At 71.9% G+C, this 112,978-nt stretch carries 100 protein-coding genes and 1 tRNA gene (1 of these 101 cut by a window edge); 46 read left to right on the top strand and 55 right to left on the bottom strand.

Going from position 1 to position 112,978, the window contains the following annotated elements; genetic code table 11:
- The 5 genes from ABD907_RS00505 to ABD907_RS00485 all read right to left on the bottom strand — a co-directional run.
- Nucleotides 1–893 carry the 5' portion of an ice-binding family protein gene (locus ABD907_RS00505; protein WP_345214527.1) on the bottom strand. 169 nt of this gene lie to the left of the window's left edge, so 893 of the gene's 1,062 nt are visible here — the first part of the coding sequence; the start codon lies at nucleotides 891–893; its stop codon lies off the left edge, out of view.
- A 440-nt stretch (nucleotides 894–1,333) separates the two neighbouring features.
- Nucleotides 1,334–4,402, bottom strand: a complete 3,069-nt coding sequence (locus tag ABD907_RS00500) for a sacsin N-terminal ATP-binding-like domain-containing protein (protein ID WP_345214526.1) — start codon at nucleotides 4,400–4,402, stop codon at nucleotides 1,334–1,336.
- Nucleotides 4,399–5,229: a DUF3027 domain-containing protein gene (locus ABD907_RS00495; protein WP_345214525.1), complete on the bottom strand. Its 831-nt coding sequence runs from the start codon at nucleotides 5,227–5,229 to the stop codon at nucleotides 4,399–4,401. Before ABD907_RS00495 ends, ABD907_RS00500 begins: the two co-directional genes overlap by 4 nt.
- 148 nt (nucleotides 5,230–5,377) lie before the next feature.
- Nucleotides 5,378–6,322 carry an epimerase gene (locus tag ABD907_RS00490; RefSeq protein WP_345214524.1) on the bottom strand — a complete coding sequence of 315 codons (945 nt, stop codon included), beginning with the start codon at nucleotides 6,320–6,322 and terminating at the stop codon, nucleotides 5,378–5,380.
- A 283-nt stretch (nucleotides 6,323–6,605) separates the two neighbouring features.
- Nucleotides 6,606–7,946 carry a phenylacetate--CoA ligase family protein gene (locus ABD907_RS00485; protein WP_345214523.1) on the bottom strand — a complete coding sequence of 447 codons (1,341 nt, stop codon included), beginning with the start codon at nucleotides 7,944–7,946 and terminating at the stop codon, nucleotides 6,606–6,608.
- Nucleotides 7,947–8,054: 108 nt separating this feature from the next.
- Between ABD907_RS00485 and ABD907_RS00480 the strand changes: the two genes are divergently transcribed.
- On the top strand, nucleotides 8,055–8,810 hold the full coding sequence (locus ABD907_RS00480) for an IclR family transcriptional regulator (RefSeq protein WP_345214522.1): 756 nt from the start codon (nucleotides 8,055–8,057) through the stop codon (nucleotides 8,808–8,810).
- Between the two features lie 111 nt (nucleotides 8,811–8,921).
- Here ABD907_RS00480 and ABD907_RS00475 read toward each other — a convergent pair whose 3' ends face one another.
- Nucleotides 8,922–10,280 carry a M20 family metallopeptidase gene (locus ABD907_RS00475; protein ID WP_345214521.1) on the bottom strand — a complete coding sequence of 453 codons (1,359 nt, stop codon included), beginning with the start codon at nucleotides 10,278–10,280 and terminating at the stop codon, nucleotides 8,922–8,924.
- Nucleotides 10,281–10,528: 248 nt separating this feature from the next.
- On the opposite strand from ABD907_RS00475, the gene ABD907_RS00470 reads away from it, so the two are divergent.
- The 3 genes from ABD907_RS00470 (at nucleotide 10,529) to ABD907_RS00460 (ending at nucleotide 14,222) form a co-directional block, all read left to right on the top strand.
- Nucleotides 10,529–12,097 (top strand): AbgT family transporter, encoded by a 1,569-nt coding sequence (locus ABD907_RS00470; RefSeq protein ID WP_345214520.1) that lies wholly within the window; start codon nucleotides 10,529–10,531, stop codon nucleotides 12,095–12,097.
- 178 nt (nucleotides 12,098–12,275) lie between these two features.
- A complete protein-coding gene (locus ABD907_RS00465; protein WP_345214519.1) occupies nucleotides 12,276–13,283 on the top strand; it encodes an ATP-grasp domain-containing protein in 1,008 nt (335 codons plus the stop codon).
- Nucleotides 13,284–13,478: 195 nt separating this feature from the next.
- Nucleotides 13,479–14,222: a DinB family protein gene (locus tag ABD907_RS00460; protein ID WP_345214518.1), complete on the top strand. Its 744-nt coding sequence runs from the start codon at nucleotides 13,479–13,481 to the stop codon at nucleotides 14,220–14,222.
- A gap of 86 nt (nucleotides 14,223–14,308) precedes the next feature.
- Here ABD907_RS00460 and ABD907_RS00455 read toward each other — a convergent pair whose 3' ends face one another.
- Nucleotides 14,309–14,683 (bottom strand): cold-shock protein, encoded by a 375-nt coding sequence (locus ABD907_RS00455; RefSeq protein WP_345214517.1) that lies wholly within the window; start codon nucleotides 14,681–14,683, stop codon nucleotides 14,309–14,311.
- 192 nt (nucleotides 14,684–14,875) lie between these two features.
- Here ABD907_RS00455 and ABD907_RS00450 point away from each other — a divergent pair, with 192 nt between their 5' ends.
- The 4 genes from ABD907_RS00450 to ABD907_RS00435 all read left to right on the top strand — a co-directional run bounded on the left by ABD907_RS00450 (nucleotide 14,876) and on the right by ABD907_RS00435 (nucleotide 18,618).
- Complete coding sequence (locus ABD907_RS00450) at nucleotides 14,876–17,224, top strand: helicase-associated domain-containing protein (protein WP_345214516.1); 2,349 nt, start codon at nucleotides 14,876–14,878, stop codon at nucleotides 17,222–17,224.
- Between the two features lie 108 nt (nucleotides 17,225–17,332).
- Nucleotides 17,333–17,773 (top strand): DUF4262 domain-containing protein, encoded by a 441-nt coding sequence (locus tag ABD907_RS00445; protein WP_345214515.1) that lies wholly within the window; start codon nucleotides 17,333–17,335, stop codon nucleotides 17,771–17,773.
- A gap of 39 nt (nucleotides 17,774–17,812) precedes the next feature.
- Nucleotides 17,813–18,202, top strand: a complete 390-nt coding sequence (locus ABD907_RS00440; RefSeq protein ID WP_345214514.1) for a DUF2237 family protein — start codon at nucleotides 17,813–17,815, stop codon at nucleotides 18,200–18,202.
- Nucleotides 18,199–18,618, top strand: a complete 420-nt coding sequence (locus tag ABD907_RS00435) for an HIT family protein (protein WP_345214513.1) — start codon at nucleotides 18,199–18,201, stop codon at nucleotides 18,616–18,618. The genes ABD907_RS00440 and ABD907_RS00435 overlap by 4 nt, the downstream gene beginning before the upstream one ends.
- A gap of 18 nt (nucleotides 18,619–18,636) precedes the next feature.
- Here ABD907_RS00435 and ABD907_RS00430 read toward each other — a convergent pair whose 3' ends face one another.
- From ABD907_RS00430 to ABD907_RS00415, 4 genes are all read right to left on the bottom strand, one after another.
- Nucleotides 18,637–19,569 carry an RNA polymerase sigma-70 factor gene (locus tag ABD907_RS00430; RefSeq protein WP_345214512.1) on the bottom strand — a complete coding sequence of 311 codons (933 nt, stop codon included), beginning with the start codon at nucleotides 19,567–19,569 and terminating at the stop codon, nucleotides 18,637–18,639.
- 5 nt (nucleotides 19,570–19,574) lie between these two features.
- Entirely contained in the window at nucleotides 19,575–20,816 is a 1,242-nt protein-coding gene (locus tag ABD907_RS00425; protein ID WP_345214511.1) for an NAD(P)/FAD-dependent oxidoreductase, read from the bottom strand.
- Nucleotides 20,817–20,943: 127 nt separating this feature from the next.
- Nucleotides 20,944–22,155 (bottom strand): pyridoxal phosphate-dependent aminotransferase, encoded by a 1,212-nt coding sequence (locus tag ABD907_RS00420; protein ID WP_345214510.1) that lies wholly within the window; start codon nucleotides 22,153–22,155, stop codon nucleotides 20,944–20,946.
- Nucleotides 22,156–22,206: 51 nt separating this feature from the next.
- Entirely contained in the window at nucleotides 22,207–22,698 is a 492-nt protein-coding gene (locus ABD907_RS00415; RefSeq protein ID WP_345214509.1) for a pyridoxamine 5'-phosphate oxidase family protein, read from the bottom strand.
- Between the two features lie 187 nt (nucleotides 22,699–22,885).
- Here ABD907_RS00415 and ABD907_RS00410 point away from each other — a divergent pair, with 187 nt between their 5' ends.
- The 5 genes from ABD907_RS00410 (at nucleotide 22,886) to ABD907_RS00390 (ending at nucleotide 29,404) form a co-directional block, all read left to right on the top strand.
- Entirely contained in the window at nucleotides 22,886–23,746 is an 861-nt protein-coding gene (locus ABD907_RS00410; RefSeq protein WP_345214508.1) for a Rieske (2Fe-2S) protein, read from the top strand.
- A 69-nt stretch (nucleotides 23,747–23,815) separates the two neighbouring features.
- The gene (locus tag ABD907_RS00405; RefSeq protein ID WP_345214507.1) at nucleotides 23,816–25,459 is read left to right on the top strand and encodes a DNA repair helicase XPB; all 1,644 of its coding nucleotides are present in this window, start codon (nucleotides 23,816–23,818) and stop codon (nucleotides 25,457–25,459) included.
- A 134-nt stretch (nucleotides 25,460–25,593) separates the two neighbouring features.
- Nucleotides 25,594–27,621, top strand: a complete 2,028-nt coding sequence (locus ABD907_RS00400; protein WP_345214506.1) for a TPM domain-containing protein — start codon at nucleotides 25,594–25,596, stop codon at nucleotides 27,619–27,621.
- Between the two features lie 91 nt (nucleotides 27,622–27,712).
- A complete protein-coding gene (locus tag ABD907_RS00395) occupies nucleotides 27,713–28,501 on the top strand; it encodes a PspA/IM30 family protein (protein ID WP_345214505.1) in 789 nt (262 codons plus the stop codon).
- A gap of 267 nt (nucleotides 28,502–28,768) precedes the next feature.
- Complete coding sequence (locus tag ABD907_RS00390) at nucleotides 28,769–29,404, top strand: nitroreductase family protein (RefSeq protein ID WP_345214504.1); 636 nt, start codon at nucleotides 28,769–28,771, stop codon at nucleotides 29,402–29,404.
- Here the strand turns inward: ABD907_RS00390 and cofC are convergent, their stop codons facing one another.
- Together cofC and cofD are read right to left on the bottom strand one after the other, a co-directional pair.
- The gene (cofC, locus tag ABD907_RS00385) at nucleotides 29,405–30,067 is read right to left on the bottom strand and encodes a 2-phospho-L-lactate guanylyltransferase (protein WP_345214503.1); all 663 of its coding nucleotides are present in this window, start codon (nucleotides 30,065–30,067) and stop codon (nucleotides 29,405–29,407) included.
- Entirely contained in the window at nucleotides 30,064–30,969 is a 906-nt protein-coding gene (gene cofD / locus ABD907_RS00380; protein ID WP_345214502.1) for a 2-phospho-L-lactate transferase, read from the bottom strand. The genes cofC and cofD overlap by 4 nt, the downstream gene beginning before the upstream one ends.
- Nucleotides 30,970–31,065: 96 nt before the next feature.
- On the opposite strand from cofD, the gene ABD907_RS00375 reads away from it, so the two are divergent.
- From ABD907_RS00375 to ABD907_RS00365, 3 genes are all read left to right on the top strand, one after another.
- Nucleotides 31,066–31,632, top strand: coding sequence for a nuclease (locus tag ABD907_RS00375; protein ID WP_345214501.1), 567 nt, complete (start codon nucleotides 31,066–31,068; stop codon nucleotides 31,630–31,632).
- A 3-nt stretch (nucleotides 31,633–31,635) separates the two neighbouring features.
- Nucleotides 31,636–33,237, top strand: coding sequence for an amidohydrolase (locus ABD907_RS00370; RefSeq protein WP_345214500.1), 1,602 nt, complete (start codon nucleotides 31,636–31,638; stop codon nucleotides 33,235–33,237).
- Nucleotides 33,238–33,510: 273 nt separating this feature from the next.
- Nucleotides 33,511–34,329, top strand: a complete 819-nt coding sequence (locus ABD907_RS00365) for an MBL fold metallo-hydrolase (RefSeq protein WP_345214499.1) — start codon at nucleotides 33,511–33,513, stop codon at nucleotides 34,327–34,329.
- Between the two features lie 101 nt (nucleotides 34,330–34,430).
- Here ABD907_RS00365 and ligM read toward each other — a convergent pair whose 3' ends face one another.
- The 3 genes from ligM to ABD907_RS00350 form a co-directional block, all read right to left on the bottom strand.
- The gene (ligM, locus tag ABD907_RS00360) at nucleotides 34,431–35,843 is read right to left on the bottom strand and encodes a vanillate/3-O-methylgallate O-demethylase (RefSeq protein ID WP_345214498.1); all 1,413 of its coding nucleotides are present in this window, start codon (nucleotides 35,841–35,843) and stop codon (nucleotides 34,431–34,433) included.
- Nucleotides 35,844–35,929: 86 nt separating this feature from the next.
- Nucleotides 35,930–36,796, bottom strand: a complete 867-nt coding sequence (locus tag ABD907_RS00355; protein WP_345214497.1) for a methylenetetrahydrofolate reductase — start codon at nucleotides 36,794–36,796, stop codon at nucleotides 35,930–35,932.
- A 45-nt stretch (nucleotides 36,797–36,841) separates the two neighbouring features.
- Complete coding sequence (locus tag ABD907_RS00350) at nucleotides 36,842–38,212, bottom strand: aminomethyl transferase family protein (RefSeq protein ID WP_345214496.1); 1,371 nt, start codon at nucleotides 38,210–38,212, stop codon at nucleotides 36,842–36,844.
- 246 nt (nucleotides 38,213–38,458) lie between these two features.
- On the opposite strand from ABD907_RS00350, the gene ABD907_RS00345 reads away from it, so the two are divergent.
- The 4 genes from ABD907_RS00345 to ABD907_RS00330 are packed head-to-tail and all read left to right on the top strand — an operon-like array spanning nucleotide 38,459 to nucleotide 42,032.
- Nucleotides 38,459–39,190, top strand: a complete 732-nt coding sequence (locus ABD907_RS00345; RefSeq protein ID WP_345214495.1) for a PIG-L deacetylase family protein — start codon at nucleotides 38,459–38,461, stop codon at nucleotides 39,188–39,190.
- Nucleotides 39,191–39,203: 13 nt separating this feature from the next.
- Nucleotides 39,204–39,947 carry a 4-carboxy-4-hydroxy-2-oxoadipate aldolase/oxaloacetate decarboxylase gene (locus tag ABD907_RS00340; protein ID WP_345214494.1) on the top strand — a complete coding sequence of 248 codons (744 nt, stop codon included), beginning with the start codon at nucleotides 39,204–39,206 and terminating at the stop codon, nucleotides 39,945–39,947.
- Entirely contained in the window at nucleotides 39,940–41,049 is a 1,110-nt protein-coding gene (locus ABD907_RS00335; RefSeq protein ID WP_345214493.1) for a 4-oxalomesaconate tautomerase, read from the top strand. The genes ABD907_RS00340 and ABD907_RS00335 overlap by 8 nt, the downstream gene beginning before the upstream one ends.
- Nucleotides 41,050–41,078: 29 nt before the next feature.
- A complete protein-coding gene (locus ABD907_RS00330; RefSeq protein ID WP_345214492.1) occupies nucleotides 41,079–42,032 on the top strand; it encodes a VOC family protein in 954 nt (317 codons plus the stop codon).
- A 152-nt stretch (nucleotides 42,033–42,184) separates the two neighbouring features.
- Here ABD907_RS00330 and ABD907_RS00325 read toward each other — a convergent pair whose 3' ends face one another.
- Complete coding sequence (locus ABD907_RS00325) at nucleotides 42,185–42,853, bottom strand: GntR family transcriptional regulator (RefSeq protein WP_345214491.1); 669 nt, start codon at nucleotides 42,851–42,853, stop codon at nucleotides 42,185–42,187.
- Between the two features lie 181 nt (nucleotides 42,854–43,034).
- On the opposite strand from ABD907_RS00325, the gene ABD907_RS00320 reads away from it, so the two are divergent.
- Entirely contained in the window at nucleotides 43,035–43,859 is an 825-nt protein-coding gene (locus ABD907_RS00320) for an NAD(P)-dependent oxidoreductase (RefSeq protein ID WP_345214490.1), read from the top strand.
- Between the two features lie 141 nt (nucleotides 43,860–44,000).
- Here the strand turns inward: ABD907_RS00320 and ABD907_RS00315 are convergent, their stop codons facing one another.
- Nucleotides 44,001–45,356 carry an aminomethyl transferase family protein gene (locus tag ABD907_RS00315; RefSeq protein WP_345214489.1) on the bottom strand — a complete coding sequence of 452 codons (1,356 nt, stop codon included), beginning with the start codon at nucleotides 45,354–45,356 and terminating at the stop codon, nucleotides 44,001–44,003.
- 158 nt (nucleotides 45,357–45,514) lie between these two features.
- Here ABD907_RS00315 and ABD907_RS00310 point away from each other — a divergent pair, with 158 nt between their 5' ends.
- Nucleotides 45,515–46,387: an IclR family transcriptional regulator gene (locus tag ABD907_RS00310; RefSeq protein WP_345214488.1), complete on the top strand. Its 873-nt coding sequence runs from the start codon at nucleotides 45,515–45,517 to the stop codon at nucleotides 46,385–46,387.
- A gap of 9 nt (nucleotides 46,388–46,396) precedes the next feature.
- On the opposite strand, the gene ABD907_RS00305 is transcribed toward ABD907_RS00310, so the two are convergent.
- Genes ABD907_RS00305 through ABD907_RS00280 form a run of 6 tightly spaced genes read right to left on the bottom strand, consistent with a single transcriptional unit; the run spans nucleotide 46,397 to nucleotide 52,666 of the window.
- Entirely contained in the window at nucleotides 46,397–47,872 is a 1,476-nt protein-coding gene (locus ABD907_RS00305; RefSeq protein ID WP_345214487.1) for an aldehyde dehydrogenase family protein, read from the bottom strand.
- 59 nt (nucleotides 47,873–47,931) lie between these two features.
- Entirely contained in the window at nucleotides 47,932–49,197 is a 1,266-nt protein-coding gene (locus tag ABD907_RS00300) for an ABC transporter substrate-binding protein (protein WP_345214486.1), read from the bottom strand.
- Nucleotides 49,194–50,303 carry a branched-chain amino acid ABC transporter permease gene (locus ABD907_RS00295; protein ID WP_345214485.1) on the bottom strand — a complete coding sequence of 370 codons (1,110 nt, stop codon included), beginning with the start codon at nucleotides 50,301–50,303 and terminating at the stop codon, nucleotides 49,194–49,196. Before ABD907_RS00295 ends, ABD907_RS00300 begins: the two co-directional genes overlap by 4 nt.
- Complete coding sequence (locus tag ABD907_RS00290; protein ID WP_345214484.1) at nucleotides 50,300–51,184, bottom strand: branched-chain amino acid ABC transporter permease; 885 nt, start codon at nucleotides 51,182–51,184, stop codon at nucleotides 50,300–50,302. The genes ABD907_RS00295 and ABD907_RS00290 overlap by 4 nt, the downstream gene beginning before the upstream one ends.
- Nucleotide 51,185: 1 nt before the next feature.
- Nucleotides 51,186–51,902, bottom strand: a complete 717-nt coding sequence (locus ABD907_RS00285) for an ABC transporter ATP-binding protein (RefSeq protein ID WP_345214483.1) — start codon at nucleotides 51,900–51,902, stop codon at nucleotides 51,186–51,188.
- Nucleotides 51,899–52,666 carry an ABC transporter ATP-binding protein gene (locus ABD907_RS00280; RefSeq protein WP_345214482.1) on the bottom strand — a complete coding sequence of 256 codons (768 nt, stop codon included), beginning with the start codon at nucleotides 52,664–52,666 and terminating at the stop codon, nucleotides 51,899–51,901. Before ABD907_RS00280 ends, ABD907_RS00285 begins: the two co-directional genes overlap by 4 nt.
- 418 nt (nucleotides 52,667–53,084) lie before the next feature.
- Here ABD907_RS00280 and purU point away from each other — a divergent pair, with 418 nt between their 5' ends.
- Entirely contained in the window at nucleotides 53,085–53,918 is an 834-nt protein-coding gene (gene purU, locus ABD907_RS00275; RefSeq protein ID WP_345214756.1) for a formyltetrahydrofolate deformylase, read from the top strand.
- Between the two features lie 39 nt (nucleotides 53,919–53,957).
- On the opposite strand, the gene ABD907_RS00270 is transcribed toward purU, so the two are convergent.
- Nucleotides 53,958–54,989 carry a cation diffusion facilitator family transporter gene (locus ABD907_RS00270; protein ID WP_345214481.1) on the bottom strand — a complete coding sequence of 344 codons (1,032 nt, stop codon included), beginning with the start codon at nucleotides 54,987–54,989 and terminating at the stop codon, nucleotides 53,958–53,960.
- 319 nt (nucleotides 54,990–55,308) lie between these two features.
- Here ABD907_RS00270 and ABD907_RS00265 point away from each other — a divergent pair, with 319 nt between their 5' ends.
- The gene (locus ABD907_RS00265) at nucleotides 55,309–56,292 is read left to right on the top strand and encodes an ABC transporter substrate-binding protein (RefSeq protein ID WP_345214480.1); all 984 of its coding nucleotides are present in this window, start codon (nucleotides 55,309–55,311) and stop codon (nucleotides 56,290–56,292) included.
- A 65-nt stretch (nucleotides 56,293–56,357) separates the two neighbouring features.
- Entirely contained in the window at nucleotides 56,358–58,508 is a 2,151-nt protein-coding gene (locus ABD907_RS00260) for a DUF6351 family protein (protein ID WP_345214479.1), read from the top strand.
- 17 nt (nucleotides 58,509–58,525) lie between these two features.
- Here the strand turns inward: ABD907_RS00260 and ABD907_RS00255 are convergent, their stop codons facing one another.
- The 4 genes from ABD907_RS00255 to ABD907_RS00240 all read right to left on the bottom strand — a co-directional run bounded on the left by ABD907_RS00255 (nucleotide 58,526) and on the right by ABD907_RS00240 (nucleotide 63,317).
- The gene (locus ABD907_RS00255; RefSeq protein WP_425555635.1) at nucleotides 58,526–59,089 is read right to left on the bottom strand and encodes a methylated-DNA--[protein]-cysteine S-methyltransferase; all 564 of its coding nucleotides are present in this window, start codon (nucleotides 59,087–59,089) and stop codon (nucleotides 58,526–58,528) included.
- Nucleotides 59,086–60,720: a DNA-3-methyladenine glycosylase 2 family protein gene (locus tag ABD907_RS00250; RefSeq protein WP_345214478.1), complete on the bottom strand. Its 1,635-nt coding sequence runs from the start codon at nucleotides 60,718–60,720 to the stop codon at nucleotides 59,086–59,088. The genes ABD907_RS00255 and ABD907_RS00250 overlap by 4 nt, the downstream gene beginning before the upstream one ends.
- Nucleotides 60,721–60,794: 74 nt before the next feature.
- Nucleotides 60,795–61,745: a ribose-phosphate diphosphokinase gene (locus ABD907_RS00245; protein ID WP_345214477.1), complete on the bottom strand. Its 951-nt coding sequence runs from the start codon at nucleotides 61,743–61,745 to the stop codon at nucleotides 60,795–60,797.
- Nucleotides 61,746–61,787: 42 nt separating this feature from the next.
- Nucleotides 61,788–63,317 carry an acyl-CoA synthetase gene (locus ABD907_RS00240; RefSeq protein ID WP_345214476.1) on the bottom strand — a complete coding sequence of 510 codons (1,530 nt, stop codon included), beginning with the start codon at nucleotides 63,315–63,317 and terminating at the stop codon, nucleotides 61,788–61,790.
- Nucleotides 63,318–63,618: 301 nt separating this feature from the next.
- Between ABD907_RS00240 and ABD907_RS00235 the strand changes: the two genes are divergently transcribed.
- On the top strand, nucleotides 63,619–64,554 hold the full coding sequence (locus ABD907_RS00235; RefSeq protein ID WP_345214475.1) for an NADP-dependent oxidoreductase: 936 nt from the start codon (nucleotides 63,619–63,621) through the stop codon (nucleotides 64,552–64,554).
- 70 nt (nucleotides 64,555–64,624) lie between these two features.
- A complete protein-coding gene (locus ABD907_RS00230) occupies nucleotides 64,625–65,089 on the top strand; it encodes a DUF3237 domain-containing protein (protein WP_345214474.1) in 465 nt (154 codons plus the stop codon).
- 36 nt (nucleotides 65,090–65,125) lie between these two features.
- Here ABD907_RS00230 and ABD907_RS00225 read toward each other — a convergent pair whose 3' ends face one another.
- Nucleotides 65,126–65,707: a helix-turn-helix domain-containing protein gene (locus ABD907_RS00225; RefSeq protein ID WP_345214473.1), complete on the bottom strand. Its 582-nt coding sequence runs from the start codon at nucleotides 65,705–65,707 to the stop codon at nucleotides 65,126–65,128.
- Between the two features lie 77 nt (nucleotides 65,708–65,784).
- On the opposite strand from ABD907_RS00225, the gene ABD907_RS00220 reads away from it, so the two are divergent.
- Nucleotides 65,785–66,783, top strand: coding sequence for an NAD(P)/FAD-dependent oxidoreductase (locus ABD907_RS00220; RefSeq protein ID WP_345214472.1), 999 nt, complete (start codon nucleotides 65,785–65,787; stop codon nucleotides 66,781–66,783).
- Here the strand turns inward: ABD907_RS00220 and ABD907_RS00215 are convergent.
- Nucleotides 66,769–67,758 carry a zinc-binding dehydrogenase gene (locus tag ABD907_RS00215; protein ID WP_345214471.1) on the bottom strand — a complete coding sequence of 330 codons (990 nt, stop codon included), beginning with the start codon at nucleotides 67,756–67,758 and terminating at the stop codon, nucleotides 66,769–66,771. The two genes, ABD907_RS00220 and ABD907_RS00215, sit on opposite strands and share 15 nt — an antisense overlap.
- A gap of 78 nt (nucleotides 67,759–67,836) precedes the next feature.
- Complete coding sequence (locus ABD907_RS00210) at nucleotides 67,837–68,358, bottom strand: metallophosphoesterase family protein (RefSeq protein WP_345214470.1); 522 nt, start codon at nucleotides 68,356–68,358, stop codon at nucleotides 67,837–67,839.
- Between the two features lie 156 nt (nucleotides 68,359–68,514).
- On the opposite strand from ABD907_RS00210, the gene ABD907_RS00205 reads away from it, so the two are divergent.
- Entirely contained in the window at nucleotides 68,515–69,291 is a 777-nt protein-coding gene (locus tag ABD907_RS00205) for a response regulator transcription factor (RefSeq protein WP_345214469.1), read from the top strand.
- A 16-nt stretch (nucleotides 69,292–69,307) separates the two neighbouring features.
- Entirely contained in the window at nucleotides 69,308–70,921 is a 1,614-nt protein-coding gene (locus ABD907_RS00200) for a sensor histidine kinase (RefSeq protein WP_345214468.1), read from the top strand.
- Nucleotides 70,922–71,064: 143 nt separating this feature from the next.
- On the opposite strand, the gene ABD907_RS00195 is transcribed toward ABD907_RS00200, so the two are convergent.
- Genes ABD907_RS00195 through ABD907_RS00180 form a run of 4 tightly spaced genes read right to left on the bottom strand, consistent with a single transcriptional unit; the run spans nucleotide 71,065 to nucleotide 76,572 of the window.
- The gene (locus ABD907_RS00195) at nucleotides 71,065–72,753 is read right to left on the bottom strand and encodes an FAD-binding oxidoreductase (RefSeq protein ID WP_345214467.1); all 1,689 of its coding nucleotides are present in this window, start codon (nucleotides 72,751–72,753) and stop codon (nucleotides 71,065–71,067) included.
- Nucleotides 72,750–73,499 carry a lysophospholipid acyltransferase family protein gene (locus tag ABD907_RS00190; protein WP_345214466.1) on the bottom strand — a complete coding sequence of 250 codons (750 nt, stop codon included), beginning with the start codon at nucleotides 73,497–73,499 and terminating at the stop codon, nucleotides 72,750–72,752. Before ABD907_RS00190 ends, ABD907_RS00195 begins: the two co-directional genes overlap by 4 nt.
- Nucleotides 73,496–74,314: an SDR family NAD(P)-dependent oxidoreductase gene (locus ABD907_RS00185; RefSeq protein ID WP_345214465.1), complete on the bottom strand. Its 819-nt coding sequence runs from the start codon at nucleotides 74,312–74,314 to the stop codon at nucleotides 73,496–73,498. The genes ABD907_RS00190 and ABD907_RS00185 overlap by 4 nt, the downstream gene beginning before the upstream one ends.
- Nucleotides 74,311–76,572, bottom strand: a complete 2,262-nt coding sequence (locus ABD907_RS00180) for an HAD-IB family hydrolase (RefSeq protein ID WP_345214464.1) — start codon at nucleotides 76,570–76,572, stop codon at nucleotides 74,311–74,313. The genes ABD907_RS00185 and ABD907_RS00180 overlap by 4 nt, the downstream gene beginning before the upstream one ends.
- 156 nt (nucleotides 76,573–76,728) lie before the next feature.
- Here ABD907_RS00180 and ABD907_RS00175 point away from each other — a divergent pair, with 156 nt between their 5' ends.
- The 3 genes from ABD907_RS00175 to ABD907_RS00165 all read left to right on the top strand — a co-directional run bounded on the left by ABD907_RS00175 (nucleotide 76,729) and on the right by ABD907_RS00165 (nucleotide 79,725).
- Nucleotides 76,729–78,213, top strand: coding sequence for a hypothetical protein (locus ABD907_RS00175; protein ID WP_345214463.1), 1,485 nt, complete (start codon nucleotides 76,729–76,731; stop codon nucleotides 78,211–78,213).
- A gap of 154 nt (nucleotides 78,214–78,367) precedes the next feature.
- Nucleotides 78,368–78,658, top strand: a complete 291-nt coding sequence (locus ABD907_RS00170) for a WXG100 family type VII secretion target (RefSeq protein WP_345214462.1) — start codon at nucleotides 78,368–78,370, stop codon at nucleotides 78,656–78,658.
- 56 nt (nucleotides 78,659–78,714) lie between these two features.
- The gene (locus ABD907_RS00165) at nucleotides 78,715–79,725 is read left to right on the top strand and encodes a DUF4031 domain-containing protein (RefSeq protein WP_345214461.1); all 1,011 of its coding nucleotides are present in this window, start codon (nucleotides 78,715–78,717) and stop codon (nucleotides 79,723–79,725) included.
- On the opposite strand, the gene ABD907_RS00160 is transcribed toward ABD907_RS00165, so the two are convergent.
- Both ABD907_RS00160 and ABD907_RS00155 read right to left on the bottom strand, forming a co-directional pair.
- Nucleotides 79,692–80,351, bottom strand: coding sequence for a response regulator (locus ABD907_RS00160; RefSeq protein ID WP_345214460.1), 660 nt, complete (start codon nucleotides 80,349–80,351; stop codon nucleotides 79,692–79,694). The genes ABD907_RS00165 and ABD907_RS00160 overlap by 34 nt on opposite strands.
- Nucleotides 80,348–81,550 carry a sensor histidine kinase gene (locus ABD907_RS00155; protein ID WP_345214459.1) on the bottom strand — a complete coding sequence of 401 codons (1,203 nt, stop codon included), beginning with the start codon at nucleotides 81,548–81,550 and terminating at the stop codon, nucleotides 80,348–80,350. The genes ABD907_RS00160 and ABD907_RS00155 overlap by 4 nt, the downstream gene beginning before the upstream one ends.
- Nucleotides 81,551–81,707: 157 nt before the next feature.
- On the opposite strand from ABD907_RS00155, the gene ABD907_RS00150 reads away from it, so the two are divergent.
- Nucleotides 81,708–82,115, top strand: coding sequence for a hypothetical protein (locus ABD907_RS00150; RefSeq protein WP_345214458.1), 408 nt, complete (start codon nucleotides 81,708–81,710; stop codon nucleotides 82,113–82,115).
- Nucleotides 82,112–83,638 (top strand): multicopper oxidase family protein, encoded by a 1,527-nt coding sequence (locus ABD907_RS00145; RefSeq protein WP_345214457.1) that lies wholly within the window; start codon nucleotides 82,112–82,114, stop codon nucleotides 83,636–83,638. The genes ABD907_RS00150 and ABD907_RS00145 overlap by 4 nt, the downstream gene beginning before the upstream one ends.
- A gap of 145 nt (nucleotides 83,639–83,783) precedes the next feature.
- Here the strand turns inward: ABD907_RS00145 and groL are convergent, their stop codons facing one another.
- Entirely contained in the window at nucleotides 83,784–85,412 is a 1,629-nt protein-coding gene (gene groL, locus ABD907_RS00140; protein WP_345214456.1) for a chaperonin GroEL, read from the bottom strand.
- Between the two features lie 422 nt (nucleotides 85,413–85,834).
- Between groL and ABD907_RS00135 the strand changes: the two genes are divergently transcribed.
- On the top strand, nucleotides 85,835–87,289 hold the full coding sequence (locus ABD907_RS00135; protein ID WP_345214455.1) for a glycoside hydrolase family 15 protein: 1,455 nt from the start codon (nucleotides 85,835–85,837) through the stop codon (nucleotides 87,287–87,289).
- A 164-nt stretch (nucleotides 87,290–87,453) separates the two neighbouring features.
- Here the strand turns inward: ABD907_RS00135 and ABD907_RS00130 are convergent, their stop codons facing one another.
- The 3 genes from ABD907_RS00130 to ABD907_RS00120 all read right to left on the bottom strand — a co-directional run bounded on the left by ABD907_RS00130 (nucleotide 87,454) and on the right by ABD907_RS00120 (nucleotide 89,962).
- On the bottom strand, nucleotides 87,454–88,938 hold the full coding sequence (locus ABD907_RS00130) for a phytoene desaturase family protein (protein ID WP_345214454.1): 1,485 nt from the start codon (nucleotides 88,936–88,938) through the stop codon (nucleotides 87,454–87,456).
- 4 nt (nucleotides 88,939–88,942) lie between these two features.
- On the bottom strand, nucleotides 88,943–89,545 hold the full coding sequence (locus ABD907_RS00125) for a LytR C-terminal domain-containing protein (RefSeq protein ID WP_345214453.1): 603 nt from the start codon (nucleotides 89,543–89,545) through the stop codon (nucleotides 88,943–88,945).
- Nucleotides 89,546–89,668: 123 nt separating this feature from the next.
- Nucleotides 89,669–89,962 carry a DUF3263 domain-containing protein gene (locus tag ABD907_RS00120; RefSeq protein WP_345214452.1) on the bottom strand — a complete coding sequence of 98 codons (294 nt, stop codon included), beginning with the start codon at nucleotides 89,960–89,962 and terminating at the stop codon, nucleotides 89,669–89,671.
- A 37-nt stretch (nucleotides 89,963–89,999) separates the two neighbouring features.
- On the opposite strand from ABD907_RS00120, the gene ABD907_RS00115 reads away from it, so the two are divergent.
- From ABD907_RS00115 to ABD907_RS00105, 3 genes are all read left to right on the top strand, one after another.
- The gene (locus ABD907_RS00115; protein WP_486334030.1) at nucleotides 90,000–90,734 is read left to right on the top strand and encodes a uracil-DNA glycosylase; all 735 of its coding nucleotides are present in this window, start codon (nucleotides 90,000–90,002) and stop codon (nucleotides 90,732–90,734) included.
- 253 nt (nucleotides 90,735–90,987) lie between these two features.
- The gene (locus ABD907_RS00110) at nucleotides 90,988–91,263 is read left to right on the top strand and encodes a hypothetical protein (protein ID WP_345214450.1); all 276 of its coding nucleotides are present in this window, start codon (nucleotides 90,988–90,990) and stop codon (nucleotides 91,261–91,263) included.
- 82 nt (nucleotides 91,264–91,345) lie between these two features.
- Nucleotides 91,346–92,653: a D-arabinono-1,4-lactone oxidase gene (locus tag ABD907_RS00105; RefSeq protein WP_345214449.1), complete on the top strand. Its 1,308-nt coding sequence runs from the start codon at nucleotides 91,346–91,348 to the stop codon at nucleotides 92,651–92,653.
- A 30-nt stretch (nucleotides 92,654–92,683) separates the two neighbouring features.
- Here the strand turns inward: ABD907_RS00105 and ABD907_RS00100 are convergent, their stop codons facing one another.
- The 5 genes from ABD907_RS00100 to ABD907_RS00080 form a co-directional block, all read right to left on the bottom strand.
- A complete protein-coding gene (locus ABD907_RS00100; RefSeq protein ID WP_345214448.1) occupies nucleotides 92,684–94,330 on the bottom strand; it encodes a thiamine pyrophosphate-binding protein in 1,647 nt (548 codons plus the stop codon).
- Between the two features lie 22 nt (nucleotides 94,331–94,352).
- Nucleotides 94,353–95,123 carry a cyclase family protein gene (locus ABD907_RS00095; RefSeq protein WP_345214447.1) on the bottom strand — a complete coding sequence of 257 codons (771 nt, stop codon included), beginning with the start codon at nucleotides 95,121–95,123 and terminating at the stop codon, nucleotides 94,353–94,355.
- Between the two features lie 199 nt (nucleotides 95,124–95,322).
- Nucleotides 95,323–95,394, bottom strand: a tRNA-Thr gene (locus tag ABD907_RS00090).
- Between the two features lie 119 nt (nucleotides 95,395–95,513).
- Nucleotides 95,514–96,308, bottom strand: a complete 795-nt coding sequence (locus tag ABD907_RS00085) for a DsbA family protein (protein ID WP_345214446.1) — start codon at nucleotides 96,306–96,308, stop codon at nucleotides 95,514–95,516.
- The gene (locus ABD907_RS00080) at nucleotides 96,305–98,101 is read right to left on the bottom strand and encodes a protein kinase domain-containing protein (protein WP_345214445.1); all 1,797 of its coding nucleotides are present in this window, start codon (nucleotides 98,099–98,101) and stop codon (nucleotides 96,305–96,307) included. The genes ABD907_RS00085 and ABD907_RS00080 overlap by 4 nt, the downstream gene beginning before the upstream one ends.
- A 147-nt stretch (nucleotides 98,102–98,248) precedes the next feature.
- Here ABD907_RS00080 and ABD907_RS00075 point away from each other — a divergent pair, with 147 nt between their 5' ends.
- The 4 genes from ABD907_RS00075 (at nucleotide 98,249) to ABD907_RS00060 (ending at nucleotide 103,308) form a co-directional block, all read left to right on the top strand.
- On the top strand, nucleotides 98,249–99,727 hold the full coding sequence (locus tag ABD907_RS00075) for an alpha,alpha-trehalose-phosphate synthase (UDP-forming) (RefSeq protein WP_345214444.1): 1,479 nt from the start codon (nucleotides 98,249–98,251) through the stop codon (nucleotides 99,725–99,727).
- The gene (otsB, locus tag ABD907_RS00070; protein WP_345214443.1) at nucleotides 99,724–100,713 is read left to right on the top strand and encodes a trehalose-phosphatase; all 990 of its coding nucleotides are present in this window, start codon (nucleotides 99,724–99,726) and stop codon (nucleotides 100,711–100,713) included. The genes ABD907_RS00075 and otsB overlap by 4 nt, the downstream gene beginning before the upstream one ends.
- 130 nt (nucleotides 100,714–100,843) lie before the next feature.
- On the top strand, nucleotides 100,844–101,968 hold the full coding sequence (locus tag ABD907_RS00065; protein ID WP_345214754.1) for an ABC transporter ATP-binding protein: 1,125 nt from the start codon (nucleotides 100,844–100,846) through the stop codon (nucleotides 101,966–101,968).
- Nucleotides 101,969–102,063: 95 nt separating this feature from the next.
- A complete protein-coding gene (locus ABD907_RS00060) occupies nucleotides 102,064–103,308 on the top strand; it encodes a DUF4032 domain-containing protein (protein ID WP_345214442.1) in 1,245 nt (414 codons plus the stop codon).
- A gap of 118 nt (nucleotides 103,309–103,426) precedes the next feature.
- On the opposite strand, the gene rlmB is transcribed toward ABD907_RS00060, so the two are convergent.
- Nucleotides 103,427–104,458 (bottom strand): 23S rRNA (guanosine(2251)-2'-O)-methyltransferase RlmB, encoded by a 1,032-nt coding sequence (gene rlmB, locus ABD907_RS00055; RefSeq protein WP_345214441.1) that lies wholly within the window; start codon nucleotides 104,456–104,458, stop codon nucleotides 103,427–103,429.
- Entirely contained in the window at nucleotides 104,458–105,897 is a 1,440-nt protein-coding gene (gene cysS / locus ABD907_RS00050; protein ID WP_345214440.1) for a cysteine--tRNA ligase, read from the bottom strand. Before cysS ends, rlmB begins: the two co-directional genes overlap by 1 nt.
- 73 nt (nucleotides 105,898–105,970) lie before the next feature.
- On the opposite strand from cysS, the gene ABD907_RS00045 reads away from it, so the two are divergent.
- Nucleotides 105,971–107,332 (top strand): MFS transporter, encoded by a 1,362-nt coding sequence (locus ABD907_RS00045; protein WP_345214439.1) that lies wholly within the window; start codon nucleotides 105,971–105,973, stop codon nucleotides 107,330–107,332.
- Between the two features lie 5 nt (nucleotides 107,333–107,337).
- Here the strand turns inward: ABD907_RS00045 and ispF are convergent, their stop codons facing one another.
- From ispF to ABD907_RS00030, 3 genes are read right to left on the bottom strand one after another with little or no spacing between them, the layout of a single operon-like run.
- Nucleotides 107,338–107,823 carry a 2-C-methyl-D-erythritol 2,4-cyclodiphosphate synthase gene (gene ispF / locus ABD907_RS00040; protein WP_345214438.1) on the bottom strand — a complete coding sequence of 162 codons (486 nt, stop codon included), beginning with the start codon at nucleotides 107,821–107,823 and terminating at the stop codon, nucleotides 107,338–107,340.
- A 5-nt stretch (nucleotides 107,824–107,828) separates the two neighbouring features.
- Nucleotides 107,829–108,569, bottom strand: a complete 741-nt coding sequence (gene ispD, locus ABD907_RS00035) for a 2-C-methyl-D-erythritol 4-phosphate cytidylyltransferase (RefSeq protein WP_345214437.1) — start codon at nucleotides 108,567–108,569, stop codon at nucleotides 107,829–107,831.
- 42 nt (nucleotides 108,570–108,611) lie between these two features.
- Nucleotides 108,612–109,094: a CarD family transcriptional regulator gene (locus ABD907_RS00030; RefSeq protein ID WP_345214436.1), complete on the bottom strand. Its 483-nt coding sequence runs from the start codon at nucleotides 109,092–109,094 to the stop codon at nucleotides 108,612–108,614.
- A 215-nt stretch (nucleotides 109,095–109,309) separates the two neighbouring features.
- On the opposite strand from ABD907_RS00030, the gene ABD907_RS00025 reads away from it, so the two are divergent.
- Entirely contained in the window at nucleotides 109,310–109,822 is a 513-nt protein-coding gene (locus tag ABD907_RS00025) for a hypothetical protein (protein ID WP_345214435.1), read from the top strand.
- Nucleotides 109,823–109,832: 10 nt separating this feature from the next.
- Here ABD907_RS00025 and ABD907_RS00020 read toward each other — a convergent pair whose 3' ends face one another.
- Both ABD907_RS00020 and ABD907_RS00015 read right to left on the bottom strand, forming a co-directional pair.
- On the bottom strand, nucleotides 109,833–110,525 hold the full coding sequence (locus ABD907_RS00020; RefSeq protein WP_345214434.1) for a response regulator transcription factor: 693 nt from the start codon (nucleotides 110,523–110,525) through the stop codon (nucleotides 109,833–109,835).
- Nucleotides 110,522–111,772, bottom strand: a complete 1,251-nt coding sequence (locus ABD907_RS00015; RefSeq protein WP_345214433.1) for a sensor histidine kinase — start codon at nucleotides 111,770–111,772, stop codon at nucleotides 110,522–110,524. The genes ABD907_RS00020 and ABD907_RS00015 overlap by 4 nt, the downstream gene beginning before the upstream one ends.
- Before the next feature lie 190 nt (nucleotides 111,773–111,962).
- On the opposite strand from ABD907_RS00015, the gene phoU reads away from it, so the two are divergent.
- Entirely contained in the window at nucleotides 111,963–112,658 is a 696-nt protein-coding gene (gene phoU, locus ABD907_RS00010; protein WP_345214432.1) for a phosphate signaling complex protein PhoU, read from the top strand.
- Nucleotides 112,659–112,782: 124 nt separating this feature from the next.
- On the opposite strand, the gene ABD907_RS00005 is transcribed toward phoU, so the two are convergent.
- A partial coding sequence (locus ABD907_RS00005) for a transposase (protein ID WP_425555633.1) occupies nucleotides 112,783–112,978 on the bottom strand: 196 nt, incomplete at its 5' end.

The following is a 112,978-nucleotide window of genomic DNA, read 5'->3' as shown; positions in this document are numbered from 1 at the left end:
GTGCCGGTGTCAGTGCCGTCCGCAGCAGCATCCGCGTCAGTGCCGTCCGCAGCAGCATCCGCGTCAGTGCCGTCCGCAGCAGCATCCGCGTCAGTGCCGTCCGCAGCAGCATCCGCGTCAGTGCCGTCCGCAGCAGCATCCGCGTCAGTCCCGTCAGCATCGGCCTCAGCATCAGTATCTGCGTCAGTGCCGTCAGCATCGGCCTCAGCATCGGGACTGCCGTCGGCATCTGCCTCACCATCGGGGCTGCCGTCGGCATCTGCCTCAGCATCGGCGTCGTCATCCGTCTCACAGCCCGGCGGGGTGAAGACGTTGGTGTCCAAGGAGACTTGCCCGTTGCGGGCCAGGGCACGACCTTCGACGGTCGTGCCGGTGGTCACCGAGATCGACGTCAACGCCATGATCGTCCCCGTGAAGGTCGACCCGGTGCCTAGCGTGGCCGAGCTGCCGACCTGCCAGAACACGTTGCAGGCCTGAGCACCGTTGGTCAGGAGGACGTTGCTTGCCGAGCCGGTGATCAGGGTGGAGGCGACCTGGAAGATGAAGACGGAGTTCGGGTCGCCTTGACCGTCCAACGTCAGCGTTCCGTTCAGCTCCAGAGGGCCGGTGGAGTTGTAGACCCCTGCGGTCAATGTCTCACCGACAAGGTCTCCGCTGACCGAGGCCGTCGGGGCGAGGCCCGCCGCGTCGTCGTAGGCGGCCACGAGGTCCTCCTGGGCTTGGGCGGCGTGCGCGTCGCCTTCATGCACCGCTCCGCCGACCGTGATCTCGGAAAGTCCTGTGATAGCGGTCCCCGGGCTCACCCCGACGTCGCCGCTCAGAGTGGTCGGGCCGGTGTTGGTCACCGTCTGCCCGCCCAGCACGGAGTAGCTCTGCGCTGTGCCGAGGCCCACTGTCGCAGGGGCAGCGGATGCTCCGAGCGCCGGTGCCGACACCAGGCCCATCAACACCAGGAGAAACGCCACCAGGCCGGAACCGGCGACCGTGGTCCGACGGGCGGCGGGACGTGACGTCCCAGAACCGTGCTTGGACGGGTAAACCCTCATTGTGCTGCCTTCCGACGCTCGAGCGGCACGCCTCCACAGGAGCGTCAAGAAACGGCGATCCGAAGCGAGCAATCCGTCGGATCTCGGCCAGTACGACTGTCCGACCCCCCGACATTCTCACAATACGCCCTAAACGCATTACCGGCGCGGTGGCGCGGCGAAACCTCGACGCATGAGACGAATTCTCGATTTTTTGCTCGAAATCGATCGGAAGCGCCATGATCGCTCAATCCTCGTGCCGCGACGCCGAATTGTCACCGGCCGTTGCCGTGATCAGGTCTTTTGCCTCACGCGTCGTCGCCGGCCGACTCGGCGAGCACGTCGTCGACGCTCTGCGGATCGGTCAGCACGTCCTCGAGGCGGTGGCGCAATGACCAGTCGCCGGCGGCGTGGGCGAGGGCGCGCGCCAGCCCGGTGGTCGTCGTCGCCCAGGCGGTTCGAGCGCTGACCCACCACTCGACCGGCCGGCCCGCCACGGTGACCTCGTCGCACTCGACCCACTCGCCGGGGGCGGCCGGAACGATCACGAGCGCCCCGGGCGGCGTCGGGGTCAGCCGCTCCCCCGTCACCTGCGGCTCGCAGTCCTCGGCGACGTCGAGGTCCAGCAGGTCCGCAACCGCCTCGACCAGGTGCTGGGGGGCGGGCAGCACGGCGCGAACCTGCGCCCACATCGGGGTGCCGACCACGACGTCATCCGCCGGCGCCATACCTGCGGCGCCGTCGGCGAGAGCAGGCACCGAGTCGGGCGGGGTCAGCCGCGCGCCCGTTGCGGCGGCGCGGGCGAGGCCCCGCCACAGGGCGAGCGCGTCCGCCATGGCGAGAGCGCCGTCGTCGGGCCAGTGGTCGAGGTACCCGTCCCACTCCGCCGGGTCGAGGTCCGCCAGGTCGCCGACGGCCCCGACGGCGGCCAGGACGGCGTCGTCGAGCGTCTCGGTGCCGTCCGGCGCGGCCGGGACGAAGGGCACCCGGCCGGTGGCCCGCGGGTGGGCGAACGGGGCGCCGAGCTCCTCGCGCAGCCACCACGCGGTGTACGACGGCGCCGTGGTCACCGCGCCGGCGCCTCCGGAGGTGGCGCGCGCCTTGGTGAGCAGGGCCTCCCGGGCACCAGGATCCTGGGCGATGCGCGTCAGCAGGCGCGGCCAGACGCCGGCGGTGCCGTCGGTGACCGCGTCCAGGTCGGCCACGACGGCGACATCCCCCACCCACGCGCCGGAGCCGAGGAGGTCCGCCAGGTGGGCGAGGTAGTCCTCCCAGCCCTCGAGCGCGACGTCGTCGGCGGCGGCCGGTTCGGCGACGACGTCCCGCACCACGGTGGTGACGAGATCGGCGCGGACGCCGGCCGCCCGCAGCGCGGACTCTCCCCAGTGCTCGACGAGCGCGGGGTGCACGGGGTCGAGCGCGTCCAGGACCTCCGCCGCCCAGGAACCGGGGGCAGCGAGGTCGGCCGCGCGGGCGGATTCGCCGTTGGCCGCGGGCAGCGGCAGGTCGGCGAGCCAGTCGGGCAGCACGACGTCCTCGCCGCGGACCTCGACGGCCTGCCGGACCAGATCGAGCACGCCGGCGACGATGGAGGAGACACCGGCCGGCCCGGACTCGGCGGCTTCGGCCCCGGCTGGCGTGACCGCGTCCGAGGCGACCTCGCCCTCGACGGCCGCCTGGACGGCGGGCTGCTCGAGGAGCGTGACGGCGTCGGCCTCCAGCGCCCCGAGCGTGACCAGGGCCGGATGTGCCGCCCTCGGGTGGACGATGCGCAGCCCGGGCAGGTGGACCGGGAGGACGCCGAACTCCGGGGTGGGCAGCCGGAGGCCGCGTGGTCCGTGCGCGAACGTATCGCCGTCGTGCAGCGGTACGGGCAACCCCGCGAGGGCCTCCCGGTGGGCGGCGGCGTGCGGTGCCAGCGTGGCGTACAGGGCGCGCCAGGTGTCCGCGTCCCCCGTGGTCGGCAGGGTCTGGACGATGTCGGCCAGCTCTCGGAGCGCGACGCCGAGCGTGCGTGCCTGGGCGGTGCGGCCGGTGGGGATGTGGACGAGTCCGCCGACCATGGGCGCGAGCGCGGCGAGGACCTGCTCGTCCTGCCCGACCGGTCCGGTGATCGCCTGCGCCGCGCGGGCCGGGATCAGCTCACCGGTGCCGACCTCGGTCAGCAGCTCGGTGCGCTGCAGGGCGGCGAGGGCGGCGGCGTGCAGGGCGCCGTCGAGCGCGCCCGCCGGCAGGGCGGTCGGGACGAGGGCGAGGGGGTCGCCGGCACCCGCGCTGCCGGCTCTGCCGGTGGTGAGCCGAGCCGCGAGGTCGGCGTAGGCGTCGCCGGCGCGGGCCACCAGGTAGTCCGTCACCGGGCCGGTGGCGACGCGTCGGCGAGTCGGGTCGAGCGGGAAGGTGGCGATGAGCAGGGCGGGCAGCGTGCTCGGGTCGTCGGTGGGCGTGGGGGCGTGGACCAGCCGCTGCTCGGGTGGAGGCGCACCGGCGAGCGCAGGCTGGCCGAAGGGCAGTGCCCAGGTCAGGGACCAGCCGGTGCGTTCCCGGTCCTCGACCGGCCGGTCCGCGAGCAGCTCGGCGGTCAGCGTCCCGTCGGCCCGGACGCTGCGCCAACGAGCGGTGACGTCGCTGATCGTGCGGGACGGTGCGTCGTCGACCTCGATGCGGACCGCGCCGAGCGCCGGCAGCGCGAGGAGCAGCACGTCGTCGGCGGCAGCGAGCGCGTCGTGGATCGCGTCCCGCTCGGCGGTGCCGCGCAGGGTGAGCCGGACCGCCGTGGTGAAGCCGTCCGGGACGTCCGGGCGCTCGTCGGGAAACGGCAGGCGCAGGGCGGGCAGGTCGCCGTGGCGGCGGACGGCCTCGTCGGCGAGCGCGGGGAGGTCCCGGGCGGCGTCGTCGAGCGCAGCACGGGTCCTGGCGAGGGAGAACGCGATCCCGGCGGCACCGCCGGGCGTGCGAGTGGCGACGCGGATCTCGTCGCTGACGGACCGGACGGCGGAGAAGCCGACGCCGAAGCGACCGACCGTGTCCTGGGTGTGCTTGGCGGAGGCGCGCAGGCTGGCCAGGGCCGCCACGCCGTCGGCGGTCAGCGGGGCGCCGGTGTTCGCGGCGAGCAGCTCTCCGCCCTCGGGCGTGGTGGTCAGGCACAGCAGGAGCTGGCCGGGTCCTGCGGACGGGCCGGCGGCGTTGCCTGCATCCGCGGCGTTCTGGGCCAGCTCGACGACGACACGGTCGCGGTAGGAGCCGCGGGCGTGGTCTTCCTCGAGGTTGGCGTCCTGGCGCAGTCTGGAGGGGTCACGCCGCCAGGTGGCGAGGGTTGCCTCGCGGAGTGCGGCGGTGCCGAACGGGTCGTGCTCGACCGGCTCGACCGGGCCGCTCATGTGCTGTCTGCGTCGCCGTCCGCGGGTGAGGGGGCGGTCGCGGGTGAGGGGCTGGTCGAGATCGAGACCACCTCGAGGTCACGCTCGTTCACGACGGGCTCGGAGGTCTGCCACAGTGAGTCGGGCTCGGGACCGCGGGTCTCCGAGTGCGCTCCGCAGCCGTGGTCCATGGAGACGACGGTGCCGTCGTCGGGCGACCACTCGTTGGCGCACACACCGAAGACCAGACGCGGCGAGCCGGCGAGCTTCATGAAGAATCCGCAGGTGGAGCACTGGTCCTTCGCGGCCTTCGCGGTGGGTGCTGTCGGGCCATGGTCGCCGTCGTACCAGCGGTTCAGCGCCTGGGTGCGGCCCTCCGGGGAGAGCACCCGGGGACGGCCGAGGCCAAGCTCGAAGATGGCGAGCTCGTCGGCGTCCTCACCGGTGGCCTCGTAGCCCTGCTCGAGGCGCTCGTCCTGCTCGACGTAGGGCAGGACGTCGCCGGGTCCCACGTCCTCCGGGCTGAGCCGCTCCGCCCACGGCAGCCACTCGGGGGCGACGAGCGCGTCCTCGCCGGGCAGCAGCTCGACCTCGCAGACGGTGGCGGTGCGCCCGCGCGGCGGGCGGGCGACGGTGACGGCCCAGTGCCAGCCGCGGTAGCCGGGGACCAGCGACTCGAAGACGTGCGTGAGGAGGCGTTCCCCCTCGATGATCACGCCGCGGTGCTCGCCGACCTGTCCCGGGAGCGCCAGGTCCTCGGCGGCGGCGCGGGCGAGGTCGACGGCTCCGGCGAGCACCGCTTCCTTGGCGGGGGCGGTGGTCACGCGGGACTTGGTGGCTGGAGGCACCCGACCAGTCTAAGGTCCAGCGCGGTTCGGTGGTCACCGGCGGGAACCAACCGGTGAGCCCCTCAAAGTGGTCGTTGGGAACGGCCATTTCGTCGGGCTGAGTGACCGTCGTGGGCCTGAGCGGGCCGTCGGCGGGTGGTGGCAGTCCTCAACGGCTCGTCACCTCGGCGAGGGCGGCGCCGAAAGTGGGGTACCTGAACTCCCAGGCCCGCTCGGCCAGCACCTCGGACGTGGTGTGCCGACCGGTCAGCGCGAGCAACGGGTCCGTGCGCAGGAGGACGCTGCCGAGGTGCACCAGCGGTGCCGGTGTCGGGATACCGACCGAGCGGCCGGCCGCCCGCCGCAGCCCCGCCATCATCTCGCTGTTGCGCACGGGACGGTCCGACGCCGCGATGACCGGGCCGGGCGGCAGGTCGACGCCGGGTTCGAGGCCGAGGGCGGCGCGGACGATGCGCAGCCAGTCGGCGACGTGGATCCAGCTGAACCACTGCCGGCCGTGGCCGACGGTGCCGCCCACGCCGAGCCGCACGAGGAGCATCAGCCGGTCGAGCGCCGGGGTGTGGGCGTCGAGCACCACCGAGGTGCGCAGCAGCACCAGGTGGTCGGTGTTGGCGCCGGACGCGGCCTCCTCCCAGGGCTGTGCCACGCCGGTCATCTGCGGCAGCCCGTCGGCGGGGACGGGGCTGGACTCGGTGAGCGGCTGGTCGCCGGCGTCGGAGTAGATCGCCGTCGTGGAGGCCTGCACCCATCGCGCGACCGGCTCGTCCAGTCCCCGGCTGGCCTGGACCAGGGCGCGCGTGGCCCGGACGCGGGAGTCGCGCAGCGCGGCGATGTTCGCCCGGGTGGGACGGCAGTCGACCAGCTTGCCGGCGAGGTTCACGACGGCGACCCCGCCGTCCGCCGTCGTCCTCAGCTCGGCGGCCCAGGGCCCGACGGTACGGCCGTCCCACCTCAGCTCACGCACCACGGCGGAGCCGTAGCCGACCCGTCCCGGGGATCGGGTGAGCACGACGACCTCGTGGCCACGGCCGGACAGGTCCGCCGCGAGTGCCCGGCCGAGCGAGCCGGAGCCGCCGGCGATGAGGATCTTCATGGCTCCACGATGCCAGCCGAGACCGGTACCGCGAGGGCTACTCGACCACCATCGACGGCAACCAGGTCACCAGGTCGGGCACCAGGATCAGCAGTGCCACCACGGCGAGAACCACCAGCACGGACGGCACGATGCCGCGGAAGACGGTCTCGAGCTCGATGCCGGATGACGAAGAGGATCGCGAACCAGGCGCCGTCGTAGCCGACGTCGCTGATCATCGGGTGGACCAGGGGCACGACGACGGCGAGGATCGGCGGCACGTCCAGGGTGCCGATCCAGAGGTCTACTGCGGTTCGCCCACGTAGGTGAGGGCGTTCTTGTGCACGCCGAGCGGGATGGAGTCCGGTTCCAGCAGCTCGACCGCGACACGGACGCGCAACGACGTGCGCACCGCCTCCTCGACCTCCTTGCGGAACCCGTCCGGGTCGGCGTCGTCGGGTGGCAGCTCGATCTCGAGCGGGATGGGGTCGTCGAAGCGCACCTGGTCGACGCTGTCCTTGCGAACGCGCATGGGTCCGGCCACGCGGTCCACGAAGCGAGCCATGACGACGTCCCGGATGTCGCTGGGGAAGACGTTCATGGCCTTGTAGATGAGCATGTCGTCCGTGCGTCCGATGCAGCTGACGCGTGGGCTGGTGCGACCGCAGTCGCAGCTCGTCCCGACGACGCGCATGTGGTCCCGCGAGCGGTAACGCACCACGGGCGTCGCCTCGCGGGTGAAGGTCGTGTAGACAGCCTCGCCGGTCGCGCCGTCGGCCCACTCCACCGGGGCACTGGTGCTCGGGTCCACGAGCTCGACGTGGACGTCCCTGCTCGCGGTGAAGTGCATGCCGTCGCCGGAGCCGCACTGGGACCACAGGCCGGAGAGGACGTCCCCGAGCCCCATCACCTCACTGAGGCGCTCGGCGCCCCAGGCGTTCACGACGCGCGAGCGCGCCTGCGGCTGGCTCATGCCGGGCTCTCCCCCGGCCACGATCCGCCGGATGGGGAGGTCCGTGGCCGGGTAGCCCAGGACCTCCTCGCACCGGTCGGAGAAGAAGGACACGAAGGACGCCGTACCCATGAGGGTGTCGACCCGCAGGAGCTCCAGCAGCCGGCACATCCGTTCGGTGGTCTGCCCGCCGACCCAGGCCAGGGTCGCGCCGGTCCTGCGGATCGCGTCGCCGTAGGGCATCCCGCCGGCGACCATCGGCATACCGGTGGTGAGGGCGACGACGTTTCCGGGCCCGACGCCGGCGGTCGTCAGCCAGTTCGCGAGCGAGTCCGTCCAGCGTTCCAGGTCGGCCGCGGTCAGGCCGAAGAAGGTGGGGCTGCCGGTGGTCCCGGAGGAGCCGATCACCTGGACGATCGCGTCGCTCGGCACGGACTGCATCGCGCCGAGGAGCTGGTCGGGCCCGCGCTCTCGCTGGGACCGGCGGACGTCTTCCTTGCTGGTGAACGGGATCTGGTGCCAGGCGTCGTCACGGGCGGCCTCGGCGACCGGGGCCTCGGCGAGGTGCTCGGCGTAGAAAGACGATCGCTCCTTGAGCGCCGAGAGGAACACGGGCATGCTCGCGCGTTGCCACTCGAGGATCTCTTGCCACGGACGCGCGTCGAGCTCCGGATCCCACAGCCGCTCCGCCATGTACCTCTCCCCAGTCGGGTCGGCGCACAGCCTCGGTGCCGGGCGTCGACGGGTTCACGGTAGACAAGGGGTTCCCCCAACGTGCAATAGCAAGGGTACTTTTCCATAATGAGGAACGAGGGGCGCGCGCAGCTGGGATCCGTCGACCGAGCCCTCCAGCTGGTGCTGCTGCTGCGCACCGGTGAGGTGCTCTCGGTCAGCTCCGCGGCCGCCCGGCTGCAGATCGCGCCGTCGACCGCGCACCGGCTGCTCACGGCGTTGGTGAGGCGGGGTTTCGCCACGCAGGGTGCCGACCGTCGGTACCGCGCGGGACCGGAGACGACGTCGGGGGTGATGCCCGCCGTCGCCCTGCCACGCCTGAAGGCGGCGGCGAGCCCGGTGATGCACGACGTCAGTGCGCAGGTGCAGGAGACGGTGCAGCTGGTCGTGCTCGACGGGCAGCACGTCCACTACCTCCATGGCGTGGAGCCCGACCGCGCCCTGAAGATCTCCGCGGCGATCGACCAGGCGCTCCCGGCGCACTGCTCCGGCGGCGGCAAGGCGATGCTGGCGGACCTGAGCGCCGACGACCTGGACCGCGTCTACGCCCGGGACTTCCCGGCGTCGGTGAACCCGCTCATCTCGACGTACGAGGAGCTCGCCGGGCACCTGGTCAAGGTGCGCACGGACGGCTACGGGACCACGTTCGACGAGCACGAGGACGGGATCTCCGGCGTCGGCGTCGCGATCCGCGACTCCGACGGGCGCAGCATGGGCGCCATCACCGTGGCCGTTCCCACCACCCGCTTCGTCGAGGAGGCGATCCCGGCGTGGGTGCGCGCGCTGCGCAAGGCGTCTCTCGAGATCTCGGCGCGCCTGGAGTAGCGCCGGCGCGCCGGACTCCCCCCGCCCCGCGCCGAGAGCGGCCATCTGCACCGGAAGCAGCCGTTCAAGCAGCAGCACTCGGTGCGATCGGCCGCTCTCGGTATGGCCGATTCAGCCGAAGTAGCGCTCGACGTCGATCGGGCCGCCCTGTGCCGCGAACTCCTCGTGCACGGCCGCCCGCAGGTCGGCGTCGCAGAGGTAGTCCAGGGCGGTCATCGCCAGCCCGGCCGCCCCGTCGAGCGCGGCGGAGGACGCCGCCGGGCCGCCGGCCGCCTCGGCGAACTCCGCCGTGTGCAGCGCGACGCCGGACTCCGCGACCTTGATGAGCGGGTGGATGCCGGGGACCCGGAAGCTGACGTTCCCGAAGTCCGTGGACGCCGCGATCGTCTCCGAGAGGACACCGCTGGGCAGCGGGTCACGGCCCCGGCGGCGCTGCGCGGCGACCCAGCGGCCGGTGAGCGTGTGGTTGGTGCGCACCGGCAGGCTGGGCGCGGCGCCGTCGTCCCAGCCGATCTCCACCTCGGTGCCGGTCATCAGGGCGGCGCCGCGGGCGACGTCGTCCAGCCGGTCCGACAGATCGCGAAGCGTGTCCGGGTACTTCGACCGGGCGTACAGCCGCATGACGGCGCGTTCGGTGACGACGTTGGGGCTGGTACCGCCCTCGGTGATGGTGGCGTGGATGCGGTCCGCGGGCGTGATCTGCTGGCGCAGCAGGCCGATGCCCTGGTACGCGAGGGATGCGGCGTCGAGGGCGTTGCGGCCCATGAACGGCTGCGCGGAGGCGTGCGCCGAGCGCCCGGTGAAGGTCCACGTGAGCAGGCGCCGCCCCAGCCAGACCTGGTCGGCGGAGTCGACGCCGTACGGGTGAACCATGATCGCGGCGTCGATGCCGTCCAGCGCGCCGTTGCGGGCGAGGATCTCTTTCCCGCTGCTGCCCTCCTCCGCGGGCGTGCCGAGCAGCACCACCCGGCCGGCGGGTGCGTCGTCGGCACCCATGACCTTCCGCAGGGCGAGGAACGCACCGACGCCGGCCGCCGCGATGACGTTGTGGCCGCACCCGTGCCCGATGCCGGGGAGCGCGTCGTACTCGGCGCAGATGGCGATGGTCGGGCCGCTGCCCGCGGACCCGAGCTCGGCGCGGAACGCCGTCGAGAGGCCGTGCACACCCAGCTCCGCGCTGACCCCGTGGCGCGCGAGCACCTCGACGAGGAATCGCGCGCTCTCGTGCTCCTCGAACGCCGTCTCGGGGCGGGCGTGCAGGGTGCAGGCGATCTCCGTGATGTCGTCCGCGAGCCGCCGGACGGCCTGCTCGGCGATATCCGCCAGGGCGGCCGGTGCGCCGCCGTCCTCGGCCGTGGCCGTGCCGGCCGGCGATGCGGCGACGGCGCGACGTTCCCGCTGTTCCGTCTCCGCGACGATGTGGTCGAGGTAAGCGGTGCTCGGGGCGTTCGGCCGGGTCATGTCGTTCATCGTAAGGACGGCCGGTCTCGATCTGGCGGTGAGGGAGTCGGCAGGTGTCTCGCGCACTGGCCGGTCGTGGCCGTCCAGCGCTCACAGGATCCACATCGCGGACGTGGTGTACCAGGGCAAGCAGCGCCCCTAGGCAGCGCCCCTAGGCTTCCGGGCACACGCCGCGGTGCGTCCGAAACCTGGGCAGATCCGCGCCGGTCGAATGTCGAGCACGGGCCCGCCGTGGCGGGCCGCAGAGGGGGAATCGCGTGAGTACCGCAACGACCACCACCCGCGCGGACCGGTTCCTCGCCGGGATCGAACGTGCCGGGAACAAGCTTCCCGAGCCGTTCACCCTGTTCCTCATCCTCTTCGGTTTCGTGGCCGTCGCGTCCACGTTCATGGCGCTCGCCGGGACGAGCGTGCGGATGCCGGGCAGCGACGAGGTCACCGAGGTCAACGGCTTCTTCACCGCCGAGGGGCTGACCTGGTTCACCGAGAACATCGGTGCCAACTACATCGGTTTCCCGCCCCTGGTGACGGTGCTGCCGATCCTGCTCGCGGTCGGAGTGGCGGAGAAGTCCGGCATGCTGGCCACCGCGATCCGCACCACCTTCGGGTCGGCCCCGCGGTGGGCGCTGCCCTACGCCGTCGGACTGGTGGGTGTGCTGGGCAACGTCATGTCGGACACGGCGTTCATCGTGATCCCGCCGTTGGCTGCGATGGTGTTCCGCGCGGCCGGCCGCCACCCGGTGGCGGGTCTGCTCGGCGGCTTCGCGGCCGCCGGCGCCGGCTACTCGACGAACATCCTCGTCACGAGCATCGACGCGCTCTTCGCCGGCATCACGAGCTCCGTCGCCGAGATCCTGCCGAACCCGGGCGACCCGGTGAACCCGGTGTCGAACTGGTACTACAACATCGTCGCCGCGATCTTCCTCGCCGCGCTCGCCGGGTTCCTCATCGACAGGGTCCTCGAGCCACGGCTGGTGCGCCAGGGCGTGCCGGTGGACCGGAGCGCCACGGACGAGGACGACGGCGGCGCAGCGGCCGCCGACGAGGGCGTCACCGCGGACACCACGCCGCGGGAGCGCCGCGCCCTGGTCGTCGCCGTCGTCGTGGCGCTCGTGACGGCCGCGATCATGGTGCTCGCCGTCGTGCTTCCCGGTTCGCCGTGGCGGAACGAGGAGGGCGGCTTCCTGCCCTCGTCCCCGCTGCTCAGCTCGATCGTCTTCATCGTCTTCACGCTGTTCATCGTCCCGGGCATCGCCTACGGCAAGGTGGCGGGAACGGTCACGTCCGTGGCGGACGTGCCGAAGATGTTCGGGCAGGCCCTGAAGGACATGGTGGGCTTCCTGGTCATCGCCTTCGTCCTCGGCCAGTTCATCGCCCTGTTCAACTGGACCGGCATCGGGTCCTGGATCGCCGTCACCGGCGCCAACGGGCTCGAGTCGATCGGCCTGACCGGCTACGGCGCGATCCTCGGTTTCCTGGTCGTGGCGTCGCTGCTCAACCTGTTCATCATCTCCGGGTCCTCGCTCTGGACCCTCATGGCGGCCGTGTTCGTGCCGATGTTCGCGCTCATCGGGTACGAGCCGGGATTCACCCAGGCCGCTTTCCGTGTCGGCGACTCCGCCACGCAGATCATCACCCCGCTGAACCCCTACATGATCGTCCTGCTGACGTTCCTTCGGCGGTGGGAACCGGACGCCGGCCTGGGCACCGTGATGGCGCGGCTGCTGCCGTTCACCGTCTGCTTCTGGCTGGTGTGGGCCGCGATCCTGACGGTGTTCTTCTTCCTGGACCTGCCGATCGGGCCGGGAAACGGCATCTTCCTGTAAGCGCTGACGGCTCTCCGGCACGTGCGCCGCGCACTCGGCTTCGAGCCTGACTTTCGGTCGTTGCCGACGACCAGGACGTCAGGTTCGAGGCCGGCTACCGCCGAGGGTCGGAATACCGGCGAGCATCGACCCGCTGTCGTTGGCAGCCGCACGGCAGCACCCGAGACGAAGGACGACCGTGACCGAGCCCTCGAGCACCCCGAAGATCTATGCCCTGCACGAGAACCCGGAGTGGTTCCCGCCGTTCGCCGAGGCGTTCGCCACCGAAGGGCTGCCCATGGAGGAGTGGCTGCTGACCGAGGGGACGATCGACCTCGACAGCGCTCCGCCGGAGGGAATCTTCTGGTCCCGGATCAGCGCCTCCGCGCACACCCGCGACCACGGGCTCAGCAAGGACTACACCCGGGCGGTGCTGTCCTGGCTCGAGGCGCACGGACGCCGCGTGGTCAACGGCCGCCGAGTGCTCGAGCTGGAGATGAGCAAGGTCGACCAGCTCACGCAGCTGCGTGCCGCCGGGATCGCCACCCCGCGCACCGTCGCGGCGATCGGCCGCGACCAGATCCTCACCGCGGCGAAGGACTTTCCGACGCCGTTCGTCACCAAGCACAACCAGGGCGGCAAGGGCCTGGGGATACGCCGGTTCGACGACGTCGCGGACCTCGCGGAGTACGTGCGCTCCGAGGAGTTCGAGGAGCCCCAGGACGGCATCACCCTGATCCAGGAATACGTCCCGCCGGCCGACGGATCGATCACCCGCGTGGAGCTGGTCGGCGGCGAGTTCGTCTACGCCATCCGCGCCGACACCGTGCGCGGCGGCTTCCAGCTGTGCCCCGCCGACGCCTGCGAGATCGACCCGGACACGGGCAAGCCGGTCATCCCACCGGGGGCAACCCTGGCGCCCGAGCCGGGCCAGAGCCTGTTCTCGCTGCGGGAGGGCTTCGATCACCCGATCGTCGAGCAGTACCTCGAGTTCCTGCGCCGGGTGGGCGTGGAGATCGCCGGCATCGAGTTCATCAAGACCATCGACGGGCGCCTGCTCACCTACGACGTCAACACCAACACCAACTACAACGGTGACGTCGAGGCGGTGGCGCCGCGCTCCGGGCCGAGGCAGATCGCGCGGTACCTCGGCGGGCTGCTGCGGGAGGCGTACCCGTCGGTCCAGACGGTGCCCGCCGAGCGTTGAACTTGCGGAGCTGACGTTCGGTCGACGGCGTGGGCCACCGATCCGTCCCGAGGCTTCCGCCGAAGCGCCTGGACGCTTCCGCTGAAGCGCCGTCCGGGTCACGCTTCCGCTGAAGCGCCCTTCCCGACGGCGGCCGACACCGCGCGACGGCCCCGCGCCCTGGTCGGTGTGGGCAACCGGGTCTACCGTCCGATCATGGTTGAGCACACCGGTCAGGACCTTCGCGGCTCGAGGTTCGCCAACTCGGACCTGCGAGACAGCTGGTTCCGCGAGGTCGACATGCGCGGGACGCATTTCCGCGGAGTGTTCCTGATGGACGCCGAGATCGACGGCGAGATCGACGGGCTGACGATCCACGGCGTCGAGGTCGCCCCGCTGGTCGAGGCCGAGCTCGACCGACGACATCCCGAGCGGGCGGCCCTGCGGGCGACCACACCGGAAGAGCTGCGCGCCGGCTGGGCCGGTCTCGAAGGCATGTGGGCAGCCACGCTCGAGCGGGTCGCCGCGATGCCGCCGGAGACGACCGACATCTCGGTCGACGGCGAGTGGTCGTTCTCCCAGACGCTGCGGCACCTGGTGCTCGCCACCGACGCGTGGCTCGGCCTCGCCGTGCTGCAGCGGGAGAACCCGTTCCACCCGCTCGGTGTGCTGTTCTCGGAGTGGAGGGGCCACGAGGCCGAGCTCGGCATCGACGCCGACGCCTCGCCGTCGTACGCGCAGGTGCTCGAGGCTCGGGAGGACCGTGCCGCGATGGTGCGGGACTTCCTTGCCCACGTCACCGCCGACGAGCTCGCGGCGGCGAGCGGCGCGAGACCGCCGTGGGAGAAGCACGGCAGCCCCACGACGCTCGAGTGCCTCCAGGTCGTCATGAACGAGGAGTGGCAGCACCACCGGTTCGCTGTGCGTGACCTCGGCGCGATCGAGGCCGGCCGGGTCTGATCAGGCGTCGGTAGGAAGCGGCGCCTTCCCTCCGCTCCGGCTCGACGGGCTCTCGTTCCGCACGCGGGCACTCACCAGCGCTTTCGTCACGCGTCGAACTGGTCGGCGACGTGCCGGAGCACCTGAGCGAGCCGCTCACCGTTCTCCGGGTACTTGCCCCGATGGAGGGAGTTCGAGGCGCGGTCGAGCGCCTTGATGAGGTCCTCGACGATCGGGACCATGTCCTCGGCGTTGCGCCGGCGCACACGCGCCACCGACGGCGGGGTCTCCAGCACGCTGACGGAGAGCGCAGACGGCCCTCTGCGACCGTCCGCGATACCGAAGTCCACGCGCGTGCCCTGCTTCAGCGTGGCACCCTCCGGCACCGCGGACGCGTGCAGGAACACCTCGCCACCGTCGTCGTTGGCGATGAAGCCGAATCCCTTGTCGGCGTCGTACCACTTCACCTTGCCGGTAGGCACGGAACTGACCTCATGCTCTCGCTACGTAGATGAAGGCGCCGGCAGTGCCGGCGCCGCTTCCTGCCTACCAGGATAGCGGGGCAGGCCAGGAGAAGCGCGTCCATACCCCGACGCCGCACTCCGCGGGGCCGAGAGCGCGCGGCGGATGACACGAAGGTACGCCTCGGCGACGCTCACCGTAATGTGGTGAGAATGAGATCAACGGCCGGGACGGTGGAGCTCGTCGCCGCGCTGAACGAGCGCGACGACGCAACGCTCGCTGCGCTCCTGGCGGCGCGACCGGACCTCGCCTCCCCCACGCCGTCGTCGTTGACGTCGCTGGCCGCCCGGGCAGGTTCACGGCTGAGCGTGGACCGAGCGCTCGCGGGACTCGGCACGGTCGAGCTCGCCGTCGCAGAGGCTGTGGTCGCCCTCGCACCGCTCGAGGAGATCACGGCAGCGCGACTGTCCAGCGCCGTCGGGCTCGACGCCGGACCGTCCCTGGAACACCTCGCGGACCTGGCGCTCGTGGTCGACGGCACGCCCGTGGCTCCGCTGGCGGAGGCGCTCGGCCCGCACCCGGTAGGCCTCGGCCCGACCCTCGCCGAGCTCGACGAGACGGCCCAGGGCTCGACGCACGCCGTCACCGAGCCGTCCCCGCCGAGCGCACCGACCACACCCGAGGAGCTGCGGGCCGTGCTCATCGACGCACCCGAGTCCGCCGTCGGGACGCTCGACGCGCTGACGTGGGGACCACCGGTCGGGACCATCGGCAGCAACGGCATGCCGGAGGGCGCGGGCTGGCTCCTCGAGCACGGGCTCCTGCGGCACGTCACCCCGACCCAGCTCGTGCTGCCGCGCGAGGTCGCGCTCGCCGCTCGGGAGGGCCGCACCCACCGCGAGCCGCCGCGCCCGCCAGAGCTCGACTACCGCACCGTCCCGGCGCACGTCATCGACGCCGAGGCCGCCCGGGCCGCCGAGGAGATCGTCCGGCTCGTCCGCGTCCTCCTCGAGACCTGGCAGGACGAGGGCGCCCGTGTGCTGCGCACCGGCGGTGTCGGGGTCCGCGAGCTGCGCCGCACCGCAGCGGCCCTGGACGTCACCGAGCAGCGCGCGGCGCTGGTGGCCGAGCTCACCGCCATGGCCGGGCTGCTCAGCCAGGACGGCGACGAGCAGCTGACCTGGGTGCCCGCACGCACCGCCGAGGACTGGCTCGCCGACCCGCTGCACCTGCAGTGGGCACAGCTCGTGCTCGCCTGGGTCGACTCCGCCCGGACGCCGTGGCTGGTCGGCACGCGCGAGGGCGGCAACCTGCGCTCGACGCTCGAGCCGACCCTGGAGCGCAGCTGGGCGGTCGAGCTGCGCCGTCGTGTCCTGCGCGCCCTGAAGGAGATGCCCGAAGGCGCGGCTCTGGACGCCGATCAGGTCCACGCCCTGCTCTCGTGGGAGCGCCCGCGCGCGACAGCGCCCGAGACGACGGTCGCGTCGGTGCTGATTGAGACCGACGTCCTCGGGCTCACCGGTGCCGGAGCCCTGACCGAGGCCGCGCGCCGGCTCCTCGACCGCGGCAGCGAGGAGTCGATCGGCGAGGCGCTGCGGTCGACGTTGCCCGAACCGGTCAGCGAGCTGCTTGTTCAGGGCGACCTGACGGCGGTCGTGCCGGGCCGGCCGGATCCCGACCTCGGCGCGCTGCTCGAGCACTGCACGGACGTGGAGTCGCGCGGCTCCGGACTGACGGTGCGGTTCACGGCCGCCTCCGTGCGCCGCGCCCTGGACACCGGCATCGCCTCCGAGGAGCTGCTCGAACGCCTCAAGGGATACTCGCGCACCCCCCTGCCGCAGGCGCTGGAGTACCTGGTGCGTGACGCCGCCAGGCGGCACGGTCAGGTCAAGGTCGGTGCCGCCAACTCGTACCTGCGCGTCGAGGACGCCGCCATCGGTGCCGAGCTGATGGCCAATCCCTCGCTCACCGGCCTCCGGCTGCGTGCTCTCTCTCCCACCGTCCTCGCCTCCGCCGCACCTCCCGGCGAGGTCCTCAAGTCCTTGCGCAACGCCGGTCTGGCGCCGGTGCCGGAGGGCCCGGGCGGCGCCGCCATGACGTCGGGCGCGCCCGCCGCAGCAGCCTGGCCCGGCACAGCGGCCGGGCCCGGCAGGGCCATGTCCGGCTTCTCGTCGCGACGCCGACCCCTCGGGGCGCCGACCGATCCCGGCGCCGCGGCCAGCACCTACACGCGCCGTCCGGACGCCGAGGAGCTGCAGCGGGTCGTCGCCCGGATGCGTGCCGGGGAGGAGCAGGTGCACCGCGACGTCGAGCGCCGCTCCGCCGGCGGCCCGGTCGCCACGGACCCGGTGCACGCGCTCGAGGTGCTGCGGGACTCCGCGGCTGCCGGGGAATCGGTCGACATCGTGGTCGTGGGCGCCCTCGGCACCCCGGAGCAGCGGCGCGTCCGCCCGCTCAGCGTCGAGGGCGGCCGGGTGCGCATGGCGGACCTGGAACGCGAGACCGAGATGACCGTCGCCATCCACCGGATCTCCGCCGTCGCCACCGTGTCCACAACCTGACCCGTCCCGCCGACGGCGGAGCGTCACGCTGCGTAGTTTCGCCCACGACGGCGTCGACGACGCCGGAGTCGGGAGGACGGAGCGGCCATGTGCTGGCGGTGCGACGGCATGAGCTGGGAGGAGATCGAGGTCAGGCAGCGCGCCCTGATCGAGGAGCACGGCTGGATGGTGCAGACCGTGGAGCCGGAACCCGACACGGTGCCCTTTGCCTACACCGTGGGGTTGACGCGCTACCACGACCACCCCGAGCTACTCGTCTCCGGGCTGCCCGCGGAGGTGGCCGGACCCGTCCTGAACCAGATGGGCCGCCAGGTCCGCGAGGGCGAGCGGTTCACGGCCGGCGACGTCCTCGTCAAGGACGGCACCGAGCTCTTCTTCGTCCTGCTGCCGGTCGAGGACCCGTACGAGATGGTCACGGCCCAGGAGATCTACAACGACGACGGTGCCCGGCCGGTCCCGGGTCTGCAGATGGTCTGGTCCGACGCCTACGGGCGGCTGCCGTGGGAGGAGCAGTGGCTGGGTGGTTGGCCGCAGGAGCTGTTCAGCTGAGCGGGGTCCGTGCGAGTCGGCGCCTGACATGATGCCGACATGGCAGATCGGAATGTTCTGGGTGGCGAGCTCGGCGAGTGTGGCGTCGACCCTGTGACCGGCTACTACCGGGACGGCAAGTGCGTCGCCGACGAGGCCGACCTGGGCAATCACAGCGTCTGTGCCGTGATGACCGGCCCGTTCCTCGAGCAGCAGCGCCGCGTGGGCAACGACCTTGTCACCCCGCGGCCGGAATGGCTGTTCCCGGGCCTCAAACCCGGTGACCGGTGGTGCGTGGTGGCCGCACGCTGGCTGCAGGCGCACGCCGAGGGCGTAGCCGCGCCGGTGGTCCTGGAGTGCACGCACGAGCGGGCCCTCGACGTGGTCCCCCTCGAGCTGCTGCGCCACTACGCCGTCGACGTGCCCGACGACCCCAGGGTGCTCGGGTGAGCGAGAAGCCCTGCGCCTTCTGCGCGATCGTCGACGGCGCGAAGGCGCACACGGTGCTCGAGACCCGGGACACCGTCGGCTTCCTCGACACGCGTCCGGTCTTCAAGGGCCACGTGCTGCTCGTGCCCCGTCGCCACGTCGTGACCCTGCCGGACCTGCCGGCCGAGCTGCTCGGGCCGTATCTGTCCGCGGTTCAGCGCCTGGCGACGGCCATGGTCGACGGCCTCGGTGCGCAGGGCTCGTTCGTGGCGGTGAACAACGTGGTCAGCCAGTCGGTCGCACACCTGCACACCCACGTGGTGCCGCGGACCAGGGGCGACGGGCTGCGTGGTTTCTTCTGGCCCCGCACCAAGTACGCCGACGACGCCGAGGCCGAGGCCTACGCCGGACGGCTCAGAGAGGCGCTCGACGGCTGAAGAGCGGAGGCGGCCCGGTCAGCTCGCACCCGCCTGGCGCCGTCGCGCCTCGAGCGCTTCTCGCTGGAGCGCCCAGGCGTCCGCCACCGGACCCAGGTGCCCGAGCTTGTCGGGGTTGATGACCGAGCGCACCGTCTGGATCCGCCCGTCGAGGACGTCGAGCGCCATGATCGCGAGAAGCTTGCCGTCCGGCCCGCGCAGGACCACTCCCGGCTGGTGATTCACCTCGTGCGGCTCGAGGATCAGCCCGGCGCCCGCCAGCATCGGGGTGAAGGCCGCGAAGACCCGGGCGACCTTCTCCGCCCCGGCCACCGGCCGGGCGAACGCCGGAGCCTTGCCGCCACCGTCTCCGATCACCTGGACGTCGGCTGCCAGCAGCTCGCGCAGACCGTCGACGTCGCCGTCCCGGAAGGCGTCGACGAACCGGGCGGCGAGCTCCTCGCGCTCGCGGCGGTCGGCCTCGAACCGCGGCCTTCCCGTTTCCATGTGCCGCCGGCCGCGCATCGCGAGCTGCCGGCACGCGCTTTCCGAGCGGTCTACCGCTGCCGCGATCTCCGCGAAGCCGAACCCGAACACCTCGCGCAGCACGAACACCGCCCGCTCCAACGGGCTGAGACGCTCCAGCAGGAGCAGCGCGGCCATGGACACCGAGTCGGCGAGCTCCGCCGACCGTTCCGGGTCCTGGTACGGATCGTCCAGCAGCGGCTCGGGAAACCACTCGCCGGTGTACTGCTCCCGCCGGACACGCGCCGAGCGGAGCACGTCGATCGAGATCCGGGTGACCACTGCCGCGAGGAAGGACCTGACGCTCTCGGGAACGGTGTCGGTCGAGACGTACCGCAGCCAGGTCTCCTGCACCGCGTCCTCAGCCTCGCTGACGCTGCCCAGGATCCGGTAGGCGATCGCGAACAGCATCGGTCGCAGCTCGGTGAACTCCTCGGTGCGGGTCACCTGCCTCAGCCTGCCACCGTCTCGGTGTCCCGGCTCGCCTCCCGGCCGGTCCCGTCCCGGCCCGCTCCGGGCCATCGGACGGCCCCGGGCATACGCCGCGAGACGCCGACCGTGCGCCCGACTCCACGGAGCACGAGCTCCTTGAACACGCTGACGCCCCGTCCGGTCCACGCCCTCCCGGACGCCACATCCTCGCGGGTCGTCAGCTGTAGCACCCCGTCGCGTCGACCCAGGCTGACGCAGCGTCCCTGGAACCCGAGGTCGAGGGCCGCGGGGCCGCCGTCGGGCACGATCCCGAGCGCCTCGTCCCGGAGCACGTCGGCCGCGTGGGCGCCCGACGGGAACCCGAACTGGCAGGACATGCTGTACCGCTCGCCACGCGGACCGGGGGCGTGCCCGGCGTCGCCCACGGCGAGCACCTGCGGGTGGGACACCGACTGCAGCGCGGCGTCGGTGAGCACCGCGCCCTGCCGGTCGACGGCGAGCCCGGACTCGCGTGCCAGCGGCGGCGCCGCGAATCCGCCGCACCACACGGTGAGGTCCGAGGGCACGTGGCCGCCGTCGCCCAGCAGCAGCCGGTCCGGCTCGACGGCGTGTACCCGGGCGTCGCCGACCGCCTCCACGCCGAGGCGCCCCAGGGTTCGGCGCACGTGCTCGGCCGCCGGCGGGGTGAACCATCCGCCGACCTCGCCGGAGGTGACCAGCCGCACCCGCACGTCCGAGCGGTGCTCGGCCAGCTCGGTGACCGTCTCCAGGCCGGTGAACCCGCCGCCGACGACGGCGACCTGGGCCCCCGCTGGCAGCGCCGCGAACGCGGTGCGCAACCGACGGGCGGCTGCCAGGTCCCCGACGCCGTGGACGTCCTCACCACCCGGGACCGGCACCGGTTCGGTGGTGCTGCCCGTGGCGAGGACGACCCGGTCGAACGCGAGGCGGCGCACGCCGTCCGGTCCGGTGACCGTCGCCCGTCCGGCGTCGGGGTCGAGCGCCGTGACGTGCCCCTCCACGAACGTGATGTCCGGGCCGAGCGTGTCGCGCAGGCTCGGGGCGGCGACGGGATGCCCGACGGCGACCTGATGCAGGCGGAGCCGGTGCACGAGCGTCGGCCGTGGGTTCACCACGGTGACGTCGACGCGTCCCCTGGAGCGTCCCGCCAGCCGGACGGCGGCCATGCCGCCGGCGAACCCGGCTCCGACGACGAGGACGCGCATCCTGGTGCTTGCTGATGTGTTCGTCGATGTACTCATACCCCGGAGACGAGGTGGCGTCCGTGGCTGTGACATCCCTGCGCGGTGCCGATGCCGCGGGGCCCGGACCTTGCCACCTGTCGGAGCTGGGACCGGGAAGGTTGCTCCGCTGTGCGACCGGGAAACGTCAGCCCGTCTCCTGGAACCGCAGAATCCGCTCGACCGCCTCGGTCACCGCTTCCGGCCCGGCGGCGAGCGAGAGCCGGACGTACGAGCCGCCGTTCGCTGCGTCGAAGTCGGCGCCCGGGACGACGGCGACGCCCTCCCGTTCCAGCAGTGCCTCGCACCACGCGGTCGCGTCCGGGTACGGGGCGAGCTGCTCGCCGAGGTCGGCGTACAGGTAGAAGGCCCCGTCGGCGGGCGCGACCGTGCCCCACCCGAGACGGTCGAGACGGTCGAGCAGGAGCGCCCGGGTGGCCGCGAACTCGGCGACCCGGGCGTCGGCCTCGGTGTACGAGGACTCGGTGAACGCCTCGACGGCGGCCAGCTGGGCCGGCGTCGGCGGGCAGAGGGCCACGTTGCCCGCGAGCGCGTCGACCGCACCGACCAGGTCCGGCGGCGTGAGCGCCCAGCCGAGCCGCCACCCGGTCATGCCCCAGTACTTCGAGAACGACGAGACCACGACGGCGGAGCGGACCGGCGCGTCGACCTCCCAGGCGCAGATCCCCTTGGCGCCGGGCGCCGCCGGGTCTCGCGGATAGGTGATGCCGTGGTAGATCTCGTCGCTGACGAGCCGGACGCCATGGTCGGCGCACCAGGCGGCCAGCGCGGCGAGCTCCTCGCGGCTGACCATCGTGCCGGTGGGGTTCGCCGGTGAGGCGAGCACCAGGCCGGCGAGCGGACCGGACTCGGTGACGACCGCATCGAGCGCCGCGGGCGTGGGCTGGAACCGCTCGGCGGGACCGCAGTCGACCTCGACCACCTCGCACCCGAGAGCGCGGAGGATGTTCCGGTAGGCGGGGTAGCCAGGGCGTGCCAGGGCCACCCGGTCGCCGGCGTCGAACGCTGCGAGGAAGGACAGCACGAAGGCACCCGAGGACCCGGTGGTGATCGCGACCTGGGCGGGGTCGACGTCGAGGCCGTACCAGCGGCCGTAGTGCCCGGCGACGGCCTCGCGCAGTGGGCGGACCCCGAGCGCCGAGGTGTACCCGAGGTCGGCCCGGGCGGCATGGATCTGCTCGGCGCGGGCGTGCACGGCGGCGGGGGCGCCACCGGACGGCTCGCCGGCGCACAGGGACACGACGTCGCGTCCGGCCGCCCGCAGCTCGGCGATGCGGTCGAGGATCCGCATGACCTCGAACGCGGGGACGGCGGAGCGGTCGGAGACGTGCCTGGTCATGTCGCTCCCATCCTTCGCGGCCTCGCGCCCGCTCAGGTTCGCACGAACCGGTCAGGTCACGTCGCCGTACGCCACGAGCCACGTCGGCTCGAGACGGTAGAGGCGGACGTCGGCTCCCCACGTCGTCGGGTCGCTGCCGTAGTGCGCCGTCCAGTGCTCGATCGTCTCGGCGTAGTCGTCATGCTCCGGCTGGAGCTGCCGGGCGTGACCGTGCGCGAAGACGCCGACGCGCTCGCCGTCGACGTGGGCGACGCTCACCGCGGGTCGGGCGGCGATGTGGCGCGCCTTCGCGGCCCGCCCGTCGGTGCCGAAGGTCCACGAGCCGTGCAGGAAGTGCCCGTCGACGGCGCTGATCCGTGGCTCACCCCCGGCGGTCACCGTCGCCAGGCTGAGCACCTTCATCCCCGTCATCAGGTCGACGACCTGCTCCGCGGACAGCCGCTTGTCGCCGCTGACGATCTCCCGCAGGTGGGGCGTGCTCCTGCTGTGGGACGCCGCCATCAGCCGGTCGAGGGCTTCGATCTCCTCGTGTGTCTCGTTCATCGCGCCGATGGTACGGACGAGCGCCGACATCCGATCAGGGCCCTTGGCCGGTTCTCTCGAGGGGCACCACGACGGGCCCCGAGGCGACCGATCCCACGGCCGACCTCTCGAAAGGCGGACCGTGCGGTTCGTCACTACGCTCGGCGGCGACCCGAAAGGGTGGCGACCCGAGAGTACGGAGGCTCCGATGTTGGCGCAGACGATCCGCAAGCTCGAGCAGGTCAAGGGCCTGGACCGCGTGGTCAACACCATGAACGACGCGGTGAACAAGGTACTGCCGCCCGGCGAGGTCAAGGACGCGCTGCACGGCAAGCAGCTCGGGCACGCGCTGCATCCGATGCTCATCGCTGTGCCGATCGGGTTCAACGTCGCCGCCACCGTGCTCGACCTCATGGGCGGCGAGCGGGACCGTGCAGCCGCCCGGCGCCTGGTCGGCGTCGCCCTGGTGGCGACGCCTCCGACGGTGGCCGCCGGGCTCGCGGACTTCTCCTCCCTGGGCAAGAACATGCGCCCCAAGCGGGTGGCGGTGGTGCACGCCGGGTCGAACGCCGTCGCCTCCGTGCTGTTCACGGCGAGCTGGCTCGCCCGGCGGCAGGGGCGGCACGGAGCCGGGAAGATGTTCAGCCTGCTGGGGCTGACCGGACTGAGCGTCGGTGGGTACCTGGGCGGGCATCTCGCGTACAGCCAGGGCGTCGGGGTGAACCGGAACGCGGACCGCGCGCCTCGCCCGAAGGACTGGACCGACGCGGCCGCGGTCTCCGACCTCGCCGCGGGCCCGGTACGCGTGGAGGTCTCCGGCCAGCCCGTGATGCTCGTGCGCAAGGACGCCGAGGTGTATGCCCTCGGCGCGGTCTGCAGCCACCTCGGCGGACCGCTCGAGGAGGGTCAGGTCGTCGGCGGCGACGACGAGTGCGTCGTCTGCCCCTGGCACGGCAGCATGTTCCGGCTGAGCGACGGCTCGGTCGCCCGCGGCCCGGCGACGGCGGCGCAGATCCCGTACGACGTGCGCGTCTCCGGCGACCGGATCGAGGTGCGGGCCCGACAGTGAGCACGTCCGTGAGCGGGAACACGGGCGGACACCTCGCACGGCCACCCGCCACCGGGTGACAATGGCCGGATGCCTGACGGCCCCCTGATCGTCCAGTCCGACAAGTCCCTGCTCCTCGAGGTCGACCACGACGACGCCAAAGAGGCTCGGCGCGCCATCGCACCGTTCGCCGAGCTCGAGCGCGCTCCCGAGCACGTGCACACCTACCGGCTCACGCCGCTCGGTCTGTGGAACGCCCGTGCGGCGGGCCACGACGCCGAGCAGGTGGTCGACGCGCTCGTCCGCTTCTCCCGCTACCCGGTCCCGCACACGCTGCTGGTCGACGTCGCCGAGACGATGGACCGGTACGGGCGCGTGCAGCTGGTCAAGCACCCCACCCACGGCCTGGTGATGCACGCCCTGGACAAGCCGGTGCTCGAGGAGGTGCTCCGGTCCAAGCGGACCAAGGGCATGCTCGGCGACCGGATCGACGACGAGGACGTCGTCGTCCATCCGTCCGAGCGGGGACGGCTCAAGCAGGCCCTGGTCAAGCTCGGCTGGCCCGCCGAGGACCTCGCCGGCTACGTCGACGGCGAGGCGCACGAGATCACGCTCGACCAGGGTGACTGGCACCTGCGGCCCTACCAGGAGGAGGCGGTGGACACCTTCTGGCACGGCGGCTCCGGCGTCGTCGTCCTGCCGTGCGGGGCGGGCAAGACGCTGGTGGGTGCCGGCGCGATGGCACGCTCGTCGACCACCACGCTGATCCTGGTGACCAACACGGTCGCCGCGCGGCAGTGGCGCGAGGAGCTCATCCAGCGCACGTCCCTGACCGATGACGAGATCGGCGAGTACTCCGGATCCCGCAAGGACGTCCGGCCCGTCACCATCGCGACCTACCAGGTGCTCACGACCAGGCGGAAGGGCGCGTACGCGCACCTGGAGCTGCTCGACGCGAACGACTGGGGCCTCATCGTCTACGACGAGGTGCACCTGCTTCCCGCGCCGATCTTCCGGATGACGGCGGACATGCAGGCGCGGCGCCGCCTGGGCCTGACCGCCACCCTCGTTCGCGAGGACGGCCGTGAGGACGAGGTCTTCTCCCTCATCGGGCCCAAGCGCTACGACGCCCCGTGGCGGGACATCGAGGCCCAGGGATACATCGCGCCCGCCGAGTGCATCGAGGTCCGGCTGACGCTGCCCGAGTCCGACCGCCTCACCTACGCGACGGCGGAGCCGGAGGAGCGGTACCGGCTCGCGGCGTCGGCCCCCGGCAAGATCGGCGCGGTCAAGCAGATCCTCGCGAGGCACCCGGGTGACCAGACGCTGGTGATCGGCCAGTACCTCGACCAGCTCGACGAGCTCGCCGAGGCCCTCGACGCGCCGCTGATCACCGGCCAGACGACGGTCGCGATGCGCCAGCGGCTGTTCGACGAGTTCCGGACCGGGGAGATCCCGGTGCTGGTGGTCTCCAAGGTCGCGAACTTCTCCATCGACCTGCCGGAGGCGTCGCTGGCCGTGCAGGTCTCCGGCTCCTTCGGGTCCCGGCAGGAGGAGGCGCAGCGTCTCGGGCGGCTGATGCGTCCCAAGGCGGACGGGCGCACGGCGCACTTCTACGCCGTCGTCGCGCGGGACACCGTGGACCAGGACTTCGCCGCCCATCGGCAGCGGTTCCTCGCCGAGCAGGGGTACGCGTACACGATTCTCGACGGCGAGGACCTCGCCGCGGCCTGAGCGATGTCGCTCATCCCGAGCGAGCAACGCCGGGTCTAACGGCTGGGGACCACGCGAAGTTCCTACCCTCCTCCAGGAGCGAAGGGCGGGCGTCCTCATTGCGCCGTCGGTACCTGCCAAGGAAGGATCACGGTGTGAAACTCCGTGTCGCATCGATGTCGTTGGCCGCCGCCGCTCTGGCCGTCGGGCCGGTGGTCGCGTTGGCAGCGCCCGCGGCCGCCGAGGACCCGATGAACCTCACCGAGCAGGTGACCGACAGCGCCGGCGTGCTCGAGGCCGGCGAGGTCGAGGAGATCCAGCAGACCTTCGCCACGGTCGAGCAGGAGTCGGGCCAGATCGTCTACGTCGCCTTCGTCTCCGACTTCGGTGGCATGAGCGACGAGCAGTGGTCGGAGCAGACGGCGGAGATGTCCAGCCTCGGCCAGTACAACCCGGTGCTGACGGTCGCCGTGGACGAGCGCACCTGGGGCTACGCGCTCCACAGCTCCTCGGCGATCAGTGAGGCGGACCTCCAACAGATGGCCGAGGCCGAGGTCGTGCCCCACCTCAGCAACGAGGACTGGTCCGGAGCGGCCATCGCCTTCGCCGAGGGCGTAGGCGAGCTGGCCGGCGGCGGCTCCGCCGGCGGGGCCGCGGGCGGAGACGGCGGCGGAGGGTCCGGCATGCTGACCTTCCTCCTCGTGCTCGTGGTGATCGCCGCCGTCATCGGCGGCATCGCCCTGGTCGTGCGCCATCGCCGCCGCGGCGAGTCGGAGGAGCAGAAGCAGGCTCGTGAGACGAAGAAGCTGCCGCCGGACCACCCGCTGCGGCTGCCCACCGAGCAGCTCGCCACCCGCGCCGGTGCCGCCCTGCTCGCCGCCGACGATGCCGTCCGCAGCTCCGAGGAGGAGCTCGGGTTCGCCAAGGCGCAGTTCGGGCTGCAGGCCACCGACCCGTTCACCAAGGCATTGGAAGAGGCCAAGGCCAGCGCGAGACAAGCGTTCAGCATCCGCCAGCGGCTGGACGACCACATCCCCGAGACCGAGCCGCAGCAGCGACAGATGTACGCCGAGATCCTCGAGCTCACCGACGAGATCGACAACACGCTGTCCTCCCAGGCGCAGCACTTCGCCGAGCTGCGTGACCTCCAGGCCCGGGCCCCGCAGGCACTCGATGAGATGGAGCAGCGCGCCACCGAGGTGGAGCGGCGCATCGAGAGCGCCCGCGCTCAGCTGGCCCAGCTGGCCACGCGCTACCCGGCCACCGCGCTGGCCTCGGTGTCGCAGAACCCCGACCAGGCCAAGGACCTGCTGGTCTCCGCGCACGAGTCGGTCAGGACCGGCCGGGAGAAGATCGCGGACGGCGACCGGCAGACGGCCGTGACGCACGTACGGATCGCCGAGGAGGCGATCGGCCAGGCCGCCGAGCTGCTCGAGGACGTGCACGGGGCCGGTGAGCTGCTCGGCGACGCGGCCAAGCGCCTCGACACCGCACTCGCCTCGATCACCTCGGACGTGCAGGACGCCCACCGGCTGGCACCCGACGACCTCGAGGTCACCGCCCACCGCAAGGAGGCGGAGGCCGCCATCGCGCAGGGCCACGAGGCCCGCATGGGCGGCGACCCGCTGGCCGCGCTGTCACGCCTGGAGTCCGCCGAGACGGCCATCGACGAGGCGTTGGTACCGGCGCGGAGCGAGGACGAAAATCGCCGTCGTGCCAGTGCGCTGGTCGATGACCGGCTGGGTCGGCTCGACGCCCGGATCCAGAGCCTGTCGCGATACATCTCCACCCACCGCGGCACCATCGGGCCCGAGGCCCGCACCCGACTGTCGGAGGCCGAGCGCAACGCGGCCGAGGCGCACCGGCTGGCCGACGACGATCCGATCGGCGCCATGCACTGCGTCGCCCGTGCCGAGCAGCTGCTCAACGAGGCCCAGAACCTCGCCCAGCGGGACGCGGACAGCTGGGGCGGTGGAGGCTTCGGCGGCGGGTTCGGCGGCGGACGCCGAGGCGGCCTCGACGTCGGCTCCCTCGTCCTCGGCGGCATCCTGCTCGGCGGGATCGGCGGAGGCGGTGGCGGCTTCGGCGGCGGCTGGGGCGGCGGCGGCGGAGGTGGCTTCGGCGGCGGCGGAGGCGGCTTCGGCGGAGGCGGCGGCTTCGGCGGAGGCGGTGGCGGCTTCTGACGCAGCAGCCCCGACAGGCTCACACCCGGCAGACTCAGACCCGACAGACTTGAGAAACCGTTCAAGGCCCCGACCGAGAAGGACAAGCACCATGGCAGAGAAGCAGAGCATTCTGGGCCGTGTCGCCCAGCTCACCCGGGCGAACCTCAACGCGATCCTCGACCGCGCCGAGGACCCGCAGAAGATGCTCGACCAGCTGGTCCGCGACTACACGTCCTCCATCGCCGAGGCCGAGGACGCCGTCGCCGTGACGATCGGCAACCTGCGTCTCGCGGAGCAGGACCACGCGGCCGACCTGGCCGAGGCGCGCGACTGGGGACAGAAGGCGCTCGCCGCGTCCAACAAGGCCAGCGAGCTGCGCAGCAGCGACCCGGATGAGGCCGCCCGTTTCGAGAACCTCGCCAAGATCGCCATCGGCAAGCAGATCACCGCCGAGAACGAGGCCAAGGAAGTCGAGCCGATGATCGACTCCCAGAACGAGGTGGTCGAGAAGCTCAAGAACGGGCTGGTCCAGATGCGGTCCAAGCTCGAGGACCTGAAGTCCAAGCGCGACCAGCTCGTGGCCCGCGCGAAGACCGCCGAGGCCCAGGCCACGGTCCAGGGGGCGATCTCCTCGATCAACGTCATGGATCCCACGAGCGAGATCTCCCGCTACGAGGAGCAGGTCCGTCGCGAGGAGGCGCGCGTGGCCGGCCACGCGGAGCTGCAGGACACCAGCCTGGAGTCGCAGTTCGCCGAGCTCGAGGACTACGGTCGCAACGCGGAGGTCGAGGCTCGCCTCGCCGCCCTGCAGGCCGGCTCGCCGACCGGCCAGATCGGCGCGGGCGAGGAGCAGGCGACCGGCTCGGCCGCGCCCGAGGAGGACCGCACGACGTACTGAGCGTCCATCTCGCGCACGTGACGTCTCGCGGCAGTCAGCTGTCCGCGTGAACGGGGAGGATCCGCACGCCGGGTCCTCCCCGTTTCGTCAACCGCAGCAAGCTCAGCACGGCTAGCGCTCGATCCCCCGGATGCACCGCGACCCACTCTCGGTGAACGTGTCGAGGTTGGCCGCCGCCGCGTCGTACCGTCCGCCCACGCCCGTCGACGACGAGGCCGGGTAAGGCCGCCCGACGGCGAGAGACGGACGGCGCGAGATGATCGACCCATGGACTTCCAGGACGTCGTACGGCGACGCCGCATGGTGCGCCGGTACTCGACCGAACCGGTCGACCCAGCCGCGGTGACGCGCATGCTCGACAACGCCGTCCGCGCCCCGAGCGCCGGCTTCAGCCAGGGCTGGGCGTTCCTGGTGCTGGACACCACGCAGGACGTCGCTCGGTTCTGGGCGGCGACGACCCCGCCCGAGCGGGCCGCCGCCCCGGACCGTTGGCTGCGCGGGATGCGGGCCGCACCCGTGCTGATCGTGCCGCTCGCGTGCGAGGACGCCTACCGGCGCCGCTACGCCGAGCCGGACAAGGCCCGACGGCTCGACGACGCCCCCGCGGGCGAGCACCCCGCCGCAGAGCTGCCGTGGGCGGTGCCGTACTGGCACGTCGACGCCGGGATGGCGTCCCTGCTCGTGCTGCAGACCGCCGTCGACGAAGGCCTCGGGGCATGCTTCTTCGGCATCCCGGTGGCGCGCGTGGACGCGCTGCGCGCCGCCTTCGGCGTCCCGGCCGACCATGAACCGGTCGGCGCCATCACGGTCGGTCACCCAGCGGCCGACGCCTCGGGCGGCGGGTCTCCGGCCCGGCGTCCACGGCGCCCGCCTGCCGAGGTGGTCCACCGGGGGCGGTGGTGATCAGGCCGAGCGCAGCTTCTTGCGCAGGGACTCGCGGACGTTCTCGGGCAGCTCCGCCCAGTCCGCCGGCGTGTCGAGGTCGACGCCGGTCCCCGGCCCGCGAAGCACGTGCGGCTCGACGCCCAGGCGGTCCGCCTCGGCGGTGTGCGCGGCGTAGCTGCCGGGACCGAACCGGAACTCCCAGTCGCCGACCGAGCGGTGCAGGACGAGGGCGTTGGTCCCCTCCTCCGCGCGGTCCGGCGCGATGACGACCGGTCCGGGGGCCCGGACGAGGTCGCGCACGTCGCCGGGCGCGAGGACGGGCAGGTCCGCGTGCACGACGACGACCCGTTTGGCGGCACCGGCGAGCGCGAACTCGTGCCCGTCCGCGACGGCGCCGTTCAGACCGGCCCTGACCTGCTCGAAGACGTCGACGCGGGTGTCCCGCCCGACGGCCTTCGACGCGTAGGCCACGTCCCCGGTCACGACCACGACGCGGTCCACGACCAGCAGCAGCGTCCGCACGACGTGCCGGGCGAGCACGGCGACCAGGCGGTCGCGCTCCTCGGGGTCGAGGTCCTCGGCGAGCCGGCTCTTGCCGTTCCCGCCACCGCGCAACGGGACGACGGCGATCACACGGCCGGAGGGGCCGTCCGCCGTCGTCCGGGCTCGGGAGTCCGTCATCGGACCAGCAGCTGGTGGGCGAGGCGCTCGCGGTCCGCGCGACCACCCATGACGGTTCCGGTGACGACCGCGGAGATGCCGAGCTCCTCGATCGCCGGGGCCAGTGCGGCGTCGGAATCGTCGATGACGAGCTCGTCGACCAGCCCGCTCCAGAGCCGGGCCACACCGAGTGCGGAGGTCTCGTGCCCCATCGACTGCAGCATCGCGGCCGCGGGGCCCTTGAGCGCCCGGCCGCCGACGATCGGGCTGACCGCGACCCGCCGCGCCGACGTCGCCGCCAGGGCGTCCCGCACACCCGGGACGGCGAGGATGGGTCCGAGCGACACGAACGGATTCGACGGCGCCACCACGACGACGTCGGCCTCGAGCGCCTCGAGCACACCGGGAGCCGGGTGGGCGTGCTCGACGCCCTCGAAGGTCACCCCGAGGACCGGATCTTGGTGACGGCGGGCGACGAAGTACTCCTGGAACTCCAGCGGCCCGGACGGGGTCTCGAGAATCGTCGCCACCCGCTGATCGGTCATCGGCAGCAGCCGCGCCCCGATGCCGAGCGCCCGGCACAGGTCCGCCGTGACCTGGGAGAGGGGCACGCCGTCGCGGAGCCGGGCGCTGCGCACGATGTTGGTGGCCAGGTCGCGATCGCCGAGCTGGAACCAGGTGTCCGCGCCGAGCCGCGCCATCGCCTCCAGGGTGGTGAAGGTGTCGTCGGCGACGCCCCAGCCGGTGTCTGTGTTGCTCATCCCGGCGAGGGTGTACATCACGGTGTCGAGGTCCGGGCTGACGCACAGGCCGTGGACGACGGCGTCGTCGCCGGTGTTGACCACGACGGTGAGGTCTTCGGGCGCGTCGAGCGCGCCGGTCAGGCCTTCCGCAAGCTTCGCGCCGCCGACACCACCAGCCAAGAGTGTCGCTCTCCCCCTGTCTCGCACCCAGGAAGCCTACGACGAGCGCCGCCCCCGGCGTCACCTTGTCCGGCCACGGCTGAGTAGGCTGCCCGCATGCCAGACGCTCCCAGCACATACCTCCTCGTCGACGGCGAGAACATCGATGCCACTCTCGGAATGAGCGTCCTCGGCCGCCGCCCTGCGCCGGAGGAGCGCCCACGGTGGGACCGCGTGCGGCACTTCGCCGCCGACGTCTGGGACGCCGACGCCCGCGGGCTGTTCTTCCTCAACGCCACGAGCGGCCAGATGCCGATGAGCTTCGTGCAGGCGCTGCTGGCCATGGACTTCAACCCCATCCCGCTGGCGGGCACGGCCCACGAGAAGGTCGTGGACATCGGCATCCAGCGCACGATGCAGGCGATCCTCGACAAGGGCGACGGCGACGTGCTCCTCGCCTCGCACGACGGCGACTACATCACCCAGGTGGAGGGACTTCTCACGGCCGGCCACAAGGTCGGCGTGCTCTGCTTCCGGGAGTTCCTCAACGCCGACATGGCCGCGCTGACCGAGCGCGGCCTGCGGGTCTACGACCTCGAGGACGACCTGGCCGCCTTCACCTCGGTGCTGCCTCGCGTGCGGATCATCCCGCTCGAGGCCTTCGACCCGACCCGCTACCTCTGAGCCGTGCCCAGGCGGGTCCCCGAGCCGCTCACCGGCTCGTTGTTGCTGCGGCGTGCCCGCCTGGTCCCGTTGGGTGGCTCCGGGCCCGCTGCGGGGGCGTCGACCGAGATTTCGGCCGATCCGGTGGATCTGCGGATCACCGACGGCGCCGTCATCGCCGTCGCACCGCGACTGGATCGCCGGCCGGGCGAGGACGAGCTCGATGCGGCCGGCCGCTGGGCGATCCCCGGCCTGTGGGACCACCACGTCCACTTCACACAGGCGGCGCAGACCTTTGACCGGCTGGACCTGACGTCGGCCCGCTCGGCCGCGGATGCGCTGGCGATGCTGCGCGCCTACCTCGCCGGCCCCGACTCGCCGGAGCCCCGGGTGCCGGCCGTCGGGTTCGGGTTCTTCCACGCCGCGTGGCCCGACGAACCGACGCTCACGGCGCTGGACGAGGTGGCCGCCGGCCGGGCGGTGGTCCTCGCGTCGAACGACGTGCACAGCGGCTGGCTGTCCACGCTTGCCCGTGAGCTGCTGGGCCTGCCGCTGCCCGAGGACGACGACGGACTGGTCAGGGAGGGCCCGTGGTTCGAGGCCCTCGCGCGGCTGGCCGAGGTGCCCGGGATCCGGCCGACGGCCGGCTACCGCAAGGCGCAGACGACGGCGGCCGCGCGCGGCGTCGTCGGGATCACCGAGATGGAGTGGGCGGACAACCGGACCGACTGGCCCGGCCGGGTCGCTGACGGGATCGACCTGCTGCGCGTGCGGACCGCGGCCTATCCGGACGACCTGGACGCCGTGCTCGCCGCCGGCCTGCGTACCGGCGACCCGCTGGCCGGCGGGCGCGGCCTGCTGCGCATGGGGCCGCTGAAGACCATCTCCGACGGCTCGCTCAACACCGCCACCGCCCACACCTCGACGGCGTACCCGGAGCCGCTGGATCCGGCGCATCTGCACGGCGTGCAGAACGTCGCGCCGAACGAGCTCGCCGGCCTGGTGCGCAAGGCCCACGCCGGCGGGCTCGAGGTCGCCGTCCACGCGATCGGCGACGCCGCCGCCGGGATCGCGCTCGACGCCGTGGGTGCCGCCGGGGCGCGCGGTTCGATCGAGCACGCCCAGCTCCTCGCCGCGGGCCAGCCGGAGCGGATGGCGGCGCTCGGGGTGCGGGCGAGCGTCCAGCCGGCACACCTCCTCGACGACCGCGACCTCACCGAGGAGTGCTGGCCCGGACGCGCCGCCGAGTCGTTCCCGCTGCGCACGCTGCTCGACGCCGGCGTCCGGGTCGTCTTCGGCTCCGACGCGCCGGTCGCGCGGCTGCACCCGTGGCTCACGATGGCGGCGGCCGTGCACCGCAGCGGTGACGACCGCGCGCCGTGGCACCCGGAGCAGCAGCTCACGGCCGCCGAGGCGCTCGCCGCCTCGACCGACGGCCAGGGCACCTTGGGGGTCGGCTCACGCGGCGACGTCGTCCTGCTCGATGCCGACCCGTTCGCCGGTGCCCCGGCGTTCAGGGCATACCCGGCGGACCCGGCGGACACGGCCGCCGTCGCGGCGCGGCTGCGGGACATGCCGGTGGCCGCCACGATCCTCGCCGGCCGGCCCACGCACCTGTCGCTGTAGGCGGAACGGCACGCGCGCGCCGCGTTGGACTCCACGTGAGCGAGGGCTACTCCAAAACACCCAGGGCGACAGTTGTACCTGTAGCCCGCGGCGTTTGGAGTAGCCCTCGCAGCTCTGGTGCCGCACGGAACCGCTCGAGCCACCGGGTCGGTACCGTGACCCCGTGGGCACGCGCCGATTCCTCCAGGTCGATGGCGGGATCTGGGTGGCCGGTGAGACGGTCACGAACGTGCAGGGCTCGATCGGCCTCGACGCCACGACGGAGGACGGACGATGACGGACCTGTGGATCTGCTCGACCTGCGCGGTCGAGCACGAGGGGCGCCCGGACGTGTGCGCGATCTGCGCCGACGACCGCCAGTACCTGCCGGCCGAGGGGCAGCAGTGGACCACCCTCGAGGAGCAGCAGGCCGACGGCGCGCGCGTGGAGGTCGTCGAGCTCGAGCCGGATCTCTTCGGTGTCCGGAGCGAGCCGGGGCTGGGCATCGGACAGCTGAGCAAGCTCGTGCGCACGCCGTCGGGCAACGTGCTCTGGGACCCGATCGGCTACCTCGACGACCAAGCCGTCGGCGCCGTTCGAGAGCTGGGTGAGGTGGTGGCGATCGCGGCGAGCCACCCGCACATGTTCGGCGTGCAGGTGGAGTGGAGCCGGGCGCTCGGCGGGCCACCGGTGCTGGTGGCGGAGCAGGACCTGGAGTGGGTGGCTCGGCAGGACCCGGTGATCAAGCCCTGGACCGGCACGCTCGAGCCGGTGCCCGGGGTGACCCTCAGCCAGCCGGGTGGGCACTTCCCGGGCAGCGCGGTGGTGCACTGGGCGGCCGGCGCGCAGGGGCGCGGCGTGCTGCTGGCCAGCGACACGATCTTCCCGAACCCGGACAGGGCCACGGTGAGCTTCATGCGCAGCTACCCGAACCGGATCCCGCTGTCCGCGGCCGTGGTGGAACGGATCGCGGAGCACGTCGAGCGGTACGCGTTCGACCGCATCTACGGCAACTTCGCCAACGTCGTCCCCACGGACGCCCGAGCCGCCGTGCGCCGCTCGGCCGACCGCCACGCTGCCTGGGTCCGCGGCGACTACGACCACCTGACGTAGGCCCGAGCGAGGGCTACTCCCGACACCCCGGGGCCACTGCTGCAACAGTGGCCTTCGGCGTCAGGAGTAGCCCTCGCTGATCGGGCCGCGCGCCGGAGGCGTCAGCTGGCCGCCTGGGAGCGCCAGCCGCCACCCTCGCGGTACTCGGTGCGTGCCGTCACCGCGTACGGGACCGGACTGACGACGACCCGGACTTCCTTCTGCTTGTGCGGCTGGACCGTGGTCTTCTCCGACCCGCCGTTCGGCTCGCCCCAGGTCAGGGTGAGCTCGGTGCCGACCTCGACGTCGGGGTCGACCGTGCCGAGGGAGAGGCCGCGGCGCTCGTTGGCGCTGTAGCCGGTGAACATCGACAGGCCCACCAGCTTGCCGGCGGCGTCCTTGACCTCGTCGAAGTTCGACGAGCCGTAGTTCGCGTTCGGCAGGTTGAAGAACTGGTAGCCCGGCCCCTCGGTGTCCAGCAGCGAGGTCATGATGTCGGCCAGGTCGTCCTTGTTCCAGGCGAAGGTGACCTTCTTGCGCTGGGCGTCCGCGTCGACCTTCTCGAGGGCGTCGCGGCCGATGAAGTCGTGGTCGAACTTGACGAAGGAGCCGTAGCCGAGCTCCCACGGGTTGGTGTAGTAGTCCTCGATGTCGTCCGAGACGTAGCTGCCGGCGAGGGCGTTGGTCGCCTCGTAGCTGCCGGCGCCCAGCCACTCGCGGTACGGACGCATCTCCTCACCGGTGTAGATGGCGGGAAGCGGCGAGGGGATCCACCCCGACTCGAGGGTGTTCGAGGAGTAGGCGCGGGAGCCGACCGGCTCGATGCCGAACTCCTGGCCCTGCTCGAGGATCGTCTCGCGGATCTTGTCGTAGCTGTCGTACGGGCCCCACAGCTCCAGACCGGGCGCACCGGCCATGCCGTGGCGCAGGGTCCGCACCGTCTGGCCACCGACGTTCATCTCACCCATGCGGAAGAACTTGAGCTTGTCCACCGGCCCACCGTTGACCTTCTCGATGACGTCCCAGGCGTTCGGGCCCTGGATCTGGAACCGCCAGTAGTCGCGGGTGACGAGCTTGCCGTTCGGCCGCGACGGGGACCGGTCGTCCTTCTTGATGTCGACGTTGTAGCCGCCGGTCTCGCCGTGGAACATGAGCCAGTTCGCGGCCGGTGCGCGGCCGACGAACACGAACTCCTCCTCCGCCTCGTGGAAGAGGATCCCGTCGCCGATGACGTTGCCCGCGGGCGTGGTCGGGACGTACTGCTTGGCGAGGTTCACCGGGAAGTTCTCGACCGAGTTGATCGCGGTGTCCGAGATGAGCTTCAGCGCGTCGGGGCCCTTGATGAACAGGTTGACCATGTGGTGCGACTGGTCGAACAGCACGGCGGTCTCGCGCCAGGCCTTCTGCTCGCGCTGCCAGTTCGTGAACTCGGCGGCGACCACCGGGTAGATGTAGGCGCCGATCTGCGAGTTGCGCAGCAGCTCGACGGTGTTGCCGGATGCGTCGAGGACGTCCTGCAAATTCTTCGCGGTCATCTCTTCCTTACCTCTCGTGGCCGTCAGTGGCCGTTTGTCGGTGGTCCTGATCTGCGGAGCGCTGGTGGCCCCGTTCCGAGGGCGGTCTAGCCCGCGTACTTGTCGAGCATGCGCTTGCGCCACGTCTCCGTCTTCTCGAGCTCGTTGAAGGTGAAGACGTGGAGCCCGGCGATGTTGTGGTCGGCGGCGCCGACCTGCGGAGCCAGCCCCTTGATGATCTTGTCGGGGCTGTAGCCGCCGGGTGTGAGGAAGCGCCAGAACATGCTCTGCTGCTTCTTGAGGAACCGGGCGGAGGCGCCGAGGCCGATGCCGGCGGAGATTCGTAGCAGCTTCTCGCGGCTCACCTCGCCGGGGATGCCCACCCAGACCGGGGCGTTCATCCCGCCGGACTTGAGCCCCCGCGCCCACGTGAGGATCGCCTTGGGGTCGAAGCACATCTGCGTGGCGACGTACGTGGCGACCTTGGCCTTCTCACGCATGTCCGCGTCGAGCCGGTCGTCGGAGACGTCGGCGTGCCCCTCCGGGTAGCCGGTGATGCCGACGTCGGTGAACGGATGGTCCAGCTCCTCGAGCGCGCGGATCAGCTGCGGCGAACCGGTGAACTTGCCGGCCGGCTCCGGAGCGTCACCGCCGACGACGAAGACCTCGGTGATCCCGACCTCGGTGACCTTGGCGATGATGTCGCGCAGCTCGGCCTCGTCCTTGATCATCCGCGAAGACAGGTGCGGGACGACGGCGTAGCCCTCGCCGGCGAGGTTGGTCGCGAAGTCGATCGTGCGCCAGATGCCCTTGCCCGGCGATGCCGTCACGGTGAGCTTGACGTCCTTCGGGACGTGCTCGAGCACCTTCGCGTCCACACCCTTGAACGGCAGCACCTCGTAGCGCAGCCCCTCGAAGAAGGACCTCATCGTCGGCCGGTCCGCTGTCGGATCCGCCTGTTCCGTAGAACTCATCGTCGTCTCTCCACCTCGTCTTACGGATGTCTGGTCCCGCACCTGCTACACCGCCCGGCTGTCCCTGTCGGCCCGGTAACCCGTCCTGGCGAAGTCCACGAACGGCGCCGGGGCCACCCGGGCCCGGACCGGCACCTGCACGTGCGGCTCCACCTGCGGCTTGGTGGTGTTCGGCTCCTCGCCCCACAGCACCGTCACCTCGGTCCCGACCTCGGCGTGTGCGACGTCGATGCTCGCGAGGGAGACGAAGGCCTCCTCGTTGGCGAGGTACCCGCAGTCCAGCGACATCCCGACGACGGTGTCGCCGACCAGCACCGTGTCGGCCTGGTAGAGGGCGTAGCGGGCCTTGGGCAGGTCGATGTACTTGGCCTTGTCGCCGGGGCCGAACAGGGTTCCGAAGGCGCGGGTGATGTCGTCGTCGTCCCAGACCAGGGTGACTTTGGTGCGGGCGGGGCGCTCGGCCTGCCGCTCGAGCGCCGCTCGCCCGACGAAGTCGTGGTCGAACGCGACGTGGCGCCCGTATCCCAGCTCGTAGGGGGTGAGGTAGTAGTCGGCGATGTCACCGGAGGCGAAGCTTCCGCCCAGCGAACCGGCCGACGGCGCGGGGAGCCACTCGCGGTACGCGCGCATCTCCTCGCCCCAGATGGCGGGCAGCGGGGCCGGGACCCAGCCGGACTCGAGGTTGGCCGTCGAGTACCCCTTCGCGCCCACCCGCACCAGGCCGAGGTCGGCGCCGGCGACCAGGATGGCGTCAAGCACCTGCTCTCCGTGCTCCCACGGACCGAAGAGCTCGAAGCCGGGCTGGCCGGCCATGCCGTGCCGCAGCGCGCGCACGTCCAGCCCGGCGATGCGGAAGGTGGTCATGTTGAAGAACCGGACGTCCGGCAGCGCTTCCCCGGTCAGCCGCTCGACCAGTGCGCCGGCGTCCGGTCCCTGCAGCTCGTAGCGGAACAGCTCCGGTGGCCCGGGGCGGACGATCGAGTTGCCGTCGCGCCTGGCCGTGGCGTCGTAGTCGCCCGTTTCGAGGTTGTACTGCACCCAGTCGATGATCATCGGGTGACCGACGAGATCGAAGCTGTCTTCTGCCAAGTGGAAGAGGATCGCGTCGCCGATGACGTAGCCGTCGTGGTTGACACCGACGAACTGCTTGGCCTTGTCCACCGGGAAGGACCGGAACGAGTTGACGCCGAGCTCGCTGAGGAGGCGGAGCGCTTCGGGACCGTCGAGGAAGAGGTCCGTCATGTGGTGCGACTGGTCCAGCAGGGCGACCGTCTCGCGCCAGGCGTGCTGCTCCGAACGCCAGTTGCTGTGCTCGGGCGCCACCGGGAACGTGTGCGGGGCCGCAGGCGAGTTTCTGAGCAGCGGGACCGGCCCACCGGCGCGCCCCATCGCCTCTTCCACGTTCTCAGGAGCCATGCGCCGGGACCCTCCGAACCTCGTCGTCCTCGTGGCTGTCTCGCAGCCGGTCAATCGCGAACCTACAACCGGCGGCGACCACAGGTCAACAGGATTGTCGGCAATCTTGTTGCACATCCACCGTTGTGCGACCAGCATTGCCTACACGATTGTTGACAATCATCGCGTGACGGTGGTTCGCTGATGGTCGTGGGGCGAGCGTCCGTCGAGCCCCACGTCGCCGACGACGTCGAGTCAAGGAGAGCCATGGCCACCGTTCCCGCACTCTTGGTCGTCAGTGCCCACGCCGGCGACTTCGTCTGGCGTGCAGCCGGTGCCGTCGCGGCCGCGACGGCCCGCGGCGAGCGCGCCGTCGTCGTCTGCCTGTCCTACGGCGAGCGCGGCGAGTCCGCGAAGGCATGGCGCGAGGGCAAGGGCCTGGAGGAGATCAAGGCGATGCGCCGCGACGAGGCCGAGCGGGCCGCCGCCGAGCTGGGCGCGGAGATCCGGTTCCTCGACGCCGGCGACTACCCCCTGATCGGCAGCCGGGACATCCTCGACCAGCTGGTGCGGATCTACCGCGAGGTGAACCCGACGGTCGTACTCACCCACCCGCTCGCGGACCCGTACAACGAGGACCACCCGGAGGCGGCCCGGCTTGCGCTGCAGGCACGGGTGCTCGCCCAGGCGATCGGCTACGACGCACCGGGCGAGCCGCTCGGCGCTCCCCCGGTCTTCTTCTTCGAGCCGCACCAGCCCGAGCAGTGCGACTTCAAGCCCAACGTGCTGCTCGACATCACCGACGCCTTCCCGGCCAAGCGCCGGGCGATGGAGTGCCTCGGCGCCCAGCAGCACATGTGGGACTACTACACCGACCTCGCGGTGCGTCGGGGTGTGCAGGTCAAGCGCAACGCCGGTCCCAACCTGGGATTCCCGACGAACACCAAGGGCGAGGCCTACATGCGCTACTACCCGCAGGTCACCGACGTCCTGCAGTGAGGGGCACACAGTCGTGAAGAACATCGTCGTCACCAACCCGCCGCGCACCCCGCTCGCCGAGGTCGACGAGCTGGGCGAGTTCGGCGTCGCCACCGTCCACGAGGCGATGGGGCGGACCGGCCTGCTCGGCCCGCACCTGCGACCCATCCAGTCGGACGTGCGCATGGCCGGCACCGCGGTGACCGTCCTGGCCTGGCCGGGCGACAATCTGATGATCCACGCCGCCGTCGAGCAGTGCCGCGAGGGCGACGTCCTCGTCGTCACCACGACCTCGGAGTCCCTCGACGGCGCCTTCGGCGAGCTCTTCGCGACCGCCCTGCAGCGCCGGGGCGTGCGCGGGCTGGTCACCACGACCGGTGTCCGCGACACCGCCGAGCTGCGCGAGATGAACTTCCCCGTCTGGTCGGCCGCCGTGCACGCGCAGGGCACCGTGAAGGCCACCCCGGGCGCGGTGAACGTGCCGGTCACGATCGGGCGGACGGTCGTGCACCCGGGTGACGTCATCGTCGCGGACGACGACGGCGTGCTGAGCGTGCCGCGCGCCGAGGCGGGTACGGCGATCGCGTCGTCGAAGGCCCGGATCGCCAAGGAGGAAGCCGCCAGGACCGCCTTCAGCCAGGGCGAGCTCGGCCTCGACCGGTACGGCCTGCGCGAGGTCCTCGAGCGGCTCGGCGTCACCTACGTGGACGCCAGCGAGGACGTGGCCGGCGGCAGCGACGGCACGGTCGGTGCGGCGGAGTCGGTCGACCGTGCCTGACCCCACCGTCGACGGTGTGCACTGCCTCGTCATGCGGGGCGGCACCTCCAAGGGCGCCTACTTCCTCGCCGACGACCTGCCCTCCGACGTCGCCGAGCGGGACGACCTGCTCCTGCGAGTCATGGGCAGCCCCGACCCGCGGCAGATCGACGGGATCGGCGGGGCGCACCCGCTGACCTCCAAGGTCGGCGTCGTCTCGCCGTCGCAGGACGAGCGGGCCGACGTCGACTACCTGTTCCTGCAGGTCATGGTCGAGCGCGCCGAGGTCACCGACCGGCAGAACTGCGGCAACATCCTGGCCGGCGTCGGGCCGTTCGCCGTCGAGCGTGGTCTGGTGACGCCGGGCCAGGAGACGACGTCGGTGCGCATCCGGCTGGTCAACTCCGACAGCTACGCGACGGCGACCTTCGCCACCCCGGGCGGGAAGGTGCGCTACGACGGTGACCTCGCCATCGACGGCGTCCCCGGCACGGCCGCCCCGATCCAGCTCGCGTTCGCCGACACGGCCGGCTCGGCCACCGGCGCGCTGCTGCCGACCGGGAACGTCACGGACACCCTCACCGGCGCCCTCGCCGACTCCGGCGCGGGCGTCCGCGTCACCTGCGTGGACAACGGCATGCCGTCGGTCCTCGTCGCCGCCTCGGACCTCGGCGTCGAGGGCACCGAGGAGCCCGCGGAGCTGGAGGCCGACGAGACGCTCGCCGCGCGGCTCGCCGACATCCGCCGCGAGGCCGCCGAGCTCATGGGCATGGGCGACGTCAGCCGCGCGACGGTCCCGAAGATCGTGCTGCTCTCGCCGCCGCGGCACGGCGGTGTCATCGGCACCCGCAGCTTCCTGCCGGTCAAGTGCCACACCTCGATCGGTGTGCTGGGCGCGCTGACGGTCGCCGCGGGCCTGCGCATCGACGGCGCGGTCGGGCACGACCTGGCGCAGCTGCCGCCCGAGGGCGATCCGATGCCGATCGAGCACCCCACCGGCCACCTCGACGTCACCGCCGAGATCACCGAGGTCGACGGCCGCCTCACGACCGCGTCCTCGAGCGTGCTGCGCACCGCGCGGAAGCTGCTGGACGGGTCGGTGTTCCCGCGTCCCCGCTCCTGACCCCGACCCGCCTTCAGAGAGGAAGCACCATGACGCACCACACGTCGTTCGACGTCGCGCACCTGTCGTCCGTCGAGCTGTTTACCCCCGTGTTCGAGGAGAGCCTGTGGTTCTTCCGTGATCTGCTCGCCATGCGGGTCGTCGCGGAGGAGAACGGCTCGGTGTTCCTGCGCACGTGGGACGAGTACGAGCTCTACACGATCAAGCTCACTTCGCGGGCAGAGGCCGGCGTCGGCCGCACGTGGTTCCGCGCCGCCAGCCAGGAGGCGCTCGAGCGCCGAGTGGCCGCCATCGAGGAGATGGGCCTGGGTATCGGCTGGGCCGACGGCGAGGTGGGCACCGGACCGACCTACCTGTTCAAGGACCCGGACGACCACGACCTGGCGATCTACTACGAGACCGAGCGTTACGTCGCCACCGACGACAAGCCGGCGCTGAAGAACCAGGCCTCGGCGTTTCCCGGTCGCGGCGTCAACGCCCGCCGGCTCGACCACATCAACTACCTCGCGAAGAACGTCGAGGCCAACGGCGAATTCCTCGCCGAGGGACTGGCGATGCGCGAGAGCGAGCGCATCCGGCTCGACAACGGCAAGTTCGCCGCCTGGTGGTTCCACTTCGGGCTGAAGTCCTACGACGTCGTCTACTCCGACGACTGGACCAAGCACGGCAACCGGCTGCACCACATCGCCTTCGCCCCGGACACGCGCGAGGACATCCTCAAGGCCGCCGACATCTTCCTCGAGAACGGCATCCACATCGAGTCCGGTCCGCACAAGCACACCATCAACCAGACGTTCTTCCTCTACGTCTGGGAACCGGGCGGCAACCGCATCGAGCTGGCACAGGCCGGCGCACGGCTGCTCCTCGACCCCGACCAGCCGGTGGTCGAGTGGAGCGAGGAGGAGCGGAAGAAGGGCCAGGCGTGGGGCATGAAGACCATCGAGACCTTCCACACCCACGGCACCCCGATCGTCGACTCTTGATCCACTGTCCAGCGGGCGGCGGCGGGGCGCCGCCAGGCGTCCGCTCCGCGACGGCGGTCGCTGGGCGACCTAGTCGCTCCGTGCCAGACCCAGCCAGCCTGGCGGCACTCCCGCCCCCGCCCGATTGGCGGTCGTCACGCAGCCCTCGACCGTCAGGCGGTCGCCCGGAGGGCCTCGATGACGCTGATGAGGTGGACGCGGGTGGCCTCCTCGGCCGCCGCGGGATCGCGCGCCACGATCGCGTCGATGATCGCGGCGTGCTCCGGCGCGGACTTCGCGGCCCGCGCCGGCTGGAACGACAGTCGGAACTGGTGCCGGACGCTCTGCGCATGGAGCCGGGAGAGCACGTCGGCGGCGACGCCGTGCCGGCTCACCTCACGGACGCGCTCGTCGAGGCGCCTGTTGTACTCGGAGTAGCCCATGAGGTTGCCGCTCTCCACGGAGTCGACCAGATCCTGCCGGAGCTGGCGGAACTCGGTGATCTCCTCGTCGGTGATCCGCTCGGCGGCCTTGGCGGCGCACAAACCCTCGACGCCGATGCGCACCTCGAGGACCTCGATGGCCTCCTCGAGGCTGATCGCCCGGACGCGCGAGCCCCGGTGCGGCATGCGGTCCACGAGGCCCTCGCCGGCCAGCTCGAGCAGGGCGGTGCGCACCGCGGCGCGGCTGGCGCCGTAGGTGCTCGACAGGTCGGTCTCGATGAGCCGCTGGTGGGGAGCGAACTCGCCGCTGATGATGGCCTCGCGGATGGCTCTCGCCAGGCTGCCGGTGCCGGCCGGCACCGCGCCGTCGCCTGCTTCGTCCGTCGCTCCAGCGGTCATGGATCCCCCAGCTGTGTTGATCGCCGTCGCCGTTGTCCGGCTTTCGGGCGACAATACATCGGGACAATTTTGTTGACAATCATGCGCGCGGGAGTGTGCGCGAAGCGCGCAGACGTCGCGACCCAGGGTCCGGAAAGCGCACGAGTGTGCGCTTCCGGGCGGTCACCGGAAGCGAGGAACGATGCACGTCGCTGTGCTCGGACTGGGTGAGGCCGGCCGCGCCTACGCCCGCGACCTGCTCGCGGCCGGCGTCACGGTCAGTGCCTACGACCCCGACGCCGAGGCGGTCGCCAACGCCATCGAGTCCGCTCCCGGGCTGCTGCTCGCCGACAGCGAGGACGCCGCCGTGGCGGACGCGGAGCTCGTGATCTCCCTGGTGACCGCGGCATGCGCGACCGGCGCCCTCGAGGCGGTGCTGCGCGGCAGGTCCGTCGATGGCCGGCTGTTCGCGGACCTCAACACGACCTCACCAGATCTCAAGGCCGCGCTCGCCGAGGCGGCGGCGGGCTCGGGCGTGGCCTTCGCCGACGTCGCCGTCATGGCACCCGTGGCCCGCGCGGGCCTGCGCACGCCGCTGCTCGTCAGCGGCGCCGGCGCCGCGCACGTGAGCGACATGCTGCGCAAGCTCGACGTGCCGGTCGAGGACGCCGGCGAGGAGGCGGGTGCGGCGGCACGGCTGAAGCTGCTGCGCAGCGTGTTCATGAAGGGCCTCGCCGGGCTCGTCCTCGAAGGTCTGACGGCGGCCGCGCGGACCGGACGGAGCGAGTCCATCGGCTGGATGCGTGACCAGATGGCGGCGGAGCTGGGGCCGGACGGGGCGGCGTTCGTCGACCATCTCGTCGAGAGCACCCTCGTCCACGCCGGGCGGCGCGCACACGAGATGGACGACGTCGCCGCCTACCTGGACACGCTCGGCACCCCGGGCTGGATGACGGCGGGCACCCGCAGCTGGCTGCACGCCCTCGCGGCCGGGGAGGTCGACGCGCCCGAGATCCCGCCGCCGTAACGCCCGCCTGCCCGCCGAACAAGCCCTGAGTGCGCATTTGGTGCACCAAACGGGCAGTACGGGCTTGTTCGGCGGCGGGGCCGGCGGGCGCGGGCCAACGGGTTCGGCGGCTAGGGCCCCAGCGGGTTCGGCCGGCGAGGGTTACGGGTTGGCGCGGTAGGTGGTCCGGGCGTACTCGTGGTACGGCGCGGGCGCGACGGTCGCGCGGATGCGGACCTGCCGGTGCCGCTCGACGATCGCCTTGTCGGAGATCGGGTCCTCGCCCCAGAGGACCACGAGCTCCTGACCGTCCTGCGCGACGTCCTCGTCCACCGAGGCCAGCGACATGTAGAGCTGGTCGTAGGTGACGTAACCGGCGTCGGTCGAGGCGCCCACGCGCCGGTCGCCGTCGAGGACGGCGTCGAACTGGTAGAGGCCGTACCGCGACTTCGGGAAGTCGATGAACTTCGCCGGCGTCCCGGGGGTGATCTGTGACTTCACGGCCTCGGCGACGTCGTCGGCGTTCCAGATGAGTGTGACCTTGCGCTTCTGCGGCGCCTCGGCGATCTTCTGGAGCGCCTCTTTGCCGATGAAGTCGTGGTCGAACTTCACGGACCGCCCGAGGCCGAGGTCGTAGGGCGTGAGGTAGTAGTCCTCGACGTTCTCGGAGTACAGCGATCCGGCGAGGTTTCCGGCACGCGCCAGCGGCAGCCACTCGCGGTACTCGCGGAACTCCTCGCCGAAGATCGCCGGGAACGGCGTGGGGACCCAGCCCGACTCGAGCGGGGTGCTCGAGTAGCCCTTCGCGCCGACGGGCAGGATCCCGAACTCCCGGCCCGCCTCGAGGATCGCGTCGCGGACGCGCTCGCCCTCGGCGTAGGGGCCGAAGAACTCGAACCCGGGCTCGCCCGCCATGCCGTGCCGCAGGCCCCGGACCGTCGTGCCGGCGAAGGAGAAGTCGTGGATGTGGAAGAACTTCACGGCGGGCACCGGCTCACCGGTGAGCTTCTCGACCACCTCGTTCGCCCGTGGCCCCTGCAGCTGGTAGCGGTAGAGGACCGGGTCGCCCTCGCGAACGTTGGAGTTGCCGTCGAGGTGGGTCCAGATGTCGAGGCCCTCGCGCTCGATGTTGTACCGCACCCAGTCGGAGATGAGGTGGTGCCCGACGAGATCCAGGCGGTCGCCGAGATGGAAGAGGATGCCGTCGCCGATGACGTAGCCGTCGTGGTTCACCGCGACGAGCTGCTTGGCGATGCCGGGCCGGAAGTTGGCGAAGCTGTTCGCGCCGATACGGCCCAGCAGCTCGATCAGCCCGTCGTCGGCCGCCATGAAGTAGTCCGTCATGTGGTGCGACTGGTCGAGCAGCGCGACCGTCTCGCGCCACGCGCGCTGCTCGCTGCGCCAGTTGGTGAACTCGGGCGCGATCGGGAACGTGAATGCGGGGTAGTCGATGTTGCGCAGCAGCTCGACGGGGTTGCCGACCCGTGCGATCGCCTGCTCCAGGCTCTCCGAGCCCATGATTGACCTCCTTGTCGCGGACCAGCGTTGCCATCGGCCGCCCCCCGGACCGACGGGATTCAGCCTACGGTCCGGCGGGCAGGCACGACTTCCGCGCTTCCTCTCATACGAATAGCATCCGGGACGAGTGAGATCCCGGTTCCGGTGGAGGTGGGTGCGTGGCACGGTCGTCCTCGGGCGTCTCGGCCCTCAGCCGGGCGCTGGCGGTGCTCGACGTGTTCGGCGTCGACACCCCGTACCTCACGCTGACGGAGATCTCGCGGCGCGCGGAGCTTCCGCTGTCGTCGGCGCACGGCATCGTCCAGGAGCTCGCCTCGCACGGGCTGCTCGAGCGCATGGAGGACCGCAGCTACCGGCTCGGGAACCGGGTCTGGGAGCTCGGCACGCGCACGCCCGGTGCGCTGGGTCTGCGCGAAATCGCGCTGCCGCACCTGCAGGCGCTGCACGCACAGGTGCGCCAGCACGCCCAGCTCATGGTGCGGATCGACCTCGACGTCCTGGTGATCGAGCGGCTCTCCGCGCGCGACGCCGTCGTCAGCGCGACCATCGTGGGCGGCCGGATCCCGCTGCAGCACTCCTCGTGCGGTCTCGTCCTGCTGGCCGACGCCGGCGAGGAGGCCGTCGAGGCCGTGCTGAGGCGCGGGCTGCAGCCGCCCACCTCGGCGGCCATCCAGGACGGATCCGAGCTGCGCGCGGCGATCGAGCGCACCCGGAGGCTCGGGTACGCCGTGGCGAGCGGCTTCATCTACGCCGGTTCGCGCGGCATCGCCGTACCGGTGCGCGGCAGCGAGGACGTGGTGGTGGGCGCCGTCGGCCTGGTGGTGCCGAACGACGACGCACCGGTGAGCGGGCACGTCGCGCTCCTGCGCCGCAGCGCGGACGCGATCTCGGAGTCGCTGCGCCGCAGCTACCTTCCGCCGGGCCACCCACGTGCGCTGCCCGGCGGGAGCTACCGGCGGATGGTCAACTCGTCCGAGAGCTCGATGGCGTACCTGCAGCGGCGCCGCCCGGCGAAGGAGCGACGCCGCTGAGGTCTGCGGCTACAGCTGCAGGTGACCGATGGAGCGGGTGTCCTGGAAGTCCCGGATCCCCTCGATACCCTGCTCACGGCCCATGCCGCTGCCCTTCATCCCGCCGAACGGCGCCCGCAGGTCCAGCCGCGTGGCGCCGTGGTCGTTGACGAACACGAAGCCGCAGACCAGCTGGCCGCCCACGCGGTCCGCACGCGCGGGATCCCCGGTCCAGACCGACGCGCACAGCCCGCCCCAGGTGTTGTTGGCCGCGGCGACGGCCTCCTCCTCGGTCTCGAAGGGGATGATCGGGACGGTCGGGCCGAACTGCTCCTCGGTGACGACCCGCAGGTCGGGTGACGGGTCGAGTACCAGGGACGGACGCAGGAAGTTGCCGTCCGGGTACCTCGCCGGCAGCTCGCCGAACTCCCGCACCTCGGCCCCACTGTCGCGGGCCTCGCTGACGAGGTCCTGGACGAACTGTTTCTGCGACGCGGCGTGCAGCGGGCCCATGGTAGTGCCGTCCTCGAGAGCATGACCGAGCACGGTCTTCTCGAGCCGTGCCGCGAGACCCTGGACGACCTCGTCGTAGCGCTGGCGCTGGACGTAGATCCGCTTCGCGTTCATGCAGATCTGCCCGGTGCTGTCGAAGATGCCCGCGAACAGCCGGTCGAACGCGTCCTCGTCCAGGACGGCGTCGTCGAGGATGATCGCCGGGTCGTTTCCGCCGAGCTCGAGCGTCACCCGCGTGAGCGACTTCGACGCGAGCTCCATGATCTTCGCCCCTCCCCCGACGCTACCGGTGAAGCAGACCTTCGCCACGTCCGGGCTCGCGATCAACGGCGACAGGTCGGCGTCCCGCCCGGTGATGACGTTCAGCACTCCGGGCGGCAGCTTCTCGGCGACCCGCTGGACCACGCGCGTGGTGGCGAGCGGGCAGGTCGGCGGCGGCTTGACGATCACCGTGTTGCCGGCCATCAGGGCGTGCGGCAGCGCCGCCCCGAGGATCGCCACCGGCCAGTTGAACGGCACGATGATCGTCACCACGCCGAGCGGCTGGTAGGACACCGTGGTGGTCACCGGCGGGCCGGGCAGCTCGTGGCTGGCGTCGACCTCGTCCGCCAGCGCGGCGGCCAGCTCGGTGCGGATGTTGAACACCATCAGGTCGACGGCCGCCTCGGGCAGAATCTTGCCGTTCTCCTTGGCGAGAACCTCGGCGTCCGCGTCGCGGTGCTCCTCGAGGCCCGAGATCGCCGCCAGGATCTGCTCGGCCCGCTGCTGCGGGGTCAGCGCCGACCAGGCGGGGTACGCCGTCCTGGCGGCGGCCACCGCCTCCTCGGCGTCCGCCGTGGTCGCCGCGGCGGCCTTCCCGACGACGACGCTCGGGTCGGCCGGGTCACGGATCTCGAGGTGGTCGGTGGCCTCGCGTGCGCTGCCACCGATGTAGGTGCCGGTGGTGACCGGCTCGGACTGCTGCGCCGTCTCCGGCGTCTCGTGCAAGGTCATGCTGCTCCCTTCGTCGACGAGAGCGGCGGCCGGCGCCTGCTGCGCCGGCCGCGTACCTCTCAGTAGCCCTCCGAGACGACGTACTTCTCGCCGTTGAACTCGGTGATCTCGACCTCGTTGATCGGCGGAACGCCCGGCTCGGTGGTGTTGATGGTGACACCGTCGAGGAGCATCGGCGCCTCGAGGTCCTCGATGCTGCGCGCGGCCTCCATGAAGCTGTCCCGCGTGGGCTCCTCCATCATGCTGAAGGCCTCTTCCATGGCGGCCCCGGCCGCGTAGCTCCACGCGCAGTGCGGGACGAAGGTCGTCGTGATGTCCGAGGCGTACTGCTCCATGTCCTCCTGGAACTGGATCACGTCCTCGTCCTCGGCGAACGCGGAGTCGTTCGGGTTCTTGGAGGAGGCGACCGTGTACACCGCCGGATAAGCCTCGGCGTTGCCGGGCTCGAGGGCGTCCGAGACGCTCGAGGTGTTCGACGGCAGGAAGATCCGTGGCAGCCAGCCGAGCTGCTGGGCCTGCTGCAGGGCCTGGACCACGAGGTTGTACTGCGAGTTGGCGTTGAAGAACACGTCGGCGTCGCTGCTCGCGAGGTCGGTGATCTGCGCGTCGATTGCGGTGTCGGCGGGCTCGTAGGTGGCCTCGGCGACGATCTCGACGCTGCTGCCCTCGATGCCGGCCTTCAGGCCCTCGACGTAGCCGTTGCCGTAGTCGTCGTTCTGCGCGAGCACGGCGACCGTGATGTCCTCACCGGACTCCGCCAGCATGCGGCCGAACGACTCGCCCTCGCTGACGTAGGTGGGGACGAAGCCCATCGTGTACGGGTTGGCCTCGGGGTCCTCGCTGAACGCGGTGGCGCCGGTGGTCAGGAAGACGTGCGGCACGCCCCGCTCGTTGGCCAGCGGCATCACGGCGAGGTTGGTCGGCGTGCCCAGGCTCTGGACCTGACCGAAGACGCCGTCGTCGAGCATCTGACGGAAGTTGCTCACAGCGCGGGCCGGGTCGTACGCGTCGTCGTACGCCTTGATCTCGACGGTGCGGGTCTTCCCGTCGCCGAACTCGATGCCGCCCTCGGCGTTACGGCGTTCCATGTACGCCGTGATGCCGGCGACGGTGCACGTTCCGGGACCCGCCGTCGGCCCGGAGAGGGGGCTGGAGATGCCGAACGTGATCTGGTCGTCGGTGATGCCCTGCGAGGCCTCGACCTCGCCGCCACCTCCACCACCGTCGTTACCGCCGCCTCCGTCGTCGGAGTCCCGCCCGCAGGCGGACAGCGCGACGGTCGCGGCGGCCGCGACCGCCAATGTCTTGATTGCGTTCCTTCTCATCGTTCGTGCCTCTCTGTCGTCTCGGCTGGAGGGTGTGCCGTAGTAGTAGTCGTGTCCTCCGGGGCGGCGCCGTCGTCGCTCGGTTGGCCCCCTCCGCCGTCGTCCCGGCGCCGGGAGAGCCCGCGGGCCCGGCGCGGCAGTGACACCAGGCCGCCGGGCAGGACGAAGAGGATCGCGAGGAGGATCGCACCAGAGATCATCGCCGCGCGGTTCGCGCCGACGATCTCGGACGCGACGTAGGGGACGAACACGTAGTAGACGCCGCCGAGCAGCGAGCCGACGATGCTGGCGCTGCCGCCGATGACCATCGCGGCGAGGATGTTGATCGCCGTGTGGAAGCTCAGCGTCTCGGGCGAGACGTACTGCACGGCGACGAGGTAGAGGAACCCGGCGCAGCCGCCGAACAGCGCGGAGACGGTGAACGCGAGGACCTTGTACCGGTAGGGGGAGACGCCCATCGACAGCGCGACCGACTCGTTGTCGCGCACGATCGCGAGCGCCCGACCCATCCGGCCGCGCAGGAAGTTGCGGGCCAGGAGGAAGAAGACCGCCGTGATGGCGACGACGATGTAGTAGCGCCACTGGTCGCTGGCGAGGCCGGACCACTCTGGCGGAGCGAGGAAGGAGACGCTCAGCCCGCCGGACCCGCCGGTGATCTCGTCGAACCGCCGTGCGAGCGGGATCCCGACGATCGGCAGCGTGATGGTCACCATCGCGATCGCCAGGCCGCGCAGCCGGGCGGCCGCCAACGCCACGAGCCAGCCCATGAAGGCCGGGATCACGCACGCGGCGACGAACGTGACGACGAGGTTCCAGCCGTGCGTGACGCCGTAGCCGGTCACGAACGCACCGAGCCCGAGGAACGCGGACTGTCCCAGCGAGACCTGCCCGCCGTAGCCCATGACGACGTTCAGGCCGAGCACGGCGACGGCGAAGACCGCCACCAGCGTCAGCTGGTAGACCATGTACGGGCTGAGGTTGAGCGGCGCGCCGAGGACCAGGACCGCCAGGAGGACGGCGCCGGTCACCCGCACCCAGCGCTTGCCGAGCAGGGTGTCGAGGCGCTGCCGGGTCGGGGCGGGCGAGCGCTGCGCGGTCGCGGTCATACCCTGACCACCTCCTTGCGGCCGAAGAGACCCTGGGGCCGGACGATCAGGATGAGGAACATCAGCGCCATCGGGACCGCGATCTTCAGGTCGTCACCGATGAAGGGGATGTAGCCGCCGGCGAGGTTCTCGGCGACGCCGATGACCCAGGCGGCCACCACGGCGCCGAGGGGCGAGTCGAGGCCGCCGAGGATGGCGGCGGCCAGGGCGTAGACGAGCACGAAGTCCAGCATCGACGGGCTGAGGAAGAGCTTGGGTGCCACCAGCGCGCCACCGATGGCGCCTAGGGCGGCGGCCAGGCCCCAGCCGACCATCAGGAGGCGCCCGACGGGCAGCCCGGACAGCGCCGCCGACTCACGGTTGCCGGAGACCGCGCGCAGCGCCAGGCCGAGCTTGGTCTTGAGGAACAGCAGCTGCAGCAGCAGCATCGCGACGACGATCGTGCCGACCGTGCCGAGGCTGCGGATGCCCACGCTCGCGCCGGCGATGCTGACCGAGTCGATGGGGAACAGCGAGGGGAACTGACGGGTGTTGTAGCTCCAGATCCACCCGGCGATCCCGGCGATGAGGACGAAGAGCCCGACGGTGACGACGACGGCGACGTGGTGCGAGCCGCCCTCGAACCGCCGGATGACCAGCCGTTCGACCAACGCCCCGAAGAAGAAGGACACGACGACGGCGAGGACGAGGGCGAGCGCCAACGGCATGCCGGTCTGGACGAACGTGAAGGCGATGTAGGTCGACAGGACGGCCATCGAGCCCTGCGCGAAGTTGATCAGCCCGGTGGTCCGGTTGACGATGACGATCGCGAGGGCGACGACGGCGTAGATCGAGCCGGTCGCCAGGCCGTCGACCACGAGCTGGACGAAACGCGAGCTCATCTCAGCTCCCCAGGTAGGCGCGTCGGATGTCGTCCCGGCCCATGAGCTCGTCCTTGGGGCCGGACAGGACGCTGCGCCCCGTCTCCAGCACCGTCGCGGAGTCCACCAGGGAGAACGCCAGGTTCGCGTTCTGCTCGACGACGAGCATCGACAGCGACCACTCCTGACGCAGACGGGCGACGGCGTCGTAGAGCTCTCGGGTAGTGCTCGGCGCCAGCCCGAGCGAGGCCTCGTCGAGAAGCAGCAGCCGGGGCCGCGCCATGATGCCCCGCGCGACGGCGAGCATCTGCTGCTCCCCGCCGGACAGGCCGGCGGCACTGCCCGAGATCCGCATCGCCAGGTTCGGGAAGAGGTCCAGGCAGTAGTCGATGTCGGCGGCGATCTCCGCACGGTTCTTGCGCTGGTAGGCGCCGACGAGGAGGTTCTCCTTGACGGTGAGGTGCCCGAGCGTCCCGCGACCCTCGGGGACGTGCGCGATGCCGAGCTGAGCAACCTGGTCGGGCCGCTTGCCGACGAGGCTCTCGCCGTCGAAGGTGATCTTCCCGCCCGTGCCGACCATGCCGCTGATGGCGCGCAACGTCGTCGTCTTGCCGGCGCCGTTGGCGCCGAGGATGCCGACGGCGCCGCCGTCCTCGAGGCCGAGGGAGACGCCGTAGAGGACCTGGACGTGACCGTAGGAGGCCGTCACGTCCTCGAGCTCGAGCAGGTTGGTGGTCATGCCGGTGCCCCCAGGTAGGCCTCGACGACCCGCGGGTCGTTCCGGGCCTCCTCGGCCGTGCCCTCCATGAGCTCGCGGCCCTGGTTGATGACGAAGACCCTGTCCGTGATGGCGGCGATGACTCCCATGTGGTGCTCCACGACGACGATCGTGACGTCGAAGTCCTTGCGCATGTCGCGCACCGAATCGATGAACTGCTCGACCTCTCCGTGGGACAGGCCCGCGGCGGGTTCGTCGAGCAGCAGGAGGGTGGGGCGCGACAGCATCGCCCGGCACAGCTCGATGCCCTTGTGCAGCCCGTGCGAGAGCTCGTCCGCGCGCCTCGTGGCCGCCCAGCCCAGGCCGAACCGCTCGAGCAGATCGTGCGCTTCCTGCCGGACCTCCCGCTCCGCACGGCGGGTCTTCGGCAGGCGGAGCGACCAGGACACCGGGCCGCCGGGCAGCCGCGAGTGCGCGCCGAGCAGCACGTTCTCCAGCACCGTCGCGTCGAGCTGCAGCGCCGGGTGCTGGAACGTGCGTGCCAGCCCGGCCTCGGCGAGGCGGGAGGAACGCACGGCGAGGGCGTCGACGTCGTCGAGCCGGATGGAGCCGGACGAGGGACGGTAGTGGCCGCTGATGCAGTTGAAGAGCGACGTCTTGCCGGCGCCGTTGGGGCCCACGAGGCCGAGGACCGTGCCGGGTTCGGCCTCGAGGCTGACGTCTTCGAGCACGTGGATGCCACCGAACCGGAGGCTGACATCCGTCAGCGTCAACCTAGTTGCCATGGCTGCCCGGCATACCGGCTGATACTGCGTGCGTCATTGCATCTCCTGGCCACAGTCATGGGCGGGCTCGCTGAAACGTGCGGTGAGCGGGCGTGCTCGCTGAACCGTGCGGTGAGCGTATGAGCGCGCTCACAAAGATGTCAACATTCGTGTCAACACTGTGACCTTGGCGCCCGAGACCGGGACAGCACCGTCGTCAGCATCGTCATCCTCGCGCTCCAGACCGAGACTGTCGGAAGAATTGTTGACGAAAGTGTCTGGGATTGCGACGATGTGCTGGCTCGCACTCCCGGGCCTCGGAGTGCTTCAGGCAGGTTCGGGGGTCCTTCGACGAGGAAGAGGGGAAACGGCCGTGGCGACATCGATCCGGACGACCGAGAAGAACGGCGAGAACCCGCTGGCCGACCGCGGCCGCCTCATGGTGCACGGCGAGGACCGGCCCGGGATCGTGGCCGCCGTCTCCGGTCTGCTCAGCAACCACGGCGCGAACATCGTGTCCCTCGACCAGTACTCCACGGACCACTCCGGCGGCCGCTTCTTCCAGCGCACCGAGTTCCACCTGAAGGGCTTCGCGGCCCAGCGTGAGCAGCTCGAGCAGGAGCTCGAGGAGACGCTGCGTCCCCTCGGCATGAGCTGGCGGCTCACCGAGGCCCAGCAGCTCAAGCGGGTCGCCGTCTTCGCCTCCAAGATGGACCACTGCCTGCTGGACCTGTTGTGGCGCGAGCGCCGCGGCGAGCTCGGCATGACGACGACGATGGTCGTGTCGAACCACCCCGACCTGGCCGAGGAGGTCCGCAGCTTCGGGGTGCCCTTCTTCCACGTCCCGGTGACCAAGGAGAACAAGCCCGAGGCGGAGCGCAAGCAGGTGGAGCTCGTCCGCGACAACGTCGACGTGGTCGTCCTGGCCCGCTACATGCAGATCCTCACCGGTGACTTCCTGGACAACGTCGGCGTCCCGGTCATCAACATCCATCACTCCTTCCTCCCGGCGTTCATGGGCGCGAACCCGTACCTGAAGGCGAAGGAGCGCGGCGTCAAGCTCATCGGCGCCACGGCCCACTACGTCACCGAGGACCTCGACGAGGGACCGATCATCGAGCAGGACGTCGAGCGGGTGAGCCACGCCGACACGGTCACCGACCTGGTCCGCAAGGGCGCCGACGTCGAGCGCCGGGTCCTCGCCCGGGCCGTCGGCTGGCACTGCGAGGACCGGGTCTTCCGGGACGGGAACTCCACGGTCGTCTTCGACTGACGGGCCCGCTCGCCGCCTCCGCGCGGCCGCGCGGATCAGCTAGCGGTCGGCGTCGTGGTCGGCCGCCGGCTCGTCGTCCACCTGCGGCAGCATCTTCGCCGGAAGCTCCTCGACCGGCACGACGATCATGTCGTCGATCTTCCAGTCGATGCTGATCGCCATCTCCCGCGCCTCGATGAGATCGGCGAGGCGGGGCGCGTACCCCTCGACCGGGACGACGAAGGACTCCACGTGGAAGACGTGACCCTGGTCGCGCACCCGGGAGCGGGCCTCGGCCACCCAGTCGAGCCGGCCGAGGCGGCCGTCCAGCTCATCGACGAGCGGGTGGGGCTCGGCACCGTCGAACGTCTCGGCACGGGCGTCCATGAGAGCGGCGACCGCGACGCGGATGTTGCGCACGCCGTCGTGCAGGATGCTCCCGGAGACGAAGAGGGCGGCGACGGAGTCCGCCCACCACAGGCCCACCCCGATGCCGAGCACTCCCAGCATCGCCGCGGCGGCCGTCATCCAGTCGGCTTTGTTCATGTCGGCGTCCGCGTACAGCACCCGGTCGTGGAGCTTCTTGGCGAGCGGCATCTTGGCGCGGCCGAGCAGCACCGGAGGCACGAGCGTGTAGGCCATCGCACCGATCATCAGCCAGCCGGACCAGACGACATGACCGCCGACCTCCATGAGCCCCACCGGCGGGTGCTCGCCCGCGAGCAGGCCGGAAGCCGAGTCGAACACGAGGATCGCGCCCATCACGAGGAGCGCGGTGGCCGCGACGAGGTGGCCGACGCCGACGGAACGGTGGTAGCCGTACGGGTGCTTCGGGCTCGGGCGGCGGCGCGTCGCGCGGATGGCGACCAGGAAGCTGATCGGCGGGATGAAGGACAGCATGTCCTCCGCCCACGCCGTCTTCATGGCCTGCGAGCTGCCCATCACGAGGTACACGAGGACGACGGCCGTGACGAGGAAGGCGATGGTCAGCCAGGCCAGCCGGACGGCTCGCCGCAGCGCGGCCTCCTGGTCCTCCGGCAGCTCGGTGTGCCCGAACCGGACGCCGGTCGCCTTCCCCTCCGGGCGCCTCATCGAAGCCGGCCCCGATCGAGCAGGACCCGTTCGACGAAGGAGTGCTCAGCCGTCGGGGCCCCTGTGCGGCACACGTCGAGCGCGATCGCTGCTGCCTGCGCGATGACGATCCGCCCCACTGTGCCGAGTGAACGCCATCACCACGGACACCGCACGCCGAGCCGGTCCGGCGCCGCTTCCCCTTTGGTGGCCATCGGACGTGGTCGCATCGTATTAAGTGACGATCTCAATCATTGACGAACGTAAGCGCATGCGTGCTACGTTGCCGCCACCTCACCGATGAGGACGAACTGGGACCCTCGCCAGGAAGGACCGATCGATGCGCACGAAGACGTGTGTTCTCGCGCTCGCCGCCTCACTCGCGCTCGCCGCGTGCGGCGGTGGCGGCGAAGAGCCGGGCGGAGACGAGAACGCCAACGGTGGGGCGAACGCAGGCGGCGGCGAGGAGCTCGCCCCGATCACCGTCGGCACCCTGCCGGTCACCGCGGCCGTCGGCCTCGAGATCGGCATCCGGGAGGGCATCTTCGAGGAGCACGGCCTCGACGTCTCGATCGAGATGGGCCAGGGTGGCGCCGCGCTGCTGCCGGCCGTGGTCTCCGGCGAGATGCAGTTCGCCACGTCCAACCCGCTCAGCCTCATGCAGGCCGAGTCCCAGGGACTCGACATCCACGTGGTCTCCGGCTACTCGCACTCGTTCCCGGAGGGCGAGGACATCAACGGCACGTACGCCGGCGCCCAGACCGACATCGAGGAGCCGACCGACCTGGAGGGCGCGACGGTCGCCGTCAACACCCTCAACGGGCTGGGCGACCTGACGATCCGCGAGCTCGTCCGCCAGGCCGGCGGGGACCCCGACTCGCTCCAGTTCGTGGAGCTGCCGTTCCCCGAGATGCCGTCCGCGCTGGCGAACGGCGACGTCGACGCCGCCTGGCTGCCCGAGCCCTTCATCTCGATCGCCGGCGACGACGTCCGGCTCGTCGAGTACCAGAACCAGGTCGTCGCCCCCGGGCTGTCCACGATGCTCCTCTTCACCTCGGGCGCGTACGCCGAGCAGAACCCGGAGATCGTGGAGGCGTTCACCACGGCCTCGGCAGAGGCGCTGAACTTCGCGAACGAGAACCAGGACCTGCAGCGCGAGGTCCTCCCCGAGCTGCTCGAGATGGATCCCGCGCTCGCCGACACCGTCCGGCTCGAGGGCCTGAGCCCGGAGATCGACCGCGACGCCCTCCAGGCGGTCAACGAGATGGCGGTCGACGACGGCATCTACGACGAGCCGCTCGACCTGGAGGAGTTCCTGCCGTAGACCGGCTCGCTCCTGCCCTGTAGACCCCGGAGCCGCGACGAGGCGGCCGACCCTGGAGGTTCTCCGTGACTCTCGTATCCCGACGTTTGGGTGCTGCGGCGCTGGCCGGCGCCGTCGCGACCTGTGTGACCGTCGCCGTCGCCGGACCGGGCGCCGTCGCGGCCCCCGGCTCGAGCGACGCCGCCGCCGACCGCGACTTCGGGGTCGAGGTGCTCTCCGGCCGGCCGGACATGGTCACCGGGGGTGACGTCCTGGTCGCCGTCACCGTGCCCCGCACGGTCCCCGTCCGACACGTCGAGATCAGGCTCGACGGCGCCGACGTCACCGATGTGTTCGCGCCTGCGAGCCAGGACGACGACGTGCTCGTCGGCCTGGTCGAGGGTCTCGACACCGGCGAGAACACCCTCCGGGTCGATGCCAACGGCCGTGGCCGTGGGCGCCCGAGCACGGAGCTCGAGCTCGTCAACCACCCCGACACCGGACCGGTCTTCTCCGGACCGCAGGTCCCGATGTACTGCAGCGCCGACGGCGAGCCGTGGAACCTCGGCCCGGTCGACGAGAACTGCCACGTGGACGGCACCGACGTCACCTACCGATACATGACGCCGGGCGGCGAGCTCGCCGACCTGCCCGACGAGGACTCGCTGCCGGCCGACGTCGCGACGACCACGACGACGGACGGCGAGGAGGTGCCGTACGTGGTCCGGGTCGAGCGCGGCACCATCAATCGGGCCGTGTACGAGACGGCGATCCTCCACGAACCGGGCACGCCCCTGCCCGACGCGTGGACGGACACCCCGGGGTGGAACGGCAAGCTCGTGTACACCTTCGGCGGCGGGTGCGGCGTCGGCTACCGGCAGGGCACCGCGACCGGCGGCGTCGAACAAGACCTGCTGCTGTCGCAGGGCTACGCGGTGGCCTCCTCGACCCTGAACGTCTATCAGAACAACTGCGACGACGTGACCTCCGCCGAGACGGCGATGATGGTCAAGGAGCACCTCGTGGAGACCTACGGCCCCGACACGTTCACCATGGGCTGGGGCGGCTCGGCGGGCACCATGCAGCAGCTGCTCATCTCGAACAGCTACCCGGGCATCCTCGACGGCGTCATCGGCAACATCGGCTACTCCGACGAGCGCACCGTGACCACGAACGGGCACGACTGCCGCGGCTTCGTCGATTACTGGGCGGACACCGACCTCGAGTGGACGGACGCCGAGCGGCGAGCGGTCACGGGCTACGGCAACCCGAACGCCTGCTTCGGGTACACGCTGTTCGACGGCGTCGACGACCCGCAGCGCGGCTGCCATCCCTCCATCCCGGTCGAGGACCGCTGGAGCGCGACCAACCCGCACGGCCTGCGTTGCACCATCTCCGACCAGGTCAGCAACGTCTACGGCGTCGACGAGAACGGCTACGGGCGCCGTGCCGTGCCGGACAACGTCGGCATCCAGTACGGGCTCGAGGCTCTGCAGGACGGCACGATCACCTCCGAGCAGTTCGTGGACCTCAACGCCGGCGTCGGCGGTATGGACGTCAACGGCGAGCGCACCGAGGCACGCTCGCAGGCGGACCCGGCCGCCCTGGAGGCGGCCTACTCGACCGGCCGGGTCAACCAGTTCACCGGGGGCCTGACCCACACGCCGGTCCTCGAGGTACGTAGATACCGCGACGACGTCGGCGACTTCCACGACCGCTATCGCTCCTGGGTGATGCGCGAGCGGGTCCTGGCCGCGCACGGCAACGCCAACACCCACGTGTCGTGGACGTCGCCGGACAACCCGGAGGTGAACGCCCAGATGGAGGCGGACGCCCTGGCCACCATGGACTCCTGGCTCACCGCGCGGCTCGAGCTCGCCTCGAACGACGACGCCGTCCGGGAGGACACCGTCGCGGCCCGGCCCGCGGACCTGACCGACGGCTGCTACCGGGCCGACGGGTCGTTCGTGTCGGAGACGATCAGCTACGACGGCGGCGGTGTGTGCAATGAGCTCTTCCCATATCACGCCGACCCGCGCGTGGTGGCGGGCGGGCCACTGGCGTCGGACATCCTGAAGTGCTCGCTCACCGGCCTCGACCGGGACGGCTACGCCGTGGAGTTCACCGACGAGCAGTGGGCGCGCATGCAGCACACCTTCCCCTCTGGTGTCTGCGACTGGTCGGCGCCCGGCGTGGGCCAGGTGGGGCTGGCCGGGACCTGGATCGACTTCGGCTGATCCCGGTCCCGGGTCACCTACGCGCGGCGCTCCCTCGCGAGCAGGCTCTCCTTGACCGGCAGCCCGTAGCGGAACCCGCCGAGCGATCCGTCGCTGCGGAGCACCCGATGGCACGGGACGAACAGCGCGGCGGCGTTCATCGCGCACGCACCCGCCGCGGCTCGCACGGCCGCGGGACGACCCGAGCGGGCGGCGAGCTCGGTGTAGGTGACCGACTCCCCCGGCTCGACGGCGCGCAACAGAGCCCACGCGTGCTCGCGGTACGGGCCCGAACGCTGGCGCACCGCGACGCGGGCCGGCGCCCGCGTGTCGCCGTCGTAGTACGCGGCGACGGCGTCCGCGGCCTGGCCGGTGCCGTCTCCCGACGGCGAAGCCTCCGTGCGTACGGACACCGGCCGCAGGCCCGGGTGGACCAGCGCGACGAGCGCGGCGACGTCGTCGGTCCAGCCGGAGGCCAGCACGGCGCCGTCGTCGGCCACCAGGCTGAACGGCCCGTCGGGTGTGGTGAGGGTGGTGGCGGTCGCGGTGGTCATGCGCGGGCTCCCGTCGGGGGCGGTCAGGGTGGTGGTCGCGGTGGTCATGGGCGAGCTCCTGTCGGCGAGTGGATGGGCGGGCGTGCGGCGATGCGCCACAGGTGCACGGCGGCGTAGGAGCGCCATGGCGCCCAGCCGGCGGCGTGGGCCGAGAGTGCGCGGGACTGGCGCGAGCGCGGACCGTCCTCGAGCAGACCGAGCTCCCGTGCGCCGGCCAGCAGCGCCACGTCGCCGTCGAGCCAGGCGTCCGGGTCACCGAGCACGCGCATCGCGACGTAAGCGGCGGTCCACGGACCGATGCCGGGCCGCTCGACGAGCGCCTCCCGCAGGGCGGACGGGTCGCGGCCGACGTCGACCTCGAGATCGCCGTCGGCGAGGGCACGGGCCGTGTCCCGCACCGTGCGGATGCTGCGGGCGGGCAGCCGCAGGTGCTCGTCGCCGTGGTCGGCCACCTGCGACGGCGTCGGGAACAGGCGGGTCAGACCCGGGATGCCGGAGGCGTAGGGCGTGCCCGTGGACGCCAGGCGCGACAGATGGGTGCGGGCGGCGGCGACGCTGACCTGCTGGCCGACGATCGCGCGGAGCACGGTCTCGTGGGCGTCCACCGCACCGGGCACGCGGGTGCCGGGACGGGCCGCGACGAGCGGTGCGAGCGCGGGGTCGGTAGCAAGCGCGGCGTCGACGGCGGCCGGGTCGGTGTCGAGGTCGAGGAGGCGCCGCACCCGGGCGACGGCCACGGCGACGTCGGCCAGCGCGGACAGCTCGAGCCGCAGGTCCAGCCGCCAGGCGCCGGGACGTGCGCCCGGGTTGCCGGTGACCTCGAACGCGCCGGGTCCGTGGGGGAGCGCCACGGTGCGGGCGTAGCGCAGGGGCGGGCCGGCGAGGTCGGCCGTCTCGACGCCGTCGACCGCACGGACCGCGAGGAACTCGAGGATGGCGCGTGCGTCGAAGGGCTCGCGCACGGGCAGGGAGAGCCGGACGGTCGCCGGGGTGCCGGGCCCGCGTCCGCCGTCGTCCGGCCCGCCGACGTCACGCCCGACGACGGGGCGACGACGTGTCCGCAGCCCCCCAGGCGTCGCCCCGAAGATCTCGGACATCGTGTCGTTGAACTGCCGGATGCTGCCGAAGCCGGCCGCGAACGCGATGTCGGCGAGGGACAGGTCCGTGCCGATCACCAGGGCCCGCGCCGTCTGGGCGCGCTGGGCGCGGGCGAGGGCGAGCGGTCCGGCGCCGAGCTCGGCGACGAGCACGCGCTGGACCTGGCGAGGGCTGTACCCGAGGCGGGTGGCCAGGCCCCCGACGCCCTCCCGATCGACGATGCCGTCGGCCAGCAGCCGCATGGCACGGCCTGCGACGTCGCGGCGCAGGTCCCACTCGGGCGTACCCGGGGCGGCCTCGGGCAGGCAGCGCTTGCACGCACGGAACCCGGCCTCGTGCGCGGCGGCCGAGGTGAGGTAGAAGACGACGTTCTCCGACTTCGGGGTCCGGGCGGGGCAGGAGGGGCGGCAGTAGATGCCGGTGCTGCGCACGGCGGTGATGAACTGCCCGTCGAACCGGGTGTCTCGCGCGGCGATCGCCCGGTACCGCTCGGTGAAGACCTGGTCCTCCGGCCGGGTGCCCACGGGCGAGGTCTGCTCGTCGGTGCCGACGGACGGGTCGGCGTGGGTCACGGTGGCCATGTCCCCATCCTCGCCGCCCGCGCACCCGCGTGGCTAGCGGGTTTCGGACATGGCGGTGGGCGCCTCGGCCCGCGTCAGACGTCCCCGGGGTTGAAGAGCGCGCTGACCGACTCACCGCTGTGGATCCGGCGCATCGCCTCGGCGAAGGCGGGCGCGACGCTGAGCACCGTGAGCTTGGGGTGCGGCGTGCCGTTCGGCGGGGGGACCGTGTCGGTCGTCAGGATCTCGCTCACGGCCGGCTTCGCCGCGATCCGCTCGACCGCATCGTCCGCGAAGATGCCGTGGGTGCAGGCCACCCGGACCGACTGCGCGCCCTCCTCGGCGAGCAGGTCGATGATGGCGAGGATGGTGCTCCCCTTGGCGATCTCGTCGTCGAGCACGATGACGTCGCGGCCGGCGACGTCACCGATGAAGGAGCTGATCCGCACCTGGTCGCCGTCGAACCGCTCCTTCGCCGCGGCCGCGACCGGCGTGCCGAGCAGCCGAGCGAACGCGCTGGCGCTCTTCGCGTTGCCCAGGTCGGGCGAGACGACGGTGGTGTTCGACAGGTCGTCGTCGCGGAAGTGGCTGGCGATCTCGCGCAGCGCGTTGAGCTGGTCCGTGGGCACCCGGAAGAACGCGTGCACCTGCGGCGCGTGCAGCGTCATCGTCAGGATCCGGTCGACGCCGGCGGTCGCGAGCAGGTCCGCCACCAGCCGGCCACCGATCGAGATGCGGGGCGCATCCTTCTTGTCGGAGCGCGCGTAGGCGAAGTGCGGCATGACGGCCGTGATCCGCGACGCGGAGGCGCCCTTCGCGGCGTCGACCATGAGCAGCAGCTCCATGAGCGACTCCTGCGCCGGGGTGACGACAGGCTGGACGAGGAAGACGTCGCGCTCGCGGCAGTTCTCGAGGAGCTGGGTCTGGAGGCAGTCGTTGGCGAACCGCGAGACCTTCACCGGACTGAGGGGGACTCCGAAGTCCTCGCACATCGCCTGGGCGAACTGCTGGCCGTAGGTACCCGCGAACACTCTGATGTCGGCCACCGCGTCAGTCTATGCAGGACGGCGCAACGCCGTGCCCGGCGATCAGGTGCCGTACTGCTTCCGCAGGTCCGTCTTGCGGATCTTGCCGCTCGCGGTGCGCGGCATGTCCTCGACGAAGGTCACCTGCTTGGGGATCTTGTAGCGGGCGAGCCGCCCGTCGAGGTGTCCGAGCACCTCCTCGGCCGTGACGGTGAACCCCTCACGCACGGTCACGACGGCGACCGGCACCTCGCCCCACCGCGGGTCCGGCCGGCCGATGACCGCCACGCTGCCCACGCCGTCGAGCTCGGCGATGACCTGCTCGACCTCGGCGGGGTAGATGTTCTCCCCGCCCGAGATGACCATGTCCTTCAGGCGGTCAGAGACAAAGAGGAAGCCCTCCTCGTCGAGGTAGCCGAGGTCGCCGGAGCGGAACCAGCCGTCGTCGGTGCGCGACTCCGCCGTCGCCTCCGGGTTGTTCCAGTACTCCCGGATCACGTTGGGGCCGCAGATCTGGATCTCGGCGACCTCGCCCGGCGCGGCGGGGGTTCCGTCGACGCCCGCGACTCGCACGTCCGAGAAGAACATCGGCAGCCCCACGGAGCCCATCTTGTCCCGCGAGCGTCCCGGCATCAGCCCGGTCGCGCCGGGCGACGTCTCGGTCATGCCGTACCCCTGGGTGAAGGAGAGACCGCGCGCCTCGTACGCCTCGAGGATGCGCAGCGGCACGGTCGAGCCGCCACAGGTGAGCTTGCGCAGCGAGCTGAGGTCGGCGCCGTCCCAGTCCGGGTGCTCGGCGAGCATCTGGTACGTCGTCGGCACGCCGGAGAGGTAGGTGATGGCATGCCGCTGGATGAGGTCCAGCGCGCGGCCGGGGTCGAACTTGGCCTCGAGGATGATCGTGCCGCCCTTGAGGATCGTGGGAAGCACGCCCATGCCCAGGGAGGCGACGTGGAACATCGGGGAGATCATCAGCGCGACCTCGCCGTCGTGGACGTCGTAGTCGATGACGGTGTTGATCGCGTTCCAGGTGAGGTTGCCGTGGGTGAGGACGGCGCCCTTGGGGCGGCCCGTGGTGCCGGAGGTGTAGAGGATGAGGGCGGGGTCCTCGAGCGTGACCGGCTCGTCCCGGTGCTCCGGCCGTCCGGAGGCGAGCAGCACCTCGTAGTCCTCGGCGTCGGTGGTGCCGTCCGACGGCGCAGCCACCACGATCCGGTCGCTCACGTCGGTGTCCGCACACCCGCGCACGGCCGTGCCGGCCAGCGCCTCGGCAAAGACGAGCGTCCGTGCGCCGGAGTCCTGCAGCCCGTACTGGATCTCCGGCGCCGCCCACCGGGTGTTGAGTGGGACGAAGATCGCCCCCAGGGTCGCGGCGGCGAAGAGCGTCTCGAGGAACGACGTGTCGTTCTCACCGAGGTAGGCCACCCGGTCGCCGCGCCGCACCCCACGCCGGCCGAGCGCGTCGGCGAGACGGTCGACCCGCTCCAAGAGCTGTTCGTAGGTCAGGCTGCGGCCGCCCGTGACCAGCGCCGTACGTCCGGCGGACCTGATCCGGCACCGGTGCAGCCACGAGCCGATTCCCTGGTTGTGCATCCACGTCCTCCGCGTCGAGGTCGTACCGCGCCGCGGTGGCGGCGCCCACAGCATCGTGACGACGGATCGTTGTAGATGTCAATAGTTACGCTCGTCAGGCACCGACCGAGGGGCGGCTGCCGGGCCGCTCTGCGCCACCGTCGTACTTCCTGAAGGCTATGCCTGCCGATGTTGCCCCACAGTTGGCGTCTGGCCGGGAGGGCGGGGCTGCCAGGAGGGCGGCGCGACCGTGAGGGCGGCGCGGCCGGCGAGGTGCCGGGGCCGGGGGCGCGCGTCGTAGTCGCTGTCGTACGGTCGGTCCATGAGAGCTGTCGCGGTGACCACGCCCGGAGGCCCGGAGGTGCTCGACGTCGTCGAGCGCCTGGACGTGAACGCGGTCGGCGGGCGGGTACGGATCAGGGTGCACGCCGCGACGGTCAACCCGACGGACCTGGCCCTGCGCGCGGGGCAGCGCCCGCGAGCTGCCGGCTCGGACGGTCCGCGCATCCCCGGCATGGAGGCCGCCGGGGTGATCGACGAGATCGGTCCCGACGTCACCGGCCTCACCGTCGGGGACGAGGTCATGGCGATCGTCGTGCCGAGCCGGCCGGAGGGCGGTGCCTACGTCGAGCAGCTCGTCGTCGACGCCGACCAGGTCGCCCGTGCGCCCCGCGGCGTCACGCTCGTCGAGGCGGCCACGCTGCCGATGAACGGGCTGACCGCTGTCCGGGCGCTCGACATGCTGGACCTGCCGCAGGGCTCGACGCTCGCCGTCAGCGGTGCCGCCGGCGCCCTGGGCGGCTACGTCCTGCAGCTGGCGGCGCACCGCGGTCTGCGGGTGATCGCGATCGCGTCGGAGCGTGACGCCGCGCTGCTCCGAGAGCTCGGTCCGCACGAGCTCGTCCCGCGCGGCGACGACGCCGCCGAACGGGTGCGGGAGCTCGTCCCGGAGGGCGTGGACGGCGCCGTGGATACGGCCCTGCTGCACGAGCGGATAGTGCCGGCCGTGCGCGACGGCGGAGGCTTCGCCGTCGTGCGTGGCTGGCCGGAGGAGGCGGGCCGGGGCATCACGGTCCACCGCGTCATGGTCGCCGAGTACGCCCACCGAGCCGACCTGCTCGCCGAGCTCGCGACCCTGGTGGAGGAGGGCGTGCTCACGCTCCGCGTGGCCCGCACGTTCACGGCCGAGGACGCCCCCGAGGCGCACCGACTGATGGAGGCCGGCGGCGTGCGCGGCCGGCTCGTCCTCACGTTCTGACGGCGCTTCGCACCCTCGCCGCGACGCCGGGACCCGGACAGACCCGGTGCACGTTGCTACGGTCACGGGCATGACCCCGACACCGCCGGCGCTGACGTTCCTCGCGACCGTGTCCGTGCGGGTGGAGAAACCCGTGGAGGTCGGGCCGTCGGTGGACGGGCACCGACGGATCATCCCGATCGCCGGCGGCACGGTGGAGGGGCCGGAGCTGCGCGGCACGGTGCTGCCCGGCGGGGCGGACTTCCAGATCCTGCGGACCGAGTCGCTCACGGAGCTGCGCGCCGAGTACGCCATCGAGGCCGACGACGGCGAGCGCATCTACGTCCGCAACCACGGGATCCGGTCCGGCGACCCCGAGGACGTCGCCAGGCTGGTCCGTGGACAACCGGTCGACCCCGGGCGGATCTACTTCCGCTGCACGCCGCTGCTCGAGCCCACCGGCGAGCGGTGGGCCTGGTTGCGCTCGCGCCTCACCGTCGGCACGGGCGAGCGGCATCCGGACGAGGTGCGGTTGCACATCTTCGTCGTCGAGTAGGCCCTCAGTCCTCTAGCCGCTCACTCCTCTAGCCGCTCAGTCCTCGCGGCGCCGAGGGCGCGCCCGGACGTGCGCCCGCTCCCCCTGCTTGCCGAAGAGGGCGAGCACCTCGACCGGCTCATCGTCGGCGGACGCGAACCAGTGCGGCACCCGGGTGTCGAACTCGGCCACCTCGCCGGCGGACATCACCAGGTCCTGGTCGGCGAGCACCAGCCGCAGGCGGCCGTCGAGCACGTACAGCCAGTCGTAACCCTCGTGGGTCCGCTGCTCCACGGGCCCGTCGTGGGGCGGGATGATGAGCTTGTACGCCTGGATGCCCTCCGTCCGTCTCGTCAGGGCGACCCGGGTCGTGCCGTGCTCGGTGACCGGCCGCAGGTGCACCCGCGGGTCCCCGGTCGGTGGCGCGTCGACCAGGTCGTCCAGGGTGACGCCGTGGGCCCGGGCGATCGGCAGGAGGAGCTCCAGGGTCGGGCGTCTGGCACCCGACTCGAGCCGGGACAGAGTGCTGACCGAGATGCCGGTCACCTCCGACAAGGCAGCGAGGGTCGTCTCCCGCTCGTGGCGCAGGGAACGCAGTCGCGGTCCGACGGTGGCGAGGGCCTGGTCGAGATCGTCCATCGCCCTAGTTTGCCACTTCGGCAAAGGTGCTTGCACCAAGGGTGGGTTGAGAAGCATTCTCGTCTCGGAGGTGGAACATGACCAACAACGTTCTGCAGGACAGGTACGACGTAGTGGTGGTCGGCGGCGGTGCCGCCGGCCTGAACGGGGCGCTCATGCTCGCCCGGAGCCGCCGCTCCGTGACGGTGATCGACGACGGCGACCCGCGCAACGCCCCGGCAGCGGGCGTCCACGGACTGCTCGGGCACGACGGGGTCCCGCCGGCCGAGCTGCTGGCGAAGGGCCGCGAGGAGGTGCAGCGGTACGGGGGTCACGTCGCCGCCGGGGCCGTGACGACGATCGTCCGGGAGGCCGACGGCTTCCGGGTCGACGTCGCGGACTTCCGCAGCATCCGGGCCCGCCGGGTGCTGATCGCGACGGGGGTGGTGGACGAGCTGCCCGCCGTGACGGGTCTGCGCGAGCGGTGGGGCCGTGATGTCGTGCACTGCCCCTACTGCCACGGCTGGGAGGTGCGGGACCGCGCCATCGGAGTCCTCGCCGTCGGACCGCTGTCCGTGCACCAGGCGCAGATGTTCCGTCAGCTGAGCGACGACGTCGTGTACTTCACGCACATGACGCCACCGCTGCCGCCGGAGCAGGCCGAGGAGCTGGCGGCCCGGGGCATCCGGGTGGTCGAGGGCACCGTCACGGACCTCGAGATCACCGACGACGCCATCACGGGCGTCCGGCTGGCGGACGGGAAGATCGTGCCCCGCGCCGCCATCGCCGTCGGGTCATACGTCGCTCCGCGAACCGGGCTGCTGGACGCGCTCGGGCTGAGCGCGGTCGAGCATCCCTCGGGCATGGGGCGCTACGTCCCGAGCGAGGGCGGTCGCACCGACGTGCCGGGCGTGTGGGTGGCGGGCAACGTCACCGACATGATGGCGCAGGTCGGCCCGAGCGCCGCCGCGGGCGCCATGGCCGGCGCCCAGATCAACGGGGACCTGATCGCCGAGGAGACCGCGCGGGCGGTCGAGGCACGCAGGTCCGGGCAGGAGCCGGCACCGGCCGCGGATCCGGTCTCAGCGCAGGTCTAGCGACAGCTTGACCCCGCCGTGGCCGCCCTCGGCGGCCACGGCGAGCGCGCGCGGCAGGTCGTCCAGCCGATGCACATGGCCCAGGCAGTGCCCGACCTCGATCTCGCCGTCGTGGATGTGCCGGACGGCGTCGCGGAAGGCGACCAGCCCGGGCTCGGCCTGCGTGCCGCCCGCCCACTGGATCCGGGCGACCTTCCGGAACGCGTCGTACATCGGGAAGCCGGCCAGGCCGCGGCGTTCGGGGTAGCCGAAGAGGCCGATGGTGCCCTGCTGGGCGAGGGCGGCGACGGTCTGGGCGCGGGCGTCGTCGTAGCCGGCGGCCTCGATGACCAGGTCGGCGCCCGCACCGCCGGTGAGGTCCATCACCGCGTCGGTGACCGACTCGTCCGGGGCGTGCACGGTCGTGCCGGCCCCCAGGTCTCGAGCGACGGCGAGTCGGCGGGTGTCCAGATCCGAGATCACGACGTGCTCGAAGCCGGCCCGCTGCGCCAATTGGAGGAAGAACAGCCCGGCGGACCCGGCGCCGGTGATCGCGGCGGTGCCGGCCTCGCGCAGGGTGCCGTCCTCGGGCCAGAACATCCGCATCGCGTACAGCGCGGTGCCGTACTGCTGGGCCATGAGCAGGCGGTCCTCCTGGCCGCCGGCCGGCAGGGTCACCACCTGGGTGTCCTCGATGAGCTGGTACTCGGCGAAGCATCGACCGACCGTCGGGATCGGCACCGTCAGGACGAGGTCCCCCACGACGACGGTCTCCGAGCGGGACTCCACCACGGTGCCCAGGCCCTCGTGGCCGGGATAGCCGGGCATGCCGAGGCAGTCCTCGTCGTGGAATCCGTGGAAGACCACGTGCACGTCGGAGCCACAGATCGAGGCTCGGTGCATCCGCACGACCAGGTCGCCCGCTCGCTCGGCGACGGGTTCAGGAAAGTCGTCCACCTCGACGACACCGGGGGCAGCCAGGTAACCAGCACGCATGGCTGCCGAGCGTAGGGCTTGTCGCGCGAATGGTCGCGGTCGCCGCGCGGTAGGCATGGCGGCACTCCGGCCGGCAGGTCAGGTGCGCGTCGGCCGCAGCCGATGGAGCGTCACGTCCACGCCGGGCCCGGTGGCAGTCTCAGCAATGGTGGCGGTCATGTACGTGGCGAAGGGCTGACGGCGCCGGTCGGTCGGCGAACCCGGGTTGAGCAGTCGAACCCCCGCCGGCGTGACGCTGTCCCAGGGAATGTGGCTGTGCCCGAAGATCAGCACGTCGATGCCGCTGTAGCGACGATCCATCCGAGCCTCTCGGCCGGCCGCGGCCCCGGTCTCGTGGACCACCGCGAGACGGGCGCCCTCGACGGTGCGGTGGGCCACCTCCGGGAGGCGTCGGCGGATCTCCGGGCCGTCGTTGTTGCCCCAGCAGGCCAGGAGCCGACGAGAGCGCGCCTGGAGCTCGTCCAGCAGACCCTCGCCGACCCAGTCCCCGGCGTGCACGACGATGTCGGCCCGCTCGACCGCCCGCCACACCTCCAGCGGCAAGGCCTTCGCACGCTTGGGCCAATGGGTATCGGCGATGAGCAGGAGCTGCGTGCTCATCCTCACCTCCCGTACTGGTCGTTGGGCCGCCAGCCTGCCAGAGCGCCGCCGGTGTGCAGGTACTCCCGCCCTGGGTCCATGGTCTGTCCGGCGTTCACGGCGAGTCCTCGGTGTTCTCCCAGGAAATGCCCAGACGGCGGCGGGAGACTGGGACGCATGGACATGACCACCAGCCGCCGCTCGCCGGGCGAGAACGCGGCGTCCACGGCGGAGGCACGCCTGCTCGTCGTCGACGACGAGCCGAGCATCCTCGAGCTGCTCTCCGCGTCGCTGAAGTTCGCCGGGTTCGACGTCGTCACTGCCGAGGACGGCAACGCCGCCCTGAGGGCGGCCGCCGAGGAGCGCCCGGACCTCGTGGTCCTCGACGTCATGCTGCCCGACATGGACGGCTTCACCGTGCTGCGACGCATCCGTGCGCACGGCGAGGAGATCCCCGTCCTGTTCCTCACCGCCAAGGACGACATGTCCGACAAGGTGCAGGGACTGACCGTCGGCGGTGACGACTACGTGACCAAGCCGTTCAGCCTCGAGGAGGTCGTCGCCCGGATCCGCGCCGTGCTGCGGCGTACCCAGCCGCCCGCCGGTGACGACGGCACCCTGACCTACGCCGACCTGGAGCTCGACGAGGATGCGCACGAGGCACGCCGCGCGGGCCGCCCGGTCGACCTCTCCCCCACCGAGTTCAAGCTTCTGCGCTACCTGATGATCAACGCGGAGCGCGTGGTCTCCAAGGCCCAGATCCTCGACCACGTCTGGGACTACGACTTCATGGGCGAGGCCGCGATCGTCGAGTCCTACATCTCCTACCTGCGGCGCAAGATCGACTCGCCCGAGCACCTCGGCCTGACCGGCGACGACGCAGAGAACCTGGTGCCGCTGCTGCACACCCGTCGCGGCGTCGGATACGTGCTCCGCCGGCCGCCGAACCGGTGACCACGGGCCCGATCCCATGACCGAGCCCGCCAGGTCCACCCGGACCGCCGACACGCCGGAGACCACCGAGACGATCGACGCCCCCGATGCTGACGAGGCGGTGGGCCGCGCCGAGCCGACCGACGGCAGGAGACGCCTGCACGCCCGTTGGCGCGCGATCCCGCTCAGTGTCCGACTCGTCGCCATCATCACCGGCCTGCTCCTGATCGGCCTGACCGTGGCGGCCGCCGGCACCACCGCGGTCCTGCGTGCCAGTCTGGTCGAGCAGCTCGACCACGAGCTCACCTCGTCCGCCAAGGAGCTCGGGCAGCGCACGGTCGACCAGTTCACGAACGAGCGTCCGGGCACCGACCAGGCCATGCTGCCCTCGCAGTTCTACGTGCGGGTGCAGATCGAAGGCGTGGGCGTGCACGAGCTCGTCAGCAACGCCACCGCCGAGGAGGCGGGGCGTCCCGTCATCGAGGACATCGACCTCGACACGCTCTCCACGGGCGAGGAGCTCGACCCCGTCACGGTTCCCGGTGACGGCGGCGCGTCGAAGTGGCGTGCCGTCACCGTGCCGCTGGTCGAGGTCCGGGGTGGCCCCATCATCGGCGCCGTCACCGTGGCGCTGCCGCTGCTCGGCGTCGAGCAGACCATGGTCCAGACCACGCGACTGGTCGCGGTCTTCGCCGCTGTCATCCTCGCCGTCGGCGGTGTCGCGGCATGGGTGGCCGTGCGCCGTTCGCTGCGGCCGCTGCGCCAGATCGAAGAGACCGCGGGCGCGATCGCCGCCGGGGACCTGTCGCGGCGCGTGCCCGCCCTGCCACCCTCGACGGAGGTGGGGTCCGTGGCCCGCTCGCTCAACGTCATGCTCGCCCAGATCGAGCGGTCGTTCGCGGCGCGTGCGGCCTCGGAGCACCGGATGCGCCGGTTCGTCTCCGACGCCTCGCACGAACTGCGCACCCCGCTGTCGACCATCCGCGGGTACGGCGAGCTGTACCGGATGGGCGGCGTGCCGGCGGAGAACCTGCCCCACGCCGTCGGCCGCATCGAGGCGGAGGCCACGCGGATGGGCAACCTCGTCGAGGATCTGCTCCAGCTCGCGCGCCTCGACGAGGGACGGCCGCTGAGCCTGACCGACGTCGACCTCGCCACGCTCGCGCACGACGGCGCGGCGGACCTGCACGCCCAGGCGCCCGACCGCCCCATCACCGTCGTGCCGCTCGGCGCCCTGGACCCGGGCGAGGCCGAGCCGGGCGTCGGCCCCGTCGTCGTCCGTGCGGACCCCGACCGCATCCGGCAGGTCATCGCCAACCTGGCGGGCAACGTGCTGCGGCACACCCCGGCCGGCACGCCCGTCGAGCTCGCCGTCGGGCTGGTCGAGCCCGGCTGGGCACAGCTCGAGGTCCGCGACCACGGTCCCGGAATCCCGGAGAACGACGCCGCTCGGGTCTTCGAGCGCTTCTACCGCGCCGACCCCTCACGCACGCGTGCGTCCGGCGGGTCGGGCCTCGGCCTGGCCATCGTGGCCAGCGCCGTCGCCGCGCACGGCGGCGCCGTCCGGGTGACGCCCACCTCCGGTGGCGGCGCCACCGTCCAGGTGGCGCTACCGGTCACCGGCCCGGCAGGACTCGCCGCGCCGAGCTGATGCCGCACGGCCGATGCCGCTACGTCGAGCACGCGACTGAGAGGGAGAATCTGGTGGTGCTGAACAGCCACATTCTCCCTCTCAGGCGGGCAGCGTCACGCGGGCAGCGCGCTGGTCAAAGGTGAGTGAGGAGAACCGAGCCCTCACCACTCCCGGTGCGCCGGCAGCAGCGTCCCCGGGTTGAGGTTGCGCCCCGGGTCCACCCCGCGCAGCAGCGAGACCATCAGGTCCGTCCCGGCCGGGGAGATGTCCTCCTCCAACCAGTGCGCATGGTCGGTGCCGACGCCGTGGTGGTGCGACAGCGTCGCCCCCAGGTCGATGAACGACTGCTGTATCGCCTTCTTGACCACCCAGTAGCGCTCGAGCTGCTCCTCGGTGCCGTCCACACCGGGCGCGAACGCGAACGTGAAGTACAGGCAGGCGCCGGAGTGGTAGCTGTGCGAGAGGTGACACATCACGAAGCCCTGGACCCCGAGGGAGTCGAACGCCTCCTGTGCTGCCCGCAGCGTGCCGAAGTAGAGGTCCATGAGCCGCGACCACGGCGCGGCGGTCTCGGAGACGTCGGCGAGCCCGCCGATGTCCAGCAGGAAGTCCCGGATGTACGGGGTGTCGAACTTCTTCTGGTCGTACAGCGCCCCGGGTCCGCGGCCCAGCTTGATGCCGCCGTGCTTGCGCACGATCTTCCCGACGACGGCCTTCTCCGCCCGCACCTTCGCCGAGTCGCCCTCGTAGCCGACGTAGGACAGGCACACGGCGTCCATGTCCCAGCCGCGCCGCTCGAGGACGTCGAAGAGCACCGACTGGACCTTCCCGGAGGCGCCCTTCTTGACCTTCTGCGTGGAGAAGGAGAACGCGGTCTCGTTCGCGTCGGAGACGCGGGTGACGGTCGGCGCCGCGTCGGAGCCGGCGATCTCCTGCATGGCCGCGATGGCGGACGCCCAGGAGGGGTACAGATAGGCGATGATGTCGCGGTTCTCGGGGAGGCGGTGGACGGCCACCCACGCTTCGGTGATGACGCCGAGCCGGCCCTCGGAGCCGAGGATCATCTCGCGCACGCTCGGTCCGGTGGAGGTGCTCGGCAGCGGGCGCAGGGCCACCACCTTGCCGGGCAGGACGACGCGCATACCGCGGGCGATGTCGGCGATGTCGCCGTACTTGTCCGACTGCATCCCCGAGGAGCGCGTGGCGATCCAACCACCGAGGGTGGAGTGCCGGAAGCTGTCCGGCTGGTGCCCCATGGTCCAGCCGCGCGCCCCGAGCTGCTCCTCCATGTCGGGGCCCAGGACGCCCGCCTGGATGCGTGCGAGCCCGGACGCCTCGTCGATCTCGAGGACCCGGTTGAGCCGTCCGAGGTCGAGCGAGACGACGACGCGGTCCTCCCGGGCAGGCGGGGTGAGCGACCCGCTGATGTTCGATCCGCCGCCGAACGGGATGAGCACGGCGTCGGCCTCGACCGCCGCGTCGACCACGGCACGCACCTCGTCCTCGTTGCCGGGGTAGACCACCACGTCGGGGATGCGGGGCAGGTCACCGGCGCGGATGCGGACCAGGTCCGGCAGGCCCTTGCCGTAGGTGTGCACCACGCGGTCGAGGTCGTCGGTGACCAGATGGTCCTCTCCGACGGCGGAGGTGAGGGTCGCGCTCAGGTCGGCACCGATCCGGGGCTCGGGGACGTCGATATCCTCGAACGTCGGCGGCGGGCTGCCGGGGGCGTCCAGGTCGATGCCGACCCGTTCCCGGACGAAGGGCGCCATGTTGGGCTTGTCATGGTGGCTGAACGCCACACCCTCGACACCCCAGCCCCACCACTTCTGGTGCGAAACTCCCCTCACGAGGCCTCCTCCTGCGTCTGGTCGCGCCTGTGGTCGGTGCCTCCCGGCGGGGCGGAGTCCGCCACGACGTACGGCGTCTGCATCTCGAGCATCGTGCGCACCCGGGCCGAGATCCGGTCGTTGAACTCGCGGGTCTTCTCCCCGGGGCGTGGGCGCATGGGCCGACCGACGAGCATCCGCACGCGTGGGCGGCCGTCCACCGGCCAGGACCGTCCGGGCGGCATGGCGTCGTAGGCGCCGAGCAGCGCGATCGGCACGCACGGCGCGTTCCTGGCCACGCAGATGGCGGCCGCACCCGGCTTGAAGGGCCGCATGCGGCCGTCGCGCGAGCGGGTGCCCTCCGGGAAGATCAGGACCGGCACGTCCTCGTTGACGAGCCGCTGGGTCAGGCCCTTCCGGCCGCGTCTGGCCGCTCCGGCGTTGCGGTGGATGGGGTAGGTGTTGAAGAACACCGAGGTGGCCACCTTCTTCCACCACTTCGCGTAGAAGTAGTCGGCGGCGGCGCCGACGGCGAGGTGACCGGTGACGTCGCGCGGCAGCGAGGACACCATGACGGCCGTGTCGAGGTGGCTGCTGTGGTTGGCGACGACGACGAAGGGCCGCTCGAGGCCGTCGAGGTTGTCCAGGCCCTCGACCGTCGTACGGGTGACGCTGTGCACGACCGGGCGCAGCAGCATGCGCTGCGCGACGTAGCGCACCGCCCGGTGCCAGCCGGCGTGGTACCGGCCGGTTCCTGAGCCCTTCATGCGCGTCCTCCCTTGATCAGAGCCGTCGCCCGGCGCACGACCGGCCGGGGCAGGTGCTCGGCGAGGAACGCGATGGTGGAGAACCGCTTCGACGGCACCGAACGCACCCGCCCCTTCTCGACGTCCGCGAGACACTCCTCCACCACCCGGTCGGCCTCGAGCCAGAGCGCCTCGGGGATGGACCCGGTGCGGATGCCCGCTCGGTCGTGGAACTCGGTGCGCACCCAGCCCGGCAGCAGGGTCGTGACCTGCACCCCGGTCCCGGCCAGCTCGAGGGCGAGCGAGTCGGAGTAGGTACGCACCCACGACTTGATGGCGGAGTATGCCCCCATCGGGATGAGCCCGGCCACGGATGCGACGTTGATCACGACGCCGTGGCCACGCTCACGCATGGACCGCCCGGCCGCACCGCCCAGGACGAGCACGGCCCGGACCATGAGGTCCACGGACTGCTCGTGCTCCGTGGTGTCCTCGCTCAGCAGGGGCACGTGCACGCCCTTGCCGGCGTTGTTGACCAGGATCTCGACCGGGGAGCTCGCGTCGGCGAGACGACCGGCGACGGCGGTCACGGCATCGCGCTCGGCGAGGTCCCCGGCGAGCGTCTCGACGTCGATCCCGTACCGCCAGCGCAGCTGGTCCGCCGTCTTCGTCAACCGGGCCTCGTCGCGTGCGACGAGGACGAGGTCGCAGCCGCGCGCGGCCAGGGCTCGCGCGAACGCGAGCCCGATGCCGGAGGTGCCGCCGGTCACCATCGCCCCGCCCCGCAAAGGGCTCTCGGCGGGGATGGTGGCCGCGCGCCTGGCGCTCCTGATCACTTCGCTCCTCTGATGCTGCGCAGGACCGGGGTGAGCCGGCCCTCCGCGGTGGTGGTCCAGGTGTGCACCGGCCACCTCCGTGCCCTGGCGTACCGGTAGAGGCTGGCGTCGGGATTCACGGCGTTGGGGTGCCCCACGACCTCCAGCCACGGCCGGTCCGCATAGCTGTCTCCGTAAGCATATGACTCGGCCAGGTTCATGCCCTCGTCACGAGCGTAGCGGCGCAGCCACGTGGCTCGCGCCTCCCCCACCAGGGGCGACGTGAGGAGGTGGCCGGTCCAGCGGCCGGTGTCGTCCTTCTCCATCTCCCCGGCGACGATCTCGTCGAACATCGGCGCGAGCGGCTCGACGAAGATGTCGATCTCGCCGGTGACGAGCACGGTGCGGTGCCCGGCGGCCCGGTGGGCCTCGATCTGCTCCACGGCCTCGACCAGGAGGTCGCGGCGCAGCGACGGGGTGACCTTGCGGGCGATGACGGCGCGCAGTTCGTTCTCGTCGACACCCGCGTAGCGGCGCATGAAGGTGCGGATGAAGTCGGCGCGGTCCCGGCGCTCGGCCTGCAGGTAGCGCGGACCGAGGGCCACGAGGTTCGCGAAGGCGGCCGGCCAGCGGGAGGCAGGCTGGTTGGCGAGCTCCACCCACAGGTACTGCTCGACGAGCGTGGCGGCCGCGACGGTGCGCTGCAGGTCGAAGACGGCCAGGACGTCGGTGCGCCGCTGCAGCGTCGGGGCCGCCGCCGTCGTCTCCTTCGCGGAGCGGTCCTTCATCAGCCCCGGCACACCGGGGATGTGGACCTCCTGGAGATAGTGGCGCCAGTCGATCTCGGTGACGTCGAATCCGTGCTCGCCCCGCTGGTCGGCGGGCAGCGAGGCGTGCAGCGCCCGGGTGCGGGCGTCGTCGAAGATGACCTCGGTCTGGGTGTAGGGCTGGTACAGCGAGGTGAACTTGCGCAGGGTGCGCAGGTCGCGCCGCGCCCGGTGCAGGGCAGACATCCAGCCGCGGGTGCGGGTGTTCGCGGGCAGCCGGGTGACGGCCTTGTCTGCCAGGTCGACGGCGACCTCGCGGCGACGCAGCGCCCGCTCGACGGCGCCGGAGTGCGGGAAGGACCACGCCGGCACGGCGACGTGGGCGCCCTCGGCGTCCTTGAGCGGGTGCTCGGAGAAGTACTCGCGGATCATGTGCACCAGCGGCCCGAGCCGCAGCGGGTTCGTGATGCCGGAGCTGACCTGGTAGTAGCCGGCCCCGCCGGCCGCCGGTGGCGCGGCCGCGGCGGCGAGGATCGCGTTGACGATGAAGTCGACGGGGATGACGTCGAGGATGGTGTCGGCGAGCGCCGGAAACTCCGGCAGCAGACCGCGGCCGTAGGCGGCGATGAGCGGGTCGGCGACCTTGAAGCCGTCGATCCAGCCCGGGTAGGGGTGGCGCAGGGAGGACTCGATGATGGTGGGGCGCACGACCGAGAGGCGGTGCCCGTTGCCTGCCCACAGGTCTTCCGCGACACGTTCGCCCATGGCCTTGGTGAAGGTGTAGACGTCCGGCCAGCCGAGCGAGAGGGCACGGGTACGGCCGTGCTCGACGAGCTGATCCTTCACCCACTCGACGCGCAGGGCCTCGGCGGCCTCGGCGACGGCCTGGGGCCCGGCGCGGCGGTGCTCTGCCTTGGCCTTGTCGATGAGCCGGGACAGCACCTCGGGGGTGCGCGACTCGTCGTCGGCGGCCGTTCGCGCGGCGACGGCGGAGGCCAGCTCCACGTCGCGGTCGATCGAGTGGTCGAGGGAACGTTCTTCGGCGACACCCTTGCGCAGGCCCGCGACGTAGGCCGTGGAGACGTGGACCACGTGCGGGTCGCTGCCGTTGGCCAGCAGGGCCTCGTAGAGCGAGATCGGCCCGCCGACGTTGGCGGCAAAGGCCTCGTCGACCGGCAGGTCGAAGGACACCGTCGAGGCCGAGTGGACGACGACGTCGACGTCGTCCGGCAGGGGCGGCAGATCGCCGAGATCGCCGGAGACGACCGAGACACGCTCGGCGACGGCGGCGGTGGCCGCCTCCTCACCGACCCGCTCGCGCCACGGACCGAACACCGGCTTGCGCAGGAGCTTCTCGACCCGCCGCTCGGCGGTCAGCTCACCGCGCGGGCGCACCACCACGGTGATCCTGGTGGTGGGGTAGGCCGACAGCAGCTTCTCGAGGACGGCCTGGCCGACGAAGCCCGTGGCGCCCGTGAGAAGGACGTGCGCCTGGTCCAACGGTTGTGACATTCCGCGAATGCTACAGCCGTAGGCTCCTGCCACCGATGTGGCCGGCACGCACCGGGCAGGTTGTGACTCGCCTCATCGCCATCAGTACACGCGAGGGCCGCAGGCTGTTCTACGATCGGGCGACCGAATGAGAACCACGCTGAGGATCTGAACTCCATGGGCGTCACCGACGTGCCTCAATGGTTGCCCGCCGCGTTCGTCCGCAGCGCTCTTGCCGCCGGGGCCACGGCCCCCCGCGAGGAGATCGAGGCGACGTGTCACCGCCTCCTCGATCGCTGGCAGGAATCGGACCGGCACTTCCACAACTGCAAGCACCTCATCGACATGCTCGCCCGTGTCGACGAGCTGGCCGAGGAGACCCACCACCCCGACATGGTCCGCCTGGCCGCCTGGTACCACGGGGCGGTCTTCAGCGCCGAGACCAACAAGGCATACGCCCGCAGCGGCGGCGAGGACGAGGTGGCCTCGGCGGAGCTGGCTCGGGAGGAGCTCGGGCGCCTGGGTGTGCCGGTCCGCGCTCTGGAGCGGATCGCCGAGCTGATCGTCGGGCTCAAGCGGCACGAGATCAAGACCAAGGACATCGACTGTCTCGCCCTCTCGGACGCCGACCTCTCGATCCTGGCGGCCGACCCCCAGCGGTACAAGGCCTACCGGAACGCGGTGCGCGCCGAGTATGCGCACCTCCCCGCCCGCCACTACCTCGAGGCGCGCATCGCGATCGTGAGCAAGCTGCTGGCGCGACGCGACATCTTCGTCTCCCCCATGGGTCATCAGTGGGAGGACGCCGCGCGGGAGAATCTGATGGCCGAGCGCGACCGCCTCGGGGCGGAGCTGGCCGCGATGGGTGAGACCGGCCCCGAGGGGAGCGTCGCCGCGGCCGAGGCCGAGCACGAGGTCGTCGACGACGCTTCGCAGCCGGACGGCAACAGTCCGCGCGTCTTCGAGCCGACGCCGGTGCGTGGCGCCCAGGACGCCCCCGGTGACTCGGCGCTGCAGGCCGGTCCGGGCGAGTCCGGTGCCGAGAACGCGACGGAGCGGTCGCCGTCGGCGGGCGAGGCACCTGCCAGCGCGGCACCCGCCGCCCGGCGGGACGACGACGCGTCGGCGTCCGCGCCGACGCCCCAGGAGCCCGAGCGGGTGACGAAGTCCTCGCTGGAGTCCTTGCCCGAGGACATCATCGGGCGCGGGCGTCCCGATCCTGACGGCGAGCGGGCCGCGATCGGCCGGTCCTCGCGCGACCTTGTCGACCAGGCGGTCCGGGACGGTCGGGCGGACCGTGAGCGTGCCGCCCGCCAGCGGCGCGGTCGCGACCGTCTCGACGCCGCGCGCAGCGCGCGCGAGAGTGACCGCCTGCGGGAGCGGCCCACCCGGAAGGCATCGCCACTGACGCCGACCAGCGCCCCGACGCCGGACCGCTCCGCCGAGCGCCGGGATCGAGCGGCCGACCGTGAGGGCCGCGCGGCAGCGCGCGAGACCCGGGCGGCCGACCGACCCCGGGACGGCGAGCCGACGACCGGCGAGCAGCCCACCCTCTCACCCCCGCAGCACGGCATAGAGCGCGAGCCGGACTACTTCACCCGCCCACGCAAGAAGAGCAAGGACAGCAAGCGGGACAAGCCTCGGCGAAGGCAGCACGGCTGACTGACCGGTCCTCCGCGGCGGACCCGGCCACCCACAACGCGGCGGACCTGCCGACCGATCCACAGCCGGGGCTCCGGCCCGTCCGCCGTGGCTGGCGTGCTCCGTAGCGTCGTCGGTGGCCGCACCACCGGGGTGCGGGAGGGAGGAGCACACGATGGCGCAGTACACCGTCGACAGCGGCGAGATCACCGTCGCGGCCCAGCTGACACGAACCAGCACGGCGAACATCAGGGGCGAGGTGGCCGCCATGATGGCGCACCTGGTCACCCTGCAGCAGTCGTGGACCGGCACGGCGTCCCAGACGTTCGGGGCCTGCGCCGACCAGTGGCGGGCGACCCAGGCCACGGTCGAGGCGTCGTTGGAGCAGATCACGCTCGCGCTGGACACCGCGGCGCGGACCTACGACGACGCCGAGGCCTCGGCGCAGGGCCTCTTCGCGGGCTGACCCTGCCGGTGCCGGGCGAGGACGCGGGCCGACTTCGGCACGCCTAGCATCGCTGGGTGGCCATCCTTCTCGACCCGCCTCGCTGGCCGGCGCACGGCACGGTCTGGGCCCATCTCGTCTCCGACGTCTCGCTGGAGGAGCTGCACCTGTTCGCCCGCGCGAACGGCGTGCCGGCCCGCTCCTTCGACCTGGACCACTACGACGTCCCGGCCGAACGGGTCGACGAGCTCGTGGCCGCCGGGGCAGCACCGGTGAGCGGCCGGGAGCTCGTGCTGCGGCTGCGCGGCTCGGGCCTGCGGGTGCTGGGCGCCGAGCGCCGTCGGGAACGCCTGCGCCGCCGGACGGATGACCTCAGGCACCGGTGGCACCAGCTCGGCGACGACCTTCTGACCACTGGCCCAGCGGGGGGCACGGCAGACGCCTCGGCGCCGGACCGCGGCCCGGAGTGGGCCGCGCTCGGAGTCGAGCTGTTGCGGAGGTGGGACGAGCCCCACCGCCGATACCACGACCTTGCCCACCTGACGGACGTGCTGCAGCACCTGGACGTGCTGGAGAGCGACGGTGAGGCGGTCGACCCCGCCGTGCGACTCGCTGCCTGGTTCCACGACGCCGTCTACGACGGCGAGCCGGGCACGGACGAGGAACGCTCCGCGAAGCTGGCCGGTGAGCGCCTGACCGGGCTCACGGACCCGTCGACGGTGGCCGAGGTCGAGCGCCTGGTGCGGCTGACCGCGTCGCACACCGTGACCGCGCACGACCCGGCCGGCGCGGCGCTGTCCGACGCCGATCTCGGGATCCTCGCCGCCCCACGCGGCCGCTACGACGCCTACGTGCTCGACGTGCGCGCCGAGTACGGCCAGGTGGCGTCCGAGGACTTCCGCCGCGGACGCGCAGACCTGCTGCGCAGGCTCCTGGACCACCCGAACCTGTACACCACGGCCGCCGGGCGGGCGCGGTGGGAGGAACGCGCCCGGGCCAACCTGGCCGCCGAGCTGGCGGGACTGGGATCGGCCGGTCACCACCGGGCCGACCATCAGCCGCCGGGCCGGACCAGCCCCGTCTCGTAGGCGAGCACCACGAGCGCCGCGCGGTCCCGTGCGTCGAGCTTGGTGAGCAGGCGAGAGACATAGGTCCGTGCGGTGGCCGGGCTCAGGTGGAGCGTGCCGGCGATCTCGTCGTTGGTCAGGCCCCGGCCGACCTGCTCGAGGACCTCCAGCTCGCGCGACGTGAGGCCGGTGAGTCGCTCCCCGCCGGACGTGGCATGGCCGCCCGAGACCAGCGCGCGCATCACGGACGCGGTCACCGACGGCGAGAGCAGCGAGTCACCGGCCGCGACCACCCGGATCGCCTGGCGCAGGTCGGGCGGTGAGATGTCCTTGAGCAGGTAGCCGGCTGCACCCGAGTGGATGGCCTCGAAGACGTTCTCGTCCTCGTCGAAGGTGGTCAGGACCACCACGCGGACGTCCCGCAGGTCCGGGTCGGCGACGATGGCCCGGGTGGCCTCGAGGCCGTCCATCTCCGGCATGCGGATGTCCATGAGGACGACGTCCGGTCTCAGCTCACGGACCCGGGAGAGTCCGGCCCGGCCGGTGCCGGCCTCCGCGACCACGGTGATGTCGCCGTCGTGCTCGGCGAGGCTGCGCAGGCCGGTGCGGACGAGCTCCTGGTCGTCGACGACGACGATGCGAATCATGTGTCCAGTCTCCTGGGTAGGTCGGCGGCGACCACGAACCCGGCGTCCGGCCCACCTCCGGCGTCGAGGCTGCCGCCCAGCATCGTCGCTCGCTCACGCATGCCGGCGATGCCCTGCCCTCTGCCACCCGGCGCCTCCGGCGGTGCCACCGCACGACCGTCGGTGCGCCGGAGCGGCGTGCTGCCTGCGCCGTCGTCCGCGATCCGCAGGCGCACCCGGTCGCCCTCGACACGCGCCGAGACCTCCGCGACCCGTGCCCCCGAGTGCCGCAGCACGTTCGTGAGGGACTCCTGGACGATGCGGTAGGCCGCGGCGTCGATGGCGGCGTCGACGCTCCCGGCCGGCACGTCCACGTCGAGCTCGACCCGCAGACCGGCGTCCTCGGCGGACCTCACCAGGGTGTCGATCCCCGCGAGCCCCGCTGCGCCGCGTGCGGGCTCTTCGGTGCCCGGGGTGCGCAGCACCTTGACGGTGGCCCGCAGCTCGCGCAGCGTCTCGGACGTCGCCTCACGGACCCGCTCGAGGGCCTGGCGCGCCGCCGCGTCGTCGCGACCGACCGCCTCGGACGCGACGCCGGAATGGACAGAGATCACCGAGAGGCTATGCCCGACGACGTCGTGCAGGTCCCGTGCGATACGGACCCGCTCGGCCTGGAGGCGTTGCTCCGCCGCGGACGCCTGTTCCGCGGCTGTCAGGGTCGCGATCTGACGGGCGCGCTCGCGGGTCTCACGCGTCAGCCGCACCGCGACGCCGAGCGCGATCGCGGCGGCGATCAGCGCAACGTTGGTGGCGAGCTCGTAGCCGTACAGGTACGCGGTGGGTTGCCCCTCGATGATCCGGAAGTAGGACGAGACCCCGACGAGCACCGCGCCCGCCCCGACCGCCCACCAGGTCCGCCCGAGCTCTGCCGCCGAGTACAGGGCCGCAACGGCGGGCAGTGCCATGCCGATGACCGGGAAACCCAGCGCGTAGTAGCCGAAGATGCCGAGCACCGTGAGCACGAGCATGGTGCGAGGGGCGAGGCGCCGGACGGCGACGAGGCCGCCGAACGCCAGTGCGAAGAGGTATGCGACCGGTCCCGATCGTCCAGCACCCTCGAAGTCCGCCGCGATGGTCACGGCGACCGCGAGGGCCATGGCCAGAGCGAGCACGCCGTCGATCAGGCGGGGGTCGACGTCGTCACGCGAAGAGGGGGGCACGCGCCCAAGCCTAGGAACCCGGGTCATCCCCGGGATATCGCCCGCGGGCGTCAGGGAGGGTCGCCCCGGGGCGACCGTCCCTGTCGAGGAGATGCGGCACAGGGAGACGCCCGCGGGCCGATGTGGCGGCATGCCGCCGATTCGTAGCGTTCTGGGCATGACTTCACAGCCTGTACAGAACTCACCTTCCTCCGGCACGGAGAGCACCTCCGGCCGCCTCAGCTGGACGCTGATCCTCGGCCTCGGTGCGATGTCCTTGCTCTGGCCGCTCACCGGGCTCACCGGCATCGGCGGCACCGGCCTCGCCCGCGCCTCGCTCATCCTGGGCCTGACCGCCGTGGTGTGGATCGCCGCCGTCGGGCTCGGGCGCGTCGCCCGCCCGGTCCTGACCCTGACCCTGGCCGGCGTCGTCTACGCCCTGGTCTCGCTGGCCGTCGCGTCGTTCTTCGGCGGGCTCAGCGGGTTCGGCATCGACGCGGTGATCCCGGCACTGATCTGGGGCGTCCTCTGCGGCCTGGTCGCTGCGGGTGTACAGAAGCTCCTGGCGGCGGTGACCGGCCGATGACCTCGACCCTACGCGTCGATATGACCGGCCGCCCCAGCCGGCCCGGGGTCTCACGACGAGCCTTCCTGGCCGGGGCGCTCGGCTCCGCGGGGCTCGTGCTGACCGGCTGCGACGCGATGCCCAGCACGTCGCCCGTCTCCGCCCCGGACGTCGCCCGGCGACTGGCGATCCCACCGCTGGCGGCCGCACGCGTCGAAGGCGGCACACGGATCTTCGAGCTCACCGCCCGGGCCGGCACCACGGAGTTCATGAGCGGGACCGAGACCCGCACCTGGGGCTTCAACGGTGCCCACCTCGGCCCGACGCTGCGCGCCACGCGGGGCGAGCGGGTCGCCGTCGAGGTCTCGAACGAGCTCGACGAGACCACCAGCGTGCACTGGCACGGGATGCACCTGCCGCCACAGATGGACGGCGGCCCGCACCAGAGCGTCGAGCCCGGCGAGACCTGGCTGCCCGCCTGGGAGATCGACCAGCCCGCCGCGACGCTCTGGTACCACCCGCACCCGCACGGCGAGACCGAGAAGCACGTGTACATGGGTCTCGCCGGCCTGTTCCTGCTCGACGACGACGCCTCGCAGGCGGCCACGCTCCCGAGCGAGTACGGCGTCGACGACGTCCCGGTCATCGTCCAGGACAAGAAGTTCGACGACGCCGGTCAGCTCACGCTCGACTCCGATGGCAACGAGGTCGGTCTGCTCGGCGATGTCGTCATGGTCAACGGCACCGTCGGTGCGTACCACGAGGTCACCACCGGACGGGTCCGGCTACGGCTGCTCAACGGGTCCACCGCCCGGACGTACTCGTTCGGGTTCGAGGACCGGCAGGTGGACCTCGTCGCCACCGACGGCGGGCTCCTGCCCGAGCCGGTTCGCAGCGACCAGGTGCGCCTCGCCCCCGGGGAGCGGGCAGAGATCGTCGTGGAGATGACGCCCGGCGAGGCGGCGGTGCTGCGCTCGTCCGACCCGGACCTCGGTGGTGTCGCGGCGCCGTTCGCGTTCGGCGGGAACGACACCTTCGACGTCCTCGAGCTGCGGCCCGCGGAAGGGCTCGAACCGTCCCCGGAGCCGGAATGGGTGTGGGAGGACACCGGTCTGCGGGAGGCGGATGCCGTGGTCACCCGCTCCTTCGAGCTCCAAGGCCGCAAGATCAACGGTCTCCGGATGGACATGAACCGGATCGACGAGGTGGTGACGGTCGGCGACACCGAGATCTGGGAGGTCCGCAACCTCCATCCGGTCTCGCACAGCTTCCACGTCCACGACGTGCAGTTCCGGGTGCTCTCGGTCGACGGCGAGCCACCGCCGCCGGAGCTGTCCGGCCGGAAGGACACGGTCTACCTGGAGCCGAACCGCACGTACCGCCTCATCATGCGGTTCGAGGACTACACCGACCCGGACTGGCCATACATGTACCACTGCCACATGCTGCTGCACGAGGACGAGGGGATGATGGGCCAGTTCGTCGTCGTCGCACCGGGCCAGGAGGCCGGCGAGGTGCCCGGTTCGGGGCACGGGCACCACTGAGGCGCGACAGCTTTCGTGTGCTGGCCTTCCGGATCGCCGTCGAGCAACCGCGATCCACGCCGAAGGGCGGCACCCTCGCGGGGTGCCGCCCTCCGGTCTGTGCTGGATCCGCCGTCGTGCGGCGGTCAGCGGTGAGCCTCTGGGATCAGAAGCCCATGCCGCCCATGTCGGGCTCGCCGCCACCGGCCGGAGCACCCTGCTTCTCCGGCTTGTCGGCCACGACGGCCTCGGTGGTGAGGAACAGACCGGCGATGGAGGCCGCGTTCTGCAGAGCAGAGCGGGTCACCTTCACCGGGTCGCTCACGCCGGCGGCGAGCAGGTCCTCGTACTCACCGGTCTGGGCGTTGAGGCCCTGGCCGGCGGGGAGGCCGCGCACCTTCTCGGCGACGACGCCGCCCTCGAAGCCGGCGTTGATGGCGATCTGCTTGAGCGGGGCGTCCACCGCAACCTTCACGATGTTCCCACCGGTCGCCTCGTCGCCCACGAGCTCGAGCGTGAGGAACGCCTCCGTGGCGGCCTGGATGAGGGCCACGCCACCACCGGCGACGATGCCCTCCTCGACGGCGGCCTTGGCGTTGCGCACCGCGTCCTCGATGCGGTGCTTGCGCTCCTTGAGCTCGACCTCCGTGGCGGCACCGGCCTTGATGACGGCCACGCCGCCGGCCAGCTTCGCCAGACGCTCCTGCAGCTTCTCACGGTCGTAGTCGCTGTCGGAGTTCTCGATCTCGCCACGGATCTGGGCCACGCGGCCCTCGATCTGGTCGGCGTCGCCGGAGCCCTCCACGATGGTCGTCTCGTCCTTGGTGATGACGACCTTGCGGGCCTGGCCCAGCATGTCGAGCTCGGCGTTCTCCAGCTTGAGACCGATGGTCTCGGAGATGACCTGGCCACCGGTGAGGATGGCCATGTCCTGCAGCATCGCCTTGCGGCGGTCACCGAAGCCGGGAGCCTTGACGGCGGCCGACTTGAAGGTGCCCTTGATCTTGTTGACGATCAGGGTCGCGAGGGCCTCGCCCTCGACGTCCTCCGCGACGATGACGAGCGGCTTGCCGGACTGGATGACCTTCTCCAGCAGCGGCAGCATGTCCTTGACGTTCGAGATCTTGGACTCGACGAGCAGGACGTAGGCGTCCTCGAGAACGACCTCCTGGCGCTCCTGGTCGGTGACGAAGTACGGCGAGAGGTAGCCCTTGTCGAAGCGCATGCCCTCGGTCAGCTCGAGCTCGAGGCCGAAGGTGTTCGACTCCTCGACGGTGACGACGCCTTCCTTGCCGACCTTGTCGAGGGCCTCGGCGATGAGGTCGCCGATGGCGGGGTCACCGGCGGAGATCCCGGCCGTCGAAGCGATCTGGTCCTTGGTCTCGATCTCCTTGGCCTGCGAGAAGAGCTTCTCGGTGACGGCCTCGACGGCCAGCTCGATGCCCCGCTTGAGGGCGATCGGGTTGGCGCCGGCGGCGACGTTGCGAAGGCCCTCGCGAACGAGCGCCTGGGCGAGCACGGTGGCGGTGGTGGTGCCGTCACCCGCGACGTCGTCCGTCTTCTTGGCGACCTCCTTGACGAGCTCGGCGCCGATCTTCTCGTACGGCTCCTCGAGCTCGATCTCCTTGGCGATGGAAACGCCGTCGTTGGTGATCGTGGGGGCGCCCCACTTCTTCTCCAGAACGACGTTGCGGCCCTTCGGGCCGAGGGTGACCTTGACGGTGTCTGCGAGGGCGTTGAGGCCCCGCTCCATGCCGCGTCGGGCATCCTCGTCGAAAGCGATGGTCTTGGCCATGCTTGATCCTCCACTGGGTGGTGGTGTGGTTGGCGGTGCCCGCGACGGACGACCACGCCTGCGACGGTCACGTCCCGCCGCCGTCGTGGCCTCACCGACCAACCGGGTGCTGTTGTCACTCTCATGACGAGAGTGCTAACTCGATACTGGCACTCTCACGAGGCGAGTGCAAGGCGCCCGCGGTGCCATTTTGCGCTGCGGCCGCCGTCCCGGCGCCGCACGAGGACCGCGGCAGGCGGACGGCGGCGGGCGGCCGTGGTGACCGTCATGCAGGTCACGTCCGACGTCGAGGCTCCTCGCACCTGGTGGCCCGTGGTCCCGGATGCCACGGCGTGCGGGAGCCGGACCCGGCAGCCAGAACGGGCGCGACAGCGGGTGACGAAGCGGTGAACGCACTCTGAACGCTGCCGTAGCCTGCGGGAATGACTGCGGCCGTCCTGCCAGAGAGCGTCACCGCGGCACGCCCCGGCCCGTCCGAGAAGCCGCGCCGTCGGCGGATCCGGCGCTCGGTGGCCGTCACCCTCGCTCTCGCGCTCTGTCTCGGTGCCGCCGTGTGGTCGGTGCACGTGCGGGCGACGGCGACGACCACGGCGCACGTCGACCTGTACCTGGACGGCGTCCACGTCCGGCCCGACGGATCTCTGGCGGACATCACGGCGCACGAGCCGCAGGAGTATCTGGCCGGCACCCGGGTGCTGCGCAGCGACGCGGACGACCCCGGGGCGCAGGCGATCGCCCAGGAGCACCGCGACTGGCTCGCGTCGGGGACGGTCCCGGGGGCGGGCACGCGGTACGAGGGCCTGGTCACCGGGGCGCTGCTCGACATCCACGTCCTGACCGGCGCCACCATCGACGAGGGCGACGGCACCACCAACGCGGCACCCGGCGCGGTCGTGGCCGGGTGGACGGACCGCTGGCGCTACGTGTGGCCGCGTGACGCCGCGTTCGTCGCCGCCGCGCTCGCCGTGTCCGGGCACACCCGCGACGCCGTCGAGGCCCTCGGCTTCGTCGCGGGCATGCAGAACCAGGAGGGCGGCTTCCAGGCCCGCTACCTGGCCGACGGGTCCGGCGTGCCGGACGGGCGGGGCATCCAGCTGGACGGCAATGGCTGGGTCCTGTGGTCCGCGGCCACGGTCCTGTCCCAGATCGAGGACGACGGCGAACGTGCCGCCGCGTTCGAGACGCTCCGGCCGATGGTGGACACCGCCACCGACCACATCCTGGAGCTCACCGCCGAGCCACCGCACCTGCCACCGCCGTCGGCGGACTACTGGGAGGTCGGTGAGGACGACCTGACGCTCGGGACGGTCGCGCCGCTGATGGCGGGTCTGGAGCATGTCGCCGGGCTGTACGCCGACCAGGGCGAGGCGGCCCGCGCGGAGGCGGCGGCCGGTCGCGCCGCCGAGGTGCGGACCGCCGTCGAGACGACGTTCGGCCCGTCCGGCTACCGGCGCTACGCCGGTGAGGGCGATCCGCTGCGGTCCCTGCTCACCGAGCACGGGCGTGACGCGGCGACGGCGATGCTGCTGCCGCCGTTCACCGGTCGGGCGCCGAGCGGGGCGGAGGAGGCGTGGCTGCTCTCCACCGAGGAGATGGCCCGGCCTGCCGGTGGCGTGGCGCCCGGCGCGGCATGGAAGCGGGACGGCATCTCGTGGACGCCCGAGACCACGCTGTACGCCCTGACCGCCGCGGAGAACGGACACCCGGACCGGGCCACGGACTACCTCGACTGGGTGGCCGACCACCGCACCGCCTCGGGCGCGATCCCCGAGAAGGTGCTGGCCAACGGTGCACCAGCGGCTGTCGCACCGCTGGCGTGGTCGTGCGCGAACGTCATCCTGGCCGTCGCGGCGCTGGAGGAGTCGAGAAACCTATGAGCCGGCCGGGACACCGTTGCCCTGTACCGCTCGCGTCACCGCCGCGCACCGATGACCGGTCAGCACGTCGTTGACGAGTCGGCACGTCAGTGACGAGTCGCGGCCCACCGTCCTTGCGCGAGTGTCGCGCGGACTCGTCGTCGACGTCCGGGCGCATCGTGGCGTCAGCGACGTGGGCCCAGGTCGGGCGGCGTGCGGATCCCGAACCGCTCGCTCAGGGCACGGCGAGCAGCGAACCAGCCGGTCATCCCGTGCACGCCCGGACCGGGCGGGACCGACTGCGAGCACAGGTACACGCCCGGCACGCCGCCGTCGTAGACGTGCCACGCGGGCCGCGGCCCGACCGCCATCCGCCACATGTTGATGGCGCCCGCCGCGATGTCGCCGCCGACGTAGTTGGCGTTGTGCAGCGGCATCTGCGCCGCCGGGATGCACCGGGAGGTCACGACGACGTCCCGGAACCCGGGCGCGAACCGCTCGATCTGGGCGGTGACGGTCTCGGTGACGTCAGCCTCGGACCCGGACGGCACGTGGGTGTACGTCCACAGCGGCCGCAGCCCACCGGCCGCCCGGGACGGGTCGGCGATCGTGGGGTCGGAGGCGAGGATCAGGGGCCGGTCGGCGTGCCGCCCGGCGTGGACCGTGTTCTCCGCGGCGGCCATCTCGGCGCGCGTGCCACCCACGTGCACGGTGGCGGCCTCGCCGACGCGCGGGTCCGACCACGGCACGGGCCCGGAGAGCACGAAGTCGACCTTGGCAGCGGCGTTGCCGTACGGGAACCGCTCAAGGCCGGCACGGACGGCGGGCGCCATCCGGTCGCCCCACACGTCCACGAGCGTGCGCGGAGAGGTGTCGAAGAGGTACGTGCGCGCCCGTGGCAGCTCGCGCCAGCTCGTCACCGGTGCCTCGGTCCGGATCTCGCCGCCGTGGGCACGCAGGTCCGCGGCGAGGGCGTCGGTGATGGCCTGGCTCCCGCCGACCGGCACGGCCCAGCCCACGGCGTGGGCGAGCGAGCCGAGCAGCAGCGCGGTGCCGGCGGCGGCGAGCGAGGGCAGGCGACTGATCGTGTGTGCTGAGACCCCGGTGAGCAGGGAGGGTGCGGCGTCGCCGGTGAAACGGCCGTCCCACAGCCTTGTGCCCTGATCGAGGACGGCGGCGCCGAACGCCAGTGCGGCGCGTGCGCCGTCGGGTCGTAGCACCTCCGGCGGGACGGACCGGTGGTCACCTAGGCCGAGAGCGATGACGGCATCGCTCGCCTCGACCAGCGGCGCCATGAGCCGCCGCCAGGCGGGCCCGTCCCGGCCCAGCCCGTCCGCCGTCCGGTCGAGGTCCTGGTAGGCGAGACCCGCCTCGCGCCCCTCGAGCGGCTGGGCGTAGGCGAGCTCGGGGACCACGAGACCGACGCCCCGCGCCGACAGGTCGAACTCGCGGAAGAAGGGGCTGCCGATGGCGAGCGGATGCACCGCCGAGCACAGGTCGTGGACCAGGCCGGGGGCCAGATCGAGATCGAGGGTGCGCGCTCCCCCGCCGATCGTGGGCTCGGCCTCGAGCACCAGGGTGTCGAGGCCGGCCCGCGCGAGAGTCACCGCCGCGGCCAGGCCCCCCGGACCGGATCCGACGACGACGGCGTCCCGCACCTCCCGAGCCATGACGTCAGCCCGCGAAGTCCGAGCGCAGCACGACGGCGATGCTCACGGTCGCCTCGGCGCTCTCGACGACGTTGCTGATCCCGAGGATGCTCGCCACCTCTTCCGCCGTCGCCTGCAGCTCGGGGTTTTCGTAGTAGAGCGTCGTGACGGCCGGCTGGGCGAACCCGTAGTCCTCGGCGACCGTGTCGGTGAAGCCTTCGGCGTTGAGCTGCTGGGCGGTCTCGCCGGCGAGGCCCGCCACCCCGGCGCCGTTGAGCACCGTGATGGTGGTGTCGTAGTCGATGTTCGCCGCGGTGGTCTCGTCCTCCGGCGTCTCCTCGGTGGTCTTCTGCTCCGGCGTGGTCGTCTCCTCGCCCGTCGGCTCCGCCGTCGTCTCCTCACCGCCGGTGGTCTGCTCCGTGGTCTCGGCGCTCGGCGGGGGCTCCTCCTCCGCGCGGCCCAGCAGCTCGATGGCGCCCCAGGCGAGGAGCGGCGCAAGAACGATGACGGCCAGGACGGGCAGGAGCGCACGCCAGAGCGGCCGAGCGCCGCGGTGGACGCCCTGGGGGCTGCGCTCCCGACCCGCGACGTCGAACTCGTCCTCGGGGTACTCGTCTGGGGTGGTCACGGGGCGAGGTTATCTGCTCACCGACAGGGGTGGTGCCAGACCTCGCCGTGCGGGGCGGATCGGAGCCCGATGAGCACCGTTGCGGTCGCTGACGCGTCCGGTCGCCACCGGATCGGCCTGCTGCTACAGGTCGGCGCCGAGACGGCGGGCGGAACGCTCGCGCTGGCGGTTGGCCCGCATTCGGCGCAGGCGCTTGACGAGCATCGGGTCGGCCGCGAGCGCGGCCTCGGAGTCGATGAGCTGGTTGAGGACCTGGTAGTAGCGCGTGGCGCTCATGTCGAAGAGCTCGCGGATGGCGGTCTCCTTCGCCCCCGCATACTTCCACCACTGGCGCTCGAAGCCGAGGATCTCGGTCTCGATCTCGCTCAGCCCGGCGGCGGGGTCGACCTTGGTGCGCTCGGCGTGTGCGTGCGCCATGCTTCCTCCTCCCGGGCCACCTGCGTGTCCGGGCCCCATGCTAGGCCCGAATCACAAGAGTGTCATTCTCCGGGCCGACGTTACGCTCCTGGGCGTGACTGCGACGGCCCTGAACCACCTGATCGACCCCGACTGGGCCCGCGCCCTGGCGCCCGTCGAGGCGCACATCCACGCGATGGGCGAGTTCCTCCGCGAGGAGAACCGGGCGGGCCATGGTTATCTGCCGGCCGGGACGGACGTGCTCCGGGCCTTCACGTACCCGCTGGACGACGTCCGGGTCCTCATCGTCGGGCAGGACCCGTACCCGACTCCGGGCCACCCGATGGGCCTGTCCTTCTCGGTGCAGCCGCACGTCCGGCCGGTGCCCCGGTCCCTGCAGAACATCTACGCCGAGCTCCGCGACGATCTCGGACTCCCCGTGCCGTCCACGGGTGACCTGACGCCCTGGGCACGGCACGGCGTGATGCTGCTCAACCGGGTGCTCACGGTACGGCCGGGAACCCCGGCGTCGCACCGCGGGAAGGGCTGGGAAGAGATCACCGCGCACGCCATCCGCACCCTCGTCGGACGGGGGACGCCGCTGGTGGCGATCCTGTGGGGCCGCGACGCCGGAACGCTGCGACCGATGCTGGGCGAGACACCCGTGATCGCCTCCGCACACCCCAGCCCGCTCTCCGCCACGCGCGGGTTCTTCGGCTCCCGGCCGTTCTCGCGGGCCAACGCCCTGCTCGTCGAGAACGGAGCCGAGCCGGTGGACTGGTCACTCACCTGACGCGACGACCGCTCGCGACCGTTGCCAACCTCGGTCCACGCCAGCGGCGCGACAAGCGAAGGAAACTCCTGCCCAAGTGCCGCCACGAATCCAGCGCAGCTGCCGAGCCTCAGGAGGGTCGCACGGCGCGGAACTGCTCCCGTAAAGCGAGGACCCCGCGGGTCGGACTCGCAATGTGGGGCCCGGTGTGGGCATCATCACTCATTCAGACCCCGGCCCGGGCCCACCACTCCCTGGCCGGTTCCGTCCAACCATGGACCGAGGAGCTGGCAACCCGATGACCCGCCACGACCCCGTAGAGAGACCGGGCCTCGTCACCGAGGCCCTCGTCCACCGTGGGTTGGTGAACCCGGACCAGGACGAGGACGAGCGCAGGTCCCGCGACGTGCTCGGCGGCGGCCGCGCCGCCGCGGCGCCCCGCTCCGATGTCGAGCGGTTCGACAGGGACGGCGAGCTCGTCGGGGCCGGTCCCGACGAAGAGGACGACTACGTCTACGGCCGCACGCAGGACGACGGCTCGGCCGCCTGACCTCCGGCAGCAAGCGGACACGCCGCATCTCGCCCCGTGGCCGACGATCGCCCGCGGTCCGCGGTGTGGCACGCTCAGGGACGTGAGCACCGCCGCCATCAGCAACTGGTCCGGCAGCCGTACCCTCGCCGGAACCTTCCTCGCCCCGACCGCCCTCGACGACGCCGCCGAGGCGGTCGCACGCTCGACGCACGTGCGCGTCGCCGGCTCCCGGCACAGCTTCAACGACGTCGTCGACTCCGCCGAGACGCTCCTCAGCCTCGAGCACCTCGCCTACCGGCACCCGAGGCTGGCCGTTCCCGCCTCGGGTGACGCGCCGCCGTCGTCCGTCGAGCCGCAGCTCGACCCGACGACCGGCCTGGTCCGCGTCTCGGCCGGCACCCGGTACGCCGACCTGGCGCTGTACCTGCACGACCGTGGCCGCGCGTTGCCGAACTTCGCCTCGCTGCCGCACATCAGCATCGCCGGTTCGGTCGCCACGGCGACGCACGGCAGCGGGAGGGGCAACCCGGCCCTGTCCGCGTCGCTGACCAGCGTCGAGCTGATCACGGCCGACGGCTCGAGGCGCACCCTCGCCGACGACGACCCGTCCTTCGACGGTGCCCGGGTCGCGCTCGGCGCGCTCGGCGTGGTGACCGCGATGACGCTGCGGACCGTCCCCGCGTACGACGTCGCCCAGTCGGTCTACGGCCCGGTGCCGTTCGGGAACGTCGTCGACGCGTTCGACGAGATCAGCGGACTCGGCTACTCGGTCAGCTGCTTCACGACGCTGCGCGACGACGAGTTCGCGTCCATCTGGGTCAAGCGCGCCGGCACGGAGCTCGACGGCACCTGGCCGGCCGAGGTGGCCGGCGGGCCGGCGATGTCCGAGGCGTTCCACCCGATCCCCGGCGTGGACCCGGCGAACGCGACGGCCCAGCTCGGCGAGCCGGGCCCGTCCTGGGACCGGCTGCCGCACTTCAGGGCCGACCACATGCCGAGCGCCGGCGAGGAGATCCAGTGCGAGTACCTGGTTCCCCGCCCGAACGCCGCCCGCGCGCTGGAGGCGTTCCGGCGGCTGAGCGAGCCGCTCGCCGGACTCGTGCAGGTGGCCGAGGTCCGCTCCATCGCCGCGGACACCGCCTGGATGAGCCCGATGTACGAGCAGGAATGCCTGGCCTTCCACTTCACGCTGGTGCGGGACACGCCGCGGGTGGCGGCGGCGCTCCCCCACCTGGAGGCCGCTTTCGGCCCGCTGGAGGGGCGGCCGCACTGGGGCAAGGTCACGGCGGCCGACCCGGCACGGGTGCGTCCGCTCTACCCGCGTCGCACCGACTTCCTCGAGCTGGCGCTCGGCCTCGACCCCGAGCGCAAGTTCAGCAACGATTTCGTCCGCCGCTGGGTCGGCTAGCGCCGGGCCGGCGGAGACCGCGAAGGCTCCTCAGTGGCCGAAGGCCTCGGCCAGCCACCAGGACGGCTCGTCGGCCCGGATCTTGGCGTCGATGAGCAACGGCCGCTCGCGCGGGCCGGAGAGCCAGGCGGCCACGGCGTCCAGGTCCGCCGCCCGGCGGACGGTGACGGCGTCGAAGCCGTACCCGCCGCCGACGGCGGCGATGTCCGTCGGCGGGAAGGTCACCGTGTCGAGGCGCTCACCCTCGAAGTGGTGCAGCTCCGCGCCGTAGGCGTCGTCGTTGTAGACCACGACCACCATCGGCAGCCCGAGCCGGCGGACAGTGTCCAGCTCGGCCGCGGCCATCAGCGCGCCGCCGTCGCCGAGCGCGGCGACCGGCAGCCGGTCGGGGCGGGCGAGGGCGGCGCCGACGGCCGAGGCGAGCCCGAGGCCGATCGACTGGAACGCCTGGGTGAAGCAGAAGCCCTGCTCGTCGGGCACGGACAGGAACATCGACGGGTAGCCCATGAAGTTGCCGGAGTCGACGGCGACCACCCGCTCCGCCGGCAGCAGGTCGTCCAGGGCGACGGTCAGGCTGCGGGGGTCGATGCGCTCGCCGTCGGAGACGTCGTCGAAGGGCACGTCCCGCCACCGGGACTGCCGTGCGAGCCGGTCGGCGACCTCGGGCGTGCGGTAACCAGCGGCCGTGGTCTCGCCGAGGGCCGCGCGAACGGCTTCCGCCGTGACCGCGACATCCCCGACGACGCCGAAGGTCAGCTCGCGGTGGACGCCGAGGGCCTCGGGGGTGTCGTCGACCTGGACGACCGTGGCGTCGGCCGCGATCAGCCGACCGTGCCGCATGGTCCACATGTTCAGCGCGCAGCCGAAGCCGACGATCAGGTCCGCGCCGCCGATCAGCTCGGCGGCCAGCGGGGTGGCGAGCCCTCCGGAGACGTCCAGGTCCCATGGCCGACCGGTGAACAGTCCCTTGGCGACGGCGGAGGTCGCCAGGAGCGCGCCGCACCGGTCCGCGAGCGCCACGAGGGCGTCCCGGGCCGCGGGCGAGCGTGCGCCGCGGCCGGCGACGAGGATGGGTCGTCGCGCGGTACGCAGCGCGGCGGTGAGGCGCTCGACGTCGTGCTCGGTCGGGACCACCGGATCCGCCTCGGGCACGGGCGCGAGGCGGGCGAGCTGCTCGCGGGCCGTGGCGTCACCGACGTGGGCGCCGAGGACGTCGAGGGGCAGGTTGAGCAGGACGGTGCGCCGATGCTGCCGGGCGGTCGTCACGGCGGCGACGGCGTCCGCGACGGCGGTGGCCGGACCGGTGATGCGCGCGGGGACGGCGCCGACGGCGCGGGCCAGCCCGTCCTGGTCGACGAAGAAGTTCGACGTCGGCGTGGAGGCTTCGGCGGCGACCGCGACCAGCGGCGTACGGGACTTGGCCGCCTCGGTCAGGCCGGTCATCGCGTTGGTGAGCCCGCAGCCCTGGTGGACGGACAGCGCCGCGACGCGGCCGGAGACGCGGGCGTAGGCGTCCGCCATGGTGACCGCACCGCCCTCGTGGCGGGCGGCGACGAACCGGGCTCCGCCGTCGACCAGCGCGTTGGTGACGTGGAAGTTGCCGGAGCCCACGACGCCGAAGACGTGGTCGACGCCGGCCGCGGCGAGCGCCCGGCCCACGGCGTCCGCGACCCTCACGAGCCGGTCCTCACGACCCGGCTCACCGCTCGACGAGCGCCAGCACCCGCGCGGGCGAGCCCGAGCCGCCCACAATCTTCAGCGGCGAGGTGACCAGCAGCGCGCCGGTGGGCGGCAGTGCGGAGAGGTTCTGCAGCTGGGCCAGGCCGTACTTGCCGCTGCCCATGAGGAACGCGTGGCACGGGAACGGTGTCTCGAATCCGGGCGCGGCTCCGGCGTCGGTGCCGACGGTCTCGACCCCGACGCCGCGCAGGTTGCTCTCCTCGGCGACCCAGCGGGCGCACTCGGCGGACAGGCCGGGGCTGTGCGGTCCGTTCTCGTCGTTGTTGAGCATCTCGGTCTGCGTGGTGCGGGACGACCAGCCGGTGCGGCACAGCAGCCAGCCGCCGTCCGGCAGCGGGCCGTGCTCGGCCTCGAAGGCACGCACGTGCTCGACCTCGATGAGGAAGTCGGAGTCTGCGGCGACCTCGTCCGTCACGTCGAGGACGACGGCGGGCGCCACCAGGTGATCGGCGGGGACGGCGGAGACATCGGCCAGCTCCTTGCCGGTGACCCAGTGGTTCGGGGCGTCGAAGTGGGTGCCGGTGTGCTCGCCCGTGCGGAAGTTGTTCCAGTACCAGTACGGCCCGCGCTCGTCGTAGCGCGAGATCTCCTCGAGCTGGAAGGTCGCGGTCTGACCGAACTGCTCCGGCAGCTCGAGGATCGGGGTCTCAGACGTCAGCGGCGCGGTGAGGTCCACGACCTCCACGCTCCCGGTTCGCAGGGCGTCCAGCAGGGCGGTGAGCACGGCCATGTGATCTCCGATCGTCGAGGTGGATGGCGCTCAGCCTGGCACACCGACGAGGACGCCGACCGGTCAACGGCTCCGGGCCGAACCGAGCGAGGGCCACTCCCAACACCGAAGGCCACTGTTGCCACAGTCGCCCGTGGTGCTGGGAGTAGCCCTCGCTACCGTTGGTGCTCGGAGAGTAGGAACGGCCACCCACAATCTGAGCCGGAGGCGGGAATCGAACCCGCGATCGACTGTTTACAAGACAGTTGCGTTACCACTACGCCACTCCGGCAAGGCCATCTGGCCACCACCGCACCTCGGTCGAGGTCGGCGCGACCTGGAAGACCAGACCCATGCTAGTCAACCCGCGCAAACCGTGGGACTGCCTCGCGGCAGACGCCGACGAGCAGGTCACTCGCCGCTCGCGGCTCGCAGCGCCTCGGCGAGCGACCCGGGCGTGGACCACTCCTGGAACTCCTCGCCGTCGATCAGGATGGTCGGCGTGGCGCCGTAACCGTCACGGCTGAACTCCTGGGTGGTGGCGTCGACCCAGGCGTTGAAGCGCTGGTCCGGGATGGTGCTCGCCACGTCCTGCGGGACGCCCGAGTCAACGGCCGTCTGGACGATCTGCTCGTCGGTGGGCTCCGCCTGTCCCTGGGCGTTGAGGTCGAAGAGGGCACCCTGGAAGTCGTTGTACGCCTCCGGCGCCCCGTCGGCGACGACGGCGGCCGCCTCCGCGGACCGCCAGGACCAGCTGTTCTGATCGCCCCGGGAGAGGATGGAGACCGGGTGGTACACGACGGTCGCCGCACCGTTGGAGACGAGCTCGTCGATGTCCTCCGAGTTGACGTCCTCGAAGTTCGCGCAGTGCGGGCAGGCGAAGTCGAGGTAGACGTCGAGCACCGGCGCGCCCTCGTTCTCGGTGCCGGCGACCAGGTCCTCACCCATGGAGATGCCCCCGTCCTCGACCGAGGTGTTCTCGGGGACGTTCTCCACGTCGGCGATGGCGGACTGGGTGCCCTCGCGGATGATGAAGAACAGTGCGGCCGCAACGGCGAGCACCAGGACGACGCCGCCGCCGATGAGCAGCGTACGGTTGCGCTTCTCGCGCTTGGCCTGCGCCGCGCGCAGCTTCTGGGCCTGCTCACGTGCGGCGTCGCGGCGCTGTGCCTTGGTCGACGAGCTGGAGGAGTTCGGTTTCGTCACCGCACCAGGGTAAACGGCAACGGGACCCACGAGGCCGCCGGGGCCTCACCTGTGGCCACCTGCACACCGATGAAGAGGGCGAAGCCGAGGAACACGACGACGAGCAACGCCCGGTAGCCGGGCCCCGGAGTCAGGACCTCGAGCCACGCGCGGGCGCCCTCCCGGGCCGCGTCGCTGGTCGGGGTGAGCCAGGCGAGGAACAGCGCGACCAGACCGCCCGCCCACAGCACTACGGGTTCCTGGACGTTCGGCACGAGGCCCAGCGGGGCTCGACCACCGAGCCACCACACGACGCCGCCGGCCACGGCGCCCACCGCCACGCCGGGCAGCACGACCAGCAGGCCGCGCAGCAGGTGCCACGGGAGCCCGGCCAGCATCCTGGCGTCGTCACCGCGCCGCGGTCCCTTGCGCGTCCGCGCCGCGCGCCGCGAACGACCGGCCCACCCCGTCGTCGCGGTGAGGAGCAGCAACGCGGCGGCGAACACCACGAAGAGCCCCGGGAACGACGCCGCGGCGGCGCTGACGCCGACGCCGACCGCAAGGACCGAGGCGCTGCGGCGGCGGGCGCGCACGGCCCAGGTCGGCGTCACCGGCGGCTGCGACGGCGCCGAGCCCTGGTCCGGGTAGATCTGCTCGCCGTACCCCTGCTCCGGGTACCTCGGCTCCGGGTACCCCTGCCCGGCATACCCCTGCTGGGAGTACGACGGCGGCTCGGCGTCGTACCCGGCGGGAACCGGCTGCGCGGGAGCCGGTGGCACGGCCGGCATCACCTTGGTGTGCGACCCGCCGTCGAGGGGACCGGTCGCGGGTGCTTCCGGCCCGGGCGGCGGAGGTGCCTCGACCGTCGTCGTCGCGCCGTCCGAGCGGTTCCGCTCGACGGGGTATGTCGGTGGGACGACGGGAGCCGTCAGGCCCTCGTCCGGGGCCGTGGACACCGCCGTGGTCTCCCCGACCGCCGCGACGGGGCCGCCGTCGTCCGCGGCCTCCGGGTCGTCAGCGGCCTCGTCGAGGGCGGCGAGCACCTGGTCTGGCTGGAGGCGGCGCGCCGGATCCGGGTCGAGCGCCGCACTCAGCGTGCGCGCGACGGCGGCCGGCAGCCCCTCGGTGTCCGCCCGCCCGATCGCCACCCTCGCGAGCACCGCCTCCATCGAGCCGCGACCGAAGGGCGGGCGTGCCGTCGCGGCGAACAGCAGCACCGCCGCCCACGCCCACCAGTCGCCGACGGTCCCGGGGTCGCCGCCGGCGATGACCTCGGGATCGAGGTATCCCGGGGTGCCGGTGACCAGACCGGTCTGGGTGAGCCGGACGTCGTCGGCCACCTGGGCGATCCCGAAGTCGATGAGGACGGGTCCGTCGTCGGCGAGCATGACGTTCCCCGGCTTGAGGTCACGGTGGACGATGCCCTGCGCGTGGATGGCGCGCAGAGACGCCGCTAGACCGTGTGCCAGGCCGGCGAGCTCCTCGACGGTGAACGGTCCGTCGTCGACGATGTCGTCCTCGAGGGTGGGGCCCTCGACGAGCTCGGTGACCACGAACGCCTCGGCGTCCTCGACCTCGGCGTCCAGCACGCGCGCCACCCCGGCGTCCTTCACGCGGTGCATGAGCGCCACCTCCCGGGACAGCCGCTTGCGCGCCTGCGGGTCCGTGGCGATGTGCGGGTGGAGCAGCTTGAGCGCGACGTGCCGGCCGTCGGCGTCGACCGCCTCGTGCACGGTGCCCATCCCCCCGGAGCCCAGACGCCGGACCAGGCGGTAGCCGCCCACCTCCCGCGCCTGCCCCACCGGCTCCGTCATGAGGCCAACGTACCGAGCCGCCCGCGGCGCCGGGGCGGGTGCGCCCCGCTGCAGGTGTGATCTGCGCCGGGGACGCCCTCTCGCCGAGTGCGACTCCGCCCGGTCCCAGTACCGTGGAGGAAAGAGCAGAAGGAGCTGAGTGCAACCGTGCCGGCCGGAGAACATGATTTCGTCGTCGTCGCCAACCGCCTTCCCGTCGACATCTCCGTCGACGAGGAGGGTTCGCTGAGCTGGGAGCGTTCCCCCGGCGGTCTCGTCACCGCACTCGCACCCATCATGCGCAAGAACGACGGCGCATGGGTGGGGTGGTCCGGGCAGGTCGACTTCGAGCACCCCCCGTTCGAGGGCGAGGGCATGAAGCTGTGGCCGGTGACCCTGCGGGCGGACGAGGTCGCCCGCTACTACGAGGGATTCTCGAACGCGACCCTGTGGCCGCTGTACCACGACGTGATAGTGCCGCCGGAGTTCCACCGCACCTGGTGGAACTCCTACGCCGCGGTCAACCGCCGCTTCGCCGCCGCCGCCGCGGAGGCCGTCGCGCCCGGTGGCACCGTGTGGGTGCACGACTACCAGCTGCAGCTGGTCCCGTCGGTGCTGCGGCTGCTGCGTCCCGACGTGCGGATCGGGTTCTTCAACCACATCCCGTTCCCACCGGTCGAGATCTTCACCCAGCTGCCCTGGCGCCAGCAGGTGATCGACGGGCTGCTCGGCGCGGACCTGGTCGGCTTCCAGCGGCCCGGGGACGCCGCGAACTTCCTGCGCGCCGTGCGGCGGTTGACCGACCTGCAGGTCCGCGGGCCGCAGGTGACGATCCCCGGGCGGTGGTCGCGGCCGGACCGCACGGTGCGCGCCCAGGCGTTCCCCATCTCGATCGACTCCGAGTCCTTCGACCAGCTGGCCCGCAAGCCCGAGGTCCTCGAGCGGGCCAAGGAGATCCGCTCCGAGGTGGGCAACCCGGACGTGCTGCTGCTCGGCGTCGACCGGCTCGACTACACCAAGGGCATCCGGCACCGCCTCAAGGCCTTCGGCGAGCTGCTCGAGGACGGTCAGCTGCGCGTCCCGGAGGCCAGCATGGTCCAGGTCGCCAGCCCGTCACGCGAGCGCGTCGACCAGTACCGGCAGCTGCGCGACGAGGTCGAGGTGACCGTCGGGCGGATCAACGGCGACTACGGCACGCTCGGCCGGGCCGCCGTGCACTACCTCCACCACTCGTACCCGATGGAGGAGATGGCCGCGCTGTTCCTGGCCGCGGACGTCATGCTGGTGACCTCCCTGCGCGACGGGATGAACCTCGTCGCCAAGGAGTACGTCGCCGCCCGCTGGGACCTCGGCGGGGCGCTCGTGCTCTCCGAGTTCACGGGCGCCGCGGACGAGCTCACCCACGCCCTGACGATCAACCCGCACGACATCGACGGCACCAAGGCCACGATCATGCGGGCCGTCGGGATGGAACCGAAGGAGGCCAGGCGCCGGATGCGCGGCCTGCGCCGTCGGGTCCTCGAGCACGACGTCCAGCGGTGGGCCGACGACTTCCTCGGCTACCTCGCCATGTCGGTCCCGCCCACCACGGACGCCGGCCCCGAGAGGCCGGACGAGTCAGGCACCACGCAGCAGGAGAGCTCATGAGCCACAGTGCCACCGGCCCCCAGCCCACCGACGCGGACCGCTCCGCCGCAGAGCCCGGCCAGGTCGACGCCGGAGCTCGCGGCCGGGTCGACGGTGGAGTCCCCGGCCCGGGTGTCGACGCACCGTTGTTCAGCGCCCGCCTGCGACCGGACCTCGACGAGGCCCTGGAGGCCTTCGCCGCCCGTGGCCGACTGCTGGTCGGGCTGGACTTCGACGGCGTGCTCGCCCCCATCGTCGTGGACCCCACGACATCGCGGATGCTCCCCGCGTCGGCCGACGCCGTCGCCCGCCTGAGCGCGCTGCCGGACGTCGAGGTGGTCCTCGTCTCGGGCCGCGACGCCGAGGACCTGGCCGCCCTCGCCGGCCTGCCGACCGGTAGCCGGGTGGTCGGCTCGCACGGCGCCCAGTGGGGCCGGGTCGTCACCACCCCCGGTGGCGGCGCCGGCCTCGAGTCCGACGGGGTCGAGCTCAGCGAGTCCCAGGCCGGCCTGAAGGCCGAGCTGCTGCGCGAGACGGAGGCCCTGGCCGACGGCGTCGACGGCGCCTGGGTGCATGCCAAGCCCGCCGCCGTCGTCCTGCACACCAGGCCCGCGGACCCGGCCGCGGCCGAGGCGCTGACCGAACGGGTCCTCGCAGGTCCGGCCGCCCGTGACGGGGTCCACGTCCTCGTCGGCAAGCAGGTCGTCGAGATGGCGGTGCTCGAGGTGACCAAGGGCGACGCCATGGTGCAGCTGCGGCAGAGCCTCGACGTCGACGCCGCCCTCTACATCGGTGACGACACCACGGACGAGGACGCCTTCGTCGTCCTCGACGCCACGGCCCACGACCTGACGATCAAGGTAGGCGAGGGCCCGACCGCGGCCGCCTACCGGGTGACCGATCCGGACGAGGCCTCGGCCGTGCTCCTCCGGCTCGTCGAGCTGCTGGAAGCCTCGCGGTCACCTGCCGGCCACGAGCAGGATTCCCGCTCGTCACCCGAGGTGTGACAAGATGGCCCCGGCAGCTGTCGTGAGCCGTGATGCTCACGACAGCAGCTGTGTCAGAGCGGACACGAGCTGACACCTTTCACAACGGATCGTCCGGCACGTACCTGCCGGTGAAGGGATGTGCACCACCATGGCCTCCGTCACTTTTGACCACGCCACCAGGACCTACCCGGGCACCGAGCGCCCGGCGGTCGACGCCCTCGACCTCGAGGTCGCCGACGGCGAGTTCCTGGTTCTCGTCGGCCCCTCCGGCTGCGGGAAGTCCACCTCGCTGCGGATGCTCGCGGGCCTGGAGGACGTCAACTCCGGCCGAATCTTCATCGGGGACCGCGACGTCACCGACGTCCAGCCCAAGGACCGTGACATCGCCATGGTCTTCCAGAACTACGCGTTGTACCCGCACATGTCGGTCGCCGACAACATGGGCTTCGCCCTGAAGATCGCGGGCAAGCCGAAGGCGGAGATCCGCCAGCGCGTCGAGGAAGCAGCGAAGATCCTCGACCTCAGCGAGTACCTCAGCCGGAAGCCGAAGGCGCTCTCCGGCGGTCAGCGTCAGCGTGTGGCCATGGGCCGCGCGATCGTCCGTCAGCCGCAGGTCTTCCTCATGGACGAGCCGCTGTCGAACCTCGACGCCAAGCTGCGTGTGCAGACCCGTACCCAGATCGCCTCGCTGCAGCGGCGCCTGGGCGTCACCACCGTCTACGTCACGCACGACCAGACGGAGGCCCTGACAATGGGTGACCGCATCGCGGTCCTCAAGGACGGCGTCCTGCAGCAGATCGGCTCCCCGCGCGACATGTACGACACGCCCGCGAACGTGTTCGTCGCCGGCTTCATCGGCTCGCCGGCCATGAACCTCGGCGACTTCAACGTCCAGGACGGCCAGGCCGTGCTCGGCTCGGCGCGCGTGCCGCTCACCCGCACCACGCTCGACGCGATCACGCCGGAGGACGAGGGCAGGATCATCCTCGGGTTCCGCCCGGAGGCCCTGGACCAGGTGCCCGAGGGTCAGGGCGGCATCCCGGTGAGCGTCAACCTCGTCGAGGAGCTCGGCTCGGACGCCTTCGTCTACGGCTCTCTCGCCGGCGACAAGGAGCTCGCCGAGCACCTGGGCTCCGGCGAGGACTCCAGCCAGATCATCGTGCGCTGCGACCCGCGTGACACGCCCATGAAGGGCGACACCATCCACGTCCAGATCAAGCAGGGCGAGCAGCACGTGTTCTCGAGCGCGACCAGCCAGCGCCTGCCGGTGTAGGTCCTTCGTCGCGAACTGCGACAATCCAGGGGCGGGTCCGAGCGGACCCGCCCCTGGCTTTTCCAGAGCCGGGCGCGAGCACGCCAGGAGAACGCATGGCCCAGCAGCTGCAGATCACGGCCGCGACGGTCGACCCTGCGCTGCTCGACCTTCCCTGGGAGGTTCCGCTCGAGGAGTGGCCGCCCGACGTCCTCGCCGCCCTACCCCGCGGCATCTCCCGGCACGTGGTGCGCTTCGTCCGGCTCTCGGGCCGGATCATCGCCGTGAAGGAGATCGGCGAGAGTGTCGCGTACCACGAGTACGAGCAGCTCCGCGCGCTCGGCCGGCTCGACGCGCCCTCCGTCCAGCCGATCGCCGTCATCACCGGTCGTAGCAGCCCCACCGGTGAGGAGCTGAACTCCGTGCTCGTCACCGAGCACCTGCAGTACTCCCTCCCCTACCGCGCGCTGTTCAGCCAGTACATGCGGCCCGAGACCGCCGGCCGCCTCATCGACGCGCTGAGCGTGCTGCTCGTTCGCCTGCACCTGCTCGGCTTCTACTGGGGCGACGTCTCTCTGTCGAACACGCTGTTCCGCAGAGACGCCGGCGCCTTCGCCGCGTACCTCGTCGACGCCGAGACGGGCGAGCTGCACCCGCAGCTGACGGTCGGGCAGCGCAGCTACGACGTCGACCTCGCCCGGACGAACATCATCGGCGAGCTCATGGACCTCCAGGCCGGTGAGGTGCTCGACGAGGACGTCGACGTCATCGAGGTCGGCAACCAGATCGTCGAGCGCTACGAGTCGCTGTGGGCCGAGCTCACCCAGGAGGAGTCCTTCGACACCGCCGAGCGGTGGCGCGTCACCTCACGGATCAACCGGCTCAACGACCTCGGGTTCGACGTCGGTGAGCTGACCATCACCACGGACGTCGGCGGCACCACCGTGTCCATCGAGCCGAAGGTGGTCGACGCCGGCCACTACCACCGTCAGATCATGCGCCTGACCGGTCTGGACGTGCAGGAGAACCAGGCCCGGCGGATGCTCAACGATCTTGACTCCTACCGGGCGGAGACGGATCGGCAGAACGACGACCCGGTGATCGTCGCGCACGACTGGCTGGACGAGGTGTTCAACCCGACCGTGCGGGCGGTCCCGCGCGACCTGCGCCGCAAGCTCGAGCCCGCGGAGATCTTCCACGAGGTGCTCGAGCACCGGTGGTTCGTCTCCCAGCAGCAGGCGCGGGACGTCCCCATGTCCGAGGCCGTGGCCTCCTACGTCGAGAACGTGCTGCGGCACCGCCCGGACGAGCGCTCGTTCCTCGACCGCGACTCCGTCGAGATGCCCACCGTCGACATCTGAGGCGCGCTCTCCCGCAAGGAGCTCGACCGCGCGGTGGACCCCCGGGCGTGTGGTAGCTGTCCGCACCAGCCAGGCGCTGGCCCGCCGGCGATCACGGCGTCGTCCGGCGGCGCCGGCATCAGCCGGTGCGGCGGCGGTCGATCTCGTAGAGCGCGATGCCGGTGGCCACGGCGGCGTTGAGCGACTCCACCGACCGGGCGATCGGGATGCGGGCCACGATGTCGCAGTGCTCCTTGACGAGGCGGGACAGGCCCTTGCCCTCGGAGCCGGTGACCAGCACCACCGGCTCCGTGGCGACCTCCACGTCACCCACGCCGACCGAGCCGTCGCCGTCGAGCCCGACGACGAAGCAGCCGGCCGACTTCAGCTCCTCCAGCGCCCGGACGAGGTTCGTCGCGCGGGCGACCGGCACCCGGGCCGCAGCACCGGCGGAGACCTTCCACGCCGTCGCGTTGACGCCCGCGGAGCGGCGCTCGGGCACGAGCACACCGTCCGCGCCGAACGCGCCGGCGCTGCGCAGCACCGCGCCGAGGTTGTGCGGGTCGGTCACGCCGTCGAGAGCGACCACCAGGGCCGGGTGGTTCGCCCGCTCGGCGGCGGCGAGCAGGTCCTGGACGTCGCGGTAGTCGTAGGGCGGCACCTCGATGGCGACCCCCTGGTGCACGGCACCCTCGGTGAGGTGGTCCAGGTCCGTGCGCGAGACCTCGAGCAGCGGCGTGCCGAGCGCGGTGGCGGTGCGCACCACCTCGGCCACGCGCTCGTCGGTGGCCTTCCCACCCGAGAGCAGCACCCGCCGCAACGGCACGCCGGAGCGGACCGCCTCCGTCACCGGGTTGCGGCCGGCGATGATCTCGCTCTCTGGGTCGATCCCGACGGCGCCGCGGACCTTGGCGGCCCGCTGCGCACCCACGACGTTCCCACGCGGCTGCCGGACCTGGCCCTTGCCGGGCCGCGCCTGCTCGTCACCCTTCGACTCCTTCTCGGCCGCCGCCTTGCGCTTGGCGGCCGGGTGGTACGGGCGCTCCTCGGCCTTCGGCGTCGGTCCGCGGCCGGTGAGGCCGCGGCGGCGCTGACCGCCCGACCCGACGGTCTGGCCCTTCTTCGACCCCGGCTTGCGCACGGCGCCACGACGCTTCGAGTTTCCTGCCATCAGCGTGCTCCCTTCAGCTGCCAGCGGGCGCCGTCCGAGGAGTCCTCGACGACGACGCCGGCCGCGGCGAGCCGGTCCCGCAGCTCATCGGCGCGAGCCCAGTCCTTCGCGGCGCGGGCGCCGTCACGTTCGGCGAGGACCGCCGATACGAGGGCGTCCAGCGCCTCGTGCTCCCCCGAGTCCGGGCCGGTGTCTCGCCAGGGCTCGGCCAGCGGGTCGAGACCCAGCACGTCGAGCATCGCACGTACCTGCAGCTGCGCGCCGCGCACGGCGGCGTCGTCGCCAGCGGTCAGCGCGGAGTTGCCGGTACGAAGCTGCTCGTGCACGACGGCGAGCGCGGCGGAGATGTTCAGGTCGTCGTCCATCGCGGTCACGAACCCGGACGGCAGGGTGCCGGGACCGGCGGAGGCGACCTCGTCCGCCGGCACCTCGCCGACCCGCCCGACAGCGCGTTCCAGGAACCCGGAGAAGCGTCCCCAGGACCCGGCGGCCTCGGCGACGGTGACGTCCGAGAATTCGACCGTGGAACGGTAGTGCACGGTGCCCAGGGCGTAGCGCAGCACGGGCGCCGGGACGGCCTCGAGGACGTTGGTCACCACGAGGGAGTTCCCGAGCGACTTGCTCATCTTCTCCCCGCCGGTGGTCACCCACGCGTTGTGCACCCAGTACCGGGCGAAGCCGAAGCCGGCGGCGTGGGACTGCGCCTGCTCGTTCTCGTGGTGCGGGAAGCGCAGGTCGATGCCGCCGCCGTGGATGTCGAAGGTCTCGCCGAGGTAGCGTCGCGCCATCGCGGAGCACTCGAGGTGCCACCCGGGACGGCCGCGTCCGAACCGTGTCGGCCAGGACGCCGTCGCCGGCTCTCCCGGCTTCGCGGCCTTCCACAGCGCGAAATCGTGGACGTCCTGCTTGTCGGTGGGCGCCGCGCCGTCGGCCTCGTCCTCGCCCGCGAGGTTCTCCAGGGCCTGGTGCGTCAGCGAGCCGTACTCCGGCAGGGACCGCACGCCGAAGTACACGTTGCCCTCGTCGCCGGTGTAGGCGTGACCGCGCTCGACGAGCCGTTCGATCAGCTCGACCATCTCGGTGACGTGGCCCGTGGCGCGCGGCTCGTAGGTGGGTCGGGCGATGCCGAGCGCGTCGTAGGCCGCCGTGAACTCCTGCTCGAAGCGGTACGCCCACGCCCACCACGGCGCGCCGGCCTCGGCGGACTTGGTGAGGATCTTGTCGTCGATGTCGGTGACGTTGCGGATGAGCGTGACGTCCATGCCCCGACGGCGCAACCACCGCACCAGCACGTCGAACGCGATGGCGGCGCGCATGTGCCCGACGTGCGGGGCGCCCTGGACGGTCGCGCCACACAGGTAGATGCCCACCTTGCCCGGATCGAGGGGTTCGAAGGGGCGCACCGACCGTGTGGCGGAGTCGTACAGGCTGAGGCTCACCAGCCCAGGCTACCTGCGCGCACCGGCACGGTTCCGCCACCGGACGGTCACTCGCAGCCGTTACGGTTCCCGTGTGACAAAGGGATCAGGTCCGGACCCGGGAGCGGCGCCGAGGCCACCCGCGGCGCCGCCGGGCGCCGATGGCTCCCCACCAGCGGCCGGCATGCCGAACGCCCCCGCGCCGCGCCGCACGGTGGCCGCGTGGAGCCTGTGGGACTTCGGCTCCAACGCGTTCAACACGGTCATCCTGTCCTTCGTCTTCTCGGTGTACGTCACCGGGACCGTCGCCGCCGACCCCGAGACCGGGCAGCAGTTCTACGCCAACGCGCAGACCATCGCCGGGGTCCTCGTGGCCCTGGTGGCTCCGCTGATGGGCGCCTGGGCCGACCGGGTGCGCAACCGGCGGCTGCTGCTGACGGTCTCCACGCTGGCGGTCGTCGTGACCATGGCCGCGATGTGGTTCGTCCGGCCGGAGCACATCTACCTCGTCCTGGGCGTCACCCTGATCGCCCTCGCGTCGGTGATAGCCGAGGTCGCGGGCGTCTTCTACAACGGCATGCTGCACCAGATCTCGACGCCGACCACGGTCGGACGGATCTCGGGGACGGCGTGGGCGCTGGGCTACGTCGGTGGCGTCATCGCCCTCGTCATCGCGCTGTTCGGCCTGATCCTGAACGGCGGCATGCTCGGGGTGCCGACCGAGGATGCCACCAACGCCCGGGCCGTGGCTCTGCTGTGCGCGGGATGGTTCCTGCTGTTCTCGCTGCCGATCATGGTGTGGGGGCCCACCGAGGTCCCCGAGGAGGCGCGGGTGCACGAGCCGTTCCGGCCCCTCGCCACCTACAAGGAGATCGGTAAGCGGATCGCGCGCATGTGGCGCTCGGAGCGTTCGCTGCTGCACTTCCTGCTCGCGGCCGCCGTCTACCGCGACGGGCTCAGCTCGATCTTCTCGTTCGCGGGGGTCATCGCGGCCAGCTCCTACGGCATGGACACCGTGGACGTGGCGATCTTCGGCATCGCCGCCAACGTCGTCGCCGCCGGCGGCACGTGGGTGTTCGGACGCCTCGACGACCGTGTCGGTCCGCGCCCCATCATCGTCGGCACGCTCACCGCGATGATCGTCTTCGGGCTCGTCATCATCGCCTTCGATCCCACGGCCGTCTTCTGGGTCTTCGGCCTCGCGATCGCGTCGCTGGTCGGTGCCGTGCAGTCGGCGTCCCGGACGCTGCTGACCCGGATCGTCCCGCCCCAGGACGTCAACGAGACCTTCGGGCTCTACGCGACGGCGGGGCGGGCGGTCAGCTTTCTCTCGCCGTTCCTCATCGGCGTCTTCACCGCACTCGGCGGTGCCCGCATGGGCATGCTGGGGATCGTCGTGACGCTGGCGCTCGGGCTGGCCGTGTTCCTGCCGCTGAAGGTGGCCGTCAGGCGCTGAGGCGGTCAGTCCGCCGCGGGCAGGACGAGGGCCGTGGCGAGGGCGGCCACGCCCTCCCCCCGTCCGGTGAGGCCCAGCCCGTCCGTCGTCGTCGCGGAAACCGAGACCGGTGCCGCGAGCGCGTCGCTCATGGCCTCCTCGGCCTCGCTGCGACGGGCTCCGACGCGGGGACGGTTGCCGATCACCTGGACGGCGACGTTGCCGATCTGCCATCCGGCGTGCCGCAGGCGTCGGGCCGTCTCGCCGAGGAGCGCGGCGCCGGACGCGCCGGCCCACGCGGGGTCGGACGTGCCGAACTGGGTGCCGAGGTCGCCCAGGCCCGCGGCGGACAGCAGGGCGTCGCAGGCGGCGTGCGCGGCGACGTCGCCGTCGGAGTGCCCCGCCAGGCCGGTCTCGCCGGGCCAGTCCAGGCAGGCGAGCCGCATGGGCCGGTCCGATCCCGCCGCGGCGAACGCGTGCACGTCCGTGCCGATCCCCGTCCGTAGCCGCATGGCGTTCACCGTAGCGACCGCTCACGCAGCAGGACCTCGGCGACGGCGAGATCGCGCGGCGTGGTGATCTTCAGGGCTCGCTCGTCGCCGGGGACCACCCACACCGGCTCGCCGAGCGCCTCGACGAGGCCGGCGTCGTCCGAGACCGCGGAGCCCTCGGCGGCGCCGCGGTGCGCACCGGCCCGGTGGGCGGCGTCGAGCAGGGCGCGGTCGAAGCCCTGGGGCGTCTGGACGGCGCGCAGGTCGCCACGGTCGACGGTGGCGAGGACCGGCTCGGCGCCGTCGGGCTCCTGATCGCCGCGGGGACCGACGTGTTTGACCGTGTCCGTCACCGGCAGTGCCGGGACGACGGCGCGCCGACCCGACCGCACGGCGGCCTCGACGGCGGCCGTCAGCGCGGGCGGGGTGAGGCAGCGTGCGGCGTCGTGGACGAGGACGACGTCCACGTCGTCATCGAGGGCGGCCAGCCCGGCGGCGACGGAGGCCTGCCGGGTCGTCCCACCGGGGACCACGCGGACGGGTACGGCACGTCCGGGCACGACGCCGCCCGGGAACTGTGCCGTGAAGGCGTCGAGCGTCGCGGCGGGGACGGTGACGACGACGCTGCTCAGGCAGGCGGCGTCGGCGAGGCCCCGGGCGGCGCGGACGACGAGCGTCTCGCCGGCGAGCTCGACGAGGCCCTTCGGGACGTCCAGCCCGAGCCGCGTGCCGGAGCCGGCAGACGTCAGGACGGCGGCCGAGGTCATCGATCGGCCGCGAGACGGGTCAGGACGCGAGAGCGGACCGGGTCAGGACGCGAGGACGTCGTCGAGGATGGCCTCGGCCTTCTCCTCCTCGGTCTTCTCCGCGAGCGCGAGCTCGGAGACGAGGATCTGGCGGGCCTTGGCGAGCATGCGCTTCTCACCGGCGGAGAGGCCGCGGTCGGTGTCGCGGCGGGAGAGGTCGCGCACGACCTCGGCGACCTTGATCACGTCGCCGGAGGCGATCTTCTCGACGTTCGCCTTGTACCGGCGGGACCAGTTGGTCGGCTCCTCGGTGTAGGGCGCACGCAGCACGTCGAAGACCTTCTCGAGCCCTTCCTTGCCGACCACGTCGCGGACGCCGACGAGATCGACGTTCTCGGCGGGAACCTGGATCGTGAGATCACCCTGGGCGACCCGGAGATGGAGGTAGATCTTCTCCTCGCCGCGAATGACGCGGGTGGAGATGTCCTCGATCAGCGCGGCCCCGTGGTGGGGGTAGACGACGGTCTCGCCGACAGCGAAGGTCATTGTGTTGTGCTCCTCGGTCGTGAAGGACTCCAGTCTATCACGGAAAAGTGGCGTGATTCCGCGGCTCCTGCGCTGCCCCGGCCACCGGCCGCGGCACCCCGGACCGGTCGGTGGGTCGCAGGGGCACCTCTCGGGTAACCTCCACGGGGGACGCCCGAGCCGGCAGCCCCGGGAGAGTCGACGCGGCAGGCCCGCACCGTAGAAGGAGAAGTTTCGTGGTCCGCACCACCCCTCGCACTCGCCTCGCCGCGCTGGGCGCCGCCGCCGTCGCGACGCTGGTCGGCGGCTGCTCGTTCGCGAACCCGATCACCACCGCCCAGGCCTACGCCCCCAGCGACGGGATCCGGGTGCCGATCAGCGACGAGGTGTCGGTGGAGAACCTCTTGGTCCTCACCGAGGGTGCCGGGGAGACCGGGTACGTGCTCGGTGCCGTGGTGAACCACACCTCCGAGGAGGTCGAGGTCTCCCTGACCCTGGGTGAGGAGGCCGCGCCGATCCCGGTAACGGTCGAGCCGGAGGGTGAGGTCAACTTCACCGGTGCCGGCCTCACCCTCGAGGAGGTCGCCGTCGCTCCCGGCGCCACCCTGACGTCCGTCGTGTCCACCGGCTCGGCCGGTGAGCTCGCCGTCGACGTGCCCGTCCTGGACGGCACCCTCCCGCCCTACGACCGCTATCTCGACGCGGTCGAGTCCGGCGGGACCTGGACGCCGGAGCCCACGCAGGGTTGAGGGTGACCGGTCAGCTCTCGGGGCTGACCAGCTTGTAGCCGAGGCCGCGGACCGTCTGCAGCATGCTGGGCCGCGCCGGGTCCTCCTCGATCTTCGCGCGCACGCGCTTGACGTGGACGTCGAGCGTCTTGGTGTCGCCGACGTAGTTCGAGCCCCAGATCCGGTCGATGAGCTGGCCCCTGGTCAGCACCCGGTCCGGGTTGCGCAGGAAGAGCTCGAGCAGCTCGAACTCTCGCAGCGGCATGGCGACGAGCTCGTCGTCGACCATCAGCTCGTGCCGGTCGACGTCCATCCTGACCCGCCCGACGGACAGGACCGACGGCTCCGAGAGGTCGTCCTGCGCACCGCCCCGACGTAGCACCGCGTGCACCCGTGCGACCAGCTCGCGGTAGGAGTACGGCTTCGTGAGGTAGTCGTCCGCGCCGATCTCCAGGCCGACGACCTTGTCGATCTCGCTGTCCTTGGCGGTGAGCATGATGACCGGGACGTTGCCGCGCTGGCGGAGCTGGCGGCACACCTCCGTGCCGGACAGCCGCGGCAGCATGAGGTCGAGGAGGACGATGTCGACGCCGCCCCGGTCGTACGCGGTGAGCGCGTCGTGGCCGTCGGCCACCGCCACGACGTCGTAGCCGTCGCGTTCCAGCTTGAAGGTCAGCGGCTCCCGGTACGAGGCCTCGTCCTCCACAAGAAGGATCGTCGTCATCGGTGGGTGTCCTCCATCTCGGTGCGGCCGCTGCGCGGGGTGCGCCGGGCCTGGTCTTGCGTGTCGTCGCCGTGAGCGTCCGCCGGCCGGTCAGCCTCCTGAGGCGCGCCCTCCTGAGGCGCGTCCGGCGGGTACGCCTGGGGAAGCACGATCGTGAAGGTCGACCCCTTGCCGGAGGTCGACCACAGCTCGACCCGGCCGCCGTGGTCGTTGACGATGTGCTTGACGATGCTCAGTCCCAGCCCCGACCCGCCGGTCTCGCGGGAGCGGGCCTCGTCGCCGCGGTAGAACCGCTCGAACACGCGCCCCCGCTGTTCGGGCGCGATGCCGGTGCCCTGATCGACGACGGCGATCCGCACCAGCGCGTCGTGGCAGGAGACGCCGACCGAGACCCGCGCGGACGGGCGCGAGTAGCGCACCGCGTTGTCGAGCAGGTTGCGCACCGCAGTGGTCAGCAGTGCCGAGTCGCCGTAGACGTTCAGCCCGGACGTGCCGCCGCGCACGAGGGTGACCTTGCGCGCCGACGCCTCGACCTTCACGCGGTCCACGGCCTCGGCGACGACGTCGTCGACGTCGATGAGCTCGGGATCGACGAGGGCGTCCGGGCGCTGAAGGCGGGACAGCTCGATGAGCTCCTGGACCAGCGCACCGAGCCGGCCGGACTCCTTGTGCATCTGCTCGGCGAAGTGGCGCACCGTGTCCGGCTCGTCGGCCGCCTCGGCGATGGTCTCGGCGAGCAGCGACAGGGCACCGACCGGGGTCTTGAGCTCGTGGGAGACGTTGGCGGTGAAGTCGCGCCGCATCTCCTCCAGGCGCCGGGCCTCGGTGCGGTCCTCGGCGAGGACGAGCACACGGCCGTGGCGCAGCGGCGCCACCCTGACGTCCATCCGCCAGGTCCCCGTGCCCTCCACCGGTCCGCGCGCCAACGACATCTCCGCGTCCCGGATCTCGCCGTCGCGCCGCAACCCGGCGACCATGTCGCGGATCTCGGTGTGGGCGAGGACGTCGTCGCGGACCAGGCCGAAGGAGTAGGCGGCGGCGCTCGCCCGCTGCACCTCGTCGTCGGGGTCCAGGACGACGACGGCCTGCGGCAGCACGGACAGGACCGAGACGACGTCGTCGCGGCCGTCTCCGTCACCCGGTTCCGGGACGCGTCGCTCCCGCTCGCTGACGAGAAAGGCGATCACCCCGGCGCCGACGACGAGCAGGGCCAGCAGCACGATGCTGACGATCTGCCAGGGCTCCATGCCTGCAGCGTAGGCGGCTGACCAGGCGTTCACCGACCCCACGCGGCCCCGTCATGCGCCGTTCACCGGGGCGCCACCGTTCGTACATGGGTGCCCACTTGGCTACGGTTGGCACAGGAGTACCGCTCGCGGCGTGGTGTGCAGCACCCGGCCGGCAGCAGCGGACGTCACGACCGCACAAGGAGCCGCGATGCGAGAGATCTTCAAGCAAGAGATAGAACAGCTGGGCCTGGACCTGGTCAGCATGGCCGAGCACATGTCGAGCGCCATCGACAAGGCGACGACGGCGCTCGAGAAGGCGGACCTCACCCTCGCCGAGCAGGTCATCGACGCCGACGAGAGCATCGACGAGATCGAGCAGCGCATCGACGAGCAGGCAGTGTCGCTGCTGGCCAGGCAGCAGCCGGTGGCCACGGACCTGCGCGTCGTCGTCACCGCCCTGCGCCTGTCGGCCACGCTCGAGCGCATGGGCGACCTCGCCCGGCACGTGGCGGACGTCGCCCGTGGCCGCTACCCCGAGGTGGCCGCCGCCCAGGGACGGTCGTACGACATTCTGCTCGACATGGCCCGCCAGGCCTCGAAGGTCGGCACGCAGGTGGTCGAGCTCCTGCGGACGAACGACCTCGCGCTGGCCGCCAGCATCGAGTCCGACGACGAGGTGCTCGACCGGCTGCACGAGCAGTCGTTCCAGGTGGTGCTGGACGAGGACGAGGACCTCACGCGCCAGCAGATCGTCGACGTCGTCCTCCTGGGCCGCTACCTCGAGCGGTTCGGCGACCACGGCGTCTCCGTGGCCCGGCGGATCTCGTTCCTGGTGACCGGTGACCTGACGAACGCCGTCGCCATGGTCGCCGAGACCTCACCGCGCAACTCCGAGACAAGCTGAGCCGGGGCGCCCCGGTCCGCCGCTGAGCGCCGGGAGACGGCGAGAACGGCGCAGCACGGCGCAGCAGACGGCACGGGCCCCGCACCAGGGGCGGGTTCTACGGGTCCTCGCAACACCTGATGATCTAAGTGGTTGTCAGTAGATCACGCAGACGCTCGGCTAGGGTTTCCCAGCCGAGCGTTTTGCGTGGTCGGCCGTTGAGTTCCTGGGCCACATGCTCGAGGTCCTCTGGCCCGTAGATTGATAGGTCGGTGCCCTTGGGGAAGTACTGGCGCAGCAGTCCGTTGGTGTTCTCGTTCGATCCGCGCTGCCAGGGCGAG

The sequence above is a fragment of the Georgenia halophila genome, from assembly GCF_039541595.1.
Note: the sequence above shows the minus strand (reverse complement) of the source record. Positions and strands in the feature narration are given on the sequence as shown.

Excerpts from the sequence above, each read along its gene's own strand:
- ABD907_RS00500 (WP_345214526.1), bottom strand. The coding sequence starts at position 4,402 with ATGAGCGGCCCGGTCGAGCCGGTCGAGCACGACCCGTTCGGCACCGCC.
- ABD907_RS00490 (WP_345214524.1), bottom strand. The coding sequence starts at position 6,322 with ATGAAGATCCTCATCGCCGGCGGCTCCGGCTCGCTCGGCCGGGCACTC.
- ABD907_RS00485 (WP_345214523.1), bottom strand. The coding sequence starts at position 7,946 with ATGGCGGAGCGGCTGTGGGATCCGGAGCTCGACGCGCGTCCGTGGCAA.
- ABD907_RS00480 (WP_345214522.1), top strand. The coding sequence starts at position 8,055 with ATGAGGAACGAGGGGCGCGCGCAGCTGGGATCCGTCGACCGAGCCCTC.
- ABD907_RS00475 (WP_345214521.1), bottom strand. The coding sequence starts at position 10,280 with ATGAACGACATGACCCGGCCGAACGCCCCGAGCACCGCTTACCTCGAC.
- ABD907_RS00460 (WP_345214518.1), top strand. The coding sequence starts at position 13,479 with ATGGTTGAGCACACCGGTCAGGACCTTCGCGGCTCGAGGTTCGCCAAC.
- ABD907_RS00450 (WP_345214516.1), top strand. The coding sequence starts at position 14,876 with ATGAGATCAACGGCCGGGACGGTGGAGCTCGTCGCCGCGCTGAACGAG.
- ABD907_RS00445 (WP_345214515.1), top strand. The coding sequence starts at position 17,333 with ATGAGCTGGGAGGAGATCGAGGTCAGGCAGCGCGCCCTGATCGAGGAG.
- ABD907_RS00440 (WP_345214514.1), top strand. The coding sequence starts at position 17,813 with ATGGCAGATCGGAATGTTCTGGGTGGCGAGCTCGGCGAGTGTGGCGTC.
- ABD907_RS00425 (WP_345214511.1), bottom strand. The coding sequence starts at position 20,816 with ATGAGTACATCGACGAACACATCAGCAAGCACCAGGATGCGCGTCCTC.
- ABD907_RS00420 (WP_345214510.1), bottom strand. The coding sequence starts at position 22,155 with ATGACCAGGCACGTCTCCGACCGCTCCGCCGTCCCCGCGTTCGAGGTC.
- ABD907_RS00415 (WP_345214509.1), bottom strand. The coding sequence starts at position 22,698 with ATGAACGAGACACACGAGGAGATCGAAGCCCTCGACCGGCTGATGGCG.
- ABD907_RS00410 (WP_345214508.1), top strand. The coding sequence starts at position 22,886 with ATGTTGGCGCAGACGATCCGCAAGCTCGAGCAGGTCAAGGGCCTGGAC.
- ABD907_RS00405 (WP_345214507.1), top strand. The coding sequence starts at position 23,816 with ATGCCTGACGGCCCCCTGATCGTCCAGTCCGACAAGTCCCTGCTCCTC.
- ABD907_RS00395 (WP_345214505.1), top strand. The coding sequence starts at position 27,713 with ATGGCAGAGAAGCAGAGCATTCTGGGCCGTGTCGCCCAGCTCACCCGG.
- ABD907_RS00390 (WP_345214504.1), top strand. The coding sequence starts at position 28,769 with ATGGACTTCCAGGACGTCGTACGGCGACGCCGCATGGTGCGCCGGTAC.
- cofC (WP_345214503.1), bottom strand. The coding sequence starts at position 30,067 with ATGACGGACTCCCGAGCCCGGACGACGGCGGACGGCCCCTCCGGCCGT.
- ABD907_RS00375 (WP_345214501.1), top strand. The coding sequence starts at position 31,066 with ATGCCAGACGCTCCCAGCACATACCTCCTCGTCGACGGCGAGAACATC.
- ABD907_RS00365 (WP_345214499.1), top strand. The coding sequence starts at position 33,511 with ATGACGGACCTGTGGATCTGCTCGACCTGCGCGGTCGAGCACGAGGGG.
- ligM (WP_345214498.1), bottom strand. The coding sequence starts at position 35,843 with ATGACCGCGAAGAATTTGCAGGACGTCCTCGACGCATCCGGCAACACC.
- ABD907_RS00355 (WP_345214497.1), bottom strand. The coding sequence starts at position 36,796 with ATGAGTTCTACGGAACAGGCGGATCCGACAGCGGACCGGCCGACGATG.
- ABD907_RS00350 (WP_345214496.1), bottom strand. The coding sequence starts at position 38,212 with ATGGCTCCTGAGAACGTGGAAGAGGCGATGGGGCGCGCCGGTGGGCCG.
- ABD907_RS00345 (WP_345214495.1), top strand. The coding sequence starts at position 38,459 with ATGGCCACCGTTCCCGCACTCTTGGTCGTCAGTGCCCACGCCGGCGAC.
- ABD907_RS00330 (WP_345214492.1), top strand. The coding sequence starts at position 41,079 with ATGACGCACCACACGTCGTTCGACGTCGCGCACCTGTCGTCCGTCGAG.
- ABD907_RS00325 (WP_345214491.1), bottom strand. The coding sequence starts at position 42,853 with ATGACCGCTGGAGCGACGGACGAAGCAGGCGACGGCGCGGTGCCGGCC.
- ABD907_RS00320 (WP_345214490.1), top strand. The coding sequence starts at position 43,035 with ATGCACGTCGCTGTGCTCGGACTGGGTGAGGCCGGCCGCGCCTACGCC.
- ABD907_RS00315 (WP_345214489.1), bottom strand. The coding sequence starts at position 45,356 with ATGGGCTCGGAGAGCCTGGAGCAGGCGATCGCACGGGTCGGCAACCCC.
- ABD907_RS00305 (WP_345214487.1), bottom strand. The coding sequence starts at position 47,872 with ATGACCTTGCACGAGACGCCGGAGACGGCGCAGCAGTCCGAGCCGGTC.
- ABD907_RS00300 (WP_345214486.1), bottom strand. The coding sequence starts at position 49,197 with ATGAGAAGGAACGCAATCAAGACATTGGCGGTCGCGGCCGCCGCGACC.
- ABD907_RS00295 (WP_345214485.1), bottom strand. The coding sequence starts at position 50,303 with ATGACCGCGACCGCGCAGCGCTCGCCCGCCCCGACCCGGCAGCGCCTC.
- ABD907_RS00290 (WP_345214484.1), bottom strand. The coding sequence starts at position 51,184 with ATGAGCTCGCGTTTCGTCCAGCTCGTGGTCGACGGCCTGGCGACCGGC.
- ABD907_RS00285 (WP_345214483.1), bottom strand. The coding sequence starts at position 51,902 with ATGACCACCAACCTGCTCGAGCTCGAGGACGTGACGGCCTCCTACGGT.
- ABD907_RS00280 (WP_345214482.1), bottom strand. The coding sequence starts at position 52,666 with ATGGCAACTAGGTTGACGCTGACGGATGTCAGCCTCCGGTTCGGTGGC.
- purU (WP_345214756.1), top strand. The coding sequence starts at position 53,085 with ATGGTGCACGGCGAGGACCGGCCCGGGATCGTGGCCGCCGTCTCCGGT.
- ABD907_RS00270 (WP_345214481.1), bottom strand. The coding sequence starts at position 54,989 with ATGAGGCGCCCGGAGGGGAAGGCGACCGGCGTCCGGTTCGGGCACACC.
- ABD907_RS00265 (WP_345214480.1), top strand. The coding sequence starts at position 55,309 with ATGCGCACGAAGACGTGTGTTCTCGCGCTCGCCGCCTCACTCGCGCTC.
- ABD907_RS00255 (WP_425555635.1), bottom strand. The coding sequence starts at position 59,089 with ATGACCACCGCGACCACCACCCTGACCGCCCCCGACGGGAGCCCGCGC.
- ABD907_RS00250 (WP_345214478.1), bottom strand. The coding sequence starts at position 60,720 with ATGGCCACCGTGACCCACGCCGACCCGTCCGTCGGCACCGACGAGCAG.
- ABD907_RS00240 (WP_345214476.1), bottom strand. The coding sequence starts at position 63,317 with ATGCACAACCAGGGAATCGGCTCGTGGCTGCACCGGTGCCGGATCAGG.
- ABD907_RS00235 (WP_345214475.1), top strand. The coding sequence starts at position 63,619 with ATGAGAGCTGTCGCGGTGACCACGCCCGGAGGCCCGGAGGTGCTCGAC.
- ABD907_RS00230 (WP_345214474.1), top strand. The coding sequence starts at position 64,625 with ATGACCCCGACACCGCCGGCGCTGACGTTCCTCGCGACCGTGTCCGTG.
- ABD907_RS00225 (WP_345214473.1), bottom strand. The coding sequence starts at position 65,707 with ATGGACGATCTCGACCAGGCCCTCGCCACCGTCGGACCGCGACTGCGT.
- ABD907_RS00220 (WP_345214472.1), top strand. The coding sequence starts at position 65,785 with ATGACCAACAACGTTCTGCAGGACAGGTACGACGTAGTGGTGGTCGGC.
- ABD907_RS00215 (WP_345214471.1), bottom strand. The coding sequence starts at position 67,758 with ATGCGTGCTGGTTACCTGGCTGCCCCCGGTGTCGTCGAGGTGGACGAC.
- ABD907_RS00210 (WP_345214470.1), bottom strand. The coding sequence starts at position 68,358 with ATGAGCACGCAGCTCCTGCTCATCGCCGATACCCATTGGCCCAAGCGT.
- ABD907_RS00205 (WP_345214469.1), top strand. The coding sequence starts at position 68,515 with ATGGACATGACCACCAGCCGCCGCTCGCCGGGCGAGAACGCGGCGTCC.
- ABD907_RS00200 (WP_345214468.1), top strand. The coding sequence starts at position 69,308 with ATGACCGAGCCCGCCAGGTCCACCCGGACCGCCGACACGCCGGAGACC.
- ABD907_RS00190 (WP_345214466.1), bottom strand. The coding sequence starts at position 73,499 with ATGAAGGGCTCAGGAACCGGCCGGTACCACGCCGGCTGGCACCGGGCG.
- ABD907_RS00180 (WP_345214464.1), bottom strand. The coding sequence starts at position 76,572 with ATGTCACAACCGTTGGACCAGGCGCACGTCCTTCTCACGGGCGCCACG.
- ABD907_RS00175 (WP_345214463.1), top strand. The coding sequence starts at position 76,729 with ATGGGCGTCACCGACGTGCCTCAATGGTTGCCCGCCGCGTTCGTCCGC.
- ABD907_RS00170 (WP_345214462.1), top strand. The coding sequence starts at position 78,368 with ATGGCGCAGTACACCGTCGACAGCGGCGAGATCACCGTCGCGGCCCAG.
- ABD907_RS00160 (WP_345214460.1), bottom strand. The coding sequence starts at position 80,351 with ATGATTCGCATCGTCGTCGTCGACGACCAGGAGCTCGTCCGCACCGGC.
- ABD907_RS00150 (WP_345214458.1), top strand. The coding sequence starts at position 81,708 with ATGACTTCACAGCCTGTACAGAACTCACCTTCCTCCGGCACGGAGAGC.
- ABD907_RS00145 (WP_345214457.1), top strand. The coding sequence starts at position 82,112 with ATGACCTCGACCCTACGCGTCGATATGACCGGCCGCCCCAGCCGGCCC.
- groL (WP_345214456.1), bottom strand. The coding sequence starts at position 85,412 with ATGGCCAAGACCATCGCTTTCGACGAGGATGCCCGACGCGGCATGGAG.
- ABD907_RS00135 (WP_345214455.1), top strand. The coding sequence starts at position 85,835 with ATGACTGCGGCCGTCCTGCCAGAGAGCGTCACCGCGGCACGCCCCGGC.
- ABD907_RS00130 (WP_345214454.1), bottom strand. The coding sequence starts at position 88,938 with ATGGCTCGGGAGGTGCGGGACGCCGTCGTCGTCGGATCCGGTCCGGGG.
- ABD907_RS00120 (WP_345214452.1), bottom strand. The coding sequence starts at position 89,962 with ATGGCGCACGCACACGCCGAGCGCACCAAGGTCGACCCCGCCGCCGGG.
- ABD907_RS00115 (WP_486334030.1), top strand. The coding sequence starts at position 90,000 with ATGCTAGGCCCGAATCACAAGAGTGTCATTCTCCGGGCCGACGTTACG.
- ABD907_RS00110 (WP_345214450.1), top strand. The coding sequence starts at position 90,988 with ATGGACCGAGGAGCTGGCAACCCGATGACCCGCCACGACCCCGTAGAG.
- ABD907_RS00095 (WP_345214447.1), bottom strand. The coding sequence starts at position 95,123 with ATGGCCGTGCTCACCGCCCTGCTGGACGCCCTGCGAACCGGGAGCGTG.
- ABD907_RS00080 (WP_345214445.1), bottom strand. The coding sequence starts at position 98,101 with ATGACGGAGCCGGTGGGGCAGGCGCGGGAGGTGGGCGGCTACCGCCTG.
- otsB (WP_345214443.1), top strand. The coding sequence starts at position 99,724 with ATGAGCCACAGTGCCACCGGCCCCCAGCCCACCGACGCGGACCGCTCC.
- ABD907_RS00065 (WP_345214754.1), top strand. The coding sequence starts at position 100,844 with ATGGCCTCCGTCACTTTTGACCACGCCACCAGGACCTACCCGGGCACC.
- ABD907_RS00060 (WP_345214442.1), top strand. The coding sequence starts at position 102,064 with ATGGCCCAGCAGCTGCAGATCACGGCCGCGACGGTCGACCCTGCGCTG.
- rlmB (WP_345214441.1), bottom strand. The coding sequence starts at position 104,458 with ATGGCAGGAAACTCGAAGCGTCGTGGCGCCGTGCGCAAGCCGGGGTCG.
- ispF (WP_345214438.1), bottom strand. The coding sequence starts at position 107,823 with ATGCGGCTACGGACGGGGATCGGCACGGACGTGCACGCGTTCGCCGCG.
- ispD (WP_345214437.1), bottom strand. The coding sequence starts at position 108,569 with ATGACCTCGGCCGCCGTCCTGACGTCTGCCGGCTCCGGCACGCGGCTC.
- ABD907_RS00030 (WP_345214436.1), bottom strand. The coding sequence starts at position 109,094 with ATGACCTTCGCTGTCGGCGAGACCGTCGTCTACCCCCACCACGGGGCC.
- ABD907_RS00020 (WP_345214434.1), bottom strand. The coding sequence starts at position 110,525 with ATGACGACGATCCTTCTTGTGGAGGACGAGGCCTCGTACCGGGAGCCG.
- ABD907_RS00015 (WP_345214433.1), bottom strand. The coding sequence starts at position 111,772 with ATGGAGCCCTGGCAGATCGTCAGCATCGTGCTGCTGGCCCTGCTCGTC.
- phoU (WP_345214432.1), top strand. The coding sequence starts at position 111,963 with ATGCGAGAGATCTTCAAGCAAGAGATAGAACAGCTGGGCCTGGACCTG.